Annotated in this window: 97 protein-coding genes, 7 tRNA genes and 1 pseudogene (2 of these 105 only partly in view); 74 read left to right on the top strand and 31 right to left on the bottom strand. The window is 57.3% G+C overall.

Annotated elements, in window-relative coordinates; translation table 11 throughout:
- The 4 genes from recC to recD form a co-directional block, all read left to right on the top strand.
- Positions 1-652: the final stretch of an exodeoxyribonuclease V subunit gamma gene (recC, locus tag SCU88_RS20295; RefSeq protein WP_175340982.1), read on the top strand. The gene continues 2,723 nt to the left of window position 1, outside the view; only the last 652 of its 3,375 coding nucleotides appear in the window; its start codon lies beyond the left edge, outside the window; the stop codon is at positions 650-652.
- 125 nt (positions 653-777) lie between these two features.
- Positions 778-3,669, top strand: a complete 2,892-nt coding sequence (gene ptrA, locus SCU88_RS20290) for a pitrilysin (RefSeq protein ID WP_175340981.1) — start codon at positions 778-780, stop codon at positions 3,667-3,669.
- The gene (gene recB, locus SCU88_RS20285; RefSeq protein ID WP_175340980.1) at positions 3,666-7,202 is read left to right on the top strand and encodes an exodeoxyribonuclease V subunit beta; all 3,537 of its coding nucleotides are present in this window, start codon (positions 3,666-3,668) and stop codon (positions 7,200-7,202) included. Before ptrA ends, recB begins: the two co-directional genes overlap by 4 nt.
- Positions 7,199-9,037, top strand: coding sequence for an exodeoxyribonuclease V subunit alpha (recD, locus tag SCU88_RS20280; RefSeq protein ID WP_175340979.1), 1,839 nt, complete (start codon positions 7,199-7,201; stop codon positions 9,035-9,037). Before recB ends, recD begins: the two co-directional genes overlap by 4 nt.
- Here the strand turns inward: recD and argA are convergent.
- Entirely contained in the window at positions 9,027-10,361 is a 1,335-nt protein-coding gene (gene argA, locus SCU88_RS20275; protein ID WP_175340978.1) for an amino-acid N-acetyltransferase, read from the bottom strand. The genes recD and argA overlap by 11 nt on opposite strands.
- A 237-nt stretch (positions 10,362-10,598) precedes the next feature.
- On the opposite strand from argA, the gene amiC reads away from it, so the two are divergent.
- Entirely contained in the window at positions 10,599-11,843 is a 1,245-nt protein-coding gene (gene amiC / locus SCU88_RS20270) for an N-acetylmuramoyl-L-alanine amidase AmiC (RefSeq protein ID WP_138093198.1), read from the top strand.
- A gap of 122 nt (positions 11,844-11,965) precedes the next feature.
- On the opposite strand, the gene SCU88_RS20265 is transcribed toward amiC, so the two are convergent.
- Positions 11,966-12,042 (bottom strand) — tRNA-Met (locus tag SCU88_RS20265).
- 44 nt (positions 12,043-12,086) lie between these two features.
- Positions 12,087-12,163: transfer RNA gene (locus SCU88_RS20260), tRNA-Met, on the bottom strand.
- 213 nt (positions 12,164-12,376) lie between these two features.
- On the opposite strand from SCU88_RS20260, the gene mltA reads away from it, so the two are divergent.
- Together mltA and tcdA are read left to right on the top strand one after the other, a co-directional pair.
- Positions 12,377-13,477: a murein transglycosylase A gene (gene mltA, locus SCU88_RS20255; protein WP_138093195.1), complete on the top strand. Its 1,101-nt coding sequence runs from the start codon at positions 12,377-12,379 to the stop codon at positions 13,475-13,477.
- A gap of 95 nt (positions 13,478-13,572) precedes the next feature.
- Complete coding sequence (gene tcdA / locus SCU88_RS20250) at positions 13,573-14,382, top strand: tRNA cyclic N6-threonylcarbamoyladenosine(37) synthase TcdA (protein ID WP_175340977.1); 810 nt, start codon at positions 13,573-13,575, stop codon at positions 14,380-14,382.
- A 2-nt stretch (positions 14,383-14,384) separates the two neighbouring features.
- On the opposite strand, the gene csdE is transcribed toward tcdA, so the two are convergent.
- Positions 14,385-14,828: a cysteine desulfurase sulfur acceptor subunit CsdE gene (csdE, locus tag SCU88_RS20245; RefSeq protein ID WP_175340976.1), complete on the bottom strand. Its 444-nt coding sequence runs from the start codon at positions 14,826-14,828 to the stop codon at positions 14,385-14,387.
- Between the two features lie 4 nt (positions 14,829-14,832).
- Positions 14,833-16,038, bottom strand: a complete 1,206-nt coding sequence (gene csdA / locus SCU88_RS20240; RefSeq protein ID WP_175340975.1) for a cysteine desulfurase CsdA — start codon at positions 16,036-16,038, stop codon at positions 14,833-14,835.
- 170 nt (positions 16,039-16,208) lie between these two features.
- Between csdA and SCU88_RS20235 the strand changes: the two genes are divergently transcribed.
- The 4 genes from SCU88_RS20235 (at position 16,209) to rlmM (ending at position 19,296) form a co-directional block, all read left to right on the top strand.
- Positions 16,209-16,436, top strand: a complete 228-nt coding sequence (locus SCU88_RS20235) for a YgdI/YgdR family lipoprotein (protein WP_138093177.1) — start codon at positions 16,209-16,211, stop codon at positions 16,434-16,436.
- A 411-nt stretch (positions 16,437-16,847) separates the two neighbouring features.
- A complete protein-coding gene (locus SCU88_RS20230) occupies positions 16,848-17,765 on the top strand; it encodes a transcriptional regulator GcvA (protein WP_138093174.1) in 918 nt (305 codons plus the stop codon).
- A 42-nt stretch (positions 17,766-17,807) separates the two neighbouring features.
- Positions 17,808-18,203 carry a DUF423 domain-containing protein gene (locus SCU88_RS20225; RefSeq protein ID WP_138093171.1) on the top strand — a complete coding sequence of 132 codons (396 nt, stop codon included), beginning with the start codon at positions 17,808-17,810 and terminating at the stop codon, positions 18,201-18,203.
- On the top strand, positions 18,196-19,296 hold the full coding sequence (gene rlmM / locus SCU88_RS20220) for a 23S rRNA (cytidine(2498)-2'-O)-methyltransferase RlmM (protein WP_175340974.1): 1,101 nt from the start codon (positions 18,196-18,198) through the stop codon (positions 19,294-19,296). The genes SCU88_RS20225 and rlmM overlap by 8 nt, the downstream gene beginning before the upstream one ends.
- A gap of 7 nt (positions 19,297-19,303) precedes the next feature.
- Here the strand turns inward: rlmM and xni are convergent, their stop codons facing one another.
- The 5 genes from xni to queF all read right to left on the bottom strand — a co-directional run bounded on the left by xni (position 19,304) and on the right by queF (position 25,643).
- The gene (gene xni, locus SCU88_RS20215; RefSeq protein WP_175340973.1) at positions 19,304-20,059 is read right to left on the bottom strand and encodes a flap endonuclease Xni; all 756 of its coding nucleotides are present in this window, start codon (positions 20,057-20,059) and stop codon (positions 19,304-19,306) included.
- A gap of 105 nt (positions 20,060-20,164) precedes the next feature.
- Complete coding sequence (locus tag SCU88_RS20210) at positions 20,165-21,532, bottom strand: L-serine ammonia-lyase (protein ID WP_175340972.1); 1,368 nt, start codon at positions 21,530-21,532, stop codon at positions 20,165-20,167.
- Positions 21,533-21,597: 65 nt separating this feature from the next.
- On the bottom strand, positions 21,598-22,893 hold the full coding sequence (locus SCU88_RS20205; RefSeq protein ID WP_175340971.1) for a serine/threonine transporter: 1,296 nt from the start codon (positions 22,891-22,893) through the stop codon (positions 21,598-21,600).
- 455 nt (positions 22,894-23,348) lie between these two features.
- Complete coding sequence (gene ppnN, locus SCU88_RS20200) at positions 23,349-24,713, bottom strand: nucleotide 5'-monophosphate nucleosidase PpnN (RefSeq protein WP_175340970.1); 1,365 nt, start codon at positions 24,711-24,713, stop codon at positions 23,349-23,351.
- A gap of 84 nt (positions 24,714-24,797) precedes the next feature.
- The gene (gene queF, locus SCU88_RS20195) at positions 24,798-25,643 is read right to left on the bottom strand and encodes an NADPH-dependent 7-cyano-7-deazaguanine reductase QueF (RefSeq protein ID WP_175340969.1); all 846 of its coding nucleotides are present in this window, start codon (positions 25,641-25,643) and stop codon (positions 24,798-24,800) included.
- A 67-nt stretch (positions 25,644-25,710) separates the two neighbouring features.
- On the opposite strand from queF, the gene syd reads away from it, so the two are divergent.
- Positions 25,711-26,253: a SecY-interacting protein gene (gene syd / locus SCU88_RS20190; RefSeq protein ID WP_175340968.1), complete on the top strand. Its 543-nt coding sequence runs from the start codon at positions 25,711-25,713 to the stop codon at positions 26,251-26,253.
- A gap of 247 nt (positions 26,254-26,500) precedes the next feature.
- On the opposite strand, the gene SCU88_RS20185 is transcribed toward syd, so the two are convergent.
- The 3 genes and pseudogenes from SCU88_RS20185 to SCU88_RS20175 form a co-directional block, all read right to left on the bottom strand.
- Positions 26,501-26,821 carry a hypothetical protein gene (locus tag SCU88_RS20185; RefSeq protein ID WP_175340967.1) on the bottom strand — a complete coding sequence of 107 codons (321 nt, stop codon included), beginning with the start codon at positions 26,819-26,821 and terminating at the stop codon, positions 26,501-26,503.
- An 87-nt stretch (positions 26,822-26,908) separates the two neighbouring features.
- Positions 26,909-27,038: pseudogene (locus SCU88_RS20180) on the bottom strand (IS481 family transposase); the annotation flags it as partial.
- Between the two features lie 102 nt (positions 27,039-27,140).
- The gene (locus SCU88_RS20175) at positions 27,141-27,920 is read right to left on the bottom strand and encodes a DeoR family transcriptional regulator (protein WP_175340966.1); all 780 of its coding nucleotides are present in this window, start codon (positions 27,918-27,920) and stop codon (positions 27,141-27,143) included.
- Positions 27,921-28,143: 223 nt separating this feature from the next.
- Between SCU88_RS20175 and SCU88_RS20170 the strand changes: the two genes are divergently transcribed.
- From SCU88_RS20170 to SCU88_RS20125, 10 genes are all read left to right on the top strand, one after another.
- Complete coding sequence (locus SCU88_RS20170; protein WP_138093144.1) at positions 28,144-29,157, top strand: SIS domain-containing protein; 1,014 nt, start codon at positions 28,144-28,146, stop codon at positions 29,155-29,157.
- Positions 29,154-30,065 (top strand): ROK family protein, encoded by a 912-nt coding sequence (locus SCU88_RS20165; RefSeq protein ID WP_175340965.1) that lies wholly within the window; start codon positions 29,154-29,156, stop codon positions 30,063-30,065. The genes SCU88_RS20170 and SCU88_RS20165 overlap by 4 nt, the downstream gene beginning before the upstream one ends.
- A 31-nt stretch (positions 30,066-30,096) precedes the next feature.
- On the top strand, positions 30,097-31,488 hold the full coding sequence (locus SCU88_RS20160; protein WP_175340964.1) for a sugar porter family MFS transporter: 1,392 nt from the start codon (positions 30,097-30,099) through the stop codon (positions 31,486-31,488).
- Between the two features lie 521 nt (positions 31,489-32,009).
- On the top strand, positions 32,010-32,336 hold the full coding sequence (locus SCU88_RS20155; protein ID WP_138093135.1) for a YqcC family protein: 327 nt from the start codon (positions 32,010-32,012) through the stop codon (positions 32,334-32,336).
- Positions 32,336-33,142 (top strand): tRNA pseudouridine(65) synthase TruC, encoded by an 807-nt coding sequence (gene truC, locus SCU88_RS20150; RefSeq protein WP_175340963.1) that lies wholly within the window; start codon positions 32,336-32,338, stop codon positions 33,140-33,142. The genes SCU88_RS20155 and truC overlap by 1 nt, the downstream gene beginning before the upstream one ends.
- Positions 33,135-33,581, top strand: coding sequence for a flavodoxin (locus SCU88_RS20145; protein ID WP_138093129.1), 447 nt, complete (start codon positions 33,135-33,137; stop codon positions 33,579-33,581). The genes truC and SCU88_RS20145 overlap by 8 nt, the downstream gene beginning before the upstream one ends.
- Positions 33,582-33,982: 401 nt before the next feature.
- Positions 33,983-35,371 carry an MFS transporter gene (locus SCU88_RS20140; RefSeq protein WP_138093126.1) on the top strand — a complete coding sequence of 463 codons (1,389 nt, stop codon included), beginning with the start codon at positions 33,983-33,985 and terminating at the stop codon, positions 35,369-35,371.
- Positions 35,340-36,680: an enolase C-terminal domain-like protein gene (locus tag SCU88_RS20135; protein ID WP_175340962.1), complete on the top strand. Its 1,341-nt coding sequence runs from the start codon at positions 35,340-35,342 to the stop codon at positions 36,678-36,680. The genes SCU88_RS20140 and SCU88_RS20135 overlap by 32 nt, the downstream gene beginning before the upstream one ends.
- A 21-nt stretch (positions 36,681-36,701) precedes the next feature.
- Positions 36,702-38,042, top strand: a complete 1,341-nt coding sequence (gudD, locus tag SCU88_RS20130; protein WP_138093122.1) for a glucarate dehydratase — start codon at positions 36,702-36,704, stop codon at positions 38,040-38,042.
- Positions 38,043-38,113: 71 nt separating this feature from the next.
- A complete protein-coding gene (locus tag SCU88_RS20125) occupies positions 38,114-39,256 on the top strand; it encodes a glycerate kinase (RefSeq protein WP_175340961.1) in 1,143 nt (380 codons plus the stop codon).
- A 35-nt stretch (positions 39,257-39,291) separates the two neighbouring features.
- Here the strand turns inward: SCU88_RS20125 and barA are convergent, their stop codons facing one another.
- Positions 39,292-42,042 carry a two-component sensor histidine kinase BarA gene (gene barA, locus SCU88_RS20120; protein WP_175340960.1) on the bottom strand — a complete coding sequence of 917 codons (2,751 nt, stop codon included), beginning with the start codon at positions 42,040-42,042 and terminating at the stop codon, positions 39,292-39,294.
- 55 nt (positions 42,043-42,097) lie between these two features.
- Here barA and rlmD point away from each other — a divergent pair, with 55 nt between their 5' ends.
- From rlmD to eno, 6 genes are all read left to right on the top strand, one after another.
- Positions 42,098-43,390 (top strand): 23S rRNA (uracil(1939)-C(5))-methyltransferase RlmD, encoded by a 1,293-nt coding sequence (rlmD, locus tag SCU88_RS20115; RefSeq protein WP_175340959.1) that lies wholly within the window; start codon positions 42,098-42,100, stop codon positions 43,388-43,390.
- Between the two features lie 62 nt (positions 43,391-43,452).
- Positions 43,453-45,690 carry a GTP diphosphokinase gene (gene relA / locus SCU88_RS20110; protein WP_175340958.1) on the top strand — a complete coding sequence of 746 codons (2,238 nt, stop codon included), beginning with the start codon at positions 43,453-43,455 and terminating at the stop codon, positions 45,688-45,690.
- A gap of 103 nt (positions 45,691-45,793) precedes the next feature.
- Positions 45,794-46,585 carry a nucleoside triphosphate pyrophosphohydrolase gene (gene mazG / locus SCU88_RS20105; protein ID WP_175340957.1) on the top strand — a complete coding sequence of 264 codons (792 nt, stop codon included), beginning with the start codon at positions 45,794-45,796 and terminating at the stop codon, positions 46,583-46,585.
- Between the two features lie 27 nt (positions 46,586-46,612).
- Positions 46,613-46,744 (top strand): hypothetical protein, encoded by a 132-nt coding sequence (locus SCU88_RS20100; protein WP_431810049.1) that lies wholly within the window; start codon positions 46,613-46,615, stop codon positions 46,742-46,744.
- A 66-nt stretch (positions 46,745-46,810) separates the two neighbouring features.
- Positions 46,811-48,448: a glutamine hydrolyzing CTP synthase gene (pyrG, locus tag SCU88_RS20095; protein ID WP_138093104.1), complete on the top strand. Its 1,638-nt coding sequence runs from the start codon at positions 46,811-46,813 to the stop codon at positions 48,446-48,448.
- Between the two features lie 104 nt (positions 48,449-48,552).
- The gene (gene eno, locus SCU88_RS20090; protein WP_138093101.1) at positions 48,553-49,851 is read left to right on the top strand and encodes a phosphopyruvate hydratase; all 1,299 of its coding nucleotides are present in this window, start codon (positions 48,553-48,555) and stop codon (positions 49,849-49,851) included.
- A 358-nt stretch (positions 49,852-50,209) separates the two neighbouring features.
- Here eno and SCU88_RS20085 read toward each other — a convergent pair whose 3' ends face one another.
- Positions 50,210-51,034: an SIS domain-containing protein gene (locus SCU88_RS20085; protein WP_175340956.1), complete on the bottom strand. Its 825-nt coding sequence runs from the start codon at positions 51,032-51,034 to the stop codon at positions 50,210-50,212.
- Positions 51,035-51,201: 167 nt separating this feature from the next.
- On the opposite strand from SCU88_RS20085, the gene SCU88_RS20080 reads away from it, so the two are divergent.
- The 3 genes from SCU88_RS20080 to queE are packed head-to-tail and all read left to right on the top strand — an operon-like array spanning position 51,202 to position 54,183.
- Complete coding sequence (locus SCU88_RS20080) at positions 51,202-52,755, top strand: PTS transporter subunit EIIC (RefSeq protein WP_175340955.1); 1,554 nt, start codon at positions 51,202-51,204, stop codon at positions 52,753-52,755.
- The gene (locus tag SCU88_RS20075) at positions 52,755-53,456 is read left to right on the top strand and encodes a putative N-acetylmannosamine-6-phosphate 2-epimerase (protein ID WP_175340954.1); all 702 of its coding nucleotides are present in this window, start codon (positions 52,755-52,757) and stop codon (positions 53,454-53,456) included. Before SCU88_RS20080 ends, SCU88_RS20075 begins: the two co-directional genes overlap by 1 nt.
- Positions 53,457-53,511: 55 nt before the next feature.
- Positions 53,512-54,183, top strand: coding sequence for a 7-carboxy-7-deazaguanine synthase QueE (gene queE / locus SCU88_RS20070; RefSeq protein WP_175340953.1), 672 nt, complete (start codon positions 53,512-53,514; stop codon positions 54,181-54,183).
- A gap of 111 nt (positions 54,184-54,294) precedes the next feature.
- Here the strand turns inward: queE and queD are convergent, their stop codons facing one another.
- The gene (gene queD / locus SCU88_RS20065) at positions 54,295-54,660 is read right to left on the bottom strand and encodes a 6-carboxytetrahydropterin synthase QueD (RefSeq protein ID WP_138099067.1); all 366 of its coding nucleotides are present in this window, start codon (positions 54,658-54,660) and stop codon (positions 54,295-54,297) included.
- 360 nt (positions 54,661-55,020) lie between these two features.
- On the opposite strand from queD, the gene cysJ reads away from it, so the two are divergent.
- The 3 genes from cysJ (at position 55,021) to cysH (ending at position 59,355) form a co-directional block, all read left to right on the top strand.
- Positions 55,021-56,817, top strand: a complete 1,797-nt coding sequence (gene cysJ / locus SCU88_RS20060) for an NADPH-dependent assimilatory sulfite reductase flavoprotein subunit (RefSeq protein ID WP_138093087.1) — start codon at positions 55,021-55,023, stop codon at positions 56,815-56,817.
- Positions 56,817-58,529 (top strand): assimilatory sulfite reductase (NADPH) hemoprotein subunit, encoded by a 1,713-nt coding sequence (gene cysI / locus SCU88_RS20055; RefSeq protein WP_175340952.1) that lies wholly within the window; start codon positions 56,817-56,819, stop codon positions 58,527-58,529. The genes cysJ and cysI overlap by 1 nt, the downstream gene beginning before the upstream one ends.
- Before the next feature lie 91 nt (positions 58,530-58,620).
- A complete protein-coding gene (cysH, locus tag SCU88_RS20050) occupies positions 58,621-59,355 on the top strand; it encodes a phosphoadenosine phosphosulfate reductase (protein ID WP_138093081.1) in 735 nt (244 codons plus the stop codon).
- Between the two features lie 86 nt (positions 59,356-59,441).
- Here the strand turns inward: cysH and SCU88_RS20045 are convergent, their stop codons facing one another.
- Positions 59,442-60,416, bottom strand: a complete 975-nt coding sequence (locus SCU88_RS20045) for an aminopeptidase (protein ID WP_175340951.1) — start codon at positions 60,414-60,416, stop codon at positions 59,442-59,444.
- A gap of 277 nt (positions 60,417-60,693) precedes the next feature.
- Here SCU88_RS20045 and cysD point away from each other — a divergent pair, with 277 nt between their 5' ends.
- From cysD to rpoS, 12 genes are all read left to right on the top strand, one after another.
- Positions 60,694-61,602: a sulfate adenylyltransferase subunit CysD gene (gene cysD / locus SCU88_RS20040; RefSeq protein WP_138093050.1), complete on the top strand. Its 909-nt coding sequence runs from the start codon at positions 60,694-60,696 to the stop codon at positions 61,600-61,602.
- An 11-nt stretch (positions 61,603-61,613) separates the two neighbouring features.
- Positions 61,614-63,041 carry a sulfate adenylyltransferase subunit CysN gene (gene cysN / locus SCU88_RS20035; RefSeq protein ID WP_138093047.1) on the top strand — a complete coding sequence of 476 codons (1,428 nt, stop codon included), beginning with the start codon at positions 61,614-61,616 and terminating at the stop codon, positions 63,039-63,041.
- Positions 63,041-63,646: an adenylyl-sulfate kinase gene (gene cysC, locus SCU88_RS20030; RefSeq protein ID WP_175340950.1), complete on the top strand. Its 606-nt coding sequence runs from the start codon at positions 63,041-63,043 to the stop codon at positions 63,644-63,646. The genes cysN and cysC overlap by 1 nt, the downstream gene beginning before the upstream one ends.
- 51 nt (positions 63,647-63,697) lie before the next feature.
- Positions 63,698-64,027, top strand: coding sequence for a DUF3561 family protein (locus SCU88_RS20025; RefSeq protein ID WP_138093042.1), 330 nt, complete (start codon positions 63,698-63,700; stop codon positions 64,025-64,027).
- Between the two features lie 162 nt (positions 64,028-64,189).
- A complete protein-coding gene (gene ftsB, locus SCU88_RS20020) occupies positions 64,190-64,507 on the top strand; it encodes a cell division protein FtsB (RefSeq protein WP_138093040.1) in 318 nt (105 codons plus the stop codon).
- A 33-nt stretch (positions 64,508-64,540) separates the two neighbouring features.
- Positions 64,541-65,251 (top strand): 2-C-methyl-D-erythritol 4-phosphate cytidylyltransferase, encoded by a 711-nt coding sequence (ispD, locus tag SCU88_RS20015; protein ID WP_138093036.1) that lies wholly within the window; start codon positions 64,541-64,543, stop codon positions 65,249-65,251.
- On the top strand, positions 65,251-65,730 hold the full coding sequence (ispF, locus tag SCU88_RS20010) for a 2-C-methyl-D-erythritol 2,4-cyclodiphosphate synthase (protein WP_138093033.1): 480 nt from the start codon (positions 65,251-65,253) through the stop codon (positions 65,728-65,730). The genes ispD and ispF overlap by 1 nt, the downstream gene beginning before the upstream one ends.
- Positions 65,727-66,773, top strand: a complete 1,047-nt coding sequence (truD, locus tag SCU88_RS20005) for a tRNA pseudouridine(13) synthase TruD (protein ID WP_138093030.1) — start codon at positions 65,727-65,729, stop codon at positions 66,771-66,773. Before ispF ends, truD begins: the two co-directional genes overlap by 4 nt.
- Complete coding sequence (surE, locus tag SCU88_RS20000; protein ID WP_175340949.1) at positions 66,754-67,515, top strand: 5'/3'-nucleotidase SurE; 762 nt, start codon at positions 66,754-66,756, stop codon at positions 67,513-67,515. Before truD ends, surE begins: the two co-directional genes overlap by 20 nt.
- Positions 67,509-68,135: a protein-L-isoaspartate(D-aspartate) O-methyltransferase gene (locus SCU88_RS19995; RefSeq protein ID WP_138093024.1), complete on the top strand. Its 627-nt coding sequence runs from the start codon at positions 67,509-67,511 to the stop codon at positions 68,133-68,135. Before surE ends, SCU88_RS19995 begins: the two co-directional genes overlap by 7 nt.
- Positions 68,136-68,267: 132 nt before the next feature.
- Positions 68,268-69,461 (top strand): murein hydrolase activator NlpD, encoded by a 1,194-nt coding sequence (nlpD, locus tag SCU88_RS19990; RefSeq protein ID WP_175340948.1) that lies wholly within the window; start codon positions 68,268-68,270, stop codon positions 69,459-69,461.
- Positions 69,462-69,522: 61 nt separating this feature from the next.
- On the top strand, positions 69,523-70,515 hold the full coding sequence (rpoS, locus tag SCU88_RS19985) for an RNA polymerase sigma factor RpoS (RefSeq protein WP_175340947.1): 993 nt from the start codon (positions 69,523-69,525) through the stop codon (positions 70,513-70,515).
- A 70-nt stretch (positions 70,516-70,585) separates the two neighbouring features.
- Here rpoS and SCU88_RS19980 read toward each other — a convergent pair whose 3' ends face one another.
- Genes SCU88_RS19980 through ltnD form a run of 6 tightly spaced genes read right to left on the bottom strand, consistent with a single transcriptional unit; the run spans position 70,586 to position 76,658 of the window.
- A complete protein-coding gene (locus SCU88_RS19980; protein WP_175340946.1) occupies positions 70,586-72,085 on the bottom strand; it encodes a gluconate:H+ symporter in 1,500 nt (499 codons plus the stop codon).
- On the bottom strand, positions 72,082-73,032 hold the full coding sequence (denD, locus tag SCU88_RS19975; RefSeq protein ID WP_175340945.1) for a D-erythronate dehydrogenase: 951 nt from the start codon (positions 73,030-73,032) through the stop codon (positions 72,082-72,084). The genes SCU88_RS19980 and denD overlap by 4 nt, the downstream gene beginning before the upstream one ends.
- Positions 73,033-73,072: 40 nt before the next feature.
- Positions 73,073-73,852, bottom strand: coding sequence for an HPr family phosphocarrier protein (locus tag SCU88_RS19970; protein WP_175340944.1), 780 nt, complete (start codon positions 73,850-73,852; stop codon positions 73,073-73,075).
- A gap of 3 nt (positions 73,853-73,855) precedes the next feature.
- Complete coding sequence (locus SCU88_RS19965) at positions 73,856-74,488, bottom strand: aldolase (protein WP_175340943.1); 633 nt, start codon at positions 74,486-74,488, stop codon at positions 73,856-73,858.
- The gene (gene otnK / locus SCU88_RS19960) at positions 74,485-75,744 is read right to left on the bottom strand and encodes a 3-oxo-tetronate kinase (RefSeq protein ID WP_175340942.1); all 1,260 of its coding nucleotides are present in this window, start codon (positions 75,742-75,744) and stop codon (positions 74,485-74,487) included. Before otnK ends, SCU88_RS19965 begins: the two co-directional genes overlap by 4 nt.
- The gene (ltnD, locus tag SCU88_RS19955) at positions 75,741-76,658 is read right to left on the bottom strand and encodes an L-threonate dehydrogenase (protein ID WP_175340941.1); all 918 of its coding nucleotides are present in this window, start codon (positions 76,656-76,658) and stop codon (positions 75,741-75,743) included. The genes otnK and ltnD overlap by 4 nt, the downstream gene beginning before the upstream one ends.
- A gap of 198 nt (positions 76,659-76,856) precedes the next feature.
- On the opposite strand from ltnD, the gene ygbI reads away from it, so the two are divergent.
- Complete coding sequence (gene ygbI / locus SCU88_RS19950; RefSeq protein WP_175340940.1) at positions 76,857-77,618, top strand: DNA-binding transcriptional repressor YgbI; 762 nt, start codon at positions 76,857-76,859, stop codon at positions 77,616-77,618.
- 40 nt (positions 77,619-77,658) lie between these two features.
- Here the strand turns inward: ygbI and mutS are convergent, their stop codons facing one another.
- Entirely contained in the window at positions 77,659-80,217 is a 2,559-nt protein-coding gene (gene mutS / locus SCU88_RS19945; protein WP_175340939.1) for a DNA mismatch repair protein MutS, read from the bottom strand.
- Between the two features lie 425 nt (positions 80,218-80,642).
- On the opposite strand from mutS, the gene SCU88_RS19940 reads away from it, so the two are divergent.
- The gene (locus SCU88_RS19940) at positions 80,643-80,852 is read left to right on the top strand and encodes a hypothetical protein (RefSeq protein ID WP_138093019.1); all 210 of its coding nucleotides are present in this window, start codon (positions 80,643-80,645) and stop codon (positions 80,850-80,852) included.
- 105 nt (positions 80,853-80,957) lie between these two features.
- On the top strand, positions 80,958-81,203 hold the full coding sequence (locus SCU88_RS19935; protein ID WP_138093016.1) for a hypothetical protein: 246 nt from the start codon (positions 80,958-80,960) through the stop codon (positions 81,201-81,203).
- Between the two features lie 10 nt (positions 81,204-81,213).
- Here the strand turns inward: SCU88_RS19935 and SCU88_RS19930 are convergent, their stop codons facing one another.
- Both SCU88_RS19930 and SCU88_RS19925 read right to left on the bottom strand, forming a co-directional pair.
- Positions 81,214-82,170, bottom strand: a complete 957-nt coding sequence (locus tag SCU88_RS19930; RefSeq protein WP_138093013.1) for a YhfZ family protein — start codon at positions 82,168-82,170, stop codon at positions 81,214-81,216.
- 15 nt (positions 82,171-82,185) lie between these two features.
- Complete coding sequence (locus SCU88_RS19925) at positions 82,186-83,037, bottom strand: class I fructose-bisphosphate aldolase (RefSeq protein WP_138093010.1); 852 nt, start codon at positions 83,035-83,037, stop codon at positions 82,186-82,188.
- Positions 83,038-83,207: 170 nt separating this feature from the next.
- Here SCU88_RS19925 and SCU88_RS19920 point away from each other — a divergent pair, with 170 nt between their 5' ends.
- From SCU88_RS19920 to SCU88_RS19875, 10 genes are all read left to right on the top strand, one after another.
- A complete protein-coding gene (locus tag SCU88_RS19920; protein WP_175340938.1) occupies positions 83,208-84,605 on the top strand; it encodes an FAD-binding protein in 1,398 nt (465 codons plus the stop codon).
- A 22-nt stretch (positions 84,606-84,627) separates the two neighbouring features.
- Positions 84,628-85,971 carry an FGGY family carbohydrate kinase gene (locus tag SCU88_RS19915; RefSeq protein WP_175340937.1) on the top strand — a complete coding sequence of 448 codons (1,344 nt, stop codon included), beginning with the start codon at positions 84,628-84,630 and terminating at the stop codon, positions 85,969-85,971.
- Positions 85,968-86,933 carry a PfkB family carbohydrate kinase gene (locus tag SCU88_RS19910; protein WP_175340936.1) on the top strand — a complete coding sequence of 322 codons (966 nt, stop codon included), beginning with the start codon at positions 85,968-85,970 and terminating at the stop codon, positions 86,931-86,933. The genes SCU88_RS19915 and SCU88_RS19910 overlap by 4 nt, the downstream gene beginning before the upstream one ends.
- Before the next feature lie 15 nt (positions 86,934-86,948).
- Positions 86,949-88,331: a sugar porter family MFS transporter gene (locus SCU88_RS19905; RefSeq protein WP_175340935.1), complete on the top strand. Its 1,383-nt coding sequence runs from the start codon at positions 86,949-86,951 to the stop codon at positions 88,329-88,331.
- Between the two features lie 63 nt (positions 88,332-88,394).
- Positions 88,395-88,898, top strand: coding sequence for an RbsD/FucU domain-containing protein (locus SCU88_RS19900; RefSeq protein ID WP_138092995.1), 504 nt, complete (start codon positions 88,395-88,397; stop codon positions 88,896-88,898).
- Between the two features lie 11 nt (positions 88,899-88,909).
- Positions 88,910-90,292 (top strand): sugar porter family MFS transporter, encoded by a 1,383-nt coding sequence (locus SCU88_RS19895; RefSeq protein ID WP_175340934.1) that lies wholly within the window; start codon positions 88,910-88,912, stop codon positions 90,290-90,292.
- Positions 90,293-90,439: 147 nt separating this feature from the next.
- On the top strand, positions 90,440-91,273 hold the full coding sequence (locus SCU88_RS19890; protein WP_175340933.1) for an SdiA-regulated domain-containing protein: 834 nt from the start codon (positions 90,440-90,442) through the stop codon (positions 91,271-91,273).
- Positions 91,274-91,612: 339 nt separating this feature from the next.
- Positions 91,613-92,341 carry a gluconate 2-dehydrogenase subunit 3 family protein gene (locus SCU88_RS19885; RefSeq protein ID WP_175340932.1) on the top strand — a complete coding sequence of 243 codons (729 nt, stop codon included), beginning with the start codon at positions 91,613-91,615 and terminating at the stop codon, positions 92,339-92,341.
- 2 nt (positions 92,342-92,343) lie between these two features.
- Positions 92,344-94,119: a GMC oxidoreductase gene (locus SCU88_RS19880; RefSeq protein ID WP_175340931.1), complete on the top strand. Its 1,776-nt coding sequence runs from the start codon at positions 92,344-92,346 to the stop codon at positions 94,117-94,119.
- A gap of 14 nt (positions 94,120-94,133) precedes the next feature.
- Complete coding sequence (locus SCU88_RS19875; RefSeq protein WP_175340930.1) at positions 94,134-95,414, top strand: c-type cytochrome; 1,281 nt, start codon at positions 94,134-94,136, stop codon at positions 95,412-95,414.
- 40 nt (positions 95,415-95,454) lie between these two features.
- On the opposite strand, the gene SCU88_RS19870 is transcribed toward SCU88_RS19875, so the two are convergent.
- A complete protein-coding gene (locus tag SCU88_RS19870; protein ID WP_175340929.1) occupies positions 95,455-97,008 on the bottom strand; it encodes a methyl-accepting chemotaxis protein in 1,554 nt (517 codons plus the stop codon).
- 396 nt (positions 97,009-97,404) lie between these two features.
- Between SCU88_RS19870 and mltB the strand changes: the two genes are divergently transcribed.
- A complete protein-coding gene (gene mltB, locus SCU88_RS19865; RefSeq protein ID WP_175340928.1) occupies positions 97,405-98,496 on the top strand; it encodes a lytic murein transglycosylase B in 1,092 nt (363 codons plus the stop codon).
- 43 nt (positions 98,497-98,539) lie between these two features.
- On the opposite strand, the gene SCU88_RS19860 is transcribed toward mltB, so the two are convergent.
- A complete protein-coding gene (locus tag SCU88_RS19860) occupies positions 98,540-101,251 on the bottom strand; it encodes a cation-transporting P-type ATPase (protein WP_431810182.1) in 2,712 nt (903 codons plus the stop codon).
- 553 nt (positions 101,252-101,804) lie between these two features.
- On the opposite strand from SCU88_RS19860, the gene pncC reads away from it, so the two are divergent.
- The 14 genes from pncC (at position 101,805) to luxS (ending at position 111,953) form a co-directional block, all read left to right on the top strand.
- Positions 101,805-102,302, top strand: a complete 498-nt coding sequence (gene pncC / locus SCU88_RS19855; RefSeq protein WP_175340926.1) for a nicotinamide-nucleotide amidase — start codon at positions 101,805-101,807, stop codon at positions 102,300-102,302.
- 97 nt (positions 102,303-102,399) lie between these two features.
- Positions 102,400-103,464, top strand: coding sequence for a recombinase RecA (gene recA, locus SCU88_RS19850; protein WP_138099063.1), 1,065 nt, complete (start codon positions 102,400-102,402; stop codon positions 103,462-103,464).
- Positions 103,465-103,663: 199 nt separating this feature from the next.
- Positions 103,664-104,173, top strand: a complete 510-nt coding sequence (locus SCU88_RS19845) for a RecX family transcriptional regulator (RefSeq protein WP_175340925.1) — start codon at positions 103,664-103,666, stop codon at positions 104,171-104,173.
- A 119-nt stretch (positions 104,174-104,292) separates the two neighbouring features.
- Positions 104,293-106,920, top strand: coding sequence for an alanine--tRNA ligase (gene alaS / locus SCU88_RS19840; RefSeq protein ID WP_175340924.1), 2,628 nt, complete (start codon positions 104,293-104,295; stop codon positions 106,918-106,920).
- Between the two features lie 242 nt (positions 106,921-107,162).
- Positions 107,163-107,348 carry a carbon storage regulator CsrA gene (gene csrA / locus SCU88_RS19835; protein WP_000906486.1) on the top strand — a complete coding sequence of 62 codons (186 nt, stop codon included), beginning with the start codon at positions 107,163-107,165 and terminating at the stop codon, positions 107,346-107,348.
- A 339-nt stretch (positions 107,349-107,687) separates the two neighbouring features.
- Positions 107,688-107,780: transfer RNA gene (locus tag SCU88_RS19830), tRNA-Ser, on the top strand.
- 4 nt (positions 107,781-107,784) lie between these two features.
- Positions 107,785-107,861 (top strand) — tRNA-Arg (locus SCU88_RS19825).
- A 71-nt stretch (positions 107,862-107,932) separates the two neighbouring features.
- Positions 107,933-108,009: transfer RNA gene (locus SCU88_RS19820), tRNA-Arg, on the top strand.
- 71 nt (positions 108,010-108,080) lie between these two features.
- A tRNA-Arg gene (locus tag SCU88_RS19815) sits at positions 108,081-108,157 on the top strand.
- Positions 108,158-108,228: 71 nt separating this feature from the next.
- Positions 108,229-108,305 (top strand) — tRNA-Arg (locus tag SCU88_RS19810).
- 323 nt (positions 108,306-108,628) lie between these two features.
- Positions 108,629-109,195: a fructose-1-phosphate/6-phosphogluconate phosphatase gene (yqaB, locus tag SCU88_RS19805; protein WP_138099060.1), complete on the top strand. Its 567-nt coding sequence runs from the start codon at positions 108,629-108,631 to the stop codon at positions 109,193-109,195.
- Complete coding sequence (locus tag SCU88_RS19800) at positions 109,192-109,620, top strand: DedA family protein (protein WP_175340923.1); 429 nt, start codon at positions 109,192-109,194, stop codon at positions 109,618-109,620. The genes yqaB and SCU88_RS19800 overlap by 4 nt, the downstream gene beginning before the upstream one ends.
- Positions 109,621-109,727: 107 nt before the next feature.
- Positions 109,728-111,287, top strand: coding sequence for a glutamate--cysteine ligase (gene gshA / locus SCU88_RS19795; RefSeq protein ID WP_138099058.1), 1,560 nt, complete (start codon positions 109,728-109,730; stop codon positions 111,285-111,287).
- Positions 111,288-111,437: 150 nt separating this feature from the next.
- The gene (luxS, locus tag SCU88_RS19790) at positions 111,438-111,953 is read left to right on the top strand and encodes an S-ribosylhomocysteine lyase (RefSeq protein WP_175340922.1); all 516 of its coding nucleotides are present in this window, start codon (positions 111,438-111,440) and stop codon (positions 111,951-111,953) included.
- A gap of 63 nt (positions 111,954-112,016) precedes the next feature.
- On the opposite strand, the gene emrB is transcribed toward luxS, so the two are convergent.
- The 3 genes from emrB to mprA all read right to left on the bottom strand — a co-directional run.
- A complete protein-coding gene (emrB, locus tag SCU88_RS19785) occupies positions 112,017-113,555 on the bottom strand; it encodes a multidrug efflux MFS transporter permease subunit EmrB (protein ID WP_175340921.1) in 1,539 nt (512 codons plus the stop codon).
- A 16-nt stretch (positions 113,556-113,571) separates the two neighbouring features.
- Positions 113,572-114,744, bottom strand: a complete 1,173-nt coding sequence (gene emrA, locus SCU88_RS19780; RefSeq protein ID WP_175340920.1) for a multidrug efflux MFS transporter periplasmic adaptor subunit EmrA — start codon at positions 114,742-114,744, stop codon at positions 113,572-113,574.
- Positions 114,745-114,883: 139 nt separating this feature from the next.
- Positions 114,884-115,343 carry the 3' portion of a transcriptional repressor MprA gene (gene mprA, locus SCU88_RS19775; protein WP_175340919.1) on the bottom strand. Its footprint extends 71 nt past the window's final position, so only the last 460 of its 531 coding nucleotides appear in the window; the start codon falls outside the window, past its right edge; its stop codon occupies positions 114,884-114,886.

The raw sequence follows: 115,343 nt of genomic DNA, 5'->3' as shown, positions 1-115,343 counted from the left end.
ACCTTACGGCGCCTTTGGCGATATATGGTGGGAAAACCAGTTGGAGGAGATGCAACCGCTGGCACAGCGGGTGGTGGAAGAGCGTCAGCCGGGAGAGAGCCAGGAGATTGATTTGATGCTTGGCGACGTGCATCTGACCGGCTGGCTGCCGGACACTCAGCCGGACGGCCTGCTGCGCTGGCGGCCTTCCCAGCTTCAGGTAGGGCACGGTATGCAGCTCTGGCTGGAGCATCTGGTGTGGTGCGCCAGCGGCGGCAGTGGGGAAAGTCGTCTGTACGGTCGTAATGACAGCCAGTGGCGCTTCCCGGCGCTGGAGCCAGAACAGGCCCGCGAGCTATTGCGTGAACTGGTGGCGGGTTATCAGCAGGGGCTGTCGCAGCCGCTTATTCTGCTGCCTGCCAGCGGCGGTGCCTGGCTGAAAGCCTGTTACGATTCACATCAGGATATTATTCTGTGGGATGAAGAAACGCAGCGCAAGGCGCGCACCAAACTGCAGCAGGCCTGGGAAGGGAACCAGGTTGTGCAGGGAGAAGGTCAGGATATCTGGCTACAGCGGCTGTGGCGCACGCTGGATAATGCGTACTATGATGCGATAATCGGTGAAGCGCAGCGCTGGCTGCTACCGCTATTTCGCTATCATCGCGATGCGTGATTGTATAAAAATTGCTCACCATGGCGAGTTGCTTTATGATGCGCTCGCCGTAAGGGTATAACAATCATCAAAGCCGGAAGCCGTTCGTGATGATATATCAGGAGGTTAGATAGTGAGGTTCGTGAATGCCTAAATGCAGCACCTGGTTTACCACCTATTTCTTGTTTGTTTTCATTGCCCTGTGGGCACCACTGAGTCAGGCAGACACGGGCTGGCAACCTCTAAAGGAGACTGTCCGTAAAAGCGAGAAAGACCCCCGTCAGTACCAGGCCGTTCGCCTTAATAACGGTATGGAAGTGCTGCTGGTGTCCGATCCCAAAGCGGTGAAGTCGCTGTCAGCGCTGGTAGTGCCGGTAGGGTCGCTTCAGGATCCCGATGCACATCAGGGACTGGCTCACTATCTGGAACATATGATCCTGATGGGGTCGAAAAAGTACCCCAGCCCGGACGGTCTTTCCGAATTCCTGAAAATGCACGGCGGCAGCCATAATGCCAGTACCGCGCCTTATCGTACCGCTTTCTACCTGGAGGTGGAAAATGATGCGCTGGCGCCAGCGGTGGACAGGCTGGCGGACGCCATTGCCGAACCGCTGCTTTCACCGGAATATGCCCAGCGTGAACGTAATGCCGTCAATGCCGAGCTGACCCTGGCCCGCTCCCGTGACGGAATGCGTATGGCGCAGGTCAGTGCCGAAACCATTAACCCGGCACACCCGGGCTCCCGCTTTTCCGGCGGTAACCTGGAAACGCTGAGCGATAAACCCGGCAGTAAGCTCCAGGATGCGCTGGTGTCCTTCCGGGATCGCTGGTACTCCGCCAATCTGATGAAGGCGGTCATTTACGGCAATAAGCCGCTGCCGGAACTGGCCTCGATTGCCGCTCAGACTTATGGGCGAGTGGAAAATCGCCACGTTCAGAAGCCGGAAATTGATGTTCCCGTCGTTACCGATGCCCAGAAAGGGTTGATTATTCACTATGTGCCTGCGCTACCGCGTAAACTGCTGCGCGTCGAATTCCGTATCGATAACAACAGCGCGCAGTTCCGCAGCAAAAGCGATGAGCTGATCGGTTATCTGATTGGTAACCGTAGCGCCGACACGCTCTCTGACTGGCTGCAGAAGCAGGGGCTGGCCGAAGGGGTGAATGCCAGCTCCGATCCTATGGTGAGCGGCAACGGCGGGGTATTCGCCATCTCGGTATCGCTGACGGATAAAGGTCTGGCTCAGCGTGACAAAGTCGTAGCGGCTATCTTTAGCTATCTTAAGCTACTGCGGGAAAAGGGGGTGGATAAACGCTACTTCGACGAACTGGCCCACGTGCTGGATCTCGACTTCCGCTATCCCACGCTGACCCGGGATATGGACTACGTAGAGTGGCTGGCGGATACCATGCTGCGGGTACCGATGGCGCACGTGCTGGATGCCTCTAATATCGCCGACCGCTACGACCCTAAGGCTATTAAAGCCCGTCTGGCGATGATGACGCCGCAAAACGCCCGGGTCTGGTATATCAGCCCTGATGAACCGCACAACAAGACGGCCTACTTCGTGAATGCGCCTTACCAGGTCGATAAGATCACGCCGCAGACCCTGAATACATGGCGCGACGAGGGGCAGAAAATCAGTCTGAATCTGCCCGCGCTCAATCCCTACATTCCGGATGACTTCACGCTGATTAAGCCAGAGAAAAAGTACCCACACCCTGAACTGCTGGTGCAGGATCCGGGATTGCGGGTGCTCTATATGCCCAGCGCGAATTTCGCTGATGAACCCCGGGCCGATCTGACGCTGGTGCTGCGTAACCCGCAGGCAATGGACAGCGCCAAAAATCAGGTGCTGTTTGCTCTGAATGATTATCTGGCAGGGCTGGCGCTCGACGAACTGGCAGGCCAGGCGGCAGTGGGCGGTATCTCTTTTTCGACCAACGCCAACAGCGGGCTGATGGTCAACGCCAACGGTTATACCCAGCGTTTGCCTCAGCTACTGAGCGAATTGATGAAGGGCTACTTCAGCTATACCCCGACTCAGGAGCAACTGGATCAGGCTAAGTCCTGGTACACCCGGATGCTGGATTCCGCCGAGAAGGGCAAAGCCTATGAACAGGCTATTATGCCAGTTCAGATGCTGTCGCAGGTACCTTATTTTCAGCGTGCCGACCGTCGGGCACAACTGCCGGAGATTACCCTGAAGGATGTATTAAGCTATCGCGACAACCTGCGGCGCAACGCGTTACCAGAGCTGCTGGTGCTGGGCAATATGGCGCCTCAGAAGGCTGCTGAGCTTGGGAAGCAGCTGCGCGAGCAATTGGGCACTCAGGGCAGCGAATGGTGTCGCTCCCGGGACGTGCTGGTGGATAAAGCCCGCCGCATACTGATTGAGAAGGCGGGCAGCAGCACTGACTCGGCGCTGGCGGCCCTGTTTGTGCCGACGGGCTACAGTGAAGAGACCAGCGGCGCCATGAGCAGCATGCTGGCGCAGATTATCCAGCCCTGGTTCTATAATCAGTTGCGTACCAATGAGCAACTGGGCTATGCGGTGTTTGCCTTCCCGATGTCGGTGGGGCGTCAGTGGGGCATCGGCTTCCTGCTGCAAAGCAGCGATCGCCAGCCTGCGGCCCTGTGGCAGCGTTACGGCGCTTTCTTCCAGGGGGTGGAGCAGCGACTGCGTAAGATGCCGCCCGCCGAGTTCGCACAGATTAAGCAGGGCGTGATCAACCAGTTTATGCAGGCGCCCCAGACGCTGAATGAAGAGGCGACACGCCTGAGCAAGGACTTTGACCGCGGCAATATGAATTTCGACTCGCGCCGCAAAGTGGTGGACGAAATCCGTAAGCTCACGCCACAACAGCTGGCCGACTTTTACCGCCAGGCGGTGATGGAGCACAGCGGCGTAGCACTGCTGTCGCAGATTGCCGGTTCGCAGGGCAAAGCGGACTACGCCAGTCCTGAAGGCTGGGAGCGTGAATCGGATATCCACAAGCTGCAAAAAACCTTTTCGTTGGTAAGTGATAAACCATGACCGATATCGCCGCGCAGCCCCTTGAGCCCCTACGGTTGCCGCTCACGGGTGAGCGGCTGATCGAGGCTTCGGCGGGCACCGGTAAAACCTACACCATTGCGGCGCTCTATCTGCGCCTGTTGCTCGGCCTGGGAGGGGAAGCTGCCTTTCCCAGGCCGCTCGGCGTGGAAGAGCTGCTGGTAGTGACCTTCACCGAAGCGGCCACCGCCGAACTGCGGGGCCGTATTCGCGCCCGTATTCACGACCTGCGTATCGCCTGCGTGCGTGGGGAAAGCGACGATCCCCTGCTAAGCCGTCTGCTGGCGGAGATCCCCGAACCTGCCCGGGCCGCCGATATTTTGCGCTTTGCTGAGCGTCAGATGGATGAAGCCTCGGTCTTCACCATCCACGGTTTCTGCCAGCGCATGCTTAGCCTGAATGCTTTCGAGTCCGGCATGCTGTTTGAACAACAGCTACTGGAAGATGAGAGCGAGCTGCGTCAGCAGGCGTGCGCCGATTTCTGGCGCCGCCACTGCTATCCGCTATCAAGGCCTGTGGCCCAGGCGATTAGCGCGCAGTGGTCCGGCCCGCTGGCGCTGTTGCACGATATCGACAGCTGGCTGCAGGGCGAGGCGCCGCAGTTGAAACGTCCGCCCCAGGAGGATGAGACCCTGGAACAGCGTCATCAGCGCAATCTGGCGCGTATCGACGCGGTAAAAGCGCAGTGGCGGGAAGCGGCCCCCGGGCTGGCGGCGCTTATTGGCGATTCCGGCGTAGATAAGCGCAGTTTCAGCAGCCGTAACCTGCCGCGCTGGCTTGAGGGGGTGGGGGTGTGGGCCGACGAGCCAACCCACGGCTATCTATTGCCGGAAGCGCTGGAAAAATTCAGCCAGCGTTTTCTTGATGAAAAGACCAAAAAGGGCGAGCCGCCGCGTCATCCGCTGTTTAGCGCCATCGAGGCGCTACTGGATGAGCCGCCGGGTCTGCGCGATCTGGTGATTGCCCGGGCGCTGGCGGAGATTCGCCAGACCGTGGCGCGTGAAAAGCAGCGGCGGGGCGAGCTGGGCTTTGACGATATGTTGAGTCGGCTGGATGCCGCCCTGAGCCAGCCGGGGGGCGATGCGCTGGCGGAGGCCATTCGCCGCCGCTTTCCGGTGGCGATGATCGATGAATTCCAGGATACCGACCCCCAGCAGTATCGTATCTTCCGCCGCATCTGGCTTGGGCAGCAGGAAACCGGACTGCTGCTGATAGGCGATCCCAAGCAGGCTATCTATGCCTTTCGCGGCGCGGATATTTTTACCTATATGCGCGCCCGCTCCGAGGTGAGCGCCCACTATACGCTGGACACCAACTGGCGCTCGTCGCCGGGAATGGTCGAAAGCGTCAACCGCCTGTTCGCCCACCAGGAAAACGCCTTTCTGTTTCGTCAGATTCCGTTTCAGCCGGTCAATGCGGCGCCGCCCAATGGGCAAATGCGCTTTACCCTGAATGGCGAGGTGAGCCCGGCCATGTCGGTCTGGCTCCATCCTGGCGATGGCTGTGGAGTAAGTGATTACCAACAGACAATGGCCCGCCAGTGTGCGATCCAGATTCGCGACTGGCTAACGGCAGGGCAAAATGGTGACGCGCTGCTGTGGCGCGGGGAGCGCTCGCGCCCGGTTGAAGCCCAGGATATTACCGTGCTGGTACGTAGCCGCAACGAGGCGGCTATTGTCCGGGAGGCGCTGGCGGCGCTGAATATTCCTTCGGTCTATCTTTCAAACCGCGACAGCGTGTTCGTCACCCCCGAAGCGCGTGAACTGCACTGGCTGTTGCAGGCGGTGCTGGCACCGGGCCAGGAGAGCGCACTGCGCAGCGCCATGGCGACCAGTATCCTGGGGCTGGATGCCGCCGCCATCGATGCCATGAACCAGGACGAACGGGCCTGGGACCGGCTGGTGGAAGAGTTTGATGAATATCGCCAGCTCTGGTTACGACGCGGGGTGATGCCGATGATTCGCGCCATGATGGCTAAGCGCGGGCTGGCGGAAAACCTGCTGGCTTCCCCCGGCGGCGAGCGGCGCCTGACCGATCTGCTGCACCTGAGTGAACTGTTGCAGGAAGCCTCAGCCCGCCTCGACAGCGAACATGCCCTGGTGCGCTGGCTGGCGCAGCATATCGAAGCCCCGGATAACAATGCCGCCAGCCAGCAGCTCCGGCTGGAGAGCGATCGCCATCTGGTGCAGATTGTCACCATCCACAAATCGAAAGGGCTGGAATATTCCCTGGTCTGGCTGCCCTTTATCGCCTCGTTCCGCCCCCAGAAACAGGCGCTGTGGCACGATCGCGACAGCTTCCAGACGCTGCTGGATCTGAGCGACGATAAACAGGGGCTGGAACTGGCGGAAGAGGAGCGGCTGGCGGAGGATCTGCGCCTGCTCTACGTGGCCCTGACCCGCGCCATCTGGCACTGTAGCATCGGTATCGCGCCGCTCTATCTGCGGGGCAGAACGAAGAAAGGCGATTCCGACCTGCACCTTAGCGCTATCGGCTGGTTGATTCAGCGCGCTACCCCCTGCGACGCAGCGGGGCTGCGCCAGGCGCTGGAAAATCTGTGCAGCGACGATATTCAGCTTCGGGAGCTGGCGATGGACGATGAACGGCCATGGCAGCCGAACGCCCCCGCTGCGCGCGAACTGGCGGCAAGAGAGGCCACTCGTGCCAGGCGTGAACCCTGGCGGGTGACCAGCTATTCCGGGCTGACCCGCCACGGCGGCGGCATCGCTCAGGATCTGATGCCGCGCCTGGATGTGGATGCTTCAGGCAGCGCGGAACAGAGCAGTGAGCCATTACTTACTCCCCATCACTTCCCGCGAGGCGCTTCGCCGGGAACCTTCCTGCATGGCCTGTTCGAACAGCTGGATTTTACCCAACCGGTGGATCCGGACTGGCTTGGTGAGCAGTTACAGCTCGGCGGCTACGACGAAGCGTGGCAGCCGGTACTGGCTCCGTGGCTGGAACAGATTCTGGCCGTGCCGCTCGGTGATGACGGCGTCAGTCTGAATCAGCTTTCTGCCCGTGAGCGTCAGGTGGAGCTGGAATTTTACCTGCCGATTAGTGCTGCCCTCACTCCTGAGCAACTGGATGCGCTGGCCCACCGCTACGATCCGCTGTCGGCGCGCTGCCCGGAACTGCAGTTCCAGCAGATTCGCGGCATGCTGAAGGGGTTTATCGACCTGGTATTCCGCTGGCGTGGGCGCTATTACCTGCTGGACTATAAATCGAACTGGCTGGGGGAAGGCAGCGAAGCTTATACCCGCGAGGCGATGGAAAAGGCGATGTGCGAACACCGCTACGATCTGCAATATCAGCTCTACAGCCTGGCGTTGCACCGTTATCTGCGCCATCGGCTGGCGGATTATGATTATGAACGTCATTTTGGCGGCGTCATCTATCTGTTTCTGCGCGGCGTTGAGCCGGGCAATTCACAGCAGGGCATCTTCACTACCCGGCCGGATCCGGCGCTGGTGGCGGGGCTGGATGCGCTCTTTTCCGGGCAGGAGGCATCATGACGTTGCATGAACTGTTCGGGCAGGCGGTGGAGCTGAAGCTGCTGCGCCCGCTGGATGCCCGCTTCGCGCTGACTCTGGTGGGGGATGACGCGGCGGCGACGCTGGCGGCGGCGCTGCTGAGCCGCGACGCAGGGGAAGGGCATGTCTGTTTGCCGCTTTCCCGGCTGCGGCCAGAGCTCTGCTTTGAGGCGCGCCATGAGTCACTGGCGCAGGCGCTGTTTACTGCGGCAGGTCATCCTGACGACTGGCGTCAGGCGCTGCTGGCCTCTGCCGCAGTCAGTGAAGACGATGCGGCAACGCCCCTGAAACTGGTAGGCGATCGCCTCTATCTGAACCGAATGTGGCAGGACGAGCAGTCGGTGGCGCGCTTTTTTCATGACGGAAACCGGGTGGTCTCCCAGGATGCGTCACAGTTGCGCGCGGTGCTGGACTCCCTGTTTGGCAGCGCTACTCAGGAGACCGACTGGCAGAAAGTGGCCGCGGCAGTGGCGCTCACCCGCCGGGTTTCGGTGATTTCCGGCGGTCCTGGCACCGGTAAGACCACCACGGTGGCAAAACTGCTGGCGGCGCTGATACGGCTGGAAGAGGCTAAAAGGCCGCGTATCCGGCTGGCGGCGCCAACCGGTAAAGCGGCGGCGCGTCTGACCGAATCGCTGGGCAGTGCCCTGCGTCAGTTGGCGCTAACACCAGAGCAGCAGGCGCTGTTGCCTGAAGAGGCAGGTACTCTGCACCGGCTGCTGGGCGCTCAGCCTGGCAGTCAGCGTTTACGCTACCATGCCGATAACCCGCTGCATCTGGACGTGCTGGTAGTGGATGAAGCATCAATGGTGGATCTGCCGATGATGGCGCGGCTGGTGGCGGCTCTGCCGCATCATGCCCGGGTCATCTTCCTGGGCGATCGCGACCAGCTGGCTTCGGTGGAAGCCGGGGCGGTGCTGGGCGATATCTGCCATTTTATCGGCGATGGCTATAGCGCCGAGCGGGCCCGGGAGCTGACGCAACTGACCGGCTGTCCGGTACCGGGTAGCGAGAAATCGGGTGCTGAGGCGTTGCGCGACAGTCTGTGCCTGCTGCGTAAAAGTTACCGCTTCGGCCATGATTCCGGTATTGGACGTCTGGCCGCTGCGGTTAACCGTAGCGACAAAGCGGCGGCGCGTAGCGTGTTGGGCGAAGGCTTTGAAGATGTTACGTTCTGGCCGCTGGGGAACCTGGATGAATATGCCCGGATGCTGGTGGGCGCCCGGGAGGGCTATGCCCGTTATCTGTCGCTGTTACGCAATGCCGACGCTGCGCCGGAAGCGCTGATTGGGGCGTTTAGCGAATACCGGCTGTTGTGCGCTCTGCGCGAAGGGCCGTTCGGCGTGCGTGGTCTGAACGAACGGCTGGAGCAGGTTCTGATGCGGCGCGGTGCGCTGGCGCGCCCGCAGAGTGGCTCCCGCTGGTATCACGGGCGGCCGGTGATGATTTCCCGCAACGACAGCGCACTGGAGCTGTTTAACGGCGATATCGGTATTGCCCTTGAGGGCGACGAGGGGATTCGGGTCTGGTTTCCCATGCCGGACGGCAGCGTGAAATCGGTGCAGCCCAGCCGTCTACCGGCCCATGAAACCGCATGGGCGATGACGGTACATAAATCTCAGGGTTCGGAGTTCGATCACGCGGCGCTGGTGCTGCCATCGCGCTTTGTGGCGCTGGTGACCCGGGAACTGGTCTACACCGCCATTACCCGGGCGAAGCGGCGGTTGACTATCTGGGGACGGGACAGCGTGCTGGAGCAGGCCATTATCACCGGTACTGAACGGCGTAGCGGCCTGCCCGCGCTCTTTACTGATTAAGCTCCACCATTAACACTTTGGAGCGGCGCTGGTAGTTGTACATCTGCTTTTTGCTTTCCGGCAGCAGTTCGACATCTACCGGAATAAAGCCGCGCTCCTGGAACCAGTGGATGCTGTGGGTGGTCAGCACGAACAGCCGGTTCAGCCCCATCTGACGCGCCTGGGTGGCGATGCGCTTGAGCAGCTCTTCGCCCCGTGATGAGCTACGGTAGTCCGGGTGAACCGCCACGCAGGCCATTTCGCCAATCTGCTCTTCCGGGAACGGATAGAGGGCGGCGCAGGCGATGGTCAGGTTATCGCGCTGGACGATGGTGAATTTGTCGATCTCCATCTCCAGCTGTTCACGGGAGCGGCGCACCAGGATGCCCTGCTGCTCCAGCGGGCGAATCAGCTCCAGAATGCCGCCGATATCGTTAATAGTGGCGCGCCTTACCTGCTCGGCGCTTTCCATCACAATCTGGGTGCCGATACCATCCCGTGAGAATAGCTCCTGCAACAGCGCCCCGTCTTCGCGATAGCTCATCAGGTGACAGCGCCGTACCCCGCTACGGCAGGCCTTCAGGGCGCCGCGCAGAAAACGGACGGTGCCGGAGTGATAATCGCCTTTGGCTTCCATCTCTTCGACCCGCTGTTGGGCCTCGGCCGGAAACAGCTCCGACAGAATGCCGCCTTCACCGTTGCTGACTCCCTGGGAAGAGCAGAAACCGATCATTTTTTCGGCCTTCAGCTTTACCGCTACCTGGGTGGCGATCTCTTCTGAGGTCAGGTTAAAGCTTTCGCCAGTGACGGAGACGGCGACCGGCCCCATCACCACGATGGCGCCGCTATCGAGCTGACGGTGGATGCTCTCGGCGTCGATACGACGAATTCGCCCGCTGTGGCAATAATCCACGCCGTCGTCTACGCCCAGCGGCTGTGCGGTAATAAAGTTACCGCTGACCACGTTAATATGCGCGCCCTGGAGCGGCGTATTGTTAAGGCTCATCGACAGCCGGGCGGTGATCTCCAGTTGCAGCAGGCCCGCCGCCTGTTTAACCAGTTCCAGCGCTTTGGCGTCCGTCACCCGGGTGTGCTTGTGGTAGACCGGCTCACAGTGGTGGGCGGCCAGGTTGGCGTCTATCTGCGGGCGGGCGCCATAGACCACCACCAGGCGAATTCCCAGGCTATGTAACAGACCTATGTCATTAACAATACTGGAAAAATTCTCGTGCTCGATGGCTTCTCCACCCAGCATAATGACAAACGTTTTCCCGCGATGGGCGTTGATCCAGGGGACGGAATGCCGAAAACCCTGAACCAGTTCTGTCTTGCGCTCCTTTACCACGGCACGATCCTCAGTGAATTATTATTCGTAATAAGTGTATTTTTATTCTTTTATTGAGGTGGGCGCAAGGGGAAATTTAGCGCTTTTTTGCCCAACGGCGGTACGGATTTTCTTGATTGTTACCGTATGTTTACCCTTTTATAGATGACACCCGGTGACGGTTTCGCTAGAGTTTCGGGTTCGGATTTTTGTACTATCGCACCAGATTTCTGTTCATTGTTTTGGCCTGGGAGAATCATGTCGGGAGAGAGTCCAATCAGTCGTCGCCGGTTACTTCAGGGGGCAGGGGCGATGTGGTTGCTCAGCGTGAGTCCGCTGGGTTTTGCAGCGACCAGTCAGGTCATCGCGGTTCGCGTATGGCCAGCGTCTACTTATACCCGCGTCACCATTGAGTCCAACCGCGAGTTAAAATACCGCCAGTTCGCGCTAAGTAATCCTGAGCGCGTGGTGGTGGATATCGAAGGCGTTCACCTTAACTCGGTACTGAAAAAACTGGGTAACCTGGTTCGCCCGGACGATCCCTATATTAAGTCGGCGCGGGTAGGGCAGTTCGACCCGCAAACCGTGCGGCTGGTGTTTGAGCTTAAGCAGGACGTGGCGCCGCATATGTTTGCGCTGGCGCCGGTGGCGGAGTTTAAAGAGCGTCTCGTGATGGACCTCTATCCGGCGAAGGGCGATACCGAACAGGATCCGCTTCTGGCGCTGCTCGAAGACTACAACAAGGGCGACCTGGACAAAGCGGCGCCGGATCAGGGGCCTTCACCTGGCAGGGCGGGGCACGATCGCCCGATAGTGATTATGATCGATCCTGGCCACGGCGGGGAGGATCCCGGAGCGACCGGTAAGCATCGTACTCATGAAAAGGATGTGGTGCTCCAGATTGGGCGTCGGTTGAATAAGCTGATTGCCAAAGAGCCGAATATGAAAGCCTATATGACCCGTAACGAGGATGTCTTTATTCCGCTACGGGTTCGTGTGGCTAAGGCCCGAAAACAGCGAGCCGATTTGTTCGTTTCCATCCACGCCGATGCTTTTAACGATCGCTCAGCCCACGGTTCATCGGTCTATGCGCTTTCGACCAAAGGCGCCACCAGCACTGCCGCTAAATATCTGGCTCAGACTCAGAACGCCGCCGATCTGGTGGGCGGGGTGAGTAAGAGCGGTGACCGCTATCTGGATCACACTATGTTCGATATGGTGCAGTCGCTGACCATCACCGATAGCCTGAAATTTGGTAAGGAAGTATTAACCCGACTGGGCAACGTTAACCGTTTGCATAAAGGGCGGGTTGAGCAGGCGGGCTTTGCGGTACTGAAAGCGCCGGATATTCCGTCTATTCTGGTGGAAACGGCTTTTATTAGTAACGTTCAGGAAGAGCGTAAGCTGCGAACTGCTGCATTCCAGCAGAAGGTGGCGGAGTCGATCCTGGCGGGGATTAAAGCCTACTTTGCCGATGATGCGCGTATGGCGCGGCGTGGCTGAGAGAAAATCAGATGAAGAAACCGGCCGGGTGCCGGTTTTTTTGTTTCTGATGCTGGAATAAGGGAATTTACGGTTTTCTAGCGGCAGAAACAAAAAAACACCCGAAAGGGTGCCTTAATGATTGGTTGCGGGGGCCGGATTTGAACCGACGACCTTCGGGTTATGAGCCCGACGAGCTACCAGGCTGCTCCACCCCGCGTCCGTCTTTACTACTTACATTGTTGCGCCACTGGCGACTTGAATTGGTTGCGGGGGCCGGATTTGAACCGACGACCTTCGGGTTATGAGCCCGACGAGCTACCAGGCTGCTCCACCCCGCGTCCGATGGGTGCGCAATATACTCCCCTGAGATTTTGATGCAACCCTTTTTTAAAGAAATCGTGGATTTAGCCGGTGACCGTTGAAATATCCCCCGATAAGCGCGTTTTTTAATCATTTTACATTTTGAGGCCCCTGGCGCGTTTCAATAGCCCGGAGCCTTTGGTATCTTGCTCTGCGGGCATGCGGCATAACTGATATAGAAGAGAAGATGAATGAAAGGACGTTGGGCCAATAAGATTTTGACGGGGGCTATGCTGGTGTTGCTGGCCGCCTGTTCCTCTAAACCGACCGATCGCGGTCAGCAATATAGCGATGGTAAATTTACCCAGCCGTTCTCGCTGGTGAATCAGCCGGATGCCATCGGCGTACCGATTAACGCTGGCGATTTTGCCCGTCAGATAGGGGAGATCCGCAATGCATCGCCGCGCCTGTTTGGCAGCCAGAGCGATGTTTACGGCGCCGTTGAGCAGTGGCTGCGTGCCGGTGGCGATACCCGCACCCTGAGCCAGTACGGTATCGACGCCTGGCAGATGCAGGGGGCGGACAGCTACGGCAACGTGCAGTTTACCGGGTACTACACGCCGGTCGTTGAGGCTCGCCGCACCCGTCAGGGTGAGTTCAAATATCCTATCTACCGGATGCCGCCGAAAAATGGCCGCCTGCCTTCCCGTGCGGCGATCTACAGCGGCGCGCTGAGCGACAGCTATGTTCTGGCGTGGAGCAATTCGCTGATCGATAACTTTATTATGGATGTCCAGGGTAGCGGCTATATCGACTTTGGCGATGGCAGCCCGCTGACCTTCTTTGGCTATGCCGGTAAAAACGGCCATGCCTATCGCAGTATCGGCAAGGTGCTGATCGATCGCGGTGAAGTGAAGCGTGAAGATATGTCGATGCAGGCCATCCGCCACTGGGCCGAAACCCACAGTGAGGCGGAAGTGCGCGAGCTGCTGGAGCAGAATCCTTCGTTCGTCTTCTTTAAGCCCGAAACCTTTGCCCCAGTGAAAGGCGCTGCCGCGGTGCCGCTCATTGGCCGCGCCTCTGTGGCTTCGGATCGCAGCATTGTGCCTACCGGCACCACCCTGCTGATGGAAGTGCCGCTGCTTGACGATAACGGCAAGTTTACCGGCCAGTATGAGATGCGCGTGATGGTGGCGCTGGATGTGGGCGGTGCCATTAAAGGCCAGCACTTCGATATCTATCAGGGCATTGGCCCGGACGCCGGACACCGTGCGGGATGGTATAATCACTATGGTCGCGTCTGGGTACTGAAATCGGCGCCGGGTGCCGGGCACACCCTGTTTAACGGCTAGTTTATTCAGTGAGTTCCCTCTCCCTTTTGGGGAGGGGGCAGGGTGAGGGGCAAATCCCGCTTCTCACCCTCTTCTATTTCTGAGGTTTCAATATCATGACAACAGTAGTTACCGACGCCTGGCAACAGCGCTTTGGCGGCACGGCGCGTCTGTACGGGCGCGATGCCCTGACGCTTTTCGCTAACGCGCACGTCTGCGTGGTGGGGATTGGCGGCGTTGGAAGCTGGGCGGCGGAAGCGCTGGCGCGTACCGGCATTGGCGCCATTACGCTTATCGATATGGATGATGTCTGCGTGACCAACACCAATCGCCAGATTCACGCGCTGCTCGACACCGTGGGGCAGGCGAAAGGCGAGGTGATGGCGGAGCGCATTCGCGCCATTAATCCCGAATGCCGGGTCACGGTGGTGGATGATTTCGTGACGCCAGATAATGTGGTACAGCTGCTGGATCAGGGATTCAGCTATGTGATTGACGCAATCGACAGCATCAGGCCGAAGGCGGCATTAATCGCCTGGTGCCGACGTAATAAGGTGCCGCTGGTCACTACCGGCGGTGCAGGTGGGCAGATCGATCCCACACAGATTCAGGTGGCCGACCTGGCAAAGACCATTCAGGATCCGCTGGCGGCTAAGCTGCGCGAACGTCTGAAGCATGATTTCGGCGTGGTGAAGAACAGTAAAGGCAAGCTGGGGGTGGATTGCGTTTTTTCCACCGAGGCGCTGGTCTATCCTCAGCCCGACGGCTCAGTGTGCGCCGCGAAAAGCTCTGCTGAGGGGCCGAAGCGAATGGATTGCGCTTCCGGCTTCGGTGCGGCGACCATGGTCACCGCCAGCTTTGGCTTTGTGGCGGTGTCCCATGTGCTTAAGAAGATGATGGCGAAGGCGGCGCGCCAGCGCGGCTGATATCAGACTTCGAGGGCGGCCTGCTGCACGGCCAGCGCCAGCGCCGCCAGCCCCTGACTGCGCGAGGCGCTCAACTGGGAGCTGAGCCCCAGCTCATCGAATAGCGCCAGGGGATCCTCCTGACGCAGCGCTGCGGCCGTTTTCCCCTCAATGGCAGTGAGCATTACCGCCAGCAGACCGCGAACGATCCGCCCTTCGCTATCGCCATAAAAGTGCAACCGGCCATCCGCCAGCCGGCGGTGGCCAAGCCACACGCGGTTTTCGCAACCGGCTATCTCAATCCCCGGGTTCTTTAGCGTTTCCGGCAGGGCGGGAAGCTGTTTGCCCAGCAGGATCAACTGGCGGTACTTATCTTCCCACTGGCGCAGCGGGCCGAAGGTCTGGCGCAGACTGTCTGCGGTAATCACGGTGCCAAAAGGGTGGCCGACTAATTCCGGGCTTGTCATCGTTTCAGTCTCCCAGTATTTCCAGAGCCCGGTCGACGGCGTCGATAAGCTTATCGACATCTTCCCGGGTGTTATAGGGGGCAAAGGAGGCCCGCAGGGTGCCGTTGACGCCCAGCGCCGCCAGCAGCGGTTGGGCGCAGTGCTGACCGGCCCGCAACGCGATGCCCGACTGCGCCAGCAGCGTGACCATATCGGCATGGTGAATGCCCGCGAAGTCGAAGGCCAGCAGGCTGGAGTCCTGGAGTCGGAAGCTGCGAAAGCCAGGGCGTCGGGCCAGCGCTTCCTCGGCCAGGGTCGCCAGCCCCTGACAGTAGCGCTCGGCTTCCGCCATATCCGTTTCACTCAGCCACGCCAGGGCGGCGCTGAGCCCCGTGACGCCCGCGATATTTGGGGTACCCGCCTCGAAGCGGTGCGGGATCGGTTGGGGCGTGAAACCGTCGAAGCTCACTTTCTCCACCATTTTGCCGCCGCCGAGCCAGGGGGGCATGGCTTCCAGTAGCTCCTCACGCCCGTACAGTACGCCGATGCCGGTCGGTCCGTAGAGCTTATGACCAGAAAAGGCGTAGAAGTCGATGTTGAGCTCGTGTACGTCCGGCGGACAGTGAACAATGCCCTGGGCGCCGTCCACCACGACTACTGCGCCAGCCGCGTGCGCATAACCGATGGCGCGCGCCAGGTCCGGACGGCCGCCGGTAACATTAGACATCTGCCCCAGCGCCAGGATGCGGGTACGTGGCGTTAACAGCGCCGGTAGCTGGTCGATATCCGGCAGGCCGACAGCGGTAACGGGAAGTTTAACCACACGGGCGCCGGTCTGTTGGGCCACCATCAGCCAGGGGACCATATTGGCGTGGTGTTCCGCTTCGCTGACCAGAATCTCATCGCCGGGTTGCAGGCGAGGGCGGGCGTAGCACTGCGCCACCAGATTAATGGACTCGGTGGCGCCCCGGGTCCAGACAATTTCCCGGTCACTGGCGGCGTGAATCAGCCTTGCTACTGCGCTGCGCGCCGCTTCATAGCGGCTGGTAAGCTGTTGCGCCGCTTGATACTGGCTGCGGTGTACGTTACCGGCGCTCAGGTTGTAAATCTGCTGGCTGGCATCGATAACCGGCTGGGGTTTCAGGGCGGTGGCGGCGCTGTCCAGGTAGACCCCCGCGTCGTTCAGCGCCGGGAACTGCGCGCGAAAGCGGGCAGGATTAAATGCATTCATGGCGATCCTCATACTGATACGTGGATCGTGACGCATTTCGGCGTCGGGAACAACTATTGGATTACTCTGCTTTCTGCTCCATTTATTCGGTATTGGATTAAGCTTAGTAATGACGGATAACTGTTTCTGGCCGTTGCCCATCGTGGGCTACAGAATTTAAGGAGAAAACGATGAACAAGAAAGTCGCACTATTCTTTTCGGCCTGTGCCATGGCGGTAACTTTGACCGCCTGCTCAGGCCCAAACTACATGATGCACACCAGTGATGGCCGTACCATTATCTCTGAAGGTAAACCGGTCACCGACAGTGAAACCGGTATGATTAGCTACGTTGATGCCGATGGCAACAAGCAGCAGATCAACCGTACCGATATTCGTGAAATGGTGGCGCTGGACTAGGTAGCGTCACAGCCGTTACCTTAATGGGCAGGCGGTCAGACGCCTGCCTTTTTTGTCTTTGCGCTGTCCCGGGGAAGAGCAGACAAAAAAAAGCACCGCATCTGGCGGTGCTACATTAAATCACTATGGACAGACAGGGTAAATGTACAGAAAGTGAAATCAGGTAGCCCTGCTACCGTGGTCTGAATCGCAGACCAATTGCAAACACAACAACACAACATCACAACCGTAAGCCAAAAGCCCCCGAAACAAGTCCGTAAGCTTTTCGTTCCGGCTCAGGAAGTGGCGCCACTATAGGTATTTGCTGGTAGATGCTCAACGGACAATTTATAATGCCTCAGATAAAAAAAACTAATAGGTGAAAGTTGTAGCCTATTTGTGTATTCGCATTAACAATTGGTATACAAAGCCATGTCCAAGCGATTGCCACCTCTTAACGCGCTGCGTGTTTTCGACGCCGCTGCCCGCCACCTTAGTTTTACTAAAGCGGCCGAAGAACTCTTTGTGACTCAGGCGGCGGTTAGCCACCAGATCAAGTCGCTGGAAGATTTCCTTGGCCTGAAACTGTTCCGGCGCCGTAACCGTTCGCTGTTGCTGACGGAGGAGGGACAGAGCTACTATCAGGACATCAAAGAGATTTTCTCCCAACTGACGGAAGCCACGCGTAAGCTTCAGGCCCGTAGCGCCAAAGGGGCGCTGACGGTCAGCATGCTGCCCAGCTTCGCCATTCACTGGCTGGTGCCGCGGCTGTCGAGCTTTAACGCCGAATGGCCGGGCATTGATGTGCGTATCCAGGCGGTGGATCGCGAAGAGGAAAAACTGACCGACGATGTGGACGTGGCTATCTTTTATGGCCGTGGCAACTGGCCGGGGCTTAGGGTGGAAAAGCTGTATGCAGAATACCTGCTGCCGGTCTGTTCGCCGCTGTTGCTGACCGGCGACAACCCGCTGAAAACGCCGGAGGATCTGTCCCGCTATACGCTGTTGCACGATGCATCGCGTCGCGACTGGCAGACCTGGATGCGTCAGATGGGGCTGTCGCATATCAATGTGCAGCAGGGGCCGATTTTCAGCCACAGCGCCATGGTGCTCCAGGCGGCGATCCACGGCCAGGGGGTTGCGCTGGCCAATAATGTGATGGCCCAGTCGGAGATTGAGGCGGGGCGTCTGGTATGCCCCTTCAACGATGTTCTGGTCAGTAAGAACGCTTTTTATCTGGTATGCCATGACAGTCAGGCGGAACTGGGTAAAATAGCCGCCTTTCGGCAGTGGATTCTGGCAAAGGCGGCCAGTGAACAGGAAAAGTTCCGCTTTCGTTACGAACAATAGAAAACGACGCGCACTCAGGTAGCGCTTATTTAGGGTTTGATTATGACCAGCCGTTTTATGCTGATTTTCGCCGCGGTGAGCGGCTTTGTGTATGTGGCACTGGGCGCGTTTGGCGCCCATGTGTTGAGTAAATCCTTAGGCGTGGCCGAAATGAGCTGGATCCAGACCGGGCTTCAGTATCAGGCCTTCCATACTCTGGCGATTCTGGGACTGTCGGTAGCAATGCAGCGCCGTATTAGTATCTGGTTCTACTGGAGCAGCGTCTTCCTGGCGCTGGGAACGGTGCTGTTCAGCGGCAGCCTGTACTGTCTGGCGCTCTCGCACCTGCGTCTGTGGGCCTTTGTTACCCCGGTAGGCGGCGTAAGCTTCCTGATTGGCTGGGTGCTGATGCTGATTGGCGCCATTCGCCTGAAGCGTAAGGGCGTGACCCATGAATAAGGTGATTCTTTACTGCCGTCAGGGATTTGAGAAAGAGTGCGCGGCGGAGATAACCGACAAGGCCGGTCGCCTGGAAGTATACGGCTTCGCCAGGGTTAAGGATAACAGCGGTTATGTGAGCTTCGAGTGCTACCAGCAGGGCGATGCCGACAAGCTGGGGCGCGAGCTGCCGTTCAGTGGGCTTATCTTCGCCCGTCAGATGTTTGTAGCCGGTGATTTGCTGGAAGATTTATCCCCGGAGGATCGCATTACGCCGATTACTGCCGCCCTGAATGGCGTGGTGGAGCGCGGTGGCGACCTTAGGGTCGAAGTGGCGGATACCAACGAAAGCAAAGAGTTGATGAAGTTCTGCCGCAAATTCACGGTGCCGCTGCGTTCCGCACTGCGTAACGCGGGCGTGCTGGGGCGTCAGGACTCCGCGCAGCGCCCGGTGGTGCACGTCTTTTTTATTGCGCCGGGTTATTGCTATATCGGCTACTCATACAGTTTTAACAACTCCCCTTTCTATATGGGAATTCCACGTCTGCGCTTCCCGGCAGACGCTCCCAGCCGCTCCACCCTCAAGCTTGAAGAGGCGTTCCACGTCTTTATTCCTCACGACGAATGGGACGAACGGCTGGCTAACGGCATGCATGCTGTGGATCTCGGGGCCTGTCCAGGCGGCTGGACCTATCAACTGGTGAAACGCAATATGTGGGTCTACAGCGTGGATAACGGTCCCATGGCCCAGAGCCTGATGGATACCGGCCAGGTGACCTGGCTACGGGAAGATGGCTTCAGGTATCGCCCCACCCGCACCAATATCTCCTGGATGGTGTGCGATATGGTGGAAAAGCCCGCCAAAGTGGCGGCGCTGATGGGCCAGTGGCTGGTGAACGGCTGGTGTCGTGAAACCATCTTCAACCTGAAGCTGCCGATGAAAAAGCGCTACGAGGAAGTTTCCCGCAACCTGGTGCATCTACAGAGCCAGCTTAACGAGGCCGGGATCAACGCCCGAATTCAGGCGCGTCAGCTCTATCACGACAGGGAAGAAGTGACCGTACACGTCCAGCGGCTGTGGGCGGCGGTCGGGGGGCGGCGCGACGAGCGCTGAGTCAGCTTCAGCGCGTCAGACGCAGCTGCTGCAGATTGCCATTGAGCTTAAGATCGGTTTGTAGCTGAGCCACCTTCCGGCTGATAAACGCCTGGTCGCGACCTTCGATCAGGCGTTTACGCCATTTGTTGTCGATGGCCTCCAGGTTTTCGTAGACTCCCTCCAGGGTTTGGTACTGGCCGATAAGCTGAGCCGCGCTTTTGGGACCAATGCCCGCCACGCCTGGAATCTTACTGCTGCTGATGCCCGCCAGCCCCCAGAAATCCGGGAGTTGGGCTGGCTGCACGCCGAATTCGCCATCCACAAACGGGGCATCCAGCCAGCGTTTCTGAAAGTAATCCCGCACCCGAATGGCGGGCGACAGCAGCTGGCAGTAGCCTTTATCTGTCGAGACGATGGTCACCTGCTGTCCGGCACGCGCGACCTTTACTGCCAGGGTAGCCGCCAGATCGTCGGCTTCCTGGCCTTCCAGCTCCTGGCTGGCGACGCCCTGGGCCAGGAAGGCTGCGCGCAGCCGGGGCATCTCCTGATGCAGATCTTCAGGCATGGGGGAGCGGCCAGCCTTATAGTCCGGCAGAATCTGATGGCGCCATCCTTCGCGCCGTGCTTCGTCATCGAAAACCGCTACCGCGTGGGTGGGCTGGCAGTGGACTATCAGCTGTTGCAGCGCGTGTACGCAGCGCTCCTCACAGGGAGAGCCCTGTACCGCATGAATACGACGAATCAGATTAAGTGCGTCGACGATAAGAAGGTGAGCCGCCATCGTTTTTCCCCTGTCTGAAGAAGGGCTTACCCTAACATAAATCGGGGGGTGGTGGGGAAGAGAGGTGCGGCTGACAGCGCCGAAGCGCTACCAGCCGTAAGGCGACTAATCGCAGGCCAGCACTTTCATCGCCAGGCCGCCACGCGAGGTTTCGCGGTATTTGGCATTCATATCTTTGCCGGTCTCGTACATGGTTTCAATAACCTTGTCCAGACAGACCCGCGGCGCGCTGGTACGGCGCAGCGCCATCCGCGCTGAGTTGACCGCTTTGACTGAGGCAATGGCGTTACGCTCGATGCAGGGCACCTGCACCTGGCCCGCTACCGGGTCGCAGGTCAGCCCCAGGTTGTGCTCCATACCGATTTCCGCGGCGATACACACCTGAGCCGGACTGCCGCCCAGCAGTTCCGCCAGGCCCGCAGCGGCCATGGAGCAGGCCACGCCGACTTCGCCCTGGCAGCCCACTTCGGCGCCGGAGATCGATGCGTTCATCTTATACAGCGAGCCGATGGCGCTGGCGGTCAGCAGATAGCGCGACAGCGAACCGGGGTTTACCTCGCGGATAAACTTATCGTAGTAGGCCAGGACCGCAGGCACGATCCCGCAGGCGCCATTGGTTGGCGCGGTGACCACACGACCGCCCGCGGCATTCTCTTCGTTGACCGCCAGAGCGAACATATTGATCCAGTCCACGACGGCCATGGGATCGGTGCTGATTTTGTCCTGACTGACCAGCATCCGGCGCAGTGCGGCGGCGCGACGCGGCACCCGCATTTTGCCCGGCAGTACCCCTTCGGTATGAATACCGCGCTCAATGCCGCCGCGCATCACCTCCCACACTTGAGTAAAGTGCTGGTCCAGCTCCTGCTGGCTGTGCAACGCCAGCTCATTTCTCAGCATCAGTCCGGAGAGGGAGAGACCGGTTTCCTGACAGTGGCGCTGCAGGTCTTCGGCGCTGGAATAGGGATAAGGTACCGCCACCGGCGCCTCATCGACCTGGCCGAAATGCGCCTCATCAACGATAAAGCCGCCGCCGATGGAGTAGTAAGTCTGGCTGTACAGCACCTGGTCGCCGGTCAGCGCGGTAATGCGCATACCGTTTTCGTGCAGCGACAGATTATCAGCATGGAAATTCATGCAGCGATCGACCGGGAATTCCACTTCATGCTGACCCTTTGCCAGCATCAGACGACCAAAGGTATTCACGTCCTGAATAAAACCGGGAATGGCGTCGATATCCACCGTGTCAGGAAGGTTGCCCGCCAGGCCCATAATAATGGCGATATCGGTGTGGTGGCCTTTACCGGTCAGGGAGAGCGAGCCGTAAACGTCCACCACCACGCGGGTGACATCGTGCAGGATCCCCTGCGCAATCAGGTCGTCAGTAAACTGTTTACCCGCCTTCATCGGCCCAACGGTATGTGAACTTGAGGGGCCGATACCGATTTTAAAGATATCAAAAACACTAATCATGATGGTCACCGGTAGCAATGAGCATATCAGGGGGAGAGGGCGCCGTATGGCGGCGCCCCGGAAGATTAACTGAACAGCGAGTAGAAGATAGCTGAGATAGCGATCAGGCCCATGATGACAACGAACACGTTGCTGATGTGGCCGCTGTACTTGCGCATCGCCGGTACTTTATGGATAGCGTACATCGGCATCAGGAACAGAATCATCGCGATAATCGGGCCGCCCAGGGTTTCAATCATCCCCAGAATGCTCGGGTTCATGGTTGCCACAATCCAGGTGGTGACCAGCATGAACAGTGCGGTAATACGGTTCAGACGACCTTCTTCAATGCTCTTACCGCGACCGCGCAGGGATTTAATCACCATTCCGTTGAAGCCTTCGCTGGCGCCCAGATAGTGACCCAGGAAGGATTTAGTAATCGCCACGATAGCGATGATCGGCGCCATCCAGGCGATAACCGGCGCGTTAAAGTGGTTCGCCAGGTAAGAGAGAATCGAGATGTTCTGCGCTTTTGCTGCGGCGAGATCCGCCGGCGTCAGGCTCAGTACACAGCTGAACACGAAGAACATGACCGTCAGCACCATCATGATGTGTGCATAAGCCAGGATACGGGAGCACTTCTTCTCGGCGTTGTCGCCGTACTCTTCACGCTTGGCAACGGCAAAGGAAGAGATGATCGGCGAATGGTTAAAGGAGAACACCATCACCGGAATCGCCAGCCACAGGGTCATCAGCAGGCCGCTGCCAGTGTTGGCGCTGTTGCTGAATGACAGCGTTTCCAGCGCGGCTCCGCTCCACTGCGGAATCAGGTAGAAGGCCAGCAGCATCAGGACCGCCACAAACGGGAAGACCAGAATACTCATCGCCTTAACGATCATCTGACGACCGAAGCGGACGATGGTCATCATCCCGACGATCAGAATCAGGGACAGAATAGCGCGCGGCGGCGAGGTCATTCCCAACTGGTGGGTGATAAAGCTGTCCACGGTGTTGGTAATCGCCACGCTGTAAACCAGCAGAATCGGGTAAATGGCGAAGAAGTAGAGCAGGGTAATCAGCTTACCGGCGCCCACGCCAAAATGCTCTTCCACCACTTCAGTGATATCTTCGCCCGGATTCTTACCTGACAGCACAAAGCGCGTCATGCCCCGGTGGGCGAAGAAGGTCATGGGGAAAGCCAGAATGGCCATGATAATCAGCGGTATCATGCCACCGACCCCGGCGTTGATCGGCAGGAACAAAACGCCTGCGCCGATAGCCGTGCCATACAGGCCCAGCATCCACATGGTGTCGGTCTTGCGCCAGGTACTGCTGCTTGCCGTATCAACGGAAGCGATAGTGCTGGTTTGGGTGGTTTCCATAGAAGGTCTCCAGGGGAACAAAAATGGCCAGGTGTTGGTTAATCACATTGAAAAAATGTAATACCGTAAAATGAAATCCTATTTCAGGCGGAATTGTTGTGATTTTTGCCTGCTGTGATTGTCGGGCGGAAAGATACATCTACCTACAATATGTATCAGTGATCGCGATCTCAAATGCCATAAATACACTTTTAGTATGCCATTTGTTGGTTGTTTGTACTGTGTGAGAACAAATTTGTAACACATATGGCCAATGAGGCTACCATCAATAAAAGATGCAGGAAATATTAAGTCAGGTGGGAGCTTGGGTTTTACTGAGAAAAGTGTGATAAACAGGATTTTTACATGAATAATGCGCTAAACGCATAATAATTGTCGATATGCGATTTAACGAAAACGTTAACGTGGCGGAGGAGAGGGAAGGAAAAGGGCGCCGGTGACGCCCTTGTGGATAATTAACGGCAGATTTCGTAGCAGGGAATATAGGTGCTGCCCGGCAGCTTCATGCGGTGCTGGGCGACAAAGCCCTGTAGCAGGGTATCCATATGCTGCATCATGCGTGGATCGCCGTGAATGCGGTAAGGGCCGAACTGCTCGATGGCGCGAATTCCCACCTCTTTAACGTTACCCGCCACAATGCCGGAGAATGCGCGGCGCAAGTCCGCGGCCAGCTGCTCGGTCGGGCTATCCGGATAAAGGTTCAGGTTGGCCATATTTTCGTGGGTCGGTTCGAACGGCACCTGCAGATCCGGCGCAATACGCATCGACCAGTTAAAGCCGTAAGAGTCGCCGGTTTCGCGGCGGTTTTCTTTTACCTGCGGCATCGCTTTCTTCATCTGGCGCGCGACCCGGGCCGGATCGTCGATGATGACCTCATAGTGGCGGCGCGCTTTTTCACCCAGGGTGTTAACGATAAATTCGTCCAGCACCCGGAAGTAGTCGGCGCTCTCTTTGGGGCCAGTGAGGATCAGCGGCAGGATCTGGTCGTGGTTGTGGGGATTCATCAGAATGCCCAGCAGGTAGAGCAGCTCTTCGGCGGTGCCTACCCCGCCCGGGAAGATAATGATGCCATGGGCGATGCGAACAAAGGCTTCCAGACGTTTTTCAATGTCCGGCATGATGATCAGCTCGTTGACCAGCGGATTCGGCGGCTCGGCGGCGATGATAGAAGGTTCGGTCATGCCGATAAAGCGCCCCTCTTTATAGCGCTGCTGGGCGTGGCCTACCGCGGCACCTTTCATCGGCGCCTCCATCGCGCCCGGACCGCAGCCGGTACAGATATTCAGCTCGCGCAGCCCCAGCTCGTTACCGACCTTGCGCGCGTAGAGGTATTCGCCTTCATTAATGGAGTGACCGCCCCAGCAGACCACCATATTGGGCGCTTCTCCCACGTGCAGCGCCCGGGCGTTGCGCAGAATGGAGAACACCAGGTTGGTGATATGGGCGGGGTCTTCCAGATTCAGGCGCTGGAAGCGTCCCGCCAGATCGATCTGGCCACTGACGAACAGAATATCGCGCAGCACGGCGAACAGGTTAGCCTGCAGCGAGCGGATGATGCGACCGTCGACGAAGGCCTCTTCCGGCGGGTTAATGAGTTCCAGTTTGACGCCGCGTTCGCGGCGCAGCACGTTGATATCGAAATTCTCATAGCGCGACAGCAGCTCTTTGCTGCTATCGGTCTGGCTGCCGGAGTTAAGCACCGCCAGCGAACAGTTACGGAACAACTGATAGAGATCGCTACTGGCGGTACGCTTGAGCATATCGACTTCCAGCTGCGACAGCATGTCCATGGAACCGAGGGGACTGATATGTGTAATCAAGTGAACTCCTTATGGGGCGAAAATCGCCGCTCCCTGCTGCTTACAATAGCCCGCCGTTGCGGTAGTTAACAACCCGCAGCCGCACTACTGGCGCACCAGGCGTCCGGTAGCGGGCTGGAAAGGCACGTTACTGCGCCAGGGATTAATGTCCAGACCGCCGCGTCGGGTATAGCGGGCGTAAACGCTCAGCTGTTCCGGCTGGCAGTAACGCTGAATATCGCTAAAGATGCGCTCCACGCACTGTTCATGAAATTCGTTGTGACGGCGGAATGACACCAGATAGCGCAGCAGCTTTTCACGATCGATACGCGGTCCGCGGTAGCGGATTTGCACCGAGCCCCAGTCCGGCTGATGGGTGATCAGACAGTTGGATTTCAGCAGATGGCTGACCAGGGTCTCTTCAACAATGTCGCCGCTGGCCGCCTGATCCAGCCAGTCGGCATTAAAATCGTAGTCGTTGATAGTGATGGGCAGATCGTCGATACATTCGCCGTCAAAGCGGGCAATAGCTTCGCCTTCCAACTGGTGCAGCTTATAGAGACTGACTTCGACATCGCCCTGAGCGCAGGCGCTGAGATCGCCGACCAGGGTATCGCGCACCTGCTGCCAGTCCGCAAAGCGGGTCTGGTTGAAGCTATTAAGGTAGAGCTTAAAACTTTTGGATTCGATCAGGTTCGGGCTGTCGGCATTAATCGAGACGTGGCCCACCGCCACCTGAGGCAGACCGCGATCGTTCAGCCAGGAAAGCTCGTAGAGCGTCCAGATATCGGCGCCGTGGAACGGCAGCGACTCCGCCCGCAGACCCAGAGGGTCGCGGTTCAGGCTGCGCGGCACTGCCTGAAGCAGCGCGGCGTCCAGGGTATCCCGGTATTTGGTCGTCTTCCCCAGCGTCAGGCCGCTTAGCGCCTGATGGTTGTCATAATCAGACATGTTTCACCTTAGATAAAGCAGGTACACTAGAGCGCGTAGTGTAGCCTACCCGGGGGAGAGAGAAAAAGTGAGTGAAGTACAACAGGCGCTGGCCGATTTTACCCGTCGCTATTGTGAAGCATGGCGCAACCAGAAGGGCGGTGACCCGCAAAGCTATGAACTGTACGGCATTCCTTCGCCCTGCATCGTGGCGACCGAAGAAGAGAGCGTACGCTGGCAGCCTGCCCCCTTTACTCTGGCGCAAAATCTGGATGGCGTAGAGCGAGCGCTGGAGATCCGAATTTGCGATGATGCTCAGGCGTTCTACACAACGCAGTTTGCCGGTGATATGATGGCGCGCTTCGGGACCCATACCCTTATGCTGCTCCAGCCCTGGAGCGAAGACGACTTTCTGCGAGTGCAGGAAAACCTGATTGGCCACCTGGTCACTCAGCAGCGTCTGAAGCTGGCCCCGACGCTGTTTCTGGCCACGCTGGAAAACGAACTGGAAGTCATCTCACTGACCAACCTGACAGGCGAAGTGGTGCTTGAAAAGCTCGGTACCGCGCAGCATCAGGTACTGGCTCCTTCGCTTGACGCATTTCTGCAGCAGCTCCAACCCCAATGCTGAGCCAGGCGATTATTGCCCGTCTTGTTGTGAGAGATCTCTTACAAGCAATGTAAGAGATCGTAGTCAGAAGCATCGGAGATAATCCCGCGTAGTTTATGTGAATATATTGCTTATCAATGAATTAAAGATGCGCTTACGACTTTCGAATGAAGATTTCGTCCCATTCCTGGCTGTAAGCCCCTTGTTCAGAAGCGGGTTTTAGAGGAAGCTATATCCATCGACACGGAGGTAGAGACCAAAGCGCTTATCAGGATGATGACCTTTGGAACAGGAACACGGCCAGGAAGGTCGGTACAGGGAAAGGCTTCAGGATGAAGCAAGGATAGCGCAGGAGCGCATAAAGGACACCTCCAGGATGGAGAATGAGAGCCGGACGGGATAGAAGGCGGATCATGAAGATCAAAGCGTATGTCAGGGTGATGTCGCTGATATCAGGATGATGAGCAGGATGCTGGCGCGAAGGAGCGCAGGTCAGGAAGGCCACGGGAAAAGTTGTCAAGGAAGAGCAGGGAGCACTGAAGGTAGCTGGACCGCTGCAAAACGAACCGGAGAGCATTGCTTTTAGCAATGCTCTCCTTTTTTTGTATAGAAAAACGCCCCCCAGCCTGCCGGGGGGAGATGTAAAGAACCAGGGGCACATCCGATGGGGCTGTAAATCGGTCAGCTCGCGATAACGGTCAAATGTGTCATACGAGATGCCCATGATTTAGCATGTTTTTGAGTTCCTCTGCCGGATTGAGCAGACCAGTTTTGTGTTTGATGATGGGATTGGTAGTACGAAGTATGGGAGCTGGCTCGTGTTTTGTATAAGGATCCGACGCCCATATCAAAATCGGTAACTCCAACCTTTCAAGCCCATGTATCAGAGCAAATTGCGACAATACATTTTACGATCTGATGTTTGTCGAGCAGTCGGTAAATCGTAACTTGTCACCGAAATCTGCCATTAATTTATCTGCTTTTTTTCTGTCGGTAATAATCATGTCAATGCTGCTCAGAGGGCAAACGTGTGAGACTGCCCGGTATCCTATCTTCGATGAGTCAGCAAGAATAACCCGGGTTTTAGCTGCCCCTAAGATGGCAAGTTTAGTAGGGATTTCAATGGCATTGACATTTGTTATACCTGCCTCAGGATGAACGCCTTCCGCTCCCATAAACGCCCAGTCAGCATAAACTTCGCTAAATTTGCGCGTGGCATCCGGACCGACCAGCGTAAATGAATTTCCCGTCACTGCACCGCCTGTTACGTTCAAATTAATGGCCGGATACTGGCAGAGAAGCATGGAAATATTGAGATCGTTGGTGATCACCGTCAGATGTTTTTTCAGCGCCAGAAGAACAGCAAGTTCATAAGTCGTAGAACCATTATCAAGGATCACCGAGTCTCCATCTTTCACAAGGGACGCGGCATAATCTGCTATCGCAACCTTCTCAGCATGGTGTCGGCTCTTACGGATGCTGTAGGGCGTATCCTGCTCCTCAGTAGACAGCGCCGGCAATACGCCGCCGTGCGTCCTTATGATATGGCCGTACTTTTCAAGATAGATAAGGTCACGCCGAATTGTTGAACTGTCTACGTTAAATTCTTCAGAAAGCTGGCTGGCACTAAGATAACCAGTTGAAGCCAGCCTGGTCAGTATCTTTTCACGTCGTTCGTTAACGACCATTTCGCTCTCCTTACACGCTTACATGCAAACGATTTTATCACCTTAAGCTGGCCCTGGAAGCTCAATAACATATTTTGGTTGGGGTTTAGCTCGAAGGCCAGAAAATACAACTCTTATCACATGAATGATATCGTGCACTTGAATGCACGATATCGTGCATATAATGTGGCAACATTGTTCAATGCATTACCGGATTACTATCTTTCTCACCCTGGAGGCCCTTATGTCCAATCCTTATGAACTTGATATTGCTATGCAGCCTGAAGCTGTTCTGGCTCAGATTAACAATCCCCTGCCTGATAGCCTGCACCATCTGAAATTGACCGATTATGATCGGATTGTGCTGACCGGAATGGGCTCCTCTGATTACGCGCTTATTCCTGTTGAGCGAGCGCTTATTGCGGCGGGCCTGCCTGTATGGCGTATAGATGCTGGCCGCTTGCTGGATATGCCTAATCTGGTTACGGGGAATACCCTGATGTGGGCAACCTCTCAGTCAGGTATGAGTGGTGAAATTGTCGCACTTCTGAGGCAGGGAAACCGTCCAAAGACACTGATCGGGCTAACGAATGATGAAAATAGCGAGCTGGGTAAGCAGGCGGATATTCTTATCACACTGAAAAGTGGTGATGAAGCCACGGTGAGCTCAAAGAGTTATTTAAACACGCTCATTGCCTGTTACCGGACCCTTGCGGTGCTGCTGGGGCAGAGTGAAAAAGCTGTGTGTGCTTCTGTAGTCAGCGGTTTGGATACTATTAAAAACCTGGTGCCTGAACGCGACATCGTACAGCCTTTCGCTGATGCGCTTTTTCGCGCACCTCAACAACGGGTCGCTTACATCGCTACGGGATCATATGCTTCCAGCGCGCTTACCGGCGCACTCATCACCAAAGAGGCCTCTAAGATCAGTGCTGAAGGCTTTATCGGTGGTGAATTCCGTCATGGCCCGCTTGAGACTTCTGGTGCTGGCATGCTGGCCGTCCTGCTGGGTAAACCAGGCGATGCGACGCTTGAAAAACTGGCTGCCGAAATGCAGGCGAATGGCACCACTGTCGTCACCATCGGCGAAGCACCATTTGCCGGATCTGCTTTGCTTCCCGTCCCTCAGGGCAGCGAACTTCTGCAGCTCATCTGCGGCTTCATCTACATTGAGCACCTGACAGTGGTACTGGCCAGCCGAAACGGTTTTGTTGCCGGTCAGTTCCTTTACGGTCAAAAAATCACGGTGGCAGTATGACCGGGAATATAAAAGCAGGTATCGATATTGGTGGAACGGGTACCCGTCTTATTCTGCGGGATGAAACGGGAATACTGGCGACACGCACGATCGCCACCGCGGAATTCGCCATTATTGAAAAAAAAGACCGTGTGGACGCGTTAGCGTCCCACCTACTCTCTCTGGTTCCCGCTGGTCGTATGCTGGAAAGCCTGGGTATTGGTGCAAGCGGACCAGTTGATACTACGCTCGGCATTATTAATAACCGGGATACGCTTGAGTGCTTCTCCTTTTTCCCGCTGGTTGATGAGCTGAAATCGCGACTGGGCATCAGAGTGGGGATCGATAACGACGCTGTAGCGGCCGTACTCGGTGAATACTACTTCGGTGCAGGTAAAGAAAGTAAGCGACTGCTGATGGTCACATTGGGTACGGGGATCGGTGCCGCACTTCTGGAAAACGGTAAACCATTCCGGACTGGTGACGGGCAGCATCCTGAAGCAGGGCATATTCCGATTTCCGGAAATCCGGCCACCTGTTACTGCGGATTACGGGGATGCTGGGAAACGCTGGCGTCAAGGTCATGGCTGCAGCAGAATCTTGAGTCACTTCTCCCCGACGTCGCTTTTGAAAAATATGACGTTAACTTCTACAAATCGGTGGCACTTCAGAGAGATGACGTAGCCCATGTCTTTCATCAGTACGGTAATTACCTGGGGAGAGGATTGGCGACGTTACTCACTCTGTATGGACCTGACTTGACCATTCTGAGTGGAAGCGCCGCACATTATTACCCGCTGTTCAGAGCCGGTCTGGAAGAAGCCCTCTATCGTGCTGACGCTTATGCCAGGAATAACTGTATCGTGCCTTCAAAGTTAGGGGATATGGCCGGGGCTCTTGGTGCGACGATGATCCCCGAATTAGGTTAGTTGCCATTATAATAAATGACGGAGTAACATCATGGTTAGTTCCGAGTTAAATGATGGAATAAAACATCCAGCAAAAATCAGTAAATTCAGCTTTTTTATTATCATGTCCATTATAATATCGTCACTTGGCGGCATTATATTTGGTTATGACACTGGTGTCATTGGTGGTGCCATTATCTTTATTGGCAAAGAGTTTCAGATAAATGATTATCTGCAAGGCATTATTGTCAGTATGTCCCTGTTGGGTGCGATGATTGGTGCGCTGGCGGTAGGGCCGCTGGCTGATAAATATGGAAGAAGGAGCAACCTGTTTATTTCTGGCGTGTGTTTTGCCGCAGGTGCAGTTATTTCAGGCGTCAGCGAAAGCATCGAGTTGCTGACGGCGGCCCGAATCCTACAGGGCATTGGCGTTGGGGCATCTTCCGTACTGGTCCCTGTGTATATTGCAGAACTTGCCCCTGCAAAAATACGCGGGCTTCTGGTGACGTCATTCCAGCTTATGATAACGGTCGGTATCGTTATTGCCTACGGCGTTAATACTGTAGCAGAAAGCCAGGGGGAATGGCGGTTTCCAGTCGGAGTTGCCAGCATATTCGGAGTTGCCCTTGCGGCAGGCGTATTTTTTGTAAGGGAATCCCCACGCTGGTTGATTGCCGTCAACCGACATGAGGACGCTCGCTCAACTCTGGTAAAACTACGCGGCACTGATAATGTGGAGGAAGAAATCAGGGAGACTGAGCGGTTGAACGCACTGGAGCAGGACAACATCAGATGGCGAGATTTGTTCAGCGGCCACATACGGCCAATGATCCTGATTGGTGTGCTGGTTGCTTTTTTTTCTAATGCCTGCGGAATCAATCTGGTGATTTATTTTGCTCCTAAAATCCTGCAGACCAGTGGTTTCAGCTCTTCAGCCTCATGGATCGGTACCGTTGGCCTGGGTGTCACAAATGTAATATTTACCATCATCGGAATGCTGATTGTTGACCGTGTCGGGCGCAGGCCTCTGCTCATAATCGGCGCAATAGGCCTGACAGTCATGTTGATTATTCTGGCGGTCCTGTTCTCAGTCCCTCCTTTTGAGGGGAGTGGATGGCTGGCTCTGGGAGCTCTGCTGGCTTATATCGTACTTTATGCTATTAGTCCTGGAATGCTGGGATTCCTGATGATATCCGAACTGTCGCCTTTAAGGGCCAGAGCTAAGGTGACCAGTCTTTCAATCTTTGTAATTTTTGCAACAAACCTGGTTATTGCGCTGTTATCCTTGCCTATGCTTAACGGATTGGGTACTTCGGTGACTTTCTGGCTGTTTTCCGCTATATGCGTTGCCTTTAGCATCTTTAGTTTTTATGTTCCCGAAACAAAAGGAAAAAGCCTGGAGGAAGTTGAGGTTTATTTTAAACAAAAACATCAGACCAGATAAATTACTTATATGCAGAGTTTAATTTCATAAAGGTTTTACAGAAATGTAAAGCCTTTTTCTAATGTTAAAAGTGATACTGAATATCTGACGTATAAAGGAATGTACCGATTGGCACTGGTTTTTTCACCGATAGCCGGGTTCAGAGCCAGGGACGTTATGCACATAGCCAAATTAAGCCCAACAGGCGAGATATTTCCATCTTGATGAACGCGAACGGTATTGTGTTAATCAGCGACGGGTCGGTTATAACCGGCCTGGAGTGCCCCTCCAGCCCATCAAACCCGGTTTCCGAAAACGCTCCAGATCCCCGCTGGCGTCAGGGACAGTCTATGTTTACTCCTGTGAATGGGGGGAGCGTTTCCATAAGGTAATGCGTTTTTTTAATCATTTTCATATTCGGGGCAGCAAAATCTGGCCACTGTTTTAGAGTTCTTCCAGAACAATCATTCTGATTCATTCATTGGCATCCTGCCGCGTGCTATCCTTTGCCCCTTTCCGTTTTCAGCATCATGAGGTACCCCATGGAACAGCATCGCGCCGTGCGTGAACGACTTTTGCATCTTGAACAGCTGCTGCGCGATCGGCAGCAGTGGCAGGAGACGGCGCCAGCGGCTGAAGCCTTTAACAGCGATCAGCCTTTCTGTATGGATACGCTAACGCCCCACGAATGGTTGCAGTGGGTGCTTCTGCCCCGCATGCATGCACTGATCGACGCTGAACAGCCCCTGCCGGAAAGCTTTAATGTGGCGCCTTACTATGAGGTGGCGCTGGTGGAAGGTCATCCGGGGCGTGATGAGCTGTTAGCGGCGCTTCAGGCACTGGATCTGCTGTTTGCCGGAGAACAGTAATGCTGGAGATCCTGTATCAGGATGAATGGCTGGTGGCCGTCAACAAGCCGTCCGGCTGGCTGGTGCACCGCAGCTGGCTGGATCGAGATGAACGTGTGGTGGTGATGCAGACGGTACGCGATCAGATCGGGCGTCACGTCTTTACTGCCCACCGTCTGGACAGGCCGACCTCCGGCGTGCTGCTCATGGGCTTGTCCAGCGAGGTTGGCCGTCTGCTGGCCCAGCAGTTTGAAGCGCACCAGATACAGAAGCGCTACCATGCCATCGTTCGCGGCTGGCTGACGGAATCGGCAGAGCTGGACTATCCGCTGCGCGAAGAGCTGGATAAAGTCGCGGATAAATATGCCCGGGCAGACAGAGCCCCTCAGAGCGCCGTTACCCACTACCGCGGGCTGGTCACCTGCGAAATGCCGGTGGCGGTCGGGCGCTATCCCTGCGCGCGCTACAGCCTGGTGGAGATGCTGCCCAAAACCGGGCGTAAGCACCAGCTACGCCGCCATATGGCGCACCTGCGTCATCCTATTATCGGCGACAGCCGACATGGCGATCTGCGCCAGAACCGCGCTGCGGCGCAGCATTTTGGCTGTAGCCGCCTGATGCTACACGCCAGCGAACTGACGCTTAACCACCCGGTTACCGGCGAGCCGCTGCGGCTGGTCGCCGGGCTGGATCGAGCCTGGATGACGGCGCTGGAGCATTTTAGCTGGCGCGGAGTTCTCCCCGAGATTGAAAGGGTTGAGTTTCCCGAAGCTTATGGTCAGGATGAGGCGAGTTCGACACACGAAGGAGCGCCAGGTCATGGCTGAAGTGGGAATATTTGTTGGTACGATGTACGGCAATGCGTTGCTGGTGGCAGAGGAGGCTCAGGCCATCCTTGGCGAGCAGGGGCACCAGGTTAAGGTGTTCGAAGATCCAGGGCTGGAAGCCTGGCAGTATTATCGCAATCACTATGTGTTGGTGGTGACCTCGACCACCGGGCAGGGCGATCTGCCGGACGGCATCGTACCGCTGTTTGAGGCCATTAAAGAGATTGGCTGGCAGCCAGAGTTGAAATACGGACTGATCGCGCTTGGCGACAGCACCTACGAAAACTTCTGCGGCGGCGGTCGTCAGTTTGATGAACTGCTCCAGGAGCAGGGCGCGACCCGGGTGGGTGAAATGTTGACCATCGACGCCAGCGAAGATCCCGAGCCGGAAGTTATCACTAATCCCTGGGTTGAAGGCTGGAGCAAATTACTGTCATAACTGGTCTTTTCTGAGGCGGCGCGCTCTGCGCCGCTCCATCTTTTCTTTCTGTTCTAATGAACCCGCTATTTTCCCCGCGCCTAAGGCGATTCCACGCCATTCCGTGAAGCAACGCCCAGTCAGTTGTGCGGATGCCCCAAACAGACCGTCACAGAGTGCTGAATCTTGTGGCGCTGCACGGTGAGTGGTCATTCCCCCTTTCTTTATACTTTTTCAGGCAGGACTGCATCTGCTCAAAAATAAGCGCCGAACCACAGGGAAAAGCCCCGGCGCCACAACTAATAAATCATTCTGATTACCCTACAGGTTGTGCTGTTCAGAATGAAAAGTAGCTCAACGTCAGGCCGCGCCCTTTAACTCTGCACGGGCGCTGCTGGCGGCTATTATTCAGGAGTACAACAATGAGTACATATCAAACGGCGGAGAGCGTCGCTGGAAAGCGCACTAATGCTCGCTACTGGATAGTGGTGATGTTGTTTATCGTCACTTCGTTTAATTACGGGGATCGCGCTACGCTGTCGATTGCCGGTTCGGAAATGGCCCGCGATATTGGGTTGGATCCGGTGGGCATGGGGTATATCTTTTCCGCCTTCTCCTGGGCATACGTGATCGGCCAGATTCCTGGCGGCTGGCTGCTGGATCGCTTTGGATCCAAGCGCGTTTACTTTTGGTCCATCTTTATCTGGTCGTTGTTTACCCTGCTGCAGGGATTCGTCGATATCTTTAACGGCTTCGGGATCGTGATGGCGCTGTTTATGCTGCGTTTCCTGGTCGGGTTGGCGGAAGCCCCCTCGTTCCCGGGCAACAGCCGTATTGTCGCAGCCTGGTTTCCGGCTCAGGAGCGTGGCACTGCGGTGGCGGTGTTTAACTCGGCCCAGTATTTTGCCACGGTGATTTTCGCGCCGATTATGGGCTGGCTGACCCATGCGGTGGGCTGGAATCACGTCTTTTTCTTTATGGGCGGCTTAGGGATCATCATCAGCTTTGTCTGGCTGAAGGTTATCTATAACCCAACAGAACACCCAAAAGTTAACAAGCAGGAACTGGCCTACATCGAAGAAGGCGGCGCGCTGGTCAATATGGACCAGGCGGGCAGTAAAACGAAGACCAGCATGCGTGAAAAGATGGGCCAGATAGGCCAGCTGTTCACCTCGCGGATGATGGTAGGGGTTTATCTCGGCCAGTACTGTATTAACGCCATGACCTACTTCTTTATCACCTGGTTCCCGGTTTATCTGGTACAGGCGCGTGGAATGTCGATTCTGCAGGCGGGTTTTATCGCCTCGGTACCGGCGGTGTGCGGCTTTATCGGCGGGGTGCTTGGCGGGGTGATCTCCGACTGGCTGATGCGCCGTACCGGGTCGCTCAATATTGCGCGTAAAACGCCTATTGTCTGCGGGATGCTGCTTTCTACCTCGATGGTGCTGTGTAACTACGTGCAGGCGGAGTGGATGGTCGTGGGATTTATGGCCGCGGCCTTCTTCGGCAAGGGGATCGGCGCTCTGGGTTGGGCGGTGATGGCCGATACCGCGCCCAAAGAGATTAGCGGCCTGAGCGGCGGCCTGTTCAACATGTGCGGTAACCTTTCCGGCATCGTAACGCCTATCGCTATCGGCTACATCGTGGGCGCTACGGGTTCGTTTAACGGCGCGCTGGTTTATGTAGGCATCCACGCCCTGGTCGCGGTGTTCAGCTTCCTGTTTATCGTCGGCGATATCAAACGTATTGAACTGAAACCGAAAAACACAGGGGGAGCCCATGAGCATAGCGTCAAGCCCGATTATCAATGAGATGCGGGTAATCCCGGTGGCGGGACACGACAGCATGCTGCTGAACATCGGCGGCGCCCACGCGCCGTTTTTTACCCGCAATATCGTGGTACTGACCGACAGCGCGGGTCAGGTGGGGCTGGGCGAAGCGCCGGGGGGCGAAACCATTCGCCGTACCCTGGAGCAGGCGATTCCGATGGTGGTGGGCCAGCCAGTGGCGCGAATGAACCGGTTGGTGCAACAGGTCCACCAGGGTAACCAGTCCGCTGACTTCGATGCCTTTGGTCAGGGCGCCTGGACCTTCGAACTGCGGGTCAATGCGGTAGCGGCCCTGGAAGCGGCGCTGCTGGACCTGCTCGGTAAGGCCCTGAACGTGCCGGTTTGTGAACTGCTGGGACCGGGGCGTCAGCGTGATGAAGTGACGGTGCTGGGCTATCTGTTCTACATTGGCGATCGTCAGAAAACGCCGCTGCCCTACCAGGAAGGGATCCGCAACGGCCATTCCTGGTATCATTTGCGTCATCAGGAAGCGTTAAATGCCCGGGCTATTGTTGAACTGGCGGAAGCGGCGCAGGATCGCTACGGCTTTAAGGATTTCAAACTGAAGGGCGGAGTGCTGCCCGGCGAACAGGAGCTGGAGTCGGCTCAGGCACTTAAGCGCCGCTTTCCCGACGCGCGGATTACGGTCGATCCTAACGGCGCCTGGTACCTGGATGAAGCCATCGAGCTGTGTCGCGATATGAAGGATGTGCTGACCTATGCCGAAGATCCCTGCGGCGCCGAACAGGGTTACTCCGGGCGCGAAGTGATGGCGGAATTCCGCCGGGCGACCGGTTTGCCGGTCGCCACCAATATGATCGCCACCAACTGGCGGGAGATGGGCCACTCCATCATGCTTAACGCGGTGGATATCCCGCTGGCCGATCCGCATTTCTGGACCCTGAGCGGCGCGGTGCGGGTGGCGCAGATGTGCGATGAGTGGGGGCTCACCTGGGGCTGCCACTCCAACAACCATTTTGATATCTCGCTGGCGATGTTTACCCACGTAGGGGCGGCGGCGCCGGGCGAGCCTACCGCCATCGACACCCACTGGATTTGGCAGGAGGGTGAAGCGCGTCTGACCCGGGAGCCGCTGGAGATTCGCGGTGGAAAGATTGCAGTACCGCAGGGGCCGGGGCTGGGTATTGAACCAGACTGGCAGCGAATTGAGCAGGCGCATCAGCTCTACTGTTCGCTGCCCGACGGCGCGCGTAATGACGCAGGGGCGATGCAGCACCTGGTGCCTGGCTGGAAATTTGACCGTAAGCGTCCCGCTTTCGGTCGCGGATAATCTGAAGAAGGAAAACTAACAATGACGATACATCATTCCACGCCGGTCGTGACGGAGATGCGGGTGATTCCGGTTGCCGGGCATGACAGCATGTTGATGAACCTGAGTGGCGCTCATGGACCGTTTTTTACCCGCAACATTGTCATTATTAAAGATAATTCCGGACATACCGGAGTAGGGGAAATCCCCGGCGGAGAGAAGATCCGCAAGACCCTGGAGGATGCCGCCGCGCTGGTGCAGGGGAAGACCCTGGGCGAATATCGCAACGTACTGAACGCGGTGCGCCGCACCTTTGCCGATCGCGATGCCGGTGGCCGCGGTCTGCAAACCTTCGATCTCCGCACCACCATTCACGTGGTGACCGGTATTGAAGCCGCCATGCTCGATCTTCTGGGCCAGCACCTGGGCGTGAATGTGGCCACCCTGCTGGGGGACGGTCAGCAGCGCGATGAGGTCGAAATGCTGGGTTATCTATTCTACGTCGGGGACCGCAAACGTACAGATCTGCCCTATCAGAGCCAGACCGATGAGCGCTGCGACTGGTATCGCCTGCGTCATGAAGAGGCGATGACCCCGGAAGCAGTGGTGCGTCTGGCCGAAGCCGCTTATGAGAAGTACGGCTTTAACGACTTTAAACTAAAGGGCGGCGTGCTGGCGGGCAGCGAAGAGGCGGAAGCCGTGACCGCGCTGCATGCCCGATTCCCTAAGGCGCGGGTGACCCTCGATCCCAATGGTGCCTGGTCGCTGGATGAGTCTATTCGTCTTGGCAAGCAGCTGCGCGGCGTGTTGGCCTATGCCGAAGATCCCTGTGGTGCCGAGCAGGGCTACTCCGGGCGTGAAGTCATGGCGGAATTCCGCCGGGCGACCGGTCTGCCCACCGCCACCAATATGATCGCCACAGACTGGCGTCAGATGGGCCATACTTTATCACTCCAGTCGGTGGATATTCCGCTGGCGGATCCCCATTTCTGGACCATGCAGGGATCGGTACGAGTCGCTCAGATGTGCCATGAATTTGGTCTGACCTGGGGCTCGCACTCCAATAACCACTTCGATATTTCGCTGGCGATGTTCACCCATGTGGCCGCTGCGGCGCCCGGTGATATTACCGCTATCGACACCCACTGGATCTGGCAGGAAGGCAATCAGCGCCTGACGCGCCAGCCGCTTGAAATTAAAGGTGGTAAGGTGCAGGTGCCTCAGACGCCGGGGCTGGGGGTGGAGCTGGATATGGACCAGGTGATGCGGGCCCATGAGCTTTATCAGAAACAAGGGCTGGGGGCGCGCGACGATGCGGCGGCTATGCAGTATCTGATCCCCGACTGGCGCTTTGATAATAAACGCCCCTGCATGGTGCGTTAAGCCGGAGTTGCCCGGGCTGCGATGGCTCGGGCGCCGGACCCCGGGTGGGATATGGAGCATAAGGAGCGCCGATGAAGATTGTTATCGCGCCAGACTCCTGGAAAGAGAGTCTGAGCGCGCTGGAAGTGGCTGACTGTATTGAGCAGGGCTTTCGGGAAATATTCCCTGAAGCGCATTATGTCCGGTTACCGGTGGCGGATGGCGGCGAAGGAACCGTTGAGGCGATGATTGCGGCCACCGGCGGTCGCCGGGTCGCGCTTGAGGTAACCGGGCCGCTGGGCGACAGGGTCGCAGCCTTCTACGGCCTTTCCGGCGACGGGCGCTGCGCCTTTATCGAAATGGCGGCGGCCAGCGGTCTGGAGCTGTTGCCTTTGGCGCAGCGCAATCCGTTAATCACCACCTCCTGGGGCACCGGCGAACTGATTTGCCACGCGCTGGAGGCCGGTGTACAGCAAATTATTATCGGCATTGGTGGCAGCGCCACCAATGACGGTGGGGCCGGTATGCTACAGGCGCTGGGCGTCAGCCTGCGCGATGCGCAGGGGCGGGAGCTGGAGCGCGGCGGCGCGGCGTTGGCTCAACTAAGCGCCATCGATATCAGCGGCCTGCGGCCGGGACTGGCGCATTGTCATATCGACGTGGCCTGCGATGTCACCAATCCCCTGATCGGCGAGCAGGGGGCATCGGCGGTGTTTGGTCCCCAGAAGGGCGCCACGCCGGAGATGGTGGCTCAGCTTGATGCTGCGCTGGAAAACTTTGCCCGGGTGGTGCGTCAGGCGCTGGGCACGGAGATTCAAAACCTGCCCGGCGGCGGTGCGGCCGGTGGGATGGGGGCGGCGTTGCACGCTTTCTGCGGCGCCAGGCTACGTCCCGGGGTGGAAATTGTCACCGGTGCGTTGAAGCTGGAGCAGCAGGTGCGCGATGCCGATCTGGTGATTACCGGAGAAGGGCGCATCGACAGCCAGTCGATTCAGGGCAAGGTGCCCTATGGCGTGGCGCAGGTCGCCCGCCGCCACAATAAACCGACCATCGCCATTGCCGGAAGCCTGGCCCCGGATGTGAGCGTGGTGCATCAACACGGTATTGATGCGGTATTCAGCGTGATTAACCGCATCTGTTCGCTGGAAGAAGCGCTGGATAACGCCGCAGAGAACCTGCGTGCCACGGCGCGCAATGTGGCTGCCGTGCTGGCGTTAGGGCGGCGGCTGGGGTGACTCTCCCTCTCCCTGCGGGGAGAGGGGAATAGGGCCTACTTCAACCGCTGACAGGCCTCTTTGGTCACATTATCCATCTCATCCAGCAGTTCCAGCAGTTCGGGTTCCAGCTGTTCCGGCGGCGTACCGCTGCGTAACTGCTGTTCCAGCAGAAAGCAGAGATTTTTCAGACGCGGTACGCCGCTGTAGCTACAGCTACCGTGCAGTTTATGGATGATGTCGATCAGGCTGCCAGGCTCTTCCCCCGCCAACTGGGCCTCCACGGTATTGCGCACCTCTGGCAGGAACGATAACAGCATGCCCAGCATTTCACGCGCCAAATCCGTCTTATTAGCGGCCTGACGCAGCGCCAGTGACCAGTCCAGAGTTGCATTGGGATCGCTTTGGGGAACCTCATCGTGCTGCGGCGTTTGAGGCAGTCGGGTGCCGGGCTGGTAGCGCTGTAGCAGAGCGCACAGCTTCTCTTCATCGATGGGCTTCGCCAGGTAATCATTCATACCGGCGCTCAGCAGCTTCTCTTTCTGCCCCGCCATGGCGTGGGCGGTGACGGCAATCACCGGCGTTTTATTGTGCTGAGGGATCTGGCGAATCAGCTCGCAGGCGCGGATACCGTCCATTTCCGGCATCTGGATATCCATCAGCACCAGATCGAAGCCCATCAGACGCGCCTGTTCAATGGCAGCGGTACCGCTTTCACACAGCACCACATGGCGCACCCGGTCTTCCAGCAGGGCGCCGATAAGCTTAAGGTTGGCCGGATTATCGTCCACGGCCATCACCGTCATTGGCAGTCGTACATCGTTGCGGGCGACGGTAGCGGACGGAATCAAATCGCTGTGATGCTCCAGCAGCAGCGGCATCAGCCGGGTCTGGGTGATGGGTTTAATCATACAGGCCGAAGCGCCGCCCTGTTTTAGCTGTTCGGCATTAACCAGCGCGTGACAGGGCAGGGCGAGGATCAGGCAGGGCGACATCCGGGCGGCGCTGGCAAGCCACGAATCTTCCATCGAAAGTGGCGTACGATCGGTGACCGGAACGCCAATCAGCATAAAGTCATACTGCTGTTCCGTCAGCTCTTCGAGCGAGGTGCCCCAGGTCACCTGCAGCGGCGTACTGGCCAGCATATCCAGAGTCCCCTGGGCGGCGGCGGTATTGGGCTCAATATAGGCGAGGTGTTTGCCTGCCAGTACGCTGAGCGTGCTGTTATCCGGTATCGCATTGGGATTAAGATCCAGGTTGATATGGAACCAGAAGGTCGAGCCGCGTCCCGGCTGGCTGTGGAAAGAAATATCACCGCCCATTTCGCGCACCAGCTTCTGGGTAATGGCCAGCCCCAGTCCGGTACCGCCATGGCGCCGGGAGATACTGGCATCCGCCTGACGGAAGGCCTGGAACAGTCGGGACTGATCCTTTTCCGGAATACCGATACCGGTATCGCGGATCTGTACTTCGATCTGCAGCTTGTTATTCCCTATGGCGCGCTGTTCCACCACCAGATCGATATTGCCGCTTTCGGTGAACTTAATGGCGTTACCCACCAGATTAGTCAGAATCTGCTGCAGGCGCAGCGGGTCGCCAATCACGTTATCAGGGACGTTATTCTCAATATCCAACGTGAGCTCCAGCCCCTTATCGTGGGCGGAATGCGCCAGCAGCGTCACGGTTTCATCCAGCGCGCTACGTAACAGGAAGGGGATACTTTCAAGAATCAGCTTACCGGCTTCCAGTTTAGAAAAGTCGAGCACGTCATTAATAATGTTCAGCAGGTTATTAGCCGAACGTTCAATCGTATTCAGATGATCGCGCTGGGTGCCGGTCAGGTCGGTTTTCAGCGTCAGGCGGGTAAAGCCGATAACGCCGTTAAGCGGGGTGCGCAGCTCGTGGGACATATTGGCCAGGAACTCTGACTTAATACGGGCAGCTTCCTGGGCGCGCTTCTTCGCCAGATCCAGTTCGACGTTCTGAATTTCCATCTGCTCCAGGGTTTCCCGCAGATCGGAGGTGGCCTGATCGACGTTATGCTGCATCTCTTCATGGTAGGCGGTGAGCGACATCGCCATCGCATTGATACCGTTTTTCAGCATATCCAGTTCGCCCAGCATAAAGCCTTCTACCCGGCTGTCGAGCTGGCCGCGGCGGATGCGGTCAACGGTGTTCACCATATTACGGATGGGGCCGGTGACGTCGCGCATCAGTCGCCAGGCGAAGATCATGGCGATGCCCATACAGAGCAATACCAGCAGGGTTGATGTTAGAATTTCCTTATATTGCTGTAGCCGTACCGAACGCAGGTCCAGCTCCAGCGCTACATAGCCCAGGGTATTATTGGCCGGTTTGGCTTCGGTAATCTCCGACTCGTCTGGCGAATAGCGTTCGGAAATAATGGGCGTGCGCAGAATAATATCGTCGCCGTGTCGGGTGACCGTCAGCCGTCTGGGCTGGGGAGCACCTTCCGGTAACCTCAGCAGCGAGTGGTCGAGCTGATAATTAGAGGTGACGAACAGCCGGTTATTTTCATCGTAGACCGAAATACCGCGCACGATATCGGAATGGCGGCGATGCAGTACGCTAACCAACTGACGGATGGACTCCCGGTTGTGGAAGCTCATGCCATATTCGCTGGAAACCGCAAGGGGTTCGATAATACTGGCGCCGGCACCTTCCAGCTGGCGCTGCAGATCGTTATAGCGGTGAACCACGAAAAAGATACTGAGCAGCAGCCCGATAAGCACGGTAGGCGCCAGAATCAGTATCATCATACGTGCCCGCAGGCTGTAGTTGGTCATGAGGTTCCGATATGGGACAATTAAGAAAAATAGTAACAGGTAATACACACTCGTAATGGCGCAATTCTACTCTGCAAAGCGACGCGTGACGACGCGTAAGATCATAACCGTGGATGTTAACGATCTGGATTCTTTCGGCCAGGGCGTGGCCCGTCACCAGGGGAAGACGCTGTTTATCAGCGGCGCCCTGCCGGGAGAGCGCGTAGAGGCCGAGCTCCGTGAGGAGAAGCGCAATTATAGCCACGGCCTGGTTAAACGGCGAATGAACTCGAGCCCCGACCGGGCGGCGCCGCGCTGCCCGCATTTCGGCACCTGTGGCGGCTGCCAGCAGCAGCATGCCAGCATCGCACTACAGCAGCGCAGTAAGGCCAGCGCCCTGGGGCGCATGATGAAGCGCGACGTCGATGAAATTATCAGCGGGGAACCCTGGGGCTACCGTCGCCGGGCGCGTCTTAGCCTGAAATACACGGCGAAGGGGCTACAGATGGGCTTTCGCCAGGCCGCTTCGGACAAACTGGTGGATATCCGGCACTGCCCCGTTCTGGTGCCCCAACTTGAGGCGCTGCTCGAACCGCTGCGCGCCTGCTTGTCCGCACTGCAGGGGGCGAACAAGCTGGGCCATGCCGAACTGGTACTGGCGGATAGCGGGCCTCTGTTAGTGTTACGCCATCTGGCGCCGTTCAGTGCAACCGACAGAAAAAATCTGGAATGCTTTTCGCATTCAGAAAATCTTGCGCTGTTTCTGGCAGGTCAGAATGATATCCTGGAACAGCTGTGCGGTGAGGCTCCCTGGTATCAGTCGGACGGTCTACGCTTAATGTTCAGTCCACGCGACTTTATCCAGGTAAACGACGGCGTAAACCAGCAGATGGTGGCGCGAGCCATCGAATGGCTCACACTTTCCGGCAACGATCGGGCGCTCGATCTGTTTTGCGGTATGGGCAACTTTACCCTGCCAATGGCGCGGCGGGCCGGTCAGGTTGTGGGTGTGGAAGGTGTACCGGCGCTGGTGGAAAAGGGCCGGGAGAACGCGGCTTATAATCGTTTAAACAACGTAACATTCTGGCATGAAAACCTGGAGCAGGATGTTACCCGGCAGCCCTGGGCTGCCGACGGCGTGGATAAAATTCTGCTCGATCCGGCGCGGGCGGGCGCGGCTGGCGTTATTGCGCAGATCGGGCGCCTGGCCCCCGAGCGGGTGGTCTATGTTTCCTGTAACCCCAGCACCCTGATGCGCGACAGCGCGGCGCTGTGCGAGACCGGTTACCGTCTCACCAGGCTGGCGATGCTGGATATGTTTCCCCATACGGGGCACCTGGAGTCAATGGCGCTATTTGAACGACGTTAAGCGTCTGCGTTATGCAAGGCCGCGTAATAGCGGCAGCCCTTCGGGCGCAAAAGGAGAGGATAATGGTTGCGGTAAGAAGTGCACATCTCAATAAAGCTGGCGAGTTCGCCCCGGATCAATGGGTAGCGAGTCTGGGAATCAGCCCGCAGTCTTGTGAGCACCTGGCCGAAACCTGGCATTATTGTGAACAGCAGACCCAGGGGCACCCTCAGGCGGAGCTGCTGCTGTGGCGCGGCGTGGAGATGGTCGAGATCCTCTCGATGCTGAGCATGGATATCGACACCCTGCGAGCGGCGCTGCTGTTCCCGCTGGCCGACAGCGGGGCGGTCACGGAAGAGGTTCTGCTGGAGAGCATGGGCCAGCAGGTGGTGCATCTGATTCACGGCGTACGTGATATGGACGCCATTCGCCAGCTTAAGGCCACCCACACCGACGACGCTATTTCGTCCGAACAGGTGGATAACGTGCGCCGTATGCTGCTGGCGATGGTGGATGACTTCCGCTGCGTGGTTATCAAACTGGCGGAGCGTATCGCCCACCTGCGGGAAGTGAAGGATGCGCCGGAAGATGAACGGGTGCTGGCGGCCAAAGAGTGCACCAACATCTATGCGCCGTTGGCCAACCGGCTGGGCATCGGCCAGCTTAAATGGGAGCTGGAGGATTACTGTTTCCGCTATCTGCACCCGGCGGAGTACAAAAGCATCGCGAAGCTGCTGCACGAGCGGCGCATCGACCGCGAACGCTATATCAATGAGTTCGTGGCCCGACTGCGGGAAACGATCAAGCAGGAGGGGGTTAAGGCCGAGGTATACGGTCGCCCCAAACATATCTACAGCATCTGGCGTAAGATGCAGAAAAAGCGGCTCTCCTTCGACGAACTGTTCGACGTGCGGGCGGTGCGTATTGTGGCCGACCGTCTGCAGGACTGCTATGCCGCGCTGGGCATCGTCCACACCCTGTGGCGCCACCTGCCGGACGAGTTTGACGACTATGTCGCCAACCCGAAACCGAACGGCTATCAGTCGATTCATACCGTGGTGCTGGGGCCGGAAGGCAAAACGGTGGAGATCCAGATCCGCACCAAACAGATGCATGAAGAGTCGGAGCTGGGGGTGGCGGCCCACTGGAAATATAAAGAGGGCGCCGCCAGCGCCGGGCGCTCCGGCCATGAGGATCGCATTGCGTGGCTGCGTAAGCTGATCGCCTGGCAGGAAGAGATGTCCGATTCCGGCGAAATGCTGGATGAGGTGCGCAGCCAGGTCTTTGACGATCGGGTCTACGTTTTTACCCCGAAAGGCGATGTGGTGGATCTGCCCGCAGGCTCTACGCCGCTCGATTTCGCCTATCACATTCACAGCGATGTGGGGCACCGCTGCATTGGTGCCAAAATTGGCGGGCGTATCGTTCCCTTTACCTACCAGCTACAGATGGGCGATCAGGTTGAGATTATCACCCAGAAGCAGCCTAACCCGAGCCGCGACTGGCTGAACCCGAACCTGGGCTACGTCACGACCAGCCGTGGTCGTTCCAAAATCCACGCCTGGTTCCGTAAGCAGGATCGCGACAAGAATATCCTGGCCGGACGTCAGATACTGGATGACGAACTGACCCATCTGGGCATTGGGCTGCGCGAGGCGGAAAAACTACTGCTGCCGCGCTACAACTTTAACGAGCTCGACGAACTGCTGGCGGCCATCGGCGGCGGCGACATTCGGCTTAACCAGATGGTGAACTTTCTGCAGGCGCAGTTTAATCAGCCGAGCGCCGAGGAGCAGGACGCCGAAGCTCTGCGTCAGCTGCAGCAGAAGAGTTATGCGCCTCAGGGCCAGAACCGGCGTCGGGATGACGGTCGGGTAGTGGTGGAAGGGGTCGGCAATCTGATGCACCACATTGCCCGCTGCTGCCAGCCGATTCCGGGTGATGAGATCGTCGGCTTTATTACCCAGGGGCGCGGTATTTCTATCCACCGCGCTGACTGCGACCAGTTGACCGAGCTGCGCGCCCACGCGCCGGAGCGTATCGTCGATGCGGTCTGGGGCGAAAGCTACTCTGCGGGCTATTCGCTGGTGGTTCGGGTCACCGCCAACGATCGCAGCGGGCTACTGCGCGATATCACCACCATTCTGGCTAACGAGAAGGTGAACGTGCTGGGAGTGACCAGCCGCAGCGATACCAAACAGCAGCTGGCGACCATCGATATGAATATCGAAATCTATAACCTGCAGGTGTTAGGACGGGTACTGGCCCGGCTTAACCAGCTACCGGACGTCATCGACGCCCGACGCCTGCACGGCGGATAACATAAGATCTCCCCTCTCCTGGGGAAGGGGCTCCGTAATCTTTTCCCCTCTCCCTTTGGGAGAGGGCCGGGGTGAGGGGATATATTTCTTACAAGGACACCCGATGACGCAAATCGACCGACTACTCAACATTATGCAGCGCCTGCGCGACCCGGAAACCGGCTGCCCGTGGGACAAAGTCCAGACCTTCTCGACCATTGCCCCCTACACCCTGGAGGAGACTTACGAGGTACTGGATGCCATCCAGCGCGAGGATTTTGATTCCCTGCGCGGTGAACTGGGGGACCTGCTGTTTCAGGTGGTGTTCTATGCCCGAATGGCCAGTGAGCAGGGGCTCTTCGACTTTGAGGATATCTGCGCCGCCATCAGCGACAAACTGGAGCGCCGTCACCCCCATATCTTTGGCGACAAAGCGCTGAACGATAGCGCAGCCATCGCCCACAACTGGGAGCAGACCAAGCGAGAAGAGCGGGCGCTGAAGGCGCAGCATTCGGCGCTGGACGATGTGCCGGAAACCCTGCCAGCGCTGATGCGCGCCCATAAAATTCAGAAGCGGGTCGCCGCCGTGGGCTTTGACTGGGAAACCCTGGGCCCGGTGGTCGATAAGGTGCATGAAGAGCTGGACGAAGTGATGCACGAGGCGCAGCAGGCGGTGGTGGATCAGGCTAAGCTGGAAGAGGAGATCGGCGATCTGCTGTTCGCGACGGTGAATCTTTCCCGCCATCTTGGCGCCAAAGCGGAGATGGCGCTGGCCCAGGCTAATCGCAAATTTGAACGCCGCTTCCGCCAGGTGGAGCAGATAATTGCGGCGCAGGGGCTGGAGATGAACGAAGCGACGCTTACCCAAATGGAAGCGGCCTGGCAGCAAGTTAAACGTCAGGAATATGATATTTAACGACTTTTTTCGCCAGGAGCCCGCCTGGTGAAAATTTTAATTAACAAGCTATTGATTTGCATCAAAAACATTTCCTGCCCGGTCGCTATTTTCTATGCCCTGCGGCGGCCAGATGAATGGCTGGAGCCTGGAGAAGGAATGTTTGTGGGACCCATATGAATCGGGTATACTGCTTTCCCGTCCTGGTTATTCCATCGTCTTTAAACCTAACTTCTCAGGTTCAGCATGACAACGAACTATATTTTTGTGACCGGCGGGGTCGTATCCTCTCTGGGTAAAGGCATTGCCGCAGCCTCCCTCGCAGCCATTCTCGAAGCCCGTGGCCTTAACGTGACCATCATGAAACTGGATCCCTATATCAATATCGATCCAGGCACCATGAGCCCGATTCAACACGGGGAAGTGTTCGTAACCGAAGACGGCGCTGAAACCGATCTGGACCTGGGGCACTATGAGCGCTTCATCCGTACCCGAATGAGCCGCCGCAACAACTTCACCACGGGTCGAATCTATTCCGACGTTCTGCGTAAAGAGCGTCGCGGCGACTATCTGGGCGCCACCGTTCAGGTTATCCCCCATATCACCAACGCAATCAAAGAGCGCATTATCGAAGGCGGCGAAGGCCACGATGTGGTGCTGGTTGAGATCGGCGGTACCGTGGGCGATATCGAATCCCTGCCGTTCCTGGAAGCGATTCGCCAGATGGCGGTAGAAGTGGGCCGCGAGCACACGCTCTATATGCACCTGACCCTGGTGCCTTATATGGCCGCCGCAGGCGAGGTGAAAACCAAGCCGACTCAGCACTCGGTTAAAGAGCTGCTCTCCATCGGTATCCAGCCGGATATGCTGATCTGCCGTTCCGACCGCGCTATTCCGGCCAACGAACGCGCCAAAATCGCGCTGTTCTGTAACGTGCCGGAGAAGGCGGTTATCTCTCTGAAAGACGTCGATTCCATTTATAAAATCCCTGGCATGTTGAAATCCCAGGGCCTGGACGATTATATTTGTAAACGATTCAGCATCGAGTGCCCGGAAGCCGATCTTGCCGAATGGGAGCAGGTTCTGTACGAAGAAGCCAATCCGTCGGGTGAAATCACCATCGGGATGGTGGGTAAGTACATCGAGCTGCCGGATGCCTATAAGTCGGTTATCGAGGCGCTTAAGCACGGTGGCCTGAAGAATCGTCTGACGGTGAACATCAAGCTGATTGATTCGCAGGATGTTGAGACTCGCGGCGTGGAGATCCTGAAGGGTCTGGACGCGATTCTGATTCCAGGCGGCTTCGGCTACCGCGGCGTGGAAGGCAAGATTGCCACCGCCCGCTATGCGCGTGAGAACAAAATTCCGTATCTCGGCATTTGCTTAGGTATGCAGGTAGCGTTGATTGATTTCGCCCGTAACGTGGCGGGTATGGAAAACGCCAACTCCACTGAATTTGTGCCAGACTGTAAGTACCCGGTCGTGGCGCTGATCACTGAGTGGCGTGATGAGAACGGTAACGTGGAAGTCCGCTCCGAGAAGAGCGATCTGGGTGGCACCATGCGCCTTGGCGCACAGCAGTGCCAGCTCTCCGACGACAGTCTGGTTCGCCAGCTGTACGGTGAGTCAACCATCGTTGAGCGTCATCGTCACCGTTACGAAGTCAACAACATGCTGTTGAAACAGATTGAAGCAGCCGGTCTGCGTGTGGCAGGCCGTTCCGGGGACGATCAGTTAGTCGAGATCGTCGAGGTTGCGGACCATCCGTGGTTTGTCGCCTGTCAGTTCCACCCGGAATTTACTTCCACCCCGCGTGACGGGCACCCGCTGTTTAGCGGCTTTGTGAAAGCCGCGGGCGAGTACCAGAAGCGCCAGGAGAAGTAACGATAATTAATGGCAGCGCGGCTCCATCGCATTCCGAGCAGGATGAGGATACGCGCTGCTGGTCCGGATTTTTTTAGTTTAACCAGTGACTTGAGGAAAACCTAATGTCCAAAATCGTTAAAGTCATCGGCCGCGAAATCATCGACTCTCGCGGTAACCCGACTGTTGAAGCCGAAGTTCATCTGGAAGGCGGTTTCGTTGGTATGGCTGCTGCCCCGTCGGGTGCTTCTACCGGTTCCCGCGAAGCGCTGGAACTGCGCGATGGCGACAAATCCCGTTTCCTGGGCAAAGGCGTAACCAAAGCCGTTGCCGCAGTTAACGGTCCGATCGCTCAGGCTGTGCTTGGCAAAGACGCTAAAGACCAGGCTGGCATCGACAAAATCATGATCGATCTGGACGGCACTGATAACAAATCTCAGTTCGGTGCGAACGCGATCCTGGCCGTTTCTCTGGCTAACGCTAAAGCCGCTGCTGCTTCTAAAGGCATGCCGCTGTATGAGCACATTGCTGAGCTGAACGGCACTCCGGGCAAATACTCCATGCCGGTACCGATGATGAACATCATCAACGGCGGTGAGCACGCTGACAACAACGTCGACATCCAGGAGTTCATGATCCAGCCGGTTGGCGCTAAAACGGTTAAAGAAGCTATCCGTATGGGTTCCGAAGTGTTCCATCACCTGGCCAAAGTACTGAAAGGCAAAGGTATGAACACCGCAGTGGGCGACGAAGGCGGCTACGCGCCGAACCTGGGCTCCAACGCTGAAGCTCTGGCTGTTATCGCTGAAGCGGTTAAAGCTGCTGGCTACGAGCTGGGTAAAGACATCACCCTGGCGATGGACTGCGCAGCGTCTGAATTCTACAAAGACGGCAAATACGTTCTGGCTGGCGAAGGCAACAAAGCGTTCTCTTCTGAAGAGTTCACTCACTTCCTGGAAGAACTGACCAAACAGTACCCGATCGTCTCCATCGAAGATGGTCTGGACGAGTCTGACTGGGACGGTTTCGCTTACCAGACCAAAGTTCTGGGCGACAAAATCCAGCTGGTTGGCGACGACCTGTTCGTGACCAACACTAAGATCCTGAAAGAAGGTATCGATAAAGGTATCGCTAACTCCATCCTGATCAAGTTCAACCAGATCGGTTCTCTGACCGAAACCCTGGCGGCTATCAAGATGGCGAAAGACGCTGGCTACACTGCCGTTATCTCTCACCGTTCCGGTGAAACCGAAGATGCGACCATCGCAGATCTCGCGGTTGGTACTGCGGCTGGCCAGATCAAGACCGGTTCCATGAGCCGTTCTGACCGCGTTGCCAAATACAACCAGCTGATTCGTATCGAAGAAGCGCTGGGCGAAAAAGCACCGTACAACGGTCGTAAAGAGATCAAAGGTCAGGCGTAAGCGTCTGCATTAATGAGTCTCTGAAAGCCCCGGCAGGGAACTGCCGGGGCTTTTTTTATGGTTCGTCGCGGATTAGCGTGGAGTGTTCGAAAATGGATGGAATATGAACACGTCGGAGAAAGTTCCGTTCACTTTTAGTAAGCGCTTCTCTGTTAATTCGGAACACGTGAACGGGCCAGGGGGGCTCAGTCGCCACCCCCCTGGCGGCCCGGGCTCCCCGGCGGTAAAAAACGCCGCTGACACGTTCACCGGCGCCGGTATTCACATATGAAAAATCACCTTAAGGTGAAGGGAATCTTCTCCAACACATCATATTCATTCAAAATCAGGCTCACGCTAATATGCAATGCCCGCCGCTTTACAACAACAGCGGCAGCGTTGCGCTGGCCGTTTGCTGACTGAGTTCGGCATAGCGCTCATCAATAGCGATGAGAGACATCGCCAGCAGCTCTACCAGCAGCATCACGCTGATTTTGGCATTCAGCGCGCCGCCGCTCAGAGGACCTTCTGGCGTCGCCGCCACCAGCAGCATATCGCTTAACGACGCCAGCGGACTGGAAGGGGTGTTGCTGAGCGCCAGAATCTTCACGCCGCGCTTGCGGGCCAGCTTCACCACGTGCAGCAGATCGCGGGTGGAGCCCGAACTGGAGATCGCCACCACCAGATCCTCCTGACCGAGCGTTGCCGCGTTCATCGCCGCGCGATGCATATCGCTGTACTGTTGCGCGCTTTTGCCGAAGCGCAGCAGCTTATACTGAAGGTAATCCCCGGGGATGGCGCTTGCCGCAACGCCGTATATCTGCACCGAACGTGCCTGATGCAGCGCCTGCGCCGCCGCTTTCAGCATCTGGCGATCCAGCAGTTTCGCCGTATCCTGTAGCGCCTGTACCGACTCTTCCACCACCCGATCGATCTCATCTCCTGCCTGGCGCGGCGCGGTCTGGTGCTGAATATCCAGCGCCAGCGCCATTTTAAATTCGTTATAGCCTTTGCATCCCAGCGTCCGGCACAGCCGGGTGACGCTTGCCTCGCTGGTTTCGCTTTCCCGCGCCAGTTCGGTAATGGTCAGGTAGAGCACGCTGGCGGGGGCGTTTAACACAAACTCCCCCAGCTTCTGCTGGGTCGGGCTGTATCCGGATACGCTCTGCCGCAGCCTGAGCAGCAGGTTTTCATGTTCTGACATGCAAGTTCCTTAATGCGTTTTGCTACCGGTTAGTGTGGCGGAAAGCGGGTTGCTGACGCCAGTCATTTTAAAAAAGTATGATCCGTCTCCCGACTTCTGGTGATAATTTTCAATATATGGATTTTGTGTGGTAATAATTTTCACCATATTCTGCAGGGAGAAACCTTATGTCTGTATTCAGTGGCGCCTCATCGGGAGGCTGGTTCGAAAAAGCGCAGCGCTTTGGCAAATCCTTTATGTTGCCGATTGCCGTGCTACCGGCGGCAGGGTTGCTGTTGGGGATTGGCGGCGCGCTCTCTAATCCCAACACCATCACGGCGTATCCTTTCCTGGATGTCGACTGGCTGCAGGCGATATTCACCATTATGAGCAGCGCCGGTGCCATCGTATTTGCCAATCTGTCGGTGCTGTTTGCGGTAGGTGTGGCGGTGGGGCTGGCGAAGAGCGATAAAGGCACCGCCGGGCTGTCGGCTCTGCTGGCGTTCCTGGTGATGAACGCCACCATTAATGCCTTGCTGATTCTGACCGGCACCCTGGCGCAGGAGAATCCTGGCGCGGTAGGGCAGGGAATGACGCTGGGCATTCAGACTCTGGAAACCGGCGTCTTCGGCGGGGTGGTTATCGGTCTGGTGACCTGTGCGCTGCATCATCGCTTTCGCAATATTGCGCTGCCGCAGTTCCTCGGGTTCTTCGGCGGTTCGCGCTTTGTGCCGATCGTCAGCTCCCTGGCCGCCATCGTAGTGGGGGCCGTCATGACCGTTATCTGGCCCCATTTTCAGGCGCTGATTTTTGGGCTGGGCGGGCTGGTGGATGCCACCGGTTATCTGGGGACGTTCCTGTACGGCTTTATACTGCGCATGCTGGGTCCCTTCGGTCTGCATCATATTTTCTATTTGCCCTTCTGGACCACGGCGCTGGGCGGCACTGAGATGATCAACGGCCAGCTGGTGGAAGGCACGCAGCGCATCTTCTTTGCCCAACTGGGCGATCCCGCGACTCAGCAGTTTTATGTCGGGACTTCACGTTTTATGTCCGGGCGTTTTATCACCATGATGTTCGGGCTGCTGGGCGCCTGCCTTGCGATGTACCACACGGCGAAACCCGAAAATAAAAAGCGCGTGGCTGGACTGTTGCTTTCGGCGGCGCTGACCTCATTCCTGACCGGCATTACCGAGCCTATTGAGTTCTCGTTCCTGTTTGTGGCCCCTGCGCTTTACGTTATCCATGCCCTGTTCGATGGCCTGGCCTTCATGCTGGCCCATATCCTGCACATCACCATCGGCCAGACTTTCTCCGGCGGCTTTATCGACTTCATGCTGTTCGGCGTGCTGCAGGGCGAGGCGAAAACCCACTGGATGTATGTACCCCTGGTCGGCGTTCCGTGGTTCTTCCTCTACTACTTTACCTTCCGCTTCGCCATTGTCCGCTTCGGTTTCGCCACCCCAGGCAGGGAGAAAGAGAGCGTGGAGCAGAGTGAGTTCGCCTCGGGCGAACGGGCTCAGGCCATCGTGGCCGGACTGGGCGGCAGAGATAACCTGGAAGAGGTGGACTGTTGCGCCACGCGTTTACGCGTGACGGTAAAAGATGGAAGCAAAGTGGACGAGGCGGCGCTAAAAGCGACCGGCGCCCACGGCGTGATTTTGCGTGGCAACGGCGTGCAGGTGGTCTATGGCCCGCACGTCACCATTATCAGAAATGAAGTAGAAGAGATTTTAGCCTGATGAATACGTTACTGAACGGCCTGAAAGGCCAGCTGATTGTCTCCTGCCAGGCGCTGGAAGACGAGCCGTTACATAGTCCCTTTATTATGTCGCGCATGGCGCTGGCGGCAGAGCAGGGGGGAGCCGCCGGAATTCGCGCCAACAGCGTGGCGGATATTGCGGCCATCCGCCAGCAGGTTGCGCTACCGGTTATTGGCATCATTAAACGTGATTACCCCGACAGCGAGGTATTTATCACCGCGACCCTGAAAGAGGTGGATGAACTGATGACGGTAGCGCCGGAAATTATCGCGCTGGACGCCACCGCCCGCCCGCGCCCCGGCGGCCAGAGTCTGGCGACGCTGGTGGCGCAGATTCGGGAACGCTATCCCAGCCTGGTGCTGATGGCGGATGTCTCCACCCTGGATGAAGCGAAAACCGCCGAAGCGCTCGGTTTCGACTGCGTCGGACCTACGCTGTATGGCTACACTGGAGAGACCAAAGGCCACAAACTGCCAGAGCAGGATTGCCGTTTTCTGGGCGAGCTGGTCGATGCGGTGACCATTCCGGTGATTGCCGAAGGCAATGTGGAAACCCCGGAACTGGCGACTCGCTGCCTGGCGCTGGGCGCCCATGCCGTGGTGGTTGGCGGGGCCATTACCCGACCCCGGCAGATTACCGAACGCTTTGCCGCAGCCATAAACGCGCACGTCAGGGAATGACCCGCGGCCGCGGATTTGCGATAATCCGCGTTTCCTTTACGCGACAGAGATGATTATGCAGTACCCGATTAACGAGATGTTCCAGACGCTCCAGGGCGAAGGTTACTTTACCGGCGTGCCGGCTGTCTTTATCCGGCTGCAGGGATGCCCGGTCGGCTGCCCGTGGTGCGATACCAAACATACATGGGAAAAACTCGCCGATCGGGAAGTGTCGATGTTCAGCATCATGGCCAAGACCCGCGAGAGCGACAAATGGGGGGCGGCGGGCGTTGAGGATCTGCTGGCCATTATTCAGCGCCAGGGTTACAGCGCCCGCCACGTGGTGATCACCGGCGGCGAGCCCTGCATCCACGATCTGACTGCCCTGACCGAAGGGCTGGAAAGTCAGGGGTTTAGCTGCCAGATAGAGACCAGCGGTACTCACGAAGTGCGCTGCTCGCCGGGCACCTGGGTGACGGTTTCGCCAAAGGTGAATATGCGTGGCGGCTATGATGTGCTGTCGCAGGCGCTACAGCGTGCCGATGAGATCAAACACCCGGTCGGCCGGGTACGCGACATTGAAGCGCTCGATGAACTGCTGGAGACTCTGGACGATGAAAAGGCGCGCATTATCGCGCTACAGCCCATCAGCCAGAAAGAAGAGGCGACCCGCCTGTGCATCGAAACCTGCATCGCCCGCAACTGGCGGCTGTCGATGCAGACCCATAAGTATCTGAATATCGCCTGATTCAGGTTTAAATAGATCTGAGCACCCTCTTCCCTTTGGAGATAAGGATTGTGTGGGAGCCGTTTTTCCCCCTCTCCCCTTTGGGGAGAGGGCTGGGGTGAGGGGAGGCGATTACTCGCCGCGGTACACGCAACCCGCCGTGCAGGTCTCTTTTACCTGAACCGCGCTCAGCAGCGGCAGTTGGGGTTTTACCTGCTGCCAGATCCAACGGGCCAGCACTTCGCTGGTGGGATTTTCCAGCCCCGGAATATCGTTAAGATAGTAGTGATCCAGGCGTTCCCAGGTGGGCTTAAACGCCGCTTTCAGCTCGGCAAAGTCGATGACCCAACCGGTATGGGGATCCACTTCGCCGGTCACTTCCAGGCGCACCATAAAGGAGTGGCCATGCAGGCGCCCGCACTTGTGACCTTCCGGCACGTGGGGCAGCCGGTGTGCGGCTTCGAACGTGAACTCTTTAAACAGGGTGGTTGACATGATCCGACCTCGGTGTGACAAAAAACCGCCGCATAGTACCGGAAATGTTTTTTTTTGGCATTAACTAAAACCCGCTTTGCGCAAGTTTCGCCCTTTTCAGAGACTGTGACTTATGATTAACATGTAAAATCAGTTGGTTAACAAATCAGTTTTTGCGTTAATCAATAACATAAAAAGCGGTTAGGCGATTTGGTTATTAATTATTTCCATCCCTTCTTTAATTGTTATTACCCCCGCCGTTAACCTTACTTTCACTTCTGTTTTCGCCCCCGGGAGTCAGGATACCTGCAGCGCCGTAACGTCAGCGCTCCCTGACGTTACGGGGCGGGTGAACGCTTTTAGCATACTGGAACATAACGACGCATGACGACTCAGGCCCCTCCCACTTCGCTGCTTCCGGTGACACCGGAACAGCTGGCGCGCCTCCAGGCGGCGACCACGGACTTCACCCCCACCCAGCTGGCATGGCTTTCCGGCTACTTCTGGGGGATGGTAAACCAACAGCCTGGCGTGGCTGCCGGGGCAGTCCCTGCGCCGGAAGCGGCGGCGATTACGCTGATTTCCGCCTCCCAGACCGGTAACGCGCGGCGGGTGGCCGAACAGCTGCGTGACTCCCTGCTGGCGGCGAAGCTGAACGTCAATCTGGTCAACGCAGGCGACTATAAATTCAAGCAGATCGCTCAGGAAAAACTGCTGGTGCTGGTTGCCTCCACCCAGGGGGAAGGGGAGCCGCCGGAAGAGGCAGTCGCATTGCATAAATATCTGTTTTCGAAGAAGGCGCCGAAACTGACTGATACCGCCTTTGCCGTATTTGGCCTGGGCGACACCTCCTATGAATTCTTCTGCCAGTCGGGTAAGGATTTCGACACCCGCCTGGCGGAGCTGGGTGCGGAACGGCTGCTGGATCGCGTGGATGCCGATGTGGAATTCCAGGCCGCGGCGGAAAGCTGGTGCCAGCGTATTACCGAGGTCCTGAAGGAGAAAGCGCCTCAGGGGGCCCCGGCTCCCACCGCCGTTGCCGGTGCGGTGAATGAAATTGTCACCACGCCATGGACCAAAGAGGCGCCGTTCGCGGCATCGCTTGCGGTGAATCAAAAGATTACGGGGCGCGGCTCTGATAAAGACGTGCGCCATCTGGAAATTGATCTGGGCGACTCCGGCCTGCGCTATCAGCCAGGAGACGCACTGGGCGTCTGGTATCAGAACTGTCCGGCGCTGGTGCAGGAACTGGTGGAACTGCTGTGGCTGAAGGGCGATGAGATCGTAGAAGTCAACGGTAAATCCCTGCCGCTCAGCGAAGCGCTGCAGTGGCACTTTGAGCTGACGGTGAATACCGGCGGCATTGTGGAAAACTACGCCACCCTGACCCGGAACGACGCGCTGCTGGAGATGGTGGGCGATCGCGATAAGCTGCACCACTACGCGGCCACCACGCCGATTGTTGATATGGTGCGCTTTGCTCCGGCCCAACTGGAGGCTCAGCAGCTTATCGGGTTACTGCGCCCGCTGACGCCGCGCCTGTACTCCATTGCTTCGTCCCAGGCCGAGGTGGAAAACGAAGTGCATATCACCGTTGGCGTGGTGCGCTACGACGTGGAAGGGCGTGCCCGTAGCGGCGGCGCATCCGGCTTCCTGGCCGACCGGGTGGAAGAAGACGGCGAAGTGCGGGTGTTTATCGAACACAACGACAACTTCCGCCTGCCTGCTAATCCGGAAACGCCGGTCATTATGATTGGCCCCGGCACCGGTATCGCGCCGTTCCGCGCCTTTATGCAGGAGCGCGATGCTCAGGGGGCATCCGGTAAAAACTGGCTGCTGTTCGGCAACCCGCATTTTACCGAGGATTTCCTCTATCAGGTGGAGTGGCAGCGCTATGTTAAAGAAGGACTGCTGACCCGCATTGATCTCGCCTGGTCCCGCGACCAGAAAGAGAAGATTTACGTACAGGATAAACTGCGCGAACAGAGCGCAGAGCTGTGGCGCTGGATTAACGACGGCGCCCATATTTACGTCTGCGGCGACGCCAATCGCATGGCGAAAGACGTTGAGCAGGCGCTTCTGGAAGTGATTGCCGAACAGGGGAGTATGGATCTGGAAGCGGCAGATGAATATTTAAGTGAGCTGCGCGTAGAGCGCCGTTATCAGCGAGACGTTTACTAATGAGCGAAAAACATCCCGGGCCCCTGGTGGTCGAAGGTAAACTGGCCGATGCCGAGCGCATGAAGCTTGAGAGTAACTTCCTGCGCGGCACCATTGCCGAAGATTTAAACGACGGCCTGACCGGCGGATTTAAGGGCGACAACTTTCTGCTAATCCGCTTTCACGGCATGTATCAGCAGGACGATCGCGACATCCGTGCCGAACGCGCCGAACAGAAACTGGAGCCGCGCCACGCCATGCTGCTGCGCTGCCGCCTGCCGGGCGGCATTATGACCACGAAGCAGTGGCTGGCTATCGACAAATTCGCTGGCGAAAAAACGCTGTATGGCAGCATCCGTCTGACCAATCGCCAGACCTTCCAGTTTCACGGCATTCTGAAGAAGAACGTGAAGCCGGTGCACCAGATGTTGCACGAAGTGGGGCTGGATGCGCTGGCGACGGCCAACGACATGAACCGTAACGTGCTGTGCACCTCTAACCCGATTGAGTCGCAGCTGCATGCCGAGGCTTACGAGTGGGCCAAAAAACTCTCTGAACACCTGCTGCCGCGCACCCGGGCCTATGCGGAAATCTGGTGGGATCAGGAAAAAGTGGCCACCACCGATGAAGAGCCGATCCTCGGGCCGACCTATCTGCCGCGTAAGTTTAAAACCACGGTGGTGGTGCCGCCGCAGAACGATGTGGATCTGCACGCCAACGATATGAACTTTGTGGCCATTGCCGAAAACGGCAAACTGGTGGGCTTTAACCTGCTGGTGGGCGGCGGTCTTTCCATTGAGCACGGCAACAAGAAAACCTATGCCCGTACCGCCAGCGAGTTCGGCTATATTCCGCTGGAGCACACCCTGGCGGTGGCGGAAGCGGTGGTCACCACCCAGCGCGACTGGGGTAACCGTACCGACCGTAAAAACGCCAAGACCAAATACACCCTTGAGCGTGTTGGGGTGGATACCTTTAAGGCCGAAGTGGAGCGCCGGGCAGGCATTACCTTCGAACCGATCCGCCCCTATGAATTCACCGGTCGCGGCGATCGCATCGGTTGGGTGAAGGGTATCGACGATAAGTGGCACCTGACGCTGTTTATCGAAAACGGTCGTATCCTGGACTACCCGGGGCGCCCGCTGAAAACCGGCCTGCGTAAGATAGCCGAAATCCACAAAGGCGATCTGCGCCTGACCGCCAATCAGAACCTGATCATCGCCGGGGTGCCGGAAAGCGATAAAGCTTCGATCGAAGCGCTGGCCCGGGAACATGGCCTGATGGCGGCGACATCCAGCCTGCGGGAAAACTCGATGGCCTGCGTCTCTTTCCCGACCTGCCCGCTGGCGATGGCGGAAGCCGAGCGTTTCCTGCCCAGCTTTGTTGATAAGGTGGAAGGGCTAATGGCGGCTCACGGCGTGGAGGATGAGAATATCGTTCTGCGCGTAACCGGCTGCCCCAACGGCTGCGGCCGCGCCATGCTGGCGGAAGTGGGGCTGGTGGGTAAGGCACCCGGGCGCTATAACCTGCATCTTGGCGGTAACCGTATCGGCACCCGTATTCCGCGGATGTTCCGGGAAAACATCACCGAGCCGGAGATCCTGAGATCCCTTGATGAACTGATAGGGCGCTGGGCCAAAGAGCGTGAAGCGGGCGAAGGTTTCGGCGACTTCACCGTGCGTACCGGAATTGTGCGGCCGGTCCTCGATCCGGCGCGCGATTTCTGGGAATAAACGATAACCTCTGGCCCTCTCTCTTACCTGCCCCTCTCCCTCTGGGAGAGGGCTGGGGTGAGGGGAAAGGGGGCAGGGGAAAGGGGAAACTATGTCCGTACTTGATCTCACTGCGCTAAACGCATTACCGAAAGACCAACGCGGCCAGGCGCTGGCCGACACCAATGCCCAACTGGAAGCGCTGAGCGCTCAGGAGCGCGTGGCCTGGGCTCTGGAAAACCTGCCCGGCGAATTTGTTCTGTCGTCGAGTTTTGGGATTCAGGCGGCGGTTTGTCTGCATCTGGTGACCCGGCAGCGGCCCGATATCCCGGTGATCCTGACCGATACCGGCTATCTGTTCCCGGAAACCTATCGCTTTATCGATGAACTGACCGAAAAGTTAAAACTGAATCTGAAGGTGTTTCGGGCCAGCGAAAGCCCCGCCTGGCAGGAAGCGCGCTACGGTAAGTTGTGGGAACAGGGCGTGGAAGGTATCGAGCGCTATAACCAGATCAACAAAGTAGAGCCGATGAACCGGGCGCTGGAAAGCCTGGGGGCGCAAAGCTGGTTCGCCGGCCTGCGCCGCGAGCAGTCCGACAGCCGCGCGGCTCTGCCGGTGTTGGGCATCCAGCGCGGGGTATTTAAAATTCTGCCGATAATCGACTGGGATAACCGCACGGTGTACCAGTATCTGAAGCAGCACGACCTGAAATACCACCCGCTGTGGGACGAAGGCTATCTGTCGGTAGGGGACACCCATACCACCCGCAAATGGGAGCCGGGTATGGCGGAAGAAGAAACCCGCTTCTTTGGCCTTAAGCGCGAGTGCGGGTTGCATGAGGGGTGATAATTCCTGGCAGTTATAAGAATGTTCCCCGCGCCAGCGGGGATAAACCGTGGAATGCCCCTGAAGGCAGGTTACGTAGCCAGCCTCTAAGCCTTCCCCTTCGCCAGCTCCTTCACCAGCGGGTAAAGCACGCTGACCACCTGGCGGCCGCGTTTTTCGATGCGGCCGGGCAGGTGTTTGTCCAGGTATTGCGGATTGTCGCGCTTAACGCTGTGCCATTTCAGGGCGTCGGCGGTGGCGGTATGGCGGGCGCTGATATTCAGTACCGGGATACCGGCCTGATCGAAAGGCGTGACGTCGTTCGGCGTATCGCTGCTCTGGAGTCCGGCGCTGGCGGGAATTCCCCTGCGGTGGGCCAGGGTCAGGGCGCGATCGCGGGTCAGCTTGCGTACGCTGCCGGGGGTGTTTTGGCCGCTGTTAAACCACAGTCGGTCGCCTGCCACCAGATTATCCAGGTTAATGACCAACAGGATATTTTGCTGCTGATCCGGGCTCATGCGCTTTAACACATCCCTGATGCCCGGCTGGCCTTCATCACGGCCGCTGGTGGCGATAAAGCGGATGCCGTAGCGGGTGGGAAGGTTTTGCAGGCGTTCGGCCAGCTCCAGCATCACGCCCAGCCCAAGGGCATTATCGTCCATACCCTGAAGGGTCAGCCCCCCCAGATTACCGTCGCGCTCGCTGTCGTTTTTCGGCGTATAGGTATCCAGGTGCGCCATGATAATAATCTGCTGGGGCGCCTTTCCCTGATGCGCGGCGATAACGGTGCTGCCGGTCACGTTCTGCCAGCTCTTCTGACCGGCGGCGCTGGTGTAGATGTAGCGGCTGTGGAACTGGCGAATATCGCTGTGGTAGCCCCAGCGACTAAACTGCTGGCGCAGAAAGTCTGCCGACAGCATCTCTGCCGGGGTGCCGATCATCCGGCCGGGAAAATGAGTGGCTATCTGGCGGGCCTGAATATTGGCGGTTTCGCCGTATGGGGCCGGGGTGGCCGCAGCGGGAAGGGCGCAACCGACGCTCAGCATCAGGCAGAGAACCGAGCGACGCAGTGCGGAAAGCATGAGAGTTCCTTAATCCTTTACAGCAAAAAATTATGCCAGCACAGTATGAAACCCTGCGTTTTGTACTGCAATTTCTATTGCTCTTAAATAGTGGAAAAACGGTGGGTTAATTCATTTTGTGGCTAAGCTTTGCCAGCGCGTTATTCTTTTACGGAACACCTCATTCCAATTGGGAATTTCATAACAAATCATCACGGGTCGTATAGTCCGTTCATTCGCTTTAACAATTTGCCGGAATAACGGCGGCAGTGCCGCGTATCCGGTTTAAGGGAAGGCTATGGACAATACACGACTCACTCATCTGCGACAGCTGGAGGCGGAAAGCATCCACATCATTCGCGAGGTGGCCGCGGAATTCTCTAACCCGGTCATGCTTTACTCTATCGGTAAAGACTCCTCCGTGATGCTGCATCTGGCCCGTAAGGCATTTTCCCCCGGTACGCTGCCCTTTCCGCTACTGCACGTCGATACCGGCTGGAAGTTTCGCGAAATGTACGCATTCCGCGATCGCACCGCCAAAGAGTATGGCTGCGAACTGCTGGTGCATAAAAACCCGGAAGGGGTGGCGATGGGGATCAACCCCTTCGTGCACGGCAGCGCCAAGCACACCGATATTATGAAGACCGAAGGGCTAAAGCAGGCGCTGAACAAATACGGCTTCGATGCCGCGTTCGGCGGCGCGCGTCGCGATGAAGAAAAATCCCGTGCCAAAGAGCGCATCTACTCGTTTCGCGACCGCTTTCACCGCTGGGATCCCAAGAACCAGCGCCCGGAGCTGTGGCACAACTACAACGGCCAGGTGAACAAGGGCGAAAGCATTCGCGTATTCCCGCTCAGCAACTGGACCGAACTGGATATCTGGCAGTACATCTATCTGGAAAACATCGAGATTGTTCCGCTGTATCTGGCCGCCGAGCGTCCGGTTCTGGAGCGCGATGGGATGCTGATGATGATCGACGACGATCGTATCGACCTGCAGCCGGGCGAGATGATTAAACAGCGTATGGTGCGCTTTCGTACCCTGGGCTGCTGGCCGCTGACCGGCGCCGTCGAATCCGAAGCCCGGACGCTGCCGGAAATCATCGAAGAGATGCTGGTGTCGACCACCAGCGAACGACAGGGGCGCGTGATAGATCGCGACCAGGCGGGCTCGATGGAGCTGAAAAAACGCCAGGGTTATTTCTGAGGAGCCGCCGGATGAACACCGCAATTGCACAACAGATCGCCGATCAGGGCGGCGTGGAAGCTTATTTACAGGCGCAGCAGCATAAAAGTCTGCTGCGCTTTCTGACCTGCGGCAGCGTGGACGACGGGAAAAGTACCCTGATCGGCCGTCTGCTGCACGATACCCGCCAGATTTACGAAGATCAGCTCTCTACGCTGCATAACGACAGCAAGCGTCACGGTACCCAGGGCGAAAAACTGGATCTGGCGCTTCTGGTGGATGGCCTGCAGGCCGAACGCGAGCAGGGGATCACCATCGATGTCGCCTACCGCTATTTCTCTACCGAGAAGCGCAAGTTTATTATCGCCGACACGCCGGGCCATGAGCAGTACACCCGCAATATGGCCACCGGCGCTTCGACCTGCGATCTGGCGATTCTGCTGATCGACGGCCGTAAAGGGGTTCTGGACCAGACCCGTCGCCACAGCTTTATCTCGACCCTGCTGGGGATTCGCCACCTGGTGGTGGCGGTTAACAAGATGGATCTGGTGGAGTACAGTCAGGAGCGCTTCGAGCAGATTAAGCAGGACTACCTGACCTTTGCCGAACAGCTCCCCGGCGAGCTGGATATCCGCTTTGTGCCGCTTTCGGCGCTGGAAGGGGATAACGTCGCCAGCCAGAGTACTCATATGCCCTGGTACAGCGGCCCGACGCTGCTGGAGATGCTGGAAACCGTGGAGATCCAGCGGGTGGTGGACCATCAGCCGCTGCGTTTCCCGGTGCAGTACGTGAACCGCCCGAATCTGGACTTCCGCGGCTATGCCGGTACCCTGGCCTCTGGTCGGGTGAAAGTAGGCGATCGGGTTAAAGTATTGCCCTCCGGCGTGGAGTCCAGCGTGGCGCGCATCGTAACCTTCGATGGCGATCTGGATGACGCGGTCGCTGGCGAAGCTATTACCCTGGTGCTGGCGGATGAGATCGATATCAGCCGCGGCGATCTGCTGGTAGCGGCGGAGGCCGAACTTCCGGCAGTGCAGAGCGCGAAGGTTAATGTGGTCTGGATGACTGGCGAACCGCTGGCGCTGGGTCAGAGTTATGACGTGAAAGTGGCTGGCAAGAAGAGTCGCGCCCGGGTGGATGCCATCAACCATCAGGTGGATATCCATACCCTCGATACTTACAGCGTCGACAGCCTGCCATTGAATGGTATCGGCCAGGTGACCCTGACCTTCGACGAACCGCTGGTGCTGGACGCCTACCAGGACAACCCGGTTACGGGCGGTATGATCCTTGTCGACCGACTGAGCAACGTGACCGTGGGCGCCGGGCTGGTGGATACGCCGCTGGCCCAGGAAAGCCGGGCGCCTTCCCGCTACAGCGAGTTTGAGCTGGAACTGAATGCGCTGGTGCGCCGCCATTTCCCGCACTGGAATGCACGGGATCTGCTGGGAGAGGGCTAATGGCGCAGCATGATGAGAACGTGGTCTGGCATACGCACCCGGTGACCCGCGAGCAGCGCGAGCAGCTGCGAGGCCATCGCGGTGCGGTGCTGTGGTTTACCGGGCTTTCCGGCTCCGGTAAGTCCACCGTTGCCGGGGCGCTGGAGCAGGCGCTCCACGCTCAGGGCGTGGCCACTTACCTGCTCGATGGCGACAATGTGCGCCATGGCCTGTGCCGCGATCTCGGTTTCAGCGATGACGACCGCCGGGAGAATATCCGGCGGGTGGGCGAGGTGGCCCGACTGATGGTGGATGCCGGTCTGGTGGTGCTCAGCGCCTTTATCTCTCCCCATCGTGCAGAGCGTCAGATGGTGCGTGAACTGGCAGGCGAGGGGCGCTTTCTGGAGATCTTCGTCGATACCCCGCTGGCGGTGTGCGAAGCGCGGGATCCCAAAGGGCTATACCGCAAGGCGCGGGCAGGCGAGCTGCATAACTTTACCGGTATCGACTCGGCCTACGAGGCCCCGCAAGCGCCGGAACTGCACCTTGATGGTCAACAATTGGTAACAAATTTGACCGATCAGATGTTAGATCTGCTGCGTCGGCAGGATATCATCAGATCCTGAAGACAGCGCCGGGCAAGCGTTTTGCCCGGTCGCCAGCCGACAGGATCCTCTATGCGTGATACCCCCCCTTACATCATTTCCCGGGAATCCGGATTACCGGAAATGGAAGAGCAACAGACCGCCTGGTCACTGCCAGGGGGGATTATTGGCTTCTGTTCATGGCTGCTGGCGCTGGGGCTGCCGTTCCTGCTGTTCGGCTCCAATACCCCTTTCTTTTTTCTCTATACCTGGCCTTTTTTCCTGGCGCTGATGCCAGTGGCTGTGGTGGTGGGAATCGCCCTTCATTCGCTGGTGGGCAGACGCCTGCTGGTGAGCATTATCGCAACCCTGCTCGTGGTGGCGATGATGTTCGGCGCGCTGTTCCTGTGGCTGACCCATTAAGGGTGGCATCAAAGCGTAACAGATCGTTGCCGCAGCCCCCCGGGGGCGCATCATGGCGTGTTCTGTGGTACATTCTTGCGCACGTAAGTCTAACGTCATACGGGCCCGCTGGAGCCCAAAGGTAAGTTGTGGGATGATGAAGCCGTTTTATCTGGGGGCGGAATGGGAAAACTAACGCTGCTATTGCTGGTTTTGCTGGCCTGGTTACAGTATTCACTATGGTTTGGCAAAAACGGCGTCCACGACTATACGCGAGTAAAAGACGATGTTGCCGTGCAGCAGGGAACCAATGCGAAGCTAAAGGCGCGTAACGATCAGCTGTTTGCTGAAATCGACGATCTGAACGGCGGCCTTGAAGCCATTGAAGAGCGCGCGCGTAACGAACTGAGCATGACCCGTCCGGGCGAAACCTTCTACCGCCTGGTGCCGGACTCGTCGAAGCGTAACTGGAAAGCGGGACAGCAACAAAATAATCAATAAATAATTAAATCACTGGATTTGGGTTTCGCACAGATGGCAGGTTCCTCCGGGGATATTATCGGCGTGGTGCCGGCCGCCGGCATCGGCAGTCGTATGCAGTCGACATGCCCCAAGCAGTATCTCACCATTGGTGACAAAACAATTCTTGAGCACGCGGTTGCCGCGCTGCTGGCACATCCCAGGGTTCGCGAGGTGATTATCGTCGTCAGTCCTGAGGATCGCTGGTTTGCCGGGCTACCGCTGGCAACGCATCCGCAGGTCAGGCAGGTTGAGGGCGGCGCCCAGCGCGCCGACTCGGTGCTGGCCGGACTCAAAGCCGCCTCCGGCGCCGAATGGGCGCTGGTGCATGATGCGGCGCGCCCCTGTCTTCATCCCGACGATTTAGCACGCCTTCTGGCGCTGACTGAACAGAGCCGGGTGGGCGGCATTCTGGCGGCGCCAGTGCGCGATACCATGAAGCGCGGCGAGCCGGGAAAACAGGCCATCGCCCATACCGTCGAGCGCGACGATCTCTGGCACGCATTAACGCCGCAACTCTTTCCGTTAGCGCTCCTGAAACAGTGCCTGGAGCGGGCGCTGGACGAAGGGGCGACCATAACCGATGAAGCTTCCGCGCTGGAATACTGCGGCTTTCACCCCGAACTGGTCAGCGCCCGTGCCGATAATATTAAGGTGACGCGCCCGGAAGACCTGGCGCTGGCGGCATTTTATCTTACCCTGTTACAGACAACGGAGAATCACTGATGCGTATCGGACACGGTTTTGACGTTCACGCGTTTGGCGGCGAAGGGCCGATCGTTATCGGCGGCGTACGCATTCCCTGGGAAAAAGGGCTGCTGGCGCACTCCGATGGCGATGTGGCGCTGCATGCGCTGACCGATGCGCTACTGGGCGCCGCGGCGCTGGGTGATATCGGTAAACTGTTTCCGGATACCGACCCGGCCTTCAAGGGGGCCGACAGCCGCGCCCTGCTGCGCGAGGCCTGGCAGAGGATCCAGGCGAAAGGCTACCGGCTCGCCAACGTTGACGTTACTATTATTGCTCAGGCCCCAAAAATGGCGCCGCATATTCCGCAGATGCGCGTATTCATTGCTGAAGATCTGGGCTGCCATATGGATGACGTTAACGTGAAGGCCACCACCACCGAAAAGCTGGGCTTTACCGGTCGCGGAGAGGGGATTGCCGCCGAGGCGGTGGCGTTACTGATTAAGTCAGAGGCATGATGGACTGGAATAATCTCACCTGGCTGCACGGACAGCCGCAGGCGACCGGGCAGCTAAAGGCCAGCCCGGAAGACTTTGTGGTGACGGAAGATCTGGGATTCGCGCCAGACGGCGACGGAGAACACCTGCTGGTGCGCATTCTGAAAAAAGAGTGCAATACTCGCTTTGTTGCCGATATGCTGGCGAAGTTTTTGAAAGTACCGGCCCGCGAGGTGAGCTTTGCCGGGCAGAAGGACCGGCACGCGGTGGCGGAACAGTGGTTCTGCGTGCGTCTGCCGGGTACATTGATGCCCGATCTCAGCGGCTTTCAGCCAGAAGGCTGCCAGGTACTGGAATATGCGCGCCATCGCCGCAAACTGCGTACCGGCGCCCTGAAAGGCAACGCTTTTACTCTGGTATTGCGGGAAGTGACCGGGCGCGCTGAAGTTGAACAGCGCCTGAATGCCGTTCTGCGCCAGGGGGTGCCAAACTATTTCGGCGCTCAGCGCTTTGGCCACAGCGGCAATAATCTGCACCAGGCCAGACGCTGGGCCCAGAGTAATGCGCCGGTGCGCGATCGCAATAAGCGTAGCTTCTGGCTTTCCGCGGCGCGCAGTGCGATGTTTAATCAGATTGTCAGCGAGCGCCTGAAAAAACCAGAATTTAATCAAGTCATTGATGGCGATGCGTTACAATTGGCCGGTCGCGGCAGCTGGTTTGTGGCGACCGAAGAAGAGCGCCCTGAGCTGCAACGGCGGGTGGATGACGGCGAATTGATGATTACCGCCGCGCTACCGGGGCGCGGCGAGTGGGGCAGCCGCAATGCCGCACTGGCCTTCGAACAGCAGGTTCTGGCGGATGAAATGGATTTACAGGGGCTTATGGTGCGCGAAAAAGTGGATGCGGCGCGCAGGGCCATGCTGCTGTACCCCCGGGATCTGTCGTGGAACTGGTGGGATGATGTCACGCTGGAACTGAACTTCTGGCTGCCGGCGGGCAGCTTTGCAACCAGCGTGGTCAGGGAACTAATCAACACGGGTGACTATGCGAATATTGCTGAGTAACGATGACGGGATCCATGCGCCGGGTATTCAGGTGCTGGCTAAGGCGCTGCGTGAATTCGCGGAGGTCCAGGTTGTTGCTCCTGACAGAAATCGCAGCGGCGCTTCCAATTCGCTGACGCTGGAATCGCCGCTACGCACCTTTACTCATCCCAATGGCGATATCTCAGTACAGACGGGCACCCCTGCAGACTGCGTTTTCCTGGGCGTGAATGCGCTGATGCGTCCCGCACCGGACGTCGTGGTTTCCGGCATTAACGCCGGTCCGAATCTGGGGGATGACGTTATCTATTCCGGTACAGTCGCGGCAGCGACAGAGGGGCGTCACCTCGGTTTCCCCGCCCTGGCGGTCTCGCTGGACGGCCACCAGCACTATGAAACGGCGGCGGCGGTAACCTGCGCGATTCTACGTGGGCTGACCCGCGAACCGCTGCGCACCGGCCGGGTTCTCAATATCAACGTCCCCGATCTGCCGCTAAGCGAGATTCGTGGCGTGCGCGTCACCCGTTGCGGTAGCCGCCATCCGGCAAATTCGGTGATCCCTCAACAGGATCCCCGCGGCAATACTCTGTACTGGATTGGTCCCCCCGGCGAGGCTTGCGATATCGGCCCCGATACCGACTTTGCCGCAGTGAAGCAGGGGTACGTCGCCATTACGCCGCTGCAGGTGGATCTTACCGCCTATAGCGCGCAGGAGGTGGTCAGCGCCTGGGTTTCCCGGGCAGGGGTTGAGACGCAATGGTAACTGGACGCGTTCAGACGCTGGTTGAACAACTGAGAACACAGGGCATCAGGGACGAAAAGGTACTGGACGCCATTGCCCTGGTGCCGCGCGAAAAATTCGTCGACGAGGCCTTTGAGCACAAGGCCTGGGACAATGTGGCGCTGCCCATCGGTTCCGGGCAGACGATTTCGCAGCCTTATATGGTGGCGCGTATGACCGAACTGCTGGAGCTGACGCCGAACTCGCGGGTGCTGGAGATCGGCACCGGCTCTGGCTACCAGACCGCTATTCTGGCGCATCTGGTGCATCACGTCTGCTCGGTGGAGCGGATTAAAGGGCTGCAGTGGCAGGCACGTCGCCGCCTTAAGCAGCTGGATTTACACAATGTTTCGACCCGTCACGGCGACGGCTGGCAGGGGTGGAAGGCACGCGCCCCGTTTGACGCCATCATCGTGACGGCGGCGCCGCCTGAAATACCGACTGCGCTGATGGCGCAGCTCGATGAGGGCGGCATTCTGGTCCTGCCGGTAGGCGACGAGCAGCAGTATTTGAAGCGGGTTCGTTGCCGGGCAGGCGAATATATCATCGACACTGTTGAAGCCGTGCGCTTTGTTCCCCTTGTGCGGGGGGAGCTGGCTTAAGTCCCGGAAATTTCCGGTTTAACTCTGTCGTGGTCGGGGTATGGTGGTGCAATGCGTACCATCATCGCCGACGCCGATAGATAAGTCGCAGTGTCTGGCTGGCATTAATCAGAATTCACTCCTGGGGGAGCTATGAGCGCGGGAAGCCCTAACTTCAAATTACGTCGGATTGCGACATTATCGCTGGTCAGCCTGTGGCTGGCAGGCTGTTCCAATAACTCAACCCAGGCGCCGATCAGTTCGGTAGGGGGCAACGACGCAGGCTCCAGCGGCAGCGGCGGTATGGTGATTTCTCAGCCGCCGCCGATCCAGAGCCAGCCTCAGCAGGCCCAGCCGGTACAGCAGCAGACTCAGCCGGTACAGCAGCAGACTCAGCCGGTGCAGCAGCAGGCCCAGCCGGTACAGCAGCAGGCTCAGCCGGTGCAGCAGCAGGCTCAGCCGGTACAGCAGCAGGCTCAGCCGCAGTCCCAGCCGGTGCAGATGGAAAATGGCCGCATCGTCTATAACCGTAGCTATGGGGATATCCCTAAAGGCAGCTATTCCGGCAGCACCTACACCGTAAAACATGGCGACACCCTGTTCTATATCGCCTGGGTGACCGGGAATGACTTCCGCGATCTGGCTCAGCGCAACAATATTCAGGCGCCTTATGCCCTGAACGTGGGTCAGACCCTGCAGGTGGGCAACGCCTCCGGCGCATCGATTACCGGCGGTAACGCGGTGACCGAGGCCGATGCTAAGGCTCAGGGGGTGGCAACCGCATCTGCACAAAATTCAAACGCGGCAGTTGCGTCGAAACCGACAATTACGTATTCTGAAGATTCAGGTGAACAGAGTGCTAACAAGATGTTGCCGAATAACGCGCCCGCGACAGGTTCTGTAGCGGCGCCAGTTACGGCACCAACGAACAGCACGGCCGAACCGACTGCCAGCAGTACGTCTACCAGTTCGCCGATCTCATCATGGCGCTGGCCGACTGAGGGCAAGATTATCGAGAACTTCTCTGCCGCCGAAGGGGGCAATAAAGGGATCGATATCGCAGGTTCGAAGGGTCAGTCCGTCATCGCTACCGCCAACGGGCGTGTGGTCTATGCCGGAAACGCTCTTCGTGGTTACGGCAATCTGATTATCATCAAGCATAATGATGACTACCTGAGTGCCTACGCCCATAACGATACTATGCTGGTCCGGGAACAACAGGAAGTTAAGGCGGGGCAAAAAATTGCTACCATGGGTAGCACCGGAACCAGCTCGACACGTTTGCATTTTGAGATTCGTTACAAGGGGAAATCCGTAAACCCGCTGCGTTATTTACCGCAGCGATAAGACCGGCAAAGTACGCTTGTGCCAGGTGCTTTGCCCAGGGATCACGGGTAGGAGCCACCTTATGAGTCAGAATACGCTGAAGGTTCATGATTTAAATGAAGATGCGGAATTTGATGAGAACGGAGTAGAGGCTTTCAATGAGAAAGCCTTGAGTGAAGAGGAACCCAGTGATAACGACCTGGCAGAAGAAGAGCTGTTATCACAGGGTGCTACACAGCGTGTCCTTGATGCAACGCAGCTCTATCTCGGGGAGATAGGTTTCTCCCCGCTGTTAACAGCCGAAGAAGAAGTTTACTTCGCTCGCCGTGCCCTGCGCGGTGACGTTGCCTCCCGCCGACGCATGATCGAAAGTAACCTGCGTCTGGTGGTGAAGATTGCCCGCCGTTACAGCAATCGTGGTCTGGCGCTGCTGGATCTGATTGAAGAGGGAAATCTGGGGTTAATCCGCGCTGTGGAGAAGTTTGACCCCGAACGCGGCTTCCGCTTTTCAACCTATGCCACCTGGTGGATTCGCCAGACTATCGAACGGGCGATTATGAATCAGACCCGAACGATCCGTCTGCCGATTCACATCGTGAAAGAGTTGAATGTCTATCTGCGCACCGCGCGCGAACTCTCCCATAAACTTGACCATGAGCCAAGCGCAGAGGAGATCGCCGAGCAGCTGGATAAACCGGTGGATGACGTCAGCCGAATGCTGCGCCTGAATGAGCGTATCACCTCGGTGGATACGCCGCTCGGCGGTGATTCGGAAAAAGCGCTGCTGGATATCCTGGCCGATGAGAAAGACAACGGTCCGGAAGACACCACCCAGGACGATGACATGAAACAGAGCATCGTTAAGTGGCTGTTTGAACTGAACGCCAAGCAGCGTGAGGTGCTGGCCCGTCGCTTTGGCCTGTTGGGCTACGAGGCGGCCACCCTGGAAGACGTGGGGCGTGAAATCGGTCTGACCCGCGAACGCGTGCGTCAGATTCAGGTCGAAGGGCTGCGCCGGTTGCGTGAGATCCTTCAGACCCAGGGGCTGAACATCGAGGCCCTGTTCCGCGAATAAGTGCTTTATTCCGCATAAAAATGCCCGCCAGCTTTCTCACTGGCGGGCATTTTTCTTGCTGCAATATTATCTACTTAACCTTCACCGCACCGGTTACGTTTTGCTTTAACGGCTGATAACGCGCCCAGAGAATAATGGCCGCCAGCACCACCAGCGGCACCAGGGGATCGAGCCAACTGCCGCCGCTGCCAAACAGCAGGTTAAGCAGCGTCACGCCGATACCGCCAATGGCCCAGGCGATAGTGGTCGGCACCGACCAGGCCACCATCTGTTGCTTCACATCGGAAATCCCAATCATGCGATTCACTACCCAGTACAGGCTGTCATTGAAATAACCGAAGAACAGCGACCCCATGGTGGCCGCCTGGGCGGCGAGCAGCATATTAATGCCGGGTAACTGCGCCAGGATCGGCGCGGATATCGAAGCCGCGGTGATCATCGCCACGGTGCCGGATCCCTGAATCACGCGCACCAGGGTCGCGATAATAAAGGGGATCAGGATCGGCGATACCGGCAACTGGGCGACCTGCTGCGCCAGCTGATGCCCTGCGCCGCTATCGCGTAGCACCGCGCCTAGCGCCCCGCCAGCGCCAGTCACCAGCAGAATAATGCCCGCGCTCTGAATCCCCTCTTCAAGGCGTTCCGCCGTGGTGTGTTTGTCCATTCGGGGGACCAGGGTATAGACCGTCAGCAGCACGCTGATTGAAAGTGCGACAATGGGGTTGCCGATAAACGCGATCCCCTTAACTACCGGGTGATCGTCGATCCCGCTCATGCTGTCGAAGGTCGCCAGGGTTGAGCAGATAGCTTTCAGGAAGATCAGCGCCACGGGCACCAGGATCGGCAGCAGCGACAGCGTCAGGCCCGGCAGGTTTTTCTGTTCTTTTTCTTTGTGATACTGCTCCAGCGTTTGCTTAAGCTCTTCGCTGCCCGGCGTGGCGGGAATAAAATGGGGGTATTTCTTATCCAGCCACTGGGCATAAAACACAATCCCGATAACGCAGGGTATGGCCAGCGCCATCCCGGTTAGCAGCATGGCGCCAATATCCACGTTAAAAATACCGGCAACGCCCAGCGGACCAGGGGTTGGCGGTACGGTATGGTGCGTCACCACCAGACCGCCCGCCAGCGCGATTCCCATGGTCAGCAGCGATCGTTTACCGCTTTTCGCCAGCGCCTTGGCCACCGGATAAAGAATCACGAAGGCCGAATCGACGAAGATAGGAATGCTGACAATATAGCCGGTCAGGGCCAGCGCCCACTCTTCACGGCGTTTCCCCAGCCAGCGGATAAAGCTCCATGCGATACGTTCCGCAGCGCCGGAAACTTCCAGTAATCGGCCCATCATCACCCCAAGGCCGATGACGATACCGATGCTGCCAAGCGTAGTGCCGAAGCCGCTGGTGATAGTCGACAGCGTTTTATCGATCCCCATTCCGCCGATCAAACCGGCGATGCAGGCCGCGCAGAGCATAGCGATAAGCGCGTGTACCCGGGTGCGAAGTACCAGCCACACCAGCACGAAGACCGCGACAATCAGCCCGATGATGGGAGCAGGCAGGGCGTTCATACGGCCTCCTGAATATCGTCGGTACAGAAACGTTGCGTGATGGCGTCGAAGTGCGCGTCGGCGACAAACCCTAACGCCAGAGCGGGCCGGTTATCGATACGTCCCGGCCAGGAGGCGACTATGGCTTCAATCTGCGGATCCCGCTGATGGCGGACGCGGGCCAGAGCTTGCTCGCCGCCGGTACGTTCCAGGGTATCCAGCATCTCCTGAACCGTGACGCTAAGGCCGGGCAGATTAATACTGCGCTTCAGTTCCGGGGATTCCAGCGTGGCGGCGTACAGCAGATTGGCGACCACCGTTGACGGGCTGGCTACCCACAGACGCAGATCGGGAGAGACCGGGCAGAGAGTATTTTCCCCCTGAAGCGGCTCCCGGATAATGGCGCTAACGAATGAAGAGGCCGCGCGATTGGGCTTCCCGGGCCGGACACAGATGGTGGGAAGGCGCAGCGCCAGGCCGTCAACATAGCCTTTCCGGCTGTAGTCGTTTACCAGTAGTTCGCAGGCCGCTTTCTGCGCGCCGTAGGAGGAGACGGGCGTGAGGGCCGTCGCGTCATCCACGCATTCGGGCAGGGGGCCTCCATACACCGCCAGCGAGCTGGAAAAGACAAAGCGTATTCCCGGGTGGCTTGCGCGACAGGCTTCCAGCAGGCGCCGGGTCAGGTCCAGATTAACCTGCCAGCCGAGAGAGAAATCCTGCTCTGCGTGGCTGCTGACAATGGCGGCCAGGTGATAAACCACGCCGGTATCCGGGCCGATAAGGGATTCAACCGCTCCCGGGTAGGTGAGATCGGCTTCGAGACAGCGCAGGCGTGGGGAGTCGACGGGGCGCTGCGGCAGGTTGATATCCACCAGCAGCAGTTCGTCGAATGGCTGGGATGACTGGAGCAGGGCGCTGGCCAGCTTCTGGCCGATAAAGCCCCCTCCACCGGTAATGATTATCTGCATCCGGTGTTCCTCTTTCATTATTATTCAGGGACAGAAGGTGTTATTGAGTCAGCGCGTTAAGCCACGCCAGACCCGCCAGGGTTGCGGCGCGCGGCTGATATTCGCAGCCCACCCAACCGCGATACCCCACTTCGTCGAGCAGTCGAAACAGCCAGGGGTAATTGATTTCGCCCTCATCCGGTTCGTGTCGTCCCGGAACCGAGGCGATTTGTACGTGGGCATAGCGCCCGGCGTATTCGCGCAGCAGATGGCTCAGATTGCCGTCCACCTGCTGGGCGTGGAAGGTATCCAGTTGAATAAACAGGTTGGGACGGGAGACTTCGTCGACCAGCGCCAGTGCCTGGTACTGGCTGGCGAACAGATATCCCGGCTTAATGCCTGGGCTGAGCGCTTCCACCAGAATCCGTTTCTGGTGACTGGCGAAACGGTCGGCGGCGTAGCGCAGATTATGGATAAAGGTGGCGCGATAAGCTTCGCTATCGGCCCCCGGGGGCACGACGCCCGCCATAATATGGACCTGCTCGCAGTCCAGCGCGATGGCATACTCCAGCGCGATATCGATATCTTCCCGGGCATCGTTCTCCCTGCCGGGTAATGCGCTACGCCCCCACTCACCGCGCTGGCTGTCGCCCGGGCGGGTATTAAACAGCGCCAGGGTCAGCCCGTTCGCCTCCAGCTGTTCGCGGATTTCGGCGGCGGAGTAGTCGTAAGGAAACAGGAACTCCACCGCCCGGAACCCGGCCTGAGCGGCCGCGGCGAAGCGCGCCATAAAGGGAAGCTCGCAAAACATCATCGACAGATTGGCGGCAAAACGCGGCATGGATTATCTCCTTTGGTTGAGTTCTGCAATTTCCGCTTCGGTCAGATAGCGAACCGGACTACCGCGCAGGATAAATATCAGCTTCGCCGTCTCTTCCAGCTCTTCGGCGTTATTGGCGGCCTCCTGCAGCGAGCCGCCGCCCACCACCGGGCCGTGATTCGCCAGCAGGAAAGCCCGGTGTTCTGCCGCCAGCGCGGCAAGGCTGGTCGCAATACGCTCATCGCCGGGGCGGTAATAGGGCACCACCGGAATGGCCCCTAACTGCATCACCACATAGGGCGTAAAGGGGCGGATGGCATTACCGGTATCCAGTCCCTCCAGACAGGAGAGGGCCGTAGCCCAGGTGCTGTGCAGGTGAACCACGGCTTTGCAGTCGGGGCTGTTGTGATACAGCGCCAGATGAAAACGCACCTCTTTGGAAGGCTTATCGCCGCTGATCCACTGGCCCTGTGGCGTGACCTTCGACAGTCGGGCGGGATCGAGGCGCCCCAGGCAGGATCCGGTCGGCGTCGCCAGCAGGTTGCCGTCTGGAAGTCGTAAAGAAAGGTTTCCCGCCGATCCGGTGGCATAACCACGCTGGAAAAACGATGTGGCTATCTGCACCATCTCTTCGCGTAATAGCATCTCTTGCGTCATACCGGAAACGCCTCCTGTGCGCGGCTAAAGAAGGCTTCGTCGCCGAAATTGCCGGATTTGAGCGCCAGCGAAACGGGTTTATCGAGGGCGTTGACCCAGGGAACGCCGGGAGAGATGGGGGGGCCGATATGAAAACCGGTAATGCCCAGACTCTGGGTTACCACGCCGGAGGTTTCACCGCCCGCCACGATAAAACGAGTCACGCCCTGGTCGGCTAGCATTGCGCTGAGGGTGGCGAACAGCGCTTCAACGGCCAGGCTTGCCCGTTCTGCGCCGAACTGTCGCTGGATATCGGCCAGCGCTTCGGGCGCTGTGGTCGCGGCAATCAGCGGCGCCAGCTGGCTGTGCTGATCCATAAACCAGGCCACCAGCTCGTGGGCGTACGCCGTGCGGTCACCTTCATCCAGGCAGCGGGCGATATCCAGATGGATGGTCGGGGCGCGTTTCTGATAATGCTCCACCTGACGTTGGGTCATTGAAGAGCAGGAGCCTGATAGTACCGCACCGGGGCCTGCCAGCGGATAACCGAGCTGGCGGGCATCACCGGTACTGGTGGTCGCCCGGTGGCGCGCCAGCCCCGCTGCCAGGCCGGAGCCGCCGGTAATCAATGGCCAGTCGCATAGCGCTTCACCCTGAATCGCCAGATGGCGATCGTCCAGCGCATCGAGTACGGCATAGCGATAGCCTTGCTCGCGGCTGCGCGTTAGCGCTTCGCGCAGCGCCACGGCGCCGCGTTCGATAACCGATGCCGGGATAACCGCGCAGCGCCCGCGGGACTGGGCCTCCACCAGCCTGGGCAGATAGCTGTCGGTCATCGGGTTAACCGGATGATGGCGCATCCCGGATTCAGACAAAAGCTGCCCCTGGACAAACAGATAGCCCTGGTAGACCGTGCGTCCGTTGACCGGCAGCGCCGGGGAAAAGACGGTAAATGGGATTTCCAGAGCATCCATTAAGGCATCTGTTACCGGGCCGATATTGCCCCGGACGGTGCTGTCGAAGGTGGAGCAGTACTTAAAGTAAATCTGCGTGCAACCCTGATTTTTTAGCCAGCCCAGCGCGCTCAGCGAGGTAGAAACGGCCGTTTCCGGCGGGCAGGCGCGGGTTTTCAGGCTGATGACGATGGCCTGACATTCCGGCGCCGGGCCCGTGGGGACCCCGTTGAACTGCACCGTTTCGACGCCGTTTTCCACCAGAAAGCTGGCGATATCGGTCGCGCCGGTAAAATCGTCGGCGATGACGCCCAGTCGTATCATGGCTGCTCCTTATGGGGGGCATCAGGAAGGGTGATGCCGGAAAAAATCTTGATGACCGCGCTGTCGTCCTCTTTGCCGAATCCGGCATTGCTGGCGCTGGTAAACATGTTGAGGGCGGTGGTGGCCAGCGGCAGGGGAAAACGCAGCCCCCGGGCGGTATCAGCCACCAGCCCCAGGTCTTTGACGAAGATGTCGACGGCGGAGTGGGGCGTGTAATCGCCATCCACCACGTGGCGCATCCGATCTTCAAACATCCAGGAGTTTCCGGCCGCGTGGGTGACCACGTCGTACATGACATCCAGGGGAATGCCAGCCCGGGCGGCCAGCGCCATGGCTTCTGCGCCGGCGGCGATGTGCACGCCCGCCAGCAACTGGTGGATAATCTTAACGGTGGAGCCCGCGCCGGGTTCGCTGCCGATGCGGTAGACCCGCTCGGCAACCGCGTCCAGCACCGGAGCCAGCGCCTCGAAGGCCCGGGCGCTGCCGGATGCCATCACCGTCATTCCGCCCGCCGCCGCCTTCTTTGCGCCGCCGGAAACCGGGGCATCCAGCATCTCCAGGCCGAGCCGGGCCAGCCGGGTGGCGATCTCCCGCGCGTCATCGGCGGAGATTGTCGAGCTGACCATCACCGCCATGCCCGGCTTCAGGCATTCGGCCACGCCGTCAGGGCCAAACAGCACCTGTCTGACCTGGTCTGCATTGACCACCAGGATAAGCAGAGCATCCAGACCCGGGGCGAATTCCCGGGCGCTGCTGGCAACGCCTTGCGCCCCCGCATCGCTCAGCGTCTGACGCGCAGTGGGATTCAGGTCCGCTCCCCAGGTGGTTAATCCGGCACGCAGACAGGAAAGGGCCGCGCCCATCCCCATAGCGCCCAGTCCGACCACACCGAGGTTAAATGTTGGACTCCTCATCAGGACTCCTCCAATGTTAAATTTAGTGACTATTTGTTCCCTGGTGTGAATTTAATCGTAATGATAAATTTTTAGGGTGCGCTGATTCACAAAAAATCACATATACTGTTATTTTTTGTGAATTCCACCCGGTCTGGCAGTGAGCGGAGCCCTGGCAAATAGCGTAGAATCGGTTCAGGAAAAAGAAAGGAGAGAACGGTGATACCCGCAGAGCGCCGACAAATTATTCTGGATATGGTGTCTGAAAAGGGCATCGTGAGTATTGCTGAGCTTACCGGGAGGATAAAGGTGTCTCATATGACCATCCGCCGGGATCTGCAAAAGCTGGAACAGCAGGGCAGCGTTGTGCTGGTCTCCGGCGGGGTTGAGTCCCCGATGCGTCTGGCCCAGGAGCCGTCCCATCACTCTAAAACCCTGCTGGCCGAAGCGCAGAAAGCGGCCATCGGTCAGTTGGCCGCCCAGCGGATTAAGCCGGGAAGCTGCATCTATCTGGATGCGGGAACCACTACCCTGGCGATAGCCCGGCAGTTACACCATCATCAGGATCTGACGGTGGTCACCAATGACTTCGTGATTGCCGACTATCTGCTGGATAACAGCGATTGCACAATTATTCACACCGGTGGCGCCGTATGCCGTGAAAACCGTTCCTGCGTGGGGGAGGCTGCGGCGACGATGCTGCGCCATCTGACTATCGATCAGGCTTTTATTTCGGCATCTTCATGGAGCCTGCGGGGCATCACCACGCCAGCGGAAGACAAAGTGACGGTGAAGCGGGCCGTTGCTGCCGCCAGTCGCCAGCGGGTGCTGGTATGCGACTCCACTAAATATGGGCGGGTGGCGACCTGGCTTGCTCTTACAATGAGCGACTTTGAACTGCTGATTACCGATGACAGACTGCCGGAAGGGGTAGAGCGGGCGTTAAACGAAGCGGGGGTTTCGGTGCTGTTGGCAAAGTAGCGCGTCCCTCCGCCCCCGGAGAGGGGGCGGAGGCGTTGTCTTACACCAGACTTTTCAGGCGATAGATCCAGTCCAGCGCCTGGCGTGGTGAAAGGGTATCGGGATCCAGCGACTCCAGGGCTTCCACGGCGGGGGAGGTCTCTTCCACCGCCAGCAGCGACATCTGGCTGCCGTCTACCTGGCTTGCTGCCGCGTTGCCGGAAATCTGTTCCAGTTCGCGCAGTTTCTGGCGCGCCCGTTTGACCACCTCTTTAGGCACCCCGGCCAGCGCCGCGACCGCCAGACCGTAGCTCTTACTGGCTGCTCCTTCCTGAACGCTGTGCATAAAGGCGATGGTGTCGCCATGCTCAACGGCATCGAGATGGACGTTGGCAACGCCTTCCATCTTTTCCGGAAGCTGGGTCAGTTCAAAGTAGTGGGTGGCGAACAGCGTCATCGCTTTAATGCGATTCGCCAGGCTTTCAGCGCAGGCCCAGGCCAGCGACAGGCCGTCGTAGGTCGAGGTGCCGCGGCCAATTTCATCCATCAACACCAGACTTTCCGCGGTGGCGTTATGCAGAATATTGGCGGTCTCGGTCATCTCCACCATAAAGGTGGAGCGGCCAGAGGCCAGGTCATCGGCGGCGCCGACCCGGGTAAAGATGCGATCCACCGGGCCAATTTCGGCTTCGGCCGCAGGCACGAAGCTGCCTATCCAGGCCAGTAGCACAATCAGCGCGGTCTGGCGCATATAGGTACTCTTACCGCCCATGTTCGGGCCGGTGATAATCAGCATGCGCCGCTGGGCTGAAAGCGCGAGCGGGTTGGCGATAAAGGGCTCTTTCAGCACCTGCTCAACCACCGGATGGCGACCGTCCACCAGGCGAATCCCCGGTTTATCGCTAAAGGTGGGGCAGGTGTAGTTCAGGGTTACGGCGCGTTCGGCCAGGTTGACCAGCACATCGAGCTCTGCCAGCGCAGCGGCGCTCTGCTGAAGTTCTCCCAGATGCGGCAACAGCAGATCGAACAGTTCGTCGTAAAGCTGCTTTTCCAGCGACAGGGCTTTGCCTTTCGAGGTCAGTACCTTGTCTTCGTACTCTTTCAGCTCAGGAATGATATAGCGCTCGGCGTTTTTCAGGGTCTGACGGCGCACGTAGTTCATGGGCACCATATGGCTCTGGCCGCGGGAGACCTGGATGTAATAGCCGTGTACGGCGTTAAAGCCCACTTTCAGGGTGTCGATGCCCAGCCGCTCGCGTTCGCGAATCTCCAGCTTTTCAAGGTAGTCGGTAGCGCCGTCGGCCAGGGCGCGCCACTCATCAAGTTCCGCGTTGTAACCGGGGGCGATCACGCCGCCGTCGCGTACCAGCACCGGTGGCGTTTCAATAATGGCGCGCTCCAGCAGTTCGCACAGCTCGTTAAACTCTCCCATCTGCTCGCGCAGGGTCTGTACCGAATCCACCGCTACATCTGCCAGCTGCTCGCGCAATTCGGGAAGCTGCTGGAAGGCGTGACGCATACGCGCCAGATCGCGGGGGCGGGCGGTACGCAGCGCCAGACGCGCCAGAATACGTTCCAGATCGCCCACCTGGCGCAGGACCGGCTGTAGCTCGCTACCGCTATCCTGGAGTGCGGCGATAGCCTGCTGGCGGCGTTTAAGCTTTACGGTATCGCGTATCGGCATATGCAGCCAGCGCTTCAGCATACGGCTGCCCATGGGGGTGACTGTGAGATCCAGCACCGACGCCAGGGTATTTTCCGTTCCGCCCGCCAGGTTCTGGGTGATTTCCAGGTTGCGGCGGGTGGCGGCATCCATCACGATACCGTCCTGCTGGCGTTCCATGGTGATGGAGCGGATATGGGGCAGGCTGGTGCGCTGGGTATCCTTCACGTACTGCAGCAGACAGCCAGCGGCGCACAGCCCGCGAGCGGCGTTTTCCACGCCAAAACCGGTCAGATCCCGGGTGCCGAACTGTAGGTTCAACTGCTGACGGGCAGTGGCTATCTCGAACTCCCACAGCGGGCGGCGGCGCAGGCCGCGGCGGCCTTCAATCAGGCTGGTTTCACAAAAGTCTTCGGCGTAGAGCAGCTCGGCGGGGTTGGTACGCTGCAGCTCTGCGGCCATCGCTTCGCGATCTTCGGGTTCAATAAGTCGGAAGCGGCCGGAGCTGATATCCAGCGTGGCATAGCCGAAGCCTTTATCGTCCTGCCAGATGGCCGCCAGCAGGTTATCCTGACGTTCCTGCAGCAGCGCTTCGTCGCTGATGGTACCCGGGGTGACGATACGCACGACCTTACGCTCCACGGGGCCTTTGGTGGTCGCCGGATCGCCGATCTGCTCACAAATCGCCACTGATTCACCCAGATTCACCAGCTTCGCCAGGTAATTTTCCACCGCGTGGTGGGGAACGCCCGCCATCGGAATCGGCTCACCGGCCGAGGCGCCGCGTTTGGTCAGGGAGATATCGAGCAGCTGAGAGGCGCGCTTCGCATCGTCGTAGAACAGTTCATAGAAGTCTCCCATCCGGTAGAACAGCAGGATATCGCGATGTTCCGCCTTCAGGCGCAGATACTGCTGCATCATGGGAGTGTGGGCGTCGAAATTGTCGGTCGTGCTCATGGCGTTTTCCGTTTTATAGATTCAGAACTGCGTGATTTTTGTCGTTCTTGTTGGCATCACAGGACTCCCTGTCATCAAAGATGCCGCATTCCTTCGGGCATGCTCGGGGTATGGGTGGCGCAGCGATGCGTGCAGGGGCACGGAGCGGTACCGGGCACTGCGGCCTATGATATCGAAGTCTGCTATACAGGAAAACCGCAGAGGAGAAGGAGTTGCGAGATGTGCCGATAAACAGGAATTTTACGGGAATTCTTTAAGGGGGATTTATGGTGATTTATAGGGGGATCCTAATATAGGTTGTACTCTGAAAGGCCAGAGACAGATGGGGATTTTGTTGTGAAAATGCCCGGGTCTTATTGGGTTGAACCTTATTCTTCTGAAGAGTAAGTGCATGATATTATTGTTTATATATTAACAGGGCTAAAATGACCTTTCCCGAAATCATTAAGATGAACGTCATTATCTGGATCTTCTGGGCGGTGGAACTGTTCGTCTTTGTCGGACTCGCCTGGGTGGCCAGCCTGATTTTGCCGGACGGCTACTGGGTTGCCTTTTGCGCGCTGCTGCTTGTTGTCGTCACCGTCGTGGGGATTCGGGTATTTAACCGGGTGATGGAGAGGGAACAGAAAAAATAGCGCCTTTCGAAAATATCCGCTCAGCCGGTAATCCTTTGCGATAAGAGGCTTCTTATCGTACGCTTTATGCTATCGCATCATGCCTCTGATGCAGGAAGAGTAAATATGCTTCAATGGTTAAAACGCGCTGGTTCGAAGATATTCGCTTTGTTTATCGACGATCTGATTACATGGGCGATAACCTGGATTTCGATTGGGTTGATCGTGTTGTTCGCTCTTGCTACCTCTCCTTTTTTATCTCCCGGCCTCTGGGCGCTGGTTAACGGCATTTTTGTTATTTGTACCCTTATCGGGGTGTCGTTCGCTTTTTCTCATTTACCCTGGGGCCGGAAATCTTCCCGCTCCCGGTGAGCCGCTATTCTTAGGGCAGCCGCGCGGAAATATCGCTAAAACAGAGATGGCTCGGATCGGGCGTCAGCGCCGATTGCTGGCGCAGAGTGTCCATATCCAACTGATGTAGTAACCGGGCAACCGGCGAGGATGAACGCACTACCAGTACGGCGCTGGAGATGCTTTCCACCATGTGCAGTGCTTCCGGGGTATCCAGCGGGTGGATATTCAGCCCCACTTTATCGAGTGGAATCAGTGACTCTTCCTGATGCCAGATACCGGTGTCGATCTGCCCCAGGAACACCGCGCGCGGCAGCAGGGTAAAATCCACTTCGATGTAATCGCAAGTCTGTTCGGGAAACTGCGCCCGGGTCAGGCGCTGGTGGTCGCTCGAGTGGTAATCGATGCCCACCCGCAGGCGGTCGCCAGGCTTTTCCCCATGCTGTTCCACCACCACCAGACTGCCCGGACGATAGTAGCTGCCAGCACCAACGTCGAACATTTCATAACCCCGGGTGGCAGCGTCGCCGAGCAGCATTTGGGCCGAGCCAGAAGAGAGCAGCACGATATCCGCCGCCCCTTCGTCAAACGCGGCAAGGCGCGAACGCGCGCCGCGCAGGTAGCCGAGGGTCGTGACCACATCCCACTGACTACACTGTTGCACCAGCGCTGCAGCGACCTGGGTCGCTTCCTGGGAGCCTCGGGGGGGAAGAAGCATATGTACAGGAGGAAGTCGTGCCGCATCCCAGAGCAAGGCGAAATCCCAGGAGACCACAAAGGTCCCCTGATGACCGCGGGAAACAAGAGCGACGGCGCCGGAACTCTTAAGCTCCTGTAGTGCCTTTTGCACCGTGCCGGAGCCTATCTCCAGCGCCTCCTGGAACCAGGAAGTGGTAGGCAGACGGCCAGCGATCCCAAGAGTGATGATGGTACGGGCGATAAATGCCACCGGAGAAAGCTGTTTCGCATCCTGGGAAAAAACTGTCATTGTTTCCATCGACTCTTACTGTTCCAGAAGCCGTGATGCCTGTTCAACACTCTGGTTTTCATGCACCACTGCATTCAGTGCGCGAAGCACTCCAGCAGGCTGCTGCGCACGGAAAATTCGCCGTCCAAACATCACCCCTTTGGCGCCAGCCTCGATAGCGTCGGCCGCCAGTTGCAACGTGGCGTGTGGATCTTCGCCACCAGCGCCACCTGCAAGCAGTACCGGAGTATAGCAGGTGCTTGTTACAGCAGCAAAATCCTCCACTGAACCGGGCCAGAGCGCCTTAACCAGGTCTGCGCCAATATCGGCGGCGATACGGCAGTACATGCTCATCACTTTGGCGCTAAGGGCATCAGGATCGACGCCTTCCAGCGCCGAGCGTGGTTCAATAATCAGCGCAATGCCGTGACGCTCGCATTCGCGGGCGATATGGGTATTGCGGATAATTTCCGCCTGTTCCAGAGCGGTATCTTTCTGCCCCAGATACATATAGGTCATGACTGCATCAATGCCACAGGCGGCGACGTCGCTGATATCGGCCAACTGGGCCAGAACCCCTTCGCTACGCCCGTCTTTTCCCGGTGTATAGATAGCCCGGGCATGGTTTTTCCAGTCGAGGTGAAGAACGAAACCTGGGCGATCGCGTCCGATAAAGCTGTGTTCGACCAGCGGAATCATTCCGGGGGAGACCATCACGCCATCGGCTCCCCGTAACTGGCCGAAGACTGTCTCGATCTCTTCGCGTGTTTTTAGCCCTGAGGGCGGGCCAGCCATAACACCGTGGGATGCGGCGACCACCACTGCTCGCCCGGTTTCCGGGCGCAGGATACGACCCAGTCGAACAGCTTTTCCGGTTCGGGAATCCATATTGATCTCCTTCACAAAGTTGGCAAAAGTCGATTTATGCAATTTGCAGCTTTCTGCAAATTGATCGTATATTAGCTGCCAATCGGATGTCAATGAAATATGCCTGGGGCGCAACGGCATCAGAAAATGGCCCTGGACGTTCTGTTAAATCTATAAGTGCAGGAGTAGGTATGTCTGACATTTCCCATCTTATTCGCGCGTTGAAAAGCGTTATGCCCGGGGAGCAGGTGTTGACGGATAGCGAAGCGCTTCAGGCATCGAGCCACGATACCTGGCCGCTTTCCACCAAACTCAGACGTTTAGGGTGCCATGATTACCAGGCGGATGTTGTGGTAAAGGTCACCGATGAACAACAAATTCAACAGGTACTGGCGCTGGCAACGGCGAATGATGTTCCGGTTACGCCGCGCGCGTTGGGCTCTTCCGTTACCGGGCAGCCGCTTCCGACGCGTGGTGGCGTGGTGCTCGATCTGAGCGACATGACGCTGAATCGGGAGATCAATACCACCAATATGACGGTGGAGGTTTCGGCGGGCTATAACGGCGGAAAACTGGAGGATGAGCTCCAGCAGCAGGGGTGGACGCTGGGTCATTCCCCACAATCCCTGTATCAGTCCAGCGTTGGGGGGTGGCTATCTACGCTAGCTACCGGACAGTTCTCTTCTTATTACGGCGGTATTGAAGATCTGATTACTGCCTATACGGTGATTCTGGCCACGGGGGAACGGGTGCGTCTGAAGGCTTCTCCGCGTGCGGCGATGGGGCCGGATCTGCGTCAGCTGTTTATCGGTGCGGAAGGCACGCTGGGCGTGGTCACGTCGGTACAGCTTAAGATGTTCCCGCTGCCCCAGACTCGCCTGTACGATACCCTGGCGCTGCCTTCTGTAGAAGCAGGACTAAAGATACTGCGCGAACAGGCGATGGCCGGGCTGCGTCCCTTCCTGTTACGTCTGTACGATACCGCCGAAGCGCGCCACGCGATGCAGGATCCGGCGCAGGATAAGCCGGTAATGTTCGTGGGTACTCAGGGCGTCGATGCCATCGCCCGCGCTGAGATGGCGGCTCTGATGGCGATTGTCGGGCGCCACGGCGGCGAATCGCTGGGGAGTGAAGGGGTGTTGAAGTGGATGGATCGTCGCTTTGATTTTTCTACGGTAGAAAACTTGCTTGATACCCGCGGCGGCTTTGCGGAAACCATTGAAATTGCGCATACCTGGGATGGTATTGCCGACCTTTATCACTGTCTGAATAAAACCCTGACGCCGCTGGCGGGCGAAGTGCTGTCGCATTTTTCCCACGTTTATCCGCAGGGTACTTCCATGTATATGATTCTGCTGGGTAATGAAGAAAATGACAGCGAAGCAATAGAGAAGCTGCGGATGATCTGGAAAGAGGCGATGCGTGTCTGTCTTGAGCATAAGGCTGAGCTGTCGCATCACCACGGCGGAGGTCTGGTGCGTTCCCCTTACGCCAGGGCGTCTCTGGGATCGGCACATATGCTGCTGCGCCGCGTAAAGCAGGCGCTCGATCCCAACGGCATCCTGAACCCAGGCAAGCTGGGACTGTAGCGGATAACAGGGGGCGATCACCATGTGGTTTCTCGGCATTGATATTGGCACTACGCATATAAAAATCATCGGCCTCGATGAGGAAGGGGCTCTGTTGCCGGTCACAAAGCGCCGCACCCCCGTTATCCAACGCGATGGCCTGATTTTCCATGACGCGCTGGCGGTATGGCAGGAGCTGGTGGAGCTGATCGTCGGATATGCGCGTGACGAGGCCAGGGCTTGTGGCCCCTTAGCGGCTATCTCTATCGGTACCTTCGGCCAGGAGGAATCGGTGGCAGTGAATCATCGTGGTGAGGTGGTTTACCCCTCGCTGGCCTGGTGGGAAAACACCCCCGGCTCGCCGCTTGCCTGTGACGTACGGCAGTGGCTCGATAGCCAGGAGCACTATGCCGTTTCGGGGATGCGTTTGCGGAGTAATCAGAGTCCGGAGCGGTTAAGCTGGCTGCGCCAGCAATATCCTGACCTGTGGCGTCAGACTGCGCAGTGGGTGGATTTTGGCAGCTACGTGATGTGGCAATTGACCGGCGAATGGCGGGCCAGCAGTTCGCAGGCAACCCACTCTCAGTGCATCGATCTGAAATCCATGCGTCCACATGAACCCACCCTGGAAAAACTGGGGCTTGGGCCTCAGCTGTTTCCGGCGATTCTGGATACCGGCGCGCTCTGTGGTGAAATTTGTGCGCGGGTGCTCCCCGGCGTCGTGCTCTGCCCTGGCGCCAGCGTATTTATCGGCGGTCACGATCAGATCGTGGGTGCCTGGGCGGTGCAAAATCGCCAACCGACTCACGTTTTTGATTCGATTGGCACCTCCGAATATCTGATGGTACTGACGCCGAATTTTCCTGATATCCCCATGGCCTGGCAGCTTGGCGTGGATATTGAACGGACATGGCAGCCGGGGGAGTACGTGATGGGATGCGCTACGCCTTCCGGCAAGATTGTCCAGACTCTGGTGGAGCTGCTGTATCAGGGGGACTATGAGCGATTTTTTGCCGATCTGCACCGGGAAGGTGCTGGCGCTGACATAGCGGTTTCGGTCTGTGAAGACGAGACGCGGGGGCTGTTCTCTTTGCACCATCTGAATGCTGGCATACAGCCTGCCGGCATTATTCAGGCGACGCTCAATCATATCGCCGATCGGGCCTGGCATCTGCTTTCCCGGATGTGTGAAATCGGGGGTATTCGTCCGCAGGAGGCGGTGTTAATGGGCTCATTATTCCAGCGTTGCGAGATGCTTGAACACCGTAAACAGCGCTGGCGTATGCCGCTGTTCGTGAGCGATCTGGCCGAACCCGTCGCCACCGGGGCTGCCATGATAGCCCGCGAGAGCTGGCTGATTGCAACGGATCGGGAGGCGTGCCTGTGAACGTGATTATTGCCTCATTAAATACCGCGATTGAACGGCTTTTGCTGGTGGACAAACAGCGCCCGGGTCAGGTTCATCGTCTGCTGGATGATCAAACCCTGGCGGGAGGGAAGGGGGTCAACGTCGCCAGGGTACTGCGTCAGCTTAAGCCCTGGCTGGCCGGGGCGCCGACGCCGCGTCTGTTGGGGTTTCTGGGGGGAGCGACCGGTCGCTTGTGCCGGGAACTTCTGGCGCAGGAACAGCTGGACGGAAACTGGTGCGATATCGCTGGCAGCACCCGTATTTGCGAAGTGATTACCGAGCGTGCAGCACCGGAGCTGGCCAGCGTATATAACGCCGCCGGACCGGAAGTCCAGTCGGATGAGCGCCAGCGGCTACACGGGATGCTGGCGCAGGAGATTCGTCAGGCCAGCGCGCTTATCTGTACCGGTTCACTGACCAAAAATCTGGCGGCTGACGAATACCGTCACTGGATTGCGCTGGCGCGCCAGCATGGGGTTCCGTCACTGTTGGATACCCAGGGGGAAGCGCTGTTGCAATCCGCCGCGGCGCTTCCCGATATTATTAAGATCAATCGCGATGAACTGCTACAGGCCAGCGCCGATTCCTCTCTTTCCCTGCCCGGGGTGTGGCTGGCGCAGGGGGTTCGCTGCGTCATCATCACCAATGGCAGTCAGCCTACGCAGGCGCTGACGCCAGACGGCGAGTACCAGATCGCGGCTCCCGAGGTGGAGACCGTCAGCGCGGTGGGCTCAGGTGATGCGTATTGTGCCGGGCTGATCGCCAGCCTGATAGCCCGCCCCCAGGCGGGATGGCGCGCGCATCTGACGCTGGCGGCCGCCTGTGGCGCGGCCAATGCCACCAGCCCCACCGCCGGTCTGCCTTCCGGCATCGATCTCTTAGCGCTACAGCAACGCTGCACGGTGCGTGCCGTTTCACACCCGCGGCGTTCTGCTGTCTGATAACGGAGAGTGATTATGGTCAGTCATGCTCATATCACCGCAAATGTCCCCTGGATGCGTAACGTTTTATTGATTTCCCTGGTGACCGCCGTGGGGGGATTCCTGTTTGGTTTCGACAACGGCAGTATTTCCGGCACAGTGGGGTTTTTGCAGCATAAGTTCGCCCTTGATGCGGACGGTATTGGCTGGGTTACCTCGTCTATTATTGTGGGCTGTATTATTGGGGTCGCTATCGCGGGTCCCCTTTCCGATGCCGTCGGGCGTAAAAAGGTTTTGTTGTTAACGGCGCTTATTTTTATCTTCGGTGTGCTGGGCCAGGCATTGGCGACGTCGGCGCAAATACTGGTGTGGTTCCGTATTCTGGTGGGGATTGGCATTGGCCTGGAAACCACGGTTGCTCCCATGTATATCGCCGAAGTGTCTCCGGCGCGTATTCGGGGAAGACTGGTTTCGTTCAATCAGTTATTTAACTGCATTGGTAACCTTGCCATTTTCGCTATCGCAGCCATGATCGCCAGCCATGCCAGCGAGGCATGGAATATCGAGAACGGCTGGCGGGTTATCTTTGCCACCGGGATTGCACCTGCGATCGTCTTTTTTTTCCTGCTGATCGGTGTGCCGGAAAGCCCGCGTTGGCTGATTCGTAAAGGGCGTGAGCAATCCGGTCTGCAGGTGTTGTGTAAAATCAATCCTGATGAGGGGGCCGCCCGGGAGCAGCTGGCGACAATTAAATCCGCGCTGCAAAGTGATTCCCGCGCCGGGTTAAGGGAGCTACTGGCGCCGCGGCTGCGTAAGGTACTGGCCATCGGCTTTTGCGTGGCGCTGTTCCAGCAGATCACCGGAATTAACGCCATCTTCTACTACGCGCCGGAGATCTTTAAAACGGCAGGCGTGGATACGAGCGGTGCGATGTCCTTTACGGTACTTATCGGTTTAATGCTGGTTTTGTCTACGCTGGTTTCCATGTGGCTTATCGATAAAGTGGGCCGCCGTTCGTTGCTGATCTTCGGCTCGATGGGCATGGCGCTGGCTCTTGGGGGAACCGGTCTGATGTTTCGAGCCAGTGAGCCCAATACGACGGGCTTGCTTGCCTGTATTCTGGCTTATGTCATTATTTTTGCGGCCTCCTGGGGGACGGTGGCCTGGGTGGTTATCGCAGAAATATTTCCCACTCAGGTAAGAGGCGTTGCCGTTTCCATCGCCACCTTTGCATTGTGGGGCGGTAATTTTATCGTTGCCCGTTTTTTCCCGGTACTGGTTGAGAATATTAGTGCCGCCAATACCTTCTTTATTTTCTCCGGTGTTTCACTGGTCGCATGGATTTTCGTTATCGCAATGGTTCCGGAAACCAAAGGAAAGACGCTGGAGCAAATTGAGGACGATATTCATCGTAAATAACAGGAAGATGCGTGTTAATTAAAAATTGTATTAATAACCTGTCGATAATCTCAGGAGAGAGTTATGAGACCTGGAAGAATATTACATCCACAAATTGCTGGCGCGCTCGCCAGCTTGGGTCATGGCGATATTATTCTGGTAACTGATGCCGGGGCGCCGATTCCCGCAGATGCGAGACGTATCGATCTCGCCTTCTATCCCGGAACAGTCGATTTACTTGAAATACTACGGGTGCTGCGTCAGGAGATTTTTATTGAGAATGTGATTTTTGCCAGTGAGGTGGAAGAGGGAAATCCACGACTGTTCACTCAGGTAACTGATATTTTTACCGGCAGTGGCGCTGATTTTACATTACTGCCACACGGTACTCTGGTGTCGGATGTTTATCACAAGGCCCGGTTTGTTATTCGCTCTGGATCATTAATTCCATGGGGTAATTTTGGGCTGGTCGCCAGTACCGATCCTGATGCCTGGTTTGACGATACCATGAAGATGCTACCGGAATATGAGGAACGCTCCAGACGGATAAAAAACAGGGCCGTGCCGCGGATAATAAAATCACACTAACGGGTGAGAAAATGAATACGACATATTATATGAGTTATAAGTTGTCACTCATTGCCTCATTAGCCGGGTTGTTATATGGATTCGATTCCGCAGTGGTCTCGGGCGCTATATCTCATCTCAGCAACTATTTTTCTCTGGATGCAGCCGGTACCGGTTGGGCGGTATCATCGGTTGTGCTGGGGTTTATGATCGGCGCTTTTAGTGGACAGTTCATCGCTCAGGCCCTGGGGAGAAAAAAGGCGCTGCTGGCAACCGGAGCCCTGGTATTTGTGGCCGGTATATTTACGGCTATCCCCTACAATTTCACTATGTTTATTGTCTTCCGCATTATTGGCGGCATTGGCGTTGGATTAGGCTCCGCTACCGCACCAGTCTATATCGGTGAAATATCGGCACAAAAAATACGGGGTAAAACATTAGGTTTCTACCAGATGATGATTGCTCTGGGGATTCTGCTGGTGTATCTGGTCAACGCACTGGTCGCCAGTTGGATCCCTGACTCCCAATGGGGCACTGATTATGCCTGGCGTTATATGTTAGGGGCGATGGCGATTCCAGGCTGCTTGTTTATGGGGCTGGCGCTGTTCCTGCCGGAATCTCCACGCTGGTTAATTGATAAAAACCGCGACGATGAAGCGAAGTCTGTTCTGACCAGAATTAATGGGGCTGGCTATGATTGTCAGACTGAGATTACTGCGATAAAAAAATCATTCCAGGCCCCTGCCGGGGCGCAGGCGCAAAGCGAATCTCTGTTTTCCAGAAAATACCGTCGGGTTTCCCTGATTGTACTGACGATGGCGCTGTTGGCTAACCTGTGCGGCATTAATGCGGTCCTGTACTATGGCAATGTCCTGTTCGAAAATATGGGGATCGCCAGCGCCCGGACGGCATACTACCAGCAGGTGATAATCGGTATCGCTTTTTTTGCCGCGGCGACCTGGGCCGTGGTGAATATCGAAAAGTATGGCCGACGCAGGCTATTGATCATCGGGTCGTTTATCTGCTTTGTGGCGATAACGCTACTCGGAGCTTTAATCTGGGTCGGGATCGCCAGCCTATGGATGCTGGTATTGATGGTGGTTTATATTTTGTTTTTCGGCGGGACGATCGGCCCGATTCTGTGGATTATTATTCCGGAGCTGTCACCCAATCGTATCCGTGGAAAGCTCATGTCGTGGGCGACTTTTCTTATCTGGACCGGTAGCTTTATTGTCTCTCAAACTTTCCCGATGCTAACCGATAGCGTCTGGCTTAATCACCTGTTCAATGGCAGTTTCCCCTTTTTCCTGTATGGCCTGTTCTGTCTGCTATGGTTTTTACTGAATCTCTTTTTCGTGACAGAAACCAGCAACAAATCTCTGGAGCAAATCAGTGCGGAGATGAGTCAGGCATAGCCTGGGAAAAAATACCCTGTGCGGCGGGTCTGTTCCCCCGGCTCACCGGTTTAACATTCAGTTAAGCTTCTGATTATATTCTGCTGATTCAGCCGGGGGGAAATCTCCCCCGTCTGGATGATGGAAAGTATGGAATAAGGAGCTAATTTGTACGGACTGAATTTTGGTACCGCGCTGACCAGTATGATGATGGGGGCGCTGTTGCTGCTGGCGGGGGCCGGGCAGGTTAGTGCCCGGGGTATGGCGCTGGCGGGCTATCAGCTACAGCATGAAACCCGCCTGCCGGAAGTGGAAAACCTGTCATCGCTCACCTGGTGGGCGAAACGCGGCATTCTGATGGCGACCACCAATCGACCGGCGGCCATTCTGGCTCTTAGCCCGGAAGGTAAGCTGCTGCATCGCCAGGAGATCGATTTTATTCGCGATGCGGAGTCGATTGAGTCGCTGGGCGATAACCGTTTCGCGCTGGTGGATGAGCATAATTCGCGACTGTGGATTGTGACCATTGCCGATGACTTTTCGGTTAGCGTTGTGCAGCAGTTTAAGCCCGATTTCTTTGGCAAAGCGCGCAACCGCGGAATCGAGGGGCTGGCGTGGGTCGAGCGGGACAGTACCCTGTGGCTGGCGAAAGAGCGTAAACCAATGGAGCTTTATCGCATCCGATGGCAGGCGAAAGCTCAGCAACTGTCGGATCTCGACGATGCCAGCTATCTTGCTGATAGCTTATCGCTGGATGATATCTCGGGTATGGATTATTACGGCGGCAACCTGCTGATTCTTTCCCATGAGTCGAAGCGGCTGCTGGAAGTGGATCCTGAGCAGAGCGCGGTGGTAAGCCAGATGTCGCTACGCGCCGGGCAGCACGGTCTGAAAGAGGATGTCCCTCAGGCCGAAGGGGTTACCACCGATCCCGAAGGCAGGCTGTATATCGTGAGCGAACCCAATTATTTCTATCGTTTTGCTCCTGCGCAGACACAGTAAAGTGCGTTCCGGCATCACAGGATGCCGGACATTTTCTGCTAAGGAATATCTGACGCAGATCAAATATTTATCATTTTCTTTACAAATCTTGAACTTCAGATTTAAATTCCGCCAGCGTTTACTCCTCCCTGAAAAATCAATTCGTTAATACAGTCCCTTTTAATTTTGTTACCGATAACAACGTAACTTGTTCATTTGGAAAGGCATTTTTCAACCTTGTTTTAGCCGTTGATGAGATTAGCTTTATTCGCGACAGCCGTTAAGGCACTTCGCTAATAGCGGCATAACCAGAACAGCAAATTGTCCATTCTCGTTGTGCAATAGTGACAGGAAGGTTTGATGAGCAAGAATAATGATAACGGGGAAATGCCCTCCAGAAGGCGTTTCCTGCAGCGGACGCTGTCGCTGATTCCGCTGGCTGCTGCGGGTAGCAGCCTGGTGACCCTCAGCAGCCCGGCGGCCCAGAGTGACTCCCAGGGCGTGAGTTCCGACTATGTTCCGGTGTTTTTCAATAACGATGAGTGGCGCTTTATTCTGGCCGCTACGGACCGGCTGATCCCCACCGACGACAACGGTCCAGGCGCCGTCAGCGAAGGGGTGCCGGTATTTATCGATAAACAAATGGAGCTGCCCTACGGTCACGGCCAACTGTGGTATATGCAGGGGCCTTTCGCCAGCGCCGAACCTGAACTGGGCTATCAGTCCAACCTGGCTCCCCGGGAAACCTACCGACGGGGGATCAAAGCCATTAATGCCTGGTGTCAGGAACATCATCAGAAGGTGTTTGCCGACCTGAGCCACGCTCAGCAGGAGGAGATTCTGACCCGGCTGGAACATGGCCAACTGAGTTTTGAAGAGGTGCCCGGCACGCTGTTCTTTACTCAACTGCTGGAAAATACCAAAGAGGGCTGGCTGGCGGATCCGCTGCATGGCGGTAACCAGACGCTGGCGTCCTGGAAGCTGATTGGCTTCCCCGGCGCTCGCGCCGACTACCAGCAGGTCATGGAGCATCCGAACCAGCCCTATCCGCTGGGCCCGGTGAGCATTTCAGGGAAGAGGAGCGTATAACCATGGCGATAAAAAAAGATCCGGTGGATGTGCTGATCGTCGGTTTTGGCTGGACGGGTTCGCTAATGGCGATGGAGCTGGCCGATACCGGACTGAAAATTCTGGCGCTGGAGCGCGGTGAAGCGCGCGACACTTATCCCGATTTTGCCTATCCGCGCATTGCGGATGAACTGACCTACGGTATTCGCCTGAAGCTGTTCCAGAATGCCTCCAAAGAGACGGTGACGGTACGTCATAAGATGTCGGATACCGCCTTGCCATACCGTCGCTTTGGCTCCTTCCTGCCGGGAAACGGCGTGGGGGGCGCTGGTGTGCACTGGAACGGGATGCTGTGGCGGGCGCTGGATGCCGATCTGAAGATGCGCAGCACCGTGATTGAAAAATACGGCGCGGACTTTATCCCGGCCGATATGACGGTCCAGGATTATCCCTTCACCAGTGAAGAGATGGAGCCTTACTTCGACAAGTTTGAAAAAATCTGCGGCGTGGCGGGACAGGCGGGCAACGTTAAAGGCAAGATTATCGAAGGCGGCAACCCCTTCGAAACTCCGCGCCAGAATCCGTATCCCACCAAACCGCTCAAGCAGCAGTATGCCGGAATGCTGTTCAGTAAGGCGGCCCGCCAGCTGGGCTACCACCCGTTCCCGGTTCCGGCGGCCAACTGTAGCGAGCCCTGGACTAATCCTTATGGCGTGCAGTTGGGGGTCTGTAATTATTGCGGTTTCTGTGAACGCTTTGGCTGCTTTAACTATTCGAAAGCCTCGCCGCAGTCCTGCGTTCTGCCAGCGCTGCGCCAGCATAAAAACGTTGAGTTGCGTACCCAGTCCCACGTACTGCGGGTCAATACCGATTCCACCGGCACTAAAGCGACCGGGGTGACCTATATCGACGCCAACGGCCAGGAAGTAGAGCAGCCGGCAAGCCTGGTGGTGTTGAGCGCCTTCCAGTTGCATAACGTGCGTTTGCTGCTGCTGTCGAAGATCGGCAAACCTTACGATCCGGTCACCAACACAGGCGTGGTTGGGCGCAACTACGCCTATCAGATGAACGGCGGCCTGTCGCTGTTCTTTAATAAGGATACTTACTTCAACCCGTTTGCCGCCACCGGTACTACCGGGATGTATATCGACGAGTTCAACGCCGAAAACTTTGATCACGCCAAGCTGGGCTTTGTGGGAGGCGCGACCATTTCCGCGACCACCACTGGCGGTCGCCCGATCCAGCAGATGCCGGTATCGTCGAAGGCGCCGAAGTGGGGATCCGGCTGGAAGAGTGCTATCAAGGATAACTACCTGCACACCATGAATATCGGATCCTCAGGATCGGTGATGCCATACAGACAGTGCTACCTCGATCTCGATCCCACTTATAAGGATCTGCATGGCCAGCCGCTACTGCGCATGACCTTCGACTGGCAGCCGAATGAGCTGAAAATGACCAACTTTATCGGCACCAAAGCCGAAGAGATTGCCAAAGTGATTAATCCGGCCAGCTATGAAATGCACTTTAAAGGGATGGATGCCCACTACGATGTGCGTCCCTATCAGTCCACTCATACCACTGGCGGCGCGGTGATGGGGGATAACCCGTCCAACAGCGTGGTGAATAAATATCTGCAAAGCTGGGATGTACCAAACCTGTTTGTGCTTGGCGCCTGTTGCTTCCCACAGAACCTGGCCTATAACCCAACGGGCATCGTCTGCGCTACGGCGCTGTTCGCGGCCGACGCGATTCGCACCCGCTATCTGGCGAATCCCGGACCGCTGGTTCAGGCATAAGGGAGGCCGCATAAATGACGATTCAATGGCAGAAAATTGTGCCGGTATTGCCGCTGGCACTGCTGATGTCCAGCGCTTACGCGCAGGATTCCACCCAGCGCGGCGAACAGCTGGCCAGGGCAGGGGACTGCGTCGCCTGTCATACTGCCGCAGGGGGGAAACCCTTTGCCGGTGGTCTGAAGATGAGCACGCCGGTGGGGGCAATCTATTCCACCAATATCACGCCGGATAAAGAGACCGGTATTGGCGACTACAGCTATGAGGAGTTCGCCAAAGCCGTACGTGAAGGGGTGGCGAAAGATGGTCATAACCTCTATCCGGCCATGCCTTATACCTCCTTTGCCCGTATTAATGATGAAGACATGCGCGCGCTGTATGACTTCTTTATGCATAAGGTGACGGCCGTGAAGCAGGAGAACCGCGACAGCGATATTCCCTGGCCGCTAAGCATGCGTTGGCCGCTATCGGTCTGGAATCTGGCGTTCCATGACGATAAGCCCTTTAAACCGGACAGCCGTCAGAGCGATGAGTGGAACCGCGGCGCTTATCTGGTTCAGGGGCTGGCTCACTGTGGCACCTGCCATACGCCACGCGGTGTCGGTTTCCAGGAGAAAGCGCAGGATCAGACCGAAAGCGACTGGCTGACCGGCGGTACCCTGGAAGGCTGGCACGCGCCGGATCTCACCGGCAATATGAAGAGTGGTCTGGGGCGCTGGAGCCAGCAGGATATTGTGGATTTCCTGAAGAGCGGGCAGACGTCGCACGGCATGGCCTTTGGCTCGATGCGCGATGTGGTGGCGCACAGTACCCAGCATCTGAGCGATGCCGATCTTAAGGCGATTGCCGTCTACCTGAAATCCCTGAAGCCGTCCGATCCCAAAGCCCAGGCGCCGAAGGCGGATACAGCCACGACGGAAGCCTTAGTCAAAGGAGATATGAGTAAACCCGGAGCCCAGGAGTATGTGGACAACTGCGCCGCCTGTCATCGGCTGGATGGCAAAGGCTATGCCCGAACCTTCCCGGCACTGGCCCATAACAGCGCGGTGCTGAGCGACGATCCCTCCTCGTTGATTAGCATTGTGTTGCAGGGGGGCCAGGCGCCGATCACCCGCGATGCGGTGACCGGCCTGAGCATGCCGGACTTCGCGTGGCGTCTGAGCGATAAACAGGTATCCGATCTGCTCACCTTTGTGCGCAGCGGTTGGGGCAATAATGCCGGACCGGTCACCGCGGATCAGGTCAAAGAGCTGCGGGACGAACTGCCGCCAGCGCCATCCGGTAAGGATAAGCCGTAGCGGCATCGATGAAAAAACGGGCCGGGAAGGCCCGTTTTTCTTACACCGCGGCTGCGGTTTCGTCGCCTTCTTCAGTATTGAAGAACGCTACCCGCGTCGTCAGTTCCCGGGTTTGGTCATTCATGGCATCCGTTGCGCTGGCGGACTCCACCACCAGGGTGGCGTTCTGTTGGGTAACAATCTCCATCTGATTAATCGCCATCGCAATCTGGTTGATACCGCTGCTCTGTTCCTCAGAGGCTACGGAAATCTCACGCATAATATTGCTGACCTGAGTGGTGGATTTAACAATCTCCTGCATGGTGCTACCGGCGCTGGAAACCAGCTTAACGCCGTGGCTGACGTTATTGACGGAATGCTTGATCAGATCGCCAATCTCTTTGGCGGCATCGGCGCTGCGCGCCGCCAGGCTACGGACTTCCGTGGCGACCACGGCGAAGCCACGCCCTTGTTCACCGGCTCGGGCGGCTTCTACGGCGGCGTTCAGCGCCAGAATGTTGGTCTGGTTGGCGATGCCGCTAATAATGTTGTTGATTTCGGCAATTTGCTGGGCGTTATGCTCAATTTTCTGCATGGTTTCCGTCACCCCATTCATCACCGTTTCACCGTTACGGGCCGTCTGATTAGCGCTGGCCGCCAGGCTACTGGCCTGTTGAGCGTTTTCGGCGTTGTGGCCGACGGTGGTTTTGATCTCCTCCATGCTGGCGGCCGTCTCCTGCAGCGCGCTGGCCTGCTGCTCGGTGCGGCAGGAGAGCTCCTGGTTACCGCAGGCAATATCGCTGGCGCGTGATTGAATGGTGACGGCGCTGTGTTTTACCGAAGCGATAATCGAAATCAAAGAACGGCGGGTTCTTTCCAGCTCTTTGAACAGGACCCCCAGCTCGTTTTCTTTACTGGGGGGAATGGTAAAGGTGAGATCGCCGTTGCCCATATGCCTGAAGGTGGTTACCAGCTGTTGAACGGTAAAGAGAAAATCGCGTTTGAACCAGCCGAGTATCAGTATGAACAGCACTGAGATAACCACAATAAAGACGATACAGAGGGTGATGTATTGGGAAACGATGCGATGATAATCGTCGTTGATCTTCTCATTAAGGTTGTTGCTGAGCGTGGAATATTGATCGATTAAGGTGCTGAGATTGTTTATCCGATCGGCAATGGCGAAAGAGTCGATTTCGTGGTTTTTAATCCGGTTGCTGGTATCCTGACTGAAATCGAGAAGGGTATGAACCTCGCTGGCTATTTTATTCGCCAGCGCCTGGATTTCCGGGGTCGCTTTAGGCTCTTTCTCCCATGCGCTGATATCCTGTCTGGCGACAGTCAAATCGTTAATCAGGCGCTGTTCGCCATCGACAGGAAAAGGGCGGCCTGCTTTAAGCTCGGAAACAAAATAGTTGAGATTTGCGCGGATCCCCGTGATTCGGTAGCGGGTATCGCTGATGACGAGCATTCGGTCGGTGAGCTGATCCAGGTTATGATAGTTTTTCTGCGCCGTTTTCATGGCAATGATGGAGGCCAGCGTCAGACCAATAAATACCAGAAACAGAAACGCAAGGCCGGTTTTCATCAGTGTGGCTATTTTCAGGTTTCGCATTTTACATCCTTGGTTATGACCGCAGGCCGGGTTTGGGATAAAGCGATTAACCCTTAAGGCGTGAAAAGTGGTTAATACTGATGCCAACTTATGATTACCATTTGCAGTTATAGGTAACCGCGCAACCCGCGGAGCGTTCGCGTTATTGTTTTGTTATCGTATGGATGTAGATTTTTCTTAATTGTTTTTTTCAAAGAATTATTATTTTTTGATAGCCACTGCCTGTTTGTGGTTTTTATCGAACAACATCGACTGGCTTTATTCACCCGGAGAATGTCTGGCTGGATTGCTCAAAAGCGCAGAAGTGATAGAAAAATCGTATGTCTTTCTTTGTTTCAGCATGAGTTACCCATTACCATTACTGACACTTTTCGCGGTTAGTCACAGGGATACTTTATGCTCAGTCGTCGTTATGCCACTTCACTGCTTCCTCTGCTGGTTTTACTCTCCGCCTGTAGCAGTAAGCCGGAATCTCAGCCTGAGGCCACAGTCACGCCTCAGACGGTTGCGCCCGCGCCCCAGGGCGGTTTTTTACTGGAGCCGCAGCACAATATGACCCAGCTCGGCGGCGATTATGCCAATAACCCCGCCACGGCCAGCTTTATCGAAAAGATGGTCAGCGAGCACGGCTTCGATCGTCAGCAACTGCACGAGATCTTCTCCCAAACCAAACGCCTTGATTACGTGCTGCGCCTGATGGATAGACAGGCGCCGACCACGCCGCCGGCGCCCGGCCCTAACGGCGCCTGGCTGCGTTATCGCGCCAAATTCATTACCCCGGATAATGTGCAGAACGGCGTGGTGTTCTGGAACGAGCATCAGGATGCGCTGAACCGCGCCTGGCAGCAGTATGGGGTACCGCCGGAAATTATCGTCGGCATTATCGGCGTGGAGACCCGCTGGGGGCGGGTTATGGGCAAGACCCGCATTATCGACGCGCTGTCCACCCTGGCCTTTAACTATCCGCGACGGGCCAAATACTTTGCCGGTGAACTGGAAACCTTCCTGTTGATGGCTCGCGACGAAGGGGACGACCCGCTCTCACTGAAGGGCTCTTATGCGGGGGCTATGGGCTATGGCCAGTTTATGCCTTCCTCGTATAAATCTTTCGCGGTGGACTTTAACGGTGACGGGCACGCCAACCTGTGGGATCCCGTGGATGCCATCGGTAGCGTGGCTAACTATTTTAAGGAGCACGGCTGGAAACAAGGCGAACCGGTGGCGATTCAGGCCAACGGCCAGGTATTTGGTATGAAGACTGGCTATAACACTAAATACAGCGTTAGCGAACTGGCGGCCGCGGGACTGACTCCCACGGCCCCGCTGGGTAACCATCAGCAGGCCAGCCTGCTGAGTCTGGATGTCGGCACCAGCTATCAGTACTGGTACGGTCTGCCCAACTTCTACACCATTACCCGCTATAACCACAGCACTCACTACGCCATGGCGGTCTGGCAGTTGGGTGAAGCGGTATCTCAGGCTCGCTAAATGAAACGCCCTCCACCGGCAGTGTCGGGGAGGGCGTGAATGTTTACCCCTTGCGCCAGCGGCGGGTGAGAGGTTTTTCCAGTTCTACCACCAGGAACATCACGGCGCCGATGGCGAAGGTGATAGCCCAGTAGCGGATCGGCAGCGCTTCGGTACCGAACAGGGTCTGCATAAAGGGCAGATAGATAATCGCCAGCTGCAGGCCGAGCAGTACGCCACTCACCAGCCAGATCCCCTTATTTGCCAGCAGGCTGCGGCCGAGCGAGAAGCCGTTACTGACCCGACAGTTCAGCATATAGAACCACTGCGCCGTCACCAGTGTCTGTAGCAGAACCGTACGGACAAATTCGGGGCTGTGACCGCGGGGCTGGAGCCAGGCTTCCAGAATAAAGGCGCTGATGGCGATCATGGTGCCCACGAAGGCGACGCGCCAGACGGCGAAGCCATCCATCACGTGTTGCGCTGGATTGCGGGGGGGCCGTTTCATGATATTGCGCTCACCAGCTTCAAAGGCCAGACCGAAGGAGAGGGTGGCCGAGGTGGCCATATTCATCCACAGAATCAGCACCGGGGTGAGCGGAATAAGATTACCGGCCAGCAGGGCGATAATAATCAGCAGTCCCTGCGCCAGGTTGGTCGGCATAATGAACAGGATGGTCTTCCTGAGGTTGTCGTAAACCCGGCGCCCTTCGCGCACTGAGCCCGCGATAGTAGCGAAGTTGTCATCCGTCAGAACCATATCCGCCGCTTCTTTGGTGACTTCGGTGCCTTTAATGCCCATCGCGATGCCGACATCGGCCTGGCGCAGAGCCGGGGCGTCGTTAACGCCATCGCCGGTCATGCCGACAATTTCACCCTGCTGTTGCAGCGCTTTTACCAGACGCAGCTTATGCTCAGGGCTGGTACGGGCGAAGATGTCGTACTGCGCTGCTGCCGCGCTGAGCGTCGGGTCATCCATTTTTTCCAGATCGTAGCCCACGACCGCGCGATCGCTGTTACTGATGCCAAGCATCCGACCGATGCTCATGGCGGTTTCCGGGTGATCGCCGGTGATCATCTTCACGCGGATCCCGGCCTGCTGGCAGGTGCGAATAGCCTCTACCGCTTCAGGGCGCGGCGGATCCATCATCCCCGCGATGCCCAGGAAGATCATTCCCTGGTGCAGATCGTCATGGGTCAGGGTTTGCATATCGTCAGCCACCGGTTTCCAGGCTGCGGCGACCATGCGCAACCCTTCGCGGGCGTAACGCGCCATCTCCGCTTCCCAGTCGTCGCGTCGGAAGGGCAGGGCGCCGCGCTGGCTCTGCTGCCTGTCACAGAGCGCGAACAGCACATCCGGGGCGCCGGTCATCAGTACCCATGACTGGCCGTCGATACGGTGCAGCGTAGCCATATACTTGTAGCGCGAATCAAAGGGGATCTTGCTGCGCAGCTCGCTGGCGACCGGGGTGAGGTTAGCCTTGGCGGCCAGCACCTTAAGCGCCCCCTCTGTCGGCCCGCCGGTGATGCTCCACTGCCCCTGTTCGTTGCGCCCGAGCTGGCTGTCATTACACAGGTCGATGGCGCGCAGATAGCGCTCCAGCACGCTACCGGGTTGCGGAGTGACCGGCGCGTCGCTGCCCTCAAGATGGATATCGCCGCATGGCTCATAGCTTTCGCCATCCACGCGGTAGCAGGCATCGGCGGTGATGATCGCCTTGACCGTCATCTCATTCATGGTGAGGGTGCCGGTCTTATCGGAACAGACCACGGTCATTGCTCCCAGGGTTTCCACCGTGGGCAGTTTGCGGATAATGGCGCGGCTCCGGGCCATGGTCTGCACGCCCAGCGACAGGATAATGGAGATAATCGCAGGTAAGCCTTCCGGCACGGCAGCCACAGCCAGACTGATAAGCGACAGCAGCAGTTCGCCGAGAGGCATATCGCGCAGTACCAGACTAAAGACGAATAGCCCCGCCATCATGGCCACAATCAGCGCAAAAATGGCTTTTCCGAGTTTATCCATCTGGACCAGCAGCGGCGTACGATGTTTTTCGATACCGGCCATCATCTGGTTGATATGGCCCAGTTCGGTATCCGCGCCGGTTTCAATCACCACACCGATGCCTGCGCCAGCGGCGATAGTGGTACCGGAAAACAGCAGGTTGGTACGATCGCCCAGCGCCAGATCGCCGCTCAGGGTGGCGGCGTGCTTATCGACCACGGTGGATTCCCCGGTCAGGATCGCCTCTTCAACCCGCAGGTTATGGGCTTCCAGTACCCGCAGATCGGCGGGAATACGGTCGCCGGCGCGCAGGATGACTATGTCGCCGGGCACCAGTTCACGGGTGGGAATGGTTTCATGCTGACCGTCGCGCAGCGCCACCGCATCGCTGGACAGCATATTACGAATGCCCTGCAGCGATTTCTCCGCATTGCTCTCCTGAATATGACCGATCAGGGCATTCACCACGGCAACGCCAAGAATCACGCAGGTATCGATCCAGTGGCCCATTAGCGCGGTCAGCAGGGCGGCGGCCAGCAGCACATAGATCAGGACATCATTAAAATGGGCGAGAAAGCGCATCCATGCGGGCTTGCCCTTCTTTTCCGGCAGGGCATTCGGCCCAAATTGTTCCAGCCGCTCTTGCGCCTGCTGGCGACTCAGACCGCTGACCTGGCTTTGCCGGGCTTCCAGAACCTCCTGGGTGGAAAGTTGATACCAGCTTTTTTTCTCTGAGCCGTTAGGTTCGGACGCTGCATGGTATGTCGTCATTTTAGTCATGGCGGCACCTTGAATAAGTTATATCTAAAATTGCTATGAAATAATTTGAAATGAATACTAATGATTAGTTTGATTTGATTTATTGATTTTAAGCAAATTCCTATTTGTATCAGGCTGGCATGATGAAAAAAGCCGATTTAGATCTGTTTTTGTTATGTGGTTAGATATATCCTAATTTTAATAATTTTATAAAAATAAGGAGCTTATATGGTTTTTGGTATTTATAGCGGAAAGCGAATAGCGTTTTATGTTGTGCTGGCGATTATTATTGCGGTAGTCATTGGTTTTACTACCTATACTTTTGTAAAAATGATGATGGGGTAAGGTAAATTAATATTTTGTAATATAGTTAAATGTCATTTTTATTATTGGCGGGAGGTATCGGAATAATCGATTCCGGGCAACCGTCAGGCGCTTTTGTTGAGCGCTATGCGTCCGTGATTCTCATTTTTCGGGCCTTCTCGCACATGTTGCGGCCCGCTCACCCCTTCCGGGCGGAAAGTGCTACTCTGTTGCCCTTGATAACCTCCAGTTCGGAACCATCATGAAAGATGAAGAGATGATGCGACTCAGCCAGCGGCTGGGCCAGGCACTGACCGGGCGCGACGCGACGGTAACCACCGCGGAATCCTGTACTGGCGGCTGGGTGGCGAAAGCGTTGACCGATGTGGCGGGAAGCTCTGCCTGGTTTGAGCGCGGCTTCGTGACATACAGTAATGAAGCGAAATCCCAGATGATCGGCGTGAGCCCTGAAACCCTGGCGGCGGAAGGGGCGGTAAGCGAAGCCGTGGTGCGCCAGATGGCCCAGGGAGCGCTGGCGGCGGCGGCGGCCGATTACGCGGTTTCCATCAGCGGCATTGCCGGGCCCGACGGCGGCAGCGCGCAGAAGCCGGTCGGCACGGTCTGGTTTGGTTTCGCCGCTGCGGATGGACGGGTTCTGGCGTTCCGGGAATGCTTTGCCGGAGACCGGGAAGCCGTGCGCCGACAGGCGACGGGCTATGCCCTGAATACCCTGTGGCAACAATTTCTACAAAACGCTTGATACTGTACAATCATACAGTATAATTAGCGCAAATTACCTTATTCGATAAGACGCAGAGTGGCGTTACCACGCTTTCCCCTGCATGACAGGAGTAAAAATGGCTATCGACGAAAACAAGCAAAAGGCGCTGGCGGCCGCACTGGGCCAGATTGAAAAACAATTCGGTAAAGGCTCCATCATGCGTCTGGGCGAAGATCGCTCAATGGATGTGGAAACCATCTCTACGGGCTCCCTGTCGCTGGATATCGCGCTGGGCGCTGGCGGTCTGCCGATGGGGCGTATTGTCGAAATCTACGGTCCCGAGTCTTCCGGTAAAACCACTCTGACGCTGCAGGCGATTGCTGCGGCACAGCGCGCGGGTAAAACCTGCGCCTTTATTGACGCCGAACACGCGCTGGACCCTGTCTACGCTCGTAAGCTGGGCGTTGATATCGATAACCTGCTCTGTTCGCAGCCGGATACCGGTGAACAGGCGCTGGAAATCTGTGACGCCCTGGCCCGCTCCGGCGCCGTGGACGTTATCGTCGTTGACTCCGTTGCCGCCCTGACGCCGAAGGCAGAGATCGAAGGTGAAATCGGCGACTCCCATATGGGTCTTGCCGCCCGTATGATGAGCCAGGCAATGCGTAAACTGGCGGGTAACCTGAAACAGTCCAACACGCTGCTGATCTTTATCAACCAGATCCGTATGAAGATTGGTGTGATGTTTGGTAACCCGGAAACCACTACCGGCGGTAACGCACTGAAGTTCTATGCCTCCGTTCGTCTGGATATTCGCCGTATTGGTGCGGTGAAAGAGGGCGAGAACGTGGTGGGGAGTGAAACCCGCGTTAAAGTGGTGAAAAATAAAGTCGCTGCGCCCTTTAAGCAGGCTGAATTCCAAATCCTGTACGGTGAAGGGATCAACTTCCACGGCGAGCTGGTCGACCTGGGCGTGAAGCATAAGCTGATCGAAAAAGCGGGCGCCTGGTACAGCTATAACGGTGACAAGATCGGTCAGGGTAAGGCAAATGCCAGCAACTACCTGAAAGAACACCCGGCAGTGGCGACTGAGATCGAGAAGAAGCTGCGTGAACTGCTGCTCAGTAATCCGGATGATACGCCGGACTTCACCGTGGATGACCAGGGCGAAGGCGTCGCACAGACCAACGAAGATTTCTAATCTGTCTGCCCCGTGAGGTTGTTGGCAAACCTGGGCCGAACGTGTTCGGCCACAGTCGGTTAAAAACTAGCAAGGAAAATCAATTTATTGATTTTCGGCTGGTAACCACAAAGAGGGAAAAACCACGTTTTTTCCCTCTTTGCTATCGACCTGACGGGGCTACGGCCCCGTCTCTTTTTTCTGAATCCGTTTAGCCATTATGTCTGCATCAACATCTGCTTCATCAGGTCGTTCACCCTATGCCCGCTTGCTGGATCGCGCAATGCGCCTGCTGGGGATGCGCGATCACAGCGAACAGGAACTGCGGCGTAAGCTGGCGGCGCCATCGCCCGTGCGGCGCGGCAATGCTGAAGAACCCGCGGATCCGCAGGATATTGAGCGGGTTGTTACCCTGTGCCTGGAAAATCACTGGCTGGATGATGTGCGTTTCGCGCAGCGCTACGTGGAAAGCCGCGCCCGCAAGGGGTATGGCCCACAGCGTATCGCTCAGGAACTCCACCAGAAAGGCATCACCCGTGACGGCGCTTCTCAGGCGCTGGCGGAATGCGAGGTCGACTGGGAAAGCCTGGCCCGGGAACAGGCCCAGCGTCGGTTTGGCGAACCGCTACCAAAAAGCTACCCGGAGAAGGCCAAAGTGCAGCGTTTTTTGCTACAACGCGGCTTTTATATGGAAGATATACAGGCTGTATATCGAAATTTTAGCGATTAGGCCACACTGGGTTTTACTTCCCCCCGCAGAAAACATATCTTATTCCCTCTTTTTTATTCCTGAACCGGACTCATGCAGTCTGGTTCACCACGACTCGTTAGCTTGATTTCAGGATAACTATGAGCAAGACCACCGCTGAGATCCGTCAGGCGTTTCTCGACTTCTTTCGCAGCAAGGGACACCAGGTCGTAGCCAGTAGCTCTCTGGTTCCCAACAATGATCCGACGTTGCTGTTTACCAACGCCGGGATGAACCAGTTCAAGGATGTCTTCCTTGGCGTGGATAAACGTAACTACACCCGCGCCACGACCGCGCAGCGCTGCGTGCGCGCCGGCGGTAAGCACAATGATCTGGAAAACGTGGGCTACACCGCGCGTCACCACACCTTCTTTGAAATGCTGGGCAACTTCAGCTTTGGCGACTACTTCAAACGTGACGCCATCAACTTTGCCTGGGAACTGTTGACCGGCGAGCAGTGGTTTAACCTGCCGAAAGAGCGCCTGTGGGTCACCGTTTATGAAACCGATGACGAGGCTTTCGACATCTGGGAGAAGGAAATTGGCGTGCCCGCCGAACGGATTATCCGTATCGGTGACAATAAAGGGGCTCCTTACGCTTCCGATAACTTCTGGCAGATGGGCGATACCGGCCCCTGCGGCCCCTGTTCCGAGATCTTCTATGACCATGGCGACCATATCTGGGGAGGCCCGCCGGGCAGCCCTGAAGAGGATGGCGATCGCTACATTGAGATCTGGAATATCGTCTTTATGCAGTTTAACCGTCAGATCGATGGCACCATGGAGCCGCTGCCGAAGCCGTCAGTGGATACCGGCATGGGTCTGGAGCGTATTACCGCGGTTCTGCAGCATGTGAATTCCAACTACGATATCGATCTGTTCCGTACGCTGATTGCCGAAGTAGCCAAAGTCACTGGCGCCCGCGATCTGGAAAACAAGTCGCTGCGCGTTATCGCCGACCATATCCGTTCCTGCGCATTCCTGGTTGCCGATGGCGTAACGCCGTCCAACGAAGGGCGAGGCTACGTGCTGCGTCGTATCATTCGTCGCGCAGTGCGCCACGGTAATATGCTGGGGGCGAAAGAGACCTTCTTCTATAAGCTGGTGGCGCCGCTGATTGAGGTGATGGGCGCGGCCGGTGAAGATCTGAAGCGTCAGCAACAGCTGGTGGAGCAGGTACTGAAGACCGAAGAAGAGCAGTTTGCCCGTACGCTGGAGCGCGGTCTGACACTGCTGGATGACGAACTGGCGCAGCTTAGAGGCGATACGCTGGATGGTGAAACCGCTTTCCGTCTGTACGATACCTACGGCTTCCCGCTGGATCTCACCGCTGATGTCTGCCGCGAGCGCAACATTAAGGTTGATGAAGAAGGCTTTGAACGCGCAATGGAAGAACAGCGCCGCCGTGCGCGTGAATCCAGTGGTTTTGGCGCCGACTATAGCAGCCTGATTCGCGTGGATGGTGCGTCGCAGTTCCGGGGTTACGATCATCTGGAACTGAACGCTAAAGTGACCGGACTGTTTATCGACGGCCACGCCGTGGAGCAGCTGACTGTCGGTCAGGAAGCGGTCGTGATTCTGGACGAGACGCCGTTTTATGCGGAGTCGGGTGGCCAGGTCGGTGACCAGGGCACTCTTTCTGGTAACGGCTTTCAGTTCCAGGTGCAGGATACTCAGAAATATGGTCAGGCGATTGGTCATATTGGTAAACTGGTTTCCGGCTCTCTGCAATCCGGCGCTGGCGTACAGGCTGATGTTGATGGGGCCCGCCGCGACCGTATTCGCCTGAATCACTCGGCGACGCACCTTCTGCACGAAGCGTTACGCCAGGTGCTGGGCACTCACGTGGCTCAGAAGGGCTCGCTGGTGAACGATAAGGGCCTGCGCTTCGACTTCTCGCACTTTGAAGCGATGAAGCCGGAAGAGGTACGTGAGGTTGAAGATATCGTGAATACGCAGATTCGCCGTAATCTGCCGATAGAAACCAACATCATGGATCTCGAGGCCGCGAAGGCGAAGGGCGCTATGGCGCTGTTCGGCGAGAAGTATGACGACAAAGTGCGTGTCCTGAGTATGGGTGACTTCTCTACCGAGCTGTGCGGCGGCACCCATGCCAGCCGTACCGGCGACATTGGTCTGTTCCGTATCGAAGCCGAGTCGGGAACAGCGGCTGGCGTACGTCGTATCGAGGCCGTTACCGGTGAAGGAGCCATGGCGGTGCTGCATGCGCAAAGCGATCGGCTGCATGATATCGCGCAGTTGCTGAAGAGCGATAGCCATAGCCTGGGCGATAAAGTGCGTGCCGTACTGGAGCGTAATCGCCAGTTGGAAAAAGATCTGCAGCAGCTTAAAGAGCAGCAGGCGGCTCAGGAGAGCGCCGGGTTGTCCAGCAAAGCTATCGATCTGAACGGCGTTAAGCTGTTGGTCAGCGAGCTGAAGGGCGCTGAGCCGAAGATGCTGCGCACCATGGTTGACGATCTGAAGAACCAACTAGGCTCGACGGTGATTGTTCTGGCTACCGTTTCCGGAGATAAGGTTTCTCTGATTTCCGGGGTATCCAAAGATCTTACCGATCGCGTAAAAGCGGGAGAGCTGATTGCGATGGTTGCCCAGCAGGTGGGCGGTAAGGGCGGTGGTCGTCCTGATATGGCCCAGGCTGGCGGCACTGACGTGCAGGCTTTGCCGGGGGCTCTGGCCACTGTTGAAGCCTGGGTTACCTCGCGGCTGTAAGTAAAAATATAACCTAAGCGGCGCCATAACTCTGTCGGTTATGGCGCTTTTGCATCACACACAATCGTTAGTGATTAAAGTCAGGTTGAAGTTGTGCACATCGGCTAAACTTAGGTATAACAGAGTGCAGAGGAGTGATTTTCAGCACCTTGGGTGTTTGTTATCGCTTACCGTATGCGTTATATGATGGATAATGCCGGGATACAGAAACCCGACTCTTTCAATCTTTCAAGGAGCAAAGAATGCTGATTCTGACTCGTCGAGTTGGTGAAACCCTCATGATTGGGGATGAAGTCACCGTGACAGTTTTAGGGGTAAAGGGTAACCAGGTTCGCATTGGTGTGAACGCCCCGAAAGAAGTTTCTGTACACCGTGAAGAGATCTACCAGCGTATTCAGGCTGAAAAATCACAGCAATCCAGTTACTAAGGTTTTGCGCCTTGCCCGGGTGGGTGGGGCGCATTCCTCTACTTCTCCTCTCTGTTTCCCCTGTCTGCTTCTCTATCGTTTTTATTGCTCTGTCGTTCTGACCGCCTTACTGCATCGCTCTGTCTGCCCTTTCGGGCGCAAAAATAGCTGCGTCAGATGGCGCCTTTGTCGTTGATAAAATACCCTTTTTGATGTCAAAGCAGGCTGATTGCCTGTGAATTGTGCAATCAATCCAGGCTTTCGAAAAATTGTTTGACTTCCCACACTCAGAAAGTAATATGTGCGCCACGCAACGCCGAAGAGCAATTCGCAAAACGGCGTGACTCGTAAGAGGCGTACGGTGAGGTGGCCGAGAGGCTGAAGGCGCTCCCCTGCTAAGGGAGTATGCGGTTAATAGCTGCATCCGGGGTTCGAATCCCCGCCTCACCGCCATTTTGCATCCGTAGCTCAGCTGGATAGAGTACTCGGCTACGAACCGAGCGGTCGAAGGTTCGAATCCTTCCGGATGCACCATCTTCTTAAATGTTGTCAGGTACGACGGCATTAGCTAAGTCAAAGCAGGCTTAGCGCACAAGTAATTCTGTGCATCCGTAGCTCAGCTGGATAGAGTACTCGGCTACGAACCGAGCGGTCGAAGGTTCGAATCCTTCCGGATGCACCATCTTCTTCAGTGTTGTCAGATACGACGGCATTAGCTAAGTCAAAGCAGGCTTAGCGCACAAGTAATTCTGTGCATCCGTAGCTCAGCTGGATAGAGTACTCGGCTACGAACCGAGCGGTCGAAGGTTCGAATCCTTCCGGATGCACCATCTTCTTCAGTGTTGTCAGATACGATGGCATTGGTTAAGTCAAAACAGACTTAGCGCACAAGTTATTCTGCGCATCCGTAGCTCAGCTGGATAGAGTACTCGGCTACGAACCGAGCGGTCGAAGGTTCGAATCCTTCCGGATGCACCATATTGCATAGTGTCGTCAGTGATGACGTCATTATTGAAAGCGCGGTGATAGCCGCAGGCACGAGGAAGGATAACGTCACCGACAGGTGACGGCCCGACAGGGTGAGGCGAAGCCGAATAATCCTTCCGGATGCACCATATTGAAAAACGCGGCTTCAGGCCGCGTTTTTTCGTTTCCGCTCCCCACTATCTGTTATTTTGTCCATTTCTGCTTTTTAGCGTCTGAACTTTCATCACACCCGTTATTATTCCATCTGCAATTAGCGACATCCCCGGTCGTTTACGATAAAGTAACAGCCTGTCATTTTCCGGTGCGGGGGCTGGATGTACGATCGCTATGAAGGGCTGATTTTCGACATGGATGGCACCATCCTTGATTCTGAGCCAACGCACCGCCTGGCCTGGCGGGAAGTATTGAAAGGCTACGGAATGCATTTTGACGAGCAGTCCGTGGTGGCGCTCAATGGTGCGCCTGTCTGGCAGATAGCCCGGCATATTATTGAAATGAATCACGCTGAACTCGATCCTCACCGCCTGGCCGCTGAAAAGACGGCGCTGGTCAGCCAGATGCTGCCGGAAAGGGTGCAGCCGTTGCCGCTGGTTGAGGTGGTGAAGACGTGGTATGGACGTCGCCCCATGGCTGTAGGTACCGGTAGCGACAGCCATCTTGCAGAAATGCTGCTAACCCGTCTGGGGCTGCGTCAGTACTTTACGGCGGTGGTCGCGGCCGATCACGTCAGCCACCCGAAACCCGCTCCTGACACCTTTTTGCGCTGCGCGTCCCTGATGGGGGTGGCGCCTGAGAAGTGCGTAGTGTTTGAGGATGCGGATTTTGGCCTTCAGGCCGCTGCCGCCGCGGGGATGGATGCGGTGGATGTTCGCCAACAGTGAGTGACGCGCTGGCGCTATTCTCGCTGTTTAGCGGCAGCTTTCTGAGCGCTACGCTGCTGCCCGGTAATTCAGAAGCGTTACTGGTGGCGTTGCTGCTGGCGGAAAAGAGTTCGCCTCTGATGCTGGTGGCGGTCGCGACCCTGGGCAACAGCCTGGGGGGCGCGACTAATCTTATTTTGGGGCGGCTGTTTCCCTTGCGGACGCAGTCGCGCTGGCGGGAACGCGCGCAGGGCTGGCTCCAGCGCTTTGGGCCAGCGGCGCTGCTCCTGAGTTGGGCACCGGTAGTCGGGGATTTACTCTGTCTGCTGGCGGGATGGTTGCGTCTGGCCTGGGGGCCGGCGCTCTTTTTCTTATGTCTCGGCAAGGCGTTACGTTACGCGTTAGTGGCGGCGATCACCCTGCAGGGGATAAGCTGGTGGCACTAATTGGTTGTTTGAGTGAGGCCCGGTGATGAGCTGAAAGGCGGCGCACCGAATCGTCAACCAGTACAATTATGCTTAATAAAAATGTTTTCTACAGGCGGGAGGTCAATTTGATCCCGGACGTATCACAGGCGCTGTCCTGGCTGGAGTCTCATCCACAGGCACTGCGCGGCATTAACCGCGGTCTGGAGCGCGAAACGCTACGCGTTACGCCAGACGGCCATCTGGCAACCACCGGACACCCGGAACATCTTGGCGCGGCGCTGACGCATAAGTGGATTACGACGGATTTCGCGGAAGCCCTCCTGGAATTCATCACGCCGGTCGATGGTGATATCGATCATATGCTGACCTTTATGCGCGACATTCATCGCTACGTGGCGCGTAATATCGGCGACGAGCGCATGTGGCCGTTCAGCATGCCCTGTTTTATCGATAACGGTCTGGATATTGAACTGGCGCAGTTTGGCAGCTCGAATATCGGTCGTATGAAAACGCTGTACCGTGAAGGGTTGAAGAACCGCTATGGCGCGTTGATGCAGACCATTTCCGGCGTGCACTATAACTTTTCACTGCCGCTGGCCTTCTGGCAGGCCAGGGATGGCGTAGAAGACGCTCAGAGCGGTAAGGCGGCTATCTCGGCAGGCTATTTCCGGTTGATCCGCAACTATTACCGCTTCGGCTGGGTGATTCCGTTCCTGTTTGGCGCTTCACCGGCTATTTGCTCGTCGTTCCTGCAGGGTAAGCCACAGACGCTGCCTTTTGAAAAGACTGACAACGGAATGTTCTATTTGCCATACGGAACCTCCCTGCGTCTGAGCGATCTGGGTTACACCAATAAGTCGCAGAGCAGTCTGGGTATCACCTTTAACAACCTCGATAGCTACGTCGCTGGCCTGAAACAGGCCATCAGGACGCCTTCTGAAGAGTTTGCCCGTATCGGTCTTGAAAAAGACGGTAAGCTGCTGCAGCTTAATACCAACGTGCTGCAGATTGAAAACGAACTCTATGCGCCGATCCGTCCCAAGCGGGTGACCCGCAGCGGTGAGTCCCCCTCTAACGCGCTACTGCGTGGCGGGGTGGAGTATATCGAAGTCCGCTCCCTGGATATCAACCCCTTCTCGCCGATTGGCGTCGATGAACAGCAGGTGCGTTTCCTGGATCTGTTTATGGTCTGGTGCGCACTGGCGGATGCGCCGGAGATGAGCAGCGCCGAACTACAGTGCACCCGGGGTAACTGGAATCGGGTGATTCTGGAAGGGCGTCGTCCGGGGCTGACGCTGGGAATTGGCTGCGAAACCGCGCAGTTCCCGCTGGAGCAGGTCGGTAAGAATTTGTTCCGCGATCTGCGGCGCGTGGCACAGACGCTGGATGGCGTTAACGGCGGCGATGCTTATTGCACCGTTTGCGATAGTCTGGTGGCCTGCTTTGAAGATCCGTCGTTGACCTTTTCGGCCCGCACTCTGGATTTGATGCTGGAACAGGGAATTGGCGGCGCTGGCCGCGTGCTGGCTGACCAGTATCGTACTATGCTGAGTCAGGAGCCTCTGTCGGTGCTGAGCGAAAAAGAGTTTGAGCAGGAGCGTGATGCATCCTGGCGTCGTCAGCGGGATATTGAGGCGGCGGATACTGAGCCGTTTACAAGCTGGCTGGCTCATCAGGAAGGGTAGAAAAGAAAATGGCCACATCATTGTGGCCAAACGTTCATCTCTGATGACAGGGATGATGATAACAAATGCGCGTCTTTCATAGATTCAGACTCGCGCAGGAACGAATAGTTCAGTTAATTTCAAAAAAAATCACTAATCGGAGGTGACCAGATGCCGTTGTTGGATAGCTTCACAGTCGACCACACCCGTATGGGGGCGCCGGCGGTGCGCGTAGCCAAGACTATGAACACACCGCATGGCGATACTATCACCGTGTTTGACCTGCGCTTTTGCGTGCCCAATAAGGAAGTGATGCCGGAAAAAGGGATCCACACCCTGGAGCACCTGTTCGCCGGCTTTATGCGTAATCACCTGAACGGCAACGGCGTGGAGATTATCGATATCTCGCCAATGGGCTGCCGTACCGGTTTTTATATGAGCCTGATTGGTACGCCGGGTGAGCAGCGGGTGGCTGAAGCCTGGAAAGCGGCGATGGCCGATGTGCTAAAAGTGCAGGATCAGAATCAGATTCCGGAACTTAATGTTTATCAGTGTGGTACTTACCAGATGCACTCGCTGGATGAGGCGCAGGAAATCGCCCGTCATATCCTCGATCGCGACGTTCAGGTCAACAGTAACGACGAGCTGGCGCTGCCGAAAGAGAAGCTGCAGGAGCTGCATATCTAGCGTAATGCTAACGCTGTCGCAAAGAGAAAGGGGAGCCATAAAGGCTCCCTTTTTCGTGGTGGCTTAGTGGGCGCCGCCGCCGTCACCGCTGGCGCTGAACGGTGGTCGGGCGAACCAGACCAGCCCCAGCAGCAGTACAAAGATACCGGCGGAGGCCCAGAAGATCTCATTGGCGGAGATAATCAGCCCCTGATTGGTGATCTGCTGGGCTATCCAGCCGGAAGCCTGCTGGTGGCTCATCCCCATACCCTGTAACTGGTCGTACATCGCCTGGGCGTTCGGGTTGTAGGGCGTGACCGACTCCGTCAACTGGGCGTGGTGCATCGACTCGCGGTTGGTCCACATGGTGGTGGTGATGGAGGTACCAATAGAGCCCGCCAGGGTTCGGGTAAAGTTAGACAGGCTTGATGCCGCGGCCAGACGCTCAGGCGGCAGGCCGGAAAGGGTGATGGTGGTCAGCGGCATAAAGAAGCAGGCCACTGCAAAGCCCTGAATAAACTGAGGCCACGCGGAAGCGCCAAAATCCATGCCCGGCTCGAAAGTCCATGCGCGCCAGTAGAAACAGACTGCATACATAATAAAGCTGAAGGTCACCAGTCGGCGCATATCGAGCTTATGGGCAAAGCGTCCAATTAGCGGCGACAGGATCACCGGAATAATGCCTACCGGTGCCGAAGCCAGCCCCGCCCAGGTGGCGGTATAGCCGTACACCTCCTGTAGCAGCTGCGGTAGCAGTACGATACTGCCGAAGTAGAGCATATAGGCAAGACTGATACACAGACAGCCGATGGTGAAGTTGCGGCTCTTGAATAGCGACAGATCGACAATGGGGTTCTTGTCGGTCAGCTCCCAGACAATCAGGAAACTGATCGCTACCACTGCCACAATTGTCAGCACGATAATCTCGGTGGAGTTAAACCAGTCCAGCTCTTTACCTCGGTCCAGCATGACCTGCAGGCTACCAATGCCGAGTACCAGCAGACCCAGCCCGATACCATCGATGGGGCGACGTTCTGTTTTAGTCTCCCGTCCGCGCAGGGTCTGGAGCGTCATCAATACCACGACAATCCCGATGGGAACGTTAATAAAGAAGATCCAGCCCCAGTGGTAGTTATCGCTGATCCAGCCGCCAAGGATCGGACCGCAGATGGGCGCCACGATCACCGTCATCGACCACAGCGCCAGCGCGACGTTACGCTTAGCGGGCGGATAGTTGCTGAGCAGCAGACTCTGAGACAGCGGAATCAGCGGCCCGGCTACTATCCCCTGAATCACGCGGAACAGGATCAGCATCTCCAGGCTGTTAGAGACGCCGCAGGCCCATGAGGCGACGGCGAAGGCGGTCGTTGACCAGAGAAACAGCTTCACTTCACCCACCCGCTTCGCCAGCCAACCGGTCAGCGGAATCGAGATGGCGTTAGCCACCCCGAAGGAGGTGATAACCCAGGTCCCCTGGCTCAGCGACGAGCCAAGGTTACCGGCGATGGTCGGGATGGCGACGTTCGCGATGGTGGAGTCCAGCACCTGCATAAAGGTCGCCAGCGCCAGCGCGATGGTCATCAGGGCCAGCGGCGCTCCCTCCAGCGGTTTCTGTTGTTGCATGGCTGCCTCCGCCGCGTTAGCCCGCGTTTGCGCGGATGATGTTGTCGATCAACTGATTGACGGGGGTCAACGCCAGCTCGCGGGCATCGCTTTCATAAGCGGGTTTGCTGCGGGTCTGGGTTGCCAGCATCGGGCCGCGACTATCGCTGGTATTGACCTTCACCAGCGTGGAAAGGCCGATACGCAGCGGATACTGCTTAAGCTGCTGCTGATCCAATTCGATACGCACCGGCAGGCGCTGAACCACCTTGATCCAGTTGCCGGTCGCGTTCTGCGCTGGCAGCAGGGAGAAGGCGCTGCCTGTTCCCATATCCAGCCCGACCACTTTGCCTTTGTACTCCACCTTATCGCCATAGATATCACTGACAACCGTTGCCGGTTGGCCGATACGCATATTGGCGAGCTGGGTCTCTTTAAAGTTGGCGTCGACCCACAGGCCGGTAGCGGGCACGATAGCCATCAGAGAGGTACTGGTGCCGATCTGCGCGCCCACCTGCACGGCACGGCGAGAGACGTAGCCGGTCATCGGGCTAACGATGCGGGTACGCTCCAGCGCCAGCCAGGCGTTGCGCACTTCCGTCGCGGCCTGTTTCACGGCGGGCTGGTCGGCCAGCGGGGTATCGAGGATCATCGCCTGATTGGCGTTGTACTGCTCTATCGCGGCATCGAGCTGAGCCTGGGCACTGGCAACCGAATCACGGGCGTGCTGCAGCTCTTCACGGCCGATCAGGTTGTCCTTACCCAGCGGAACCCGGCGATTAAGGTCGGTTTGGGCCTGGGCCAGCGCAGTACGTTTCACCGCGATATTGGCCTGATATTGCCTGCTGTTGATGATTAACTGACGGGTCTGGCGCACGCTGTTAGCCAGCGCGGTCTTTGACTTTTCAAATGCCTCCCGGGCATCAGTGGGATCGAGCGTCACCAGGACGTCGCCCTTGTTCACAAAATCGGTATCGTCCACCCATACTTTGGTGACGCTGCCCGAAACCTGAGACATGATTTGCACCTGATTACCGGCAACGTAAGCGTCGTCGGTCTCTGCGTAATGACGCAGAACCAGGAACCACCAGATACCATATGCCACTGCCAAAACCACAAACAGCAGGGTGAGCAGAAGAAGCGCGCCTTTGCGCTTACCCTTCTTGCCAGCCGGCTGCTGTGGCGATTGAGTTTCCGCATGTGCGCTCATGCTTATCTCCACTCTATTTATTATTGGAGCCCGAAATACCGGGCCGTTTAGCCATAAAGGCCAGCACACTGCTGTGCTGGCCTGTATGTAAAAAACACAGTTATTCTGAACGAGGGTTCAGCGCGCTGCTATTCCGGTCTTAGCCCATGGCTTCGGGTTGAAAGGATTTCTCGTCCATCTGGTCGAGCCGGGTGAGTAGCTTACGGGTGATCTGCTCAAGCTGATTTTTTTCGCTGTCGGAGAGCGACGACCAGAGGTGATGCAGGCAGCTGTGCTGCGGCGGTAGCACCTGGTTCAGGAACTCGTGGCCCTTCGGCGTAAGATGCAGATGCAGACAGCGGCGATCGTTATCGCTTTCGCGACGCTCGATCCAGCCACGTTTTTCCAGCTCGTCGGCGATACGGGTGGCGTTGGTGCGGGAAGAGCCCAGCGCGCAGCTCAGCTCACTCGGCTGAATGCTGTGATTTTCCTGGGATTCCAGCGTGATCAGCGCCATGAATAAGGTCTCGTTGATTCCCTGAGCCTTCAGCATTTTGTTGCGGTTTTCCAGCAACTTTCCTTGCATATGCATGCAAAGACGGGTCAGGAGAATCTCCTGA

The sequence above is a fragment of the Jejuibacter sp. L23 genome, from assembly GCF_050815825.1.
Taxonomy (GTDB): domain Bacteria; phylum Pseudomonadota; class Gammaproteobacteria; order Enterobacterales; family Enterobacteriaceae; genus Jejubacter; species Jejubacter calystegiae.
The sequence above is the reverse complement of the archived record's forward strand: the minus strand, read 5'-3'. Positions and strand labels throughout refer to the sequence as shown.

Coding starts and splice junctions, on each gene's coding strand:
- cysH (WP_138093081.1), top strand. CDS start 58,621: ATGTCCGTACTTGATCTCACTGCGCTAAACGCATTACCGAAAGACCAA.
- truD (WP_138093030.1), top strand. CDS start 65,727: ATGATGGACTGGAATAATCTCACCTGGCTGCACGGACAGCCGCAGGCG.
- SCU88_RS20175 (WP_175340966.1), bottom strand. CDS start 27,920: ATGGTCGTTAACGAACGACGTGAAAAGATACTGACCAGGCTGGCTTCA.
- SCU88_RS19895 (WP_175340934.1), top strand. CDS start 88,910: ATGAATACGACATATTATATGAGTTATAAGTTGTCACTCATTGCCTCA.
- otnK (WP_175340942.1), bottom strand. CDS start 75,744: ATGATACGACTGGGCGTCATCGCCGACGATTTTACCGGCGCGACCGAT.
- SCU88_RS20085 (WP_175340956.1), bottom strand. CDS start 51,034: ATGTCAGAACATGAAAACCTGCTGCTCAGGCTGCGGCAGAGCGTATCC.
- SCU88_RS20045 (WP_175340951.1), bottom strand. CDS start 60,416: ATGCTTTCCGCACTGCGTCGCTCGGTTCTCTGCCTGATGCTGAGCGTC.
- SCU88_RS20210 (WP_175340972.1), bottom strand. CDS start 21,532: ATGATTAGTGTTTTTGATATCTTTAAAATCGGTATCGGCCCCTCAAGT.
- SCU88_RS19920 (WP_175340938.1), top strand. CDS start 83,208: ATGTCTGACATTTCCCATCTTATTCGCGCGTTGAAAAGCGTTATGCCC.
- cysN (WP_138093047.1), top strand. CDS start 61,614: ATGAACACCGCAATTGCACAACAGATCGCCGATCAGGGCGGCGTGGAA.
- ispF (WP_138093033.1), top strand. CDS start 65,251: ATGCGTATCGGACACGGTTTTGACGTTCACGCGTTTGGCGGCGAAGGG.
- SCU88_RS19915 (WP_175340937.1), top strand. CDS start 84,628: ATGTGGTTTCTCGGCATTGATATTGGCACTACGCATATAAAAATCATC.
- SCU88_RS19880 (WP_175340931.1), top strand. CDS start 92,344: ATGGCGATAAAAAAAGATCCGGTGGATGTGCTGATCGTCGGTTTTGGC.
- alaS (WP_175340924.1), top strand. CDS start 104,293: ATGAGCAAGACCACCGCTGAGATCCGTCAGGCGTTTCTCGACTTCTTT.
- SCU88_RS19870 (WP_175340929.1), bottom strand. CDS start 97,008: ATGCGAAACCTGAAAATAGCCACACTGATGAAAACCGGCCTTGCGTTT.
- cysI (WP_175340952.1), top strand. CDS start 56,817: ATGAGCGAAAAACATCCCGGGCCCCTGGTGGTCGAAGGTAAACTGGCC.
- emrA (WP_175340920.1), bottom strand. CDS start 114,744: ATGAGCGCACATGCGGAAACTCAATCGCCACAGCAGCCGGCTGGCAAG.
- SCU88_RS19885 (WP_175340932.1), top strand. CDS start 91,613: ATGAGCAAGAATAATGATAACGGGGAAATGCCCTCCAGAAGGCGTTTC.
- luxS (WP_175340922.1), top strand. CDS start 111,438: ATGCCGTTGTTGGATAGCTTCACAGTCGACCACACCCGTATGGGGGCG.
- SCU88_RS20170 (WP_138093144.1), top strand. CDS start 28,144: ATGTCCAATCCTTATGAACTTGATATTGCTATGCAGCCTGAAGCTGTT.
- queF (WP_175340969.1), bottom strand. CDS start 25,643: ATGTCTGATTATGACAACCATCAGGCGCTAAGCGGCCTGACGCTGGGG.
- SCU88_RS20025 (WP_138093042.1), top strand. CDS start 63,698: ATGCGTGATACCCCCCCTTACATCATTTCCCGGGAATCCGGATTACCG.
- SCU88_RS19930 (WP_138093013.1), bottom strand. CDS start 82,170: ATGACAGTTTTTTCCCAGGATGCGAAACAGCTTTCTCCGGTGGCATTT.
- barA (WP_175340960.1), bottom strand. CDS start 42,042: ATGACCAACTACAGCCTGCGGGCACGTATGATGATACTGATTCTGGCG.
- SCU88_RS19875 (WP_175340930.1), top strand. CDS start 94,134: ATGACGATTCAATGGCAGAAAATTGTGCCGGTATTGCCGCTGGCACTG.
- csdE (WP_175340976.1), bottom strand. CDS start 14,828: ATGACAAGCCCGGAATTAGTCGGCCACCCTTTTGGCACCGTGATTACC.
- tcdA (WP_175340977.1), top strand. CDS start 13,573: ATGACAACAGTAGTTACCGACGCCTGGCAACAGCGCTTTGGCGGCACG.
- mazG (WP_175340957.1), top strand. CDS start 45,794: ATGACGCAAATCGACCGACTACTCAACATTATGCAGCGCCTGCGCGAC.
- SCU88_RS20155 (WP_138093135.1), top strand. CDS start 32,010: ATGGAACAGCATCGCGCCGTGCGTGAACGACTTTTGCATCTTGAACAG.
- SCU88_RS19900 (WP_138092995.1), top strand. CDS start 88,395: ATGAGACCTGGAAGAATATTACATCCACAAATTGCTGGCGCGCTCGCC.
- rlmD (WP_175340959.1), top strand. CDS start 42,098: ATGGCGCAATTCTACTCTGCAAAGCGACGCGTGACGACGCGTAAGATC.
- ftsB (WP_138093040.1), top strand. CDS start 64,190: ATGGGAAAACTAACGCTGCTATTGCTGGTTTTGCTGGCCTGGTTACAG.
- mutS (WP_175340939.1), bottom strand. CDS start 80,217: ATGAGCACGACCGACAATTTCGACGCCCACACTCCCATGATGCAGCAG.
- ptrA (WP_175340981.1), top strand. CDS start 778: ATGCCTAAATGCAGCACCTGGTTTACCACCTATTTCTTGTTTGTTTTC.
- SCU88_RS20140 (WP_138093126.1), top strand. CDS start 33,983: ATGAGTACATATCAAACGGCGGAGAGCGTCGCTGGAAAGCGCACTAAT.
- SCU88_RS19940 (WP_138093019.1), top strand. CDS start 80,643: ATGACCTTTCCCGAAATCATTAAGATGAACGTCATTATCTGGATCTTC.
- csdA (WP_175340975.1), bottom strand. CDS start 16,038: ATGAATGCATTTAATCCTGCCCGCTTTCGCGCGCAGTTCCCGGCGCTG.
- SCU88_RS20160 (WP_175340964.1), top strand. CDS start 30,097: ATGGTTAGTTCCGAGTTAAATGATGGAATAAAACATCCAGCAAAAATC.
- surE (WP_175340949.1), top strand. CDS start 66,754: ATGCGAATATTGCTGAGTAACGATGACGGGATCCATGCGCCGGGTATT.
- pyrG (WP_138093104.1), top strand. CDS start 46,811: ATGACAACGAACTATATTTTTGTGACCGGCGGGGTCGTATCCTCTCTG.
- SCU88_RS20080 (WP_175340955.1), top strand. CDS start 51,202: ATGTCTGTATTCAGTGGCGCCTCATCGGGAGGCTGGTTCGAAAAAGCG.
- cysJ (WP_138093087.1), top strand. CDS start 55,021: ATGACGACTCAGGCCCCTCCCACTTCGCTGCTTCCGGTGACACCGGAA.
- SCU88_RS19925 (WP_138093010.1), bottom strand. CDS start 83,037: ATGGATTCCCGAACCGGAAAAGCTGTTCGACTGGGTCGTATCCTGCGC.
- rpoS (WP_175340947.1), top strand. CDS start 69,523: ATGAGTCAGAATACGCTGAAGGTTCATGATTTAAATGAAGATGCGGAA.
- recD (WP_175340979.1), top strand. CDS start 7,199: ATGACGTTGCATGAACTGTTCGGGCAGGCGGTGGAGCTGAAGCTGCTG.
- yqaB (WP_138099060.1), top strand. CDS start 108,629: ATGTACGATCGCTATGAAGGGCTGATTTTCGACATGGATGGCACCATC.
- pncC (WP_175340926.1), top strand. CDS start 101,805: ATGAAAGATGAAGAGATGATGCGACTCAGCCAGCGGCTGGGCCAGGCA.
- queE (WP_175340953.1), top strand. CDS start 53,512: ATGCAGTACCCGATTAACGAGATGTTCCAGACGCTCCAGGGCGAAGGT.
- SCU88_RS20145 (WP_138093129.1), top strand. CDS start 33,135: ATGGCTGAAGTGGGAATATTTGTTGGTACGATGTACGGCAATGCGTTG.
- SCU88_RS19935 (WP_138093016.1), top strand. CDS start 80,958: ATGCTTCAATGGTTAAAACGCGCTGGTTCGAAGATATTCGCTTTGTTT.
- SCU88_RS20135 (WP_175340962.1), top strand. CDS start 35,340: ATGAGCATAGCGTCAAGCCCGATTATCAATGAGATGCGGGTAATCCCG.
- rlmM (WP_175340974.1), top strand. CDS start 18,196: ATGAATAAGGTGATTCTTTACTGCCGTCAGGGATTTGAGAAAGAGTGC.
- SCU88_RS19845 (WP_175340925.1), top strand. CDS start 103,664: ATGTCTGCATCAACATCTGCTTCATCAGGTCGTTCACCCTATGCCCGC.
- SCU88_RS20225 (WP_138093171.1), top strand. CDS start 17,808: ATGACCAGCCGTTTTATGCTGATTTTCGCCGCGGTGAGCGGCTTTGTG.
- SCU88_RS20205 (WP_175340971.1), bottom strand. CDS start 22,893: ATGGAAACCACCCAAACCAGCACTATCGCTTCCGTTGATACGGCAAGC.
- SCU88_RS20075 (WP_175340954.1), top strand. CDS start 52,755: ATGAATACGTTACTGAACGGCCTGAAAGGCCAGCTGATTGTCTCCTGC.
- truC (WP_175340963.1), top strand. CDS start 32,336: ATGCTGGAGATCCTGTATCAGGATGAATGGCTGGTGGCCGTCAACAAG.
- recB (WP_175340980.1), top strand. CDS start 3,666: ATGACCGATATCGCCGCGCAGCCCCTTGAGCCCCTACGGTTGCCGCTC.
- mltB (WP_175340928.1), top strand. CDS start 97,405: ATGCTCAGTCGTCGTTATGCCACTTCACTGCTTCCTCTGCTGGTTTTA.
- cysD (WP_138093050.1), top strand. CDS start 60,694: ATGGACAATACACGACTCACTCATCTGCGACAGCTGGAGGCGGAAAGC.
- ltnD (WP_175340941.1), bottom strand. CDS start 76,658: ATGAGGAGTCCAACATTTAACCTCGGTGTGGTCGGACTGGGCGCTATG.
- SCU88_RS19860 (WP_431810182.1), bottom strand. CDS start 101,251: ATGACGACATACCATGCAGCGTCCGAACCTAACGGCTCAGAGAAAAAA.
- xni (WP_175340973.1), bottom strand. CDS start 20,059: ATGGCGGCTCACCTTCTTATCGTCGACGCACTTAATCTGATTCGTCGT.
- csrA (WP_000906486.1), top strand. CDS start 107,163: ATGCTGATTCTGACTCGTCGAGTTGGTGAAACCCTCATGATTGGGGAT.
- SCU88_RS20125 (WP_175340961.1), top strand. CDS start 38,114: ATGAAGATTGTTATCGCGCCAGACTCCTGGAAAGAGAGTCTGAGCGCG.
- SCU88_RS20235 (WP_138093177.1), top strand. CDS start 16,209: ATGAACAAGAAAGTCGCACTATTCTTTTCGGCCTGTGCCATGGCGGTA.
- SCU88_RS20230 (WP_138093174.1), top strand. CDS start 16,848: ATGTCCAAGCGATTGCCACCTCTTAACGCGCTGCGTGTTTTCGACGCC.
- ispD (WP_138093036.1), top strand. CDS start 64,541: ATGGCAGGTTCCTCCGGGGATATTATCGGCGTGGTGCCGGCCGCCGGC.
- SCU88_RS19970 (WP_175340944.1), bottom strand. CDS start 73,852: ATGCCGCGTTTTGCCGCCAATCTGTCGATGATGTTTTGCGAGCTTCCC.
- denD (WP_175340945.1), bottom strand. CDS start 73,032: ATGCAGATAATCATTACCGGTGGAGGGGGCTTTATCGGCCAGAAGCTG.
- amiC (WP_138093198.1), top strand. CDS start 10,599: ATGTCGGGAGAGAGTCCAATCAGTCGTCGCCGGTTACTTCAGGGGGCA.
- gudD (WP_138093122.1), top strand. CDS start 36,702: ATGACGATACATCATTCCACGCCGGTCGTGACGGAGATGCGGGTGATT.
- SCU88_RS19965 (WP_175340943.1), bottom strand. CDS start 74,488: ATGACGCAAGAGATGCTATTACGCGAAGAGATGGTGCAGATAGCCACA.
- relA (WP_175340958.1), top strand. CDS start 43,453: ATGGTTGCGGTAAGAAGTGCACATCTCAATAAAGCTGGCGAGTTCGCC.
- eno (WP_138093101.1), top strand. CDS start 48,553: ATGTCCAAAATCGTTAAAGTCATCGGCCGCGAAATCATCGACTCTCGC.
- emrB (WP_175340921.1), bottom strand. CDS start 113,555: ATGCAACAACAGAAACCGCTGGAGGGAGCGCCGCTGGCCCTGATGACC.
- SCU88_RS19995 (WP_138093024.1), top strand. CDS start 67,509: ATGGTAACTGGACGCGTTCAGACGCTGGTTGAACAACTGAGAACACAG.
- cysC (WP_175340950.1), top strand. CDS start 63,041: ATGGCGCAGCATGATGAGAACGTGGTCTGGCATACGCACCCGGTGACC.
- nlpD (WP_175340948.1), top strand. CDS start 68,268: ATGAGCGCGGGAAGCCCTAACTTCAAATTACGTCGGATTGCGACATTA.
- recA (WP_138099063.1), top strand. CDS start 102,400: ATGGCTATCGACGAAAACAAGCAAAAGGCGCTGGCGGCCGCACTGGGC.
- SCU88_RS20165 (WP_175340965.1), top strand. CDS start 29,154: ATGACCGGGAATATAAAAGCAGGTATCGATATTGGTGGAACGGGTACC.
- SCU88_RS19980 (WP_175340946.1), bottom strand. CDS start 72,085: ATGAACGCCCTGCCTGCTCCCATCATCGGGCTGATTGTCGCGGTCTTC.
- SCU88_RS19905 (WP_175340935.1), top strand. CDS start 86,949: ATGGTCAGTCATGCTCATATCACCGCAAATGTCCCCTGGATGCGTAAC.
- mltA (WP_138093195.1), top strand. CDS start 12,377: ATGAAAGGACGTTGGGCCAATAAGATTTTGACGGGGGCTATGCTGGTG.